At 65.8% G+C, this 101773-nt stretch carries 91 protein-coding genes and 2 tRNA genes; 48 read left to right on the plus strand and 45 right to left on the minus strand.

Annotated elements, in window-relative coordinates:
- Nucleotides 1–117: 117 nt before the first annotated feature.
- The 5 genes from IFT60_RS19530 to IFT60_RS19550 all read right to left on the minus strand — a co-directional run bounded on the left by IFT60_RS19530 (nucleotide 118) and on the right by IFT60_RS19550 (nucleotide 3636).
- A complete protein-coding gene (locus IFT60_RS19530; RefSeq protein WP_192054687.1) occupies nucleotides 118–636 on the minus strand; it encodes a YgjP-like metallopeptidase domain-containing protein in 519 nt (172 codons plus the stop codon).
- Nucleotides 637–831: 195 nt separating this feature from the next.
- The gene (locus IFT60_RS19535) at nucleotides 832–1188 is read right to left on the minus strand and encodes a KGG domain-containing protein (protein ID WP_192054689.1); all 357 of its coding nucleotides are present in this window, start codon (nucleotides 1186–1188) and stop codon (nucleotides 832–834) included.
- 140 nt (nucleotides 1189–1328) lie between these two features.
- Nucleotides 1329–1880: a hemerythrin domain-containing protein gene (locus IFT60_RS19540; protein ID WP_192054691.1), complete on the minus strand. Its 552-nt coding sequence runs from the start codon at nucleotides 1878–1880 to the stop codon at nucleotides 1329–1331.
- 198 nt (nucleotides 1881–2078) lie between these two features.
- Nucleotides 2079–2492, minus strand: a complete 414-nt coding sequence (locus tag IFT60_RS19545; RefSeq protein WP_192054693.1) for a phasin family protein — start codon at nucleotides 2490–2492, stop codon at nucleotides 2079–2081.
- A gap of 118 nt (nucleotides 2493–2610) precedes the next feature.
- The gene (locus tag IFT60_RS19550) at nucleotides 2611–3636 is read right to left on the minus strand and encodes an NADP-dependent oxidoreductase (RefSeq protein ID WP_192054695.1); all 1026 of its coding nucleotides are present in this window, start codon (nucleotides 3634–3636) and stop codon (nucleotides 2611–2613) included.
- A 150-nt stretch (nucleotides 3637–3786) separates the two neighbouring features.
- Between IFT60_RS19550 and purU the strand changes: the two genes are divergently transcribed.
- The 3 genes from purU to IFT60_RS19565 are packed head-to-tail and all read left to right on the plus strand — an operon-like array spanning nucleotide 3787 to nucleotide 5706.
- A complete protein-coding gene (gene purU, locus IFT60_RS19555) occupies nucleotides 3787–4656 on the plus strand; it encodes a formyltetrahydrofolate deformylase (RefSeq protein WP_192054697.1) in 870 nt (289 codons plus the stop codon).
- 21 nt (nucleotides 4657–4677) lie between these two features.
- Entirely contained in the window at nucleotides 4678–5223 is a 546-nt protein-coding gene (locus tag IFT60_RS19560) for a YaeQ family protein (RefSeq protein ID WP_192054700.1), read from the plus strand.
- Between the two features lie 24 nt (nucleotides 5224–5247).
- Nucleotides 5248–5706: a copper chaperone PCu(A)C gene (locus tag IFT60_RS19565; protein WP_192054702.1), complete on the plus strand. Its 459-nt coding sequence runs from the start codon at nucleotides 5248–5250 to the stop codon at nucleotides 5704–5706.
- 171 nt (nucleotides 5707–5877) lie between these two features.
- Here IFT60_RS19565 and IFT60_RS19570 read toward each other — a convergent pair whose 3' ends face one another.
- Complete coding sequence (locus IFT60_RS19570; RefSeq protein WP_192054704.1) at nucleotides 5878–6651, minus strand: head GIN domain-containing protein; 774 nt, start codon at nucleotides 6649–6651, stop codon at nucleotides 5878–5880.
- 178 nt (nucleotides 6652–6829) lie between these two features.
- On the minus strand, nucleotides 6830–7372 hold the full coding sequence (locus IFT60_RS19575) for an RNA 2'-phosphotransferase (protein ID WP_192054706.1): 543 nt from the start codon (nucleotides 7370–7372) through the stop codon (nucleotides 6830–6832).
- Between the two features lie 150 nt (nucleotides 7373–7522).
- Between IFT60_RS19575 and IFT60_RS19580 the strand changes: the two genes are divergently transcribed.
- The 4 genes from IFT60_RS19580 (at nucleotide 7523) to IFT60_RS19595 (ending at nucleotide 11620) form a co-directional block, all read left to right on the plus strand.
- Nucleotides 7523–7996: a DMT family transporter gene (locus tag IFT60_RS19580; protein ID WP_192054708.1), complete on the plus strand. Its 474-nt coding sequence runs from the start codon at nucleotides 7523–7525 to the stop codon at nucleotides 7994–7996.
- Between the two features lie 257 nt (nucleotides 7997–8253).
- The gene (locus tag IFT60_RS19585; protein WP_192054710.1) at nucleotides 8254–9375 is read left to right on the plus strand and encodes a type IV pilus twitching motility protein PilT; all 1122 of its coding nucleotides are present in this window, start codon (nucleotides 8254–8256) and stop codon (nucleotides 9373–9375) included.
- 439 nt (nucleotides 9376–9814) lie between these two features.
- Entirely contained in the window at nucleotides 9815–10768 is a 954-nt protein-coding gene (locus IFT60_RS19590; protein ID WP_192054713.1) for a fasciclin domain-containing protein, read from the plus strand.
- A 312-nt stretch (nucleotides 10769–11080) separates the two neighbouring features.
- Entirely contained in the window at nucleotides 11081–11620 is a 540-nt protein-coding gene (locus tag IFT60_RS19595; RefSeq protein WP_192054715.1) for a hypothetical protein, read from the plus strand.
- Between the two features lie 21 nt (nucleotides 11621–11641).
- Here IFT60_RS19595 and IFT60_RS19600 read toward each other — a convergent pair whose 3' ends face one another.
- Genes IFT60_RS19600 through IFT60_RS26650 form a run of 4 tightly spaced genes read right to left on the minus strand, consistent with a single transcriptional unit; the run spans nucleotide 11642 to nucleotide 14752 of the window.
- Nucleotides 11642–12910: a c-type cytochrome gene (locus tag IFT60_RS19600; protein ID WP_192054717.1), complete on the minus strand. Its 1269-nt coding sequence runs from the start codon at nucleotides 12908–12910 to the stop codon at nucleotides 11642–11644.
- Nucleotides 12907–13632, minus strand: a complete 726-nt coding sequence (locus IFT60_RS19605; protein ID WP_192054719.1) for a c-type cytochrome — start codon at nucleotides 13630–13632, stop codon at nucleotides 12907–12909. Before IFT60_RS19605 ends, IFT60_RS19600 begins: the two co-directional genes overlap by 4 nt.
- Nucleotides 13633–13686: 54 nt before the next feature.
- The gene (locus tag IFT60_RS19610; RefSeq protein ID WP_192054721.1) at nucleotides 13687–14283 is read right to left on the minus strand and encodes a 3'-5' exonuclease; all 597 of its coding nucleotides are present in this window, start codon (nucleotides 14281–14283) and stop codon (nucleotides 13687–13689) included.
- Nucleotides 14284–14296: 13 nt separating this feature from the next.
- A complete protein-coding gene (locus IFT60_RS26650) occupies nucleotides 14297–14752 on the minus strand; it encodes a ProQ/FINO family protein (protein WP_374001187.1) in 456 nt (151 codons plus the stop codon).
- A 724-nt stretch (nucleotides 14753–15476) separates the two neighbouring features.
- Between IFT60_RS26650 and rpoD the strand changes: the two genes are divergently transcribed.
- The 7 genes from rpoD (at nucleotide 15477) to IFT60_RS19650 (ending at nucleotide 28007) form a co-directional block, all read left to right on the plus strand.
- Nucleotides 15477–18206, plus strand: a complete 2730-nt coding sequence (rpoD, locus tag IFT60_RS19620; RefSeq protein WP_192054726.1) for an RNA polymerase sigma factor RpoD — start codon at nucleotides 15477–15479, stop codon at nucleotides 18204–18206.
- Nucleotides 18207–18474: 268 nt separating this feature from the next.
- A complete protein-coding gene (locus IFT60_RS19625; RefSeq protein ID WP_192054728.1) occupies nucleotides 18475–19203 on the plus strand; it encodes a gluconate 2-dehydrogenase subunit 3 family protein in 729 nt (242 codons plus the stop codon).
- Nucleotides 19204–19213: 10 nt separating this feature from the next.
- Nucleotides 19214–20989: a GMC family oxidoreductase gene (locus IFT60_RS19630; RefSeq protein WP_192054730.1), complete on the plus strand. Its 1776-nt coding sequence runs from the start codon at nucleotides 19214–19216 to the stop codon at nucleotides 20987–20989.
- A gap of 16 nt (nucleotides 20990–21005) precedes the next feature.
- Nucleotides 21006–22388: a c-type cytochrome gene (locus IFT60_RS19635; RefSeq protein ID WP_192054882.1), complete on the plus strand. Its 1383-nt coding sequence runs from the start codon at nucleotides 21006–21008 to the stop codon at nucleotides 22386–22388.
- Between the two features lie 488 nt (nucleotides 22389–22876).
- Entirely contained in the window at nucleotides 22877–24760 is a 1884-nt protein-coding gene (locus tag IFT60_RS19640; RefSeq protein WP_192054732.1) for a methyl-accepting chemotaxis protein, read from the plus strand.
- 74 nt (nucleotides 24761–24834) lie between these two features.
- Nucleotides 24835–25641: a transporter gene (locus IFT60_RS19645; RefSeq protein ID WP_192054735.1), complete on the plus strand. Its 807-nt coding sequence runs from the start codon at nucleotides 24835–24837 to the stop codon at nucleotides 25639–25641.
- A gap of 176 nt (nucleotides 25642–25817) precedes the next feature.
- On the plus strand, nucleotides 25818–28007 hold the full coding sequence (locus tag IFT60_RS19650) for a family 10 glycosylhydrolase (RefSeq protein ID WP_192054737.1): 2190 nt from the start codon (nucleotides 25818–25820) through the stop codon (nucleotides 28005–28007).
- Between the two features lie 221 nt (nucleotides 28008–28228).
- On the opposite strand, the gene IFT60_RS19655 is transcribed toward IFT60_RS19650, so the two are convergent.
- Complete coding sequence (locus IFT60_RS19655; RefSeq protein ID WP_192054739.1) at nucleotides 28229–30745, minus strand: bifunctional diguanylate cyclase/phosphodiesterase; 2517 nt, start codon at nucleotides 30743–30745, stop codon at nucleotides 28229–28231.
- Between the two features lie 409 nt (nucleotides 30746–31154).
- Nucleotides 31155–33983, minus strand: coding sequence for a phosphoenolpyruvate carboxylase (ppc, locus tag IFT60_RS19660; RefSeq protein ID WP_229511007.1), 2829 nt, complete (start codon nucleotides 33981–33983; stop codon nucleotides 31155–31157).
- Between the two features lie 176 nt (nucleotides 33984–34159).
- Between ppc and hemC the strand changes: the two genes are divergently transcribed.
- The 5 genes from hemC (at nucleotide 34160) to ppa (ending at nucleotide 39172) form a co-directional block, all read left to right on the plus strand.
- Entirely contained in the window at nucleotides 34160–35140 is a 981-nt protein-coding gene (gene hemC / locus IFT60_RS19665; protein WP_192054741.1) for a hydroxymethylbilane synthase, read from the plus strand.
- A gap of 18 nt (nucleotides 35141–35158) precedes the next feature.
- The gene (locus tag IFT60_RS19670; protein WP_192054744.1) at nucleotides 35159–35926 is read left to right on the plus strand and encodes a uroporphyrinogen-III synthase; all 768 of its coding nucleotides are present in this window, start codon (nucleotides 35159–35161) and stop codon (nucleotides 35924–35926) included.
- Nucleotides 35923–37083, plus strand: a complete 1161-nt coding sequence (locus IFT60_RS19675) for a uroporphyrinogen-III C-methyltransferase (protein WP_192054746.1) — start codon at nucleotides 35923–35925, stop codon at nucleotides 37081–37083. The genes IFT60_RS19670 and IFT60_RS19675 overlap by 4 nt, the downstream gene beginning before the upstream one ends.
- A 10-nt stretch (nucleotides 37084–37093) precedes the next feature.
- Nucleotides 37094–38290: a heme biosynthesis protein HemY gene (locus IFT60_RS19680; RefSeq protein WP_192054749.1), complete on the plus strand. Its 1197-nt coding sequence runs from the start codon at nucleotides 37094–37096 to the stop codon at nucleotides 38288–38290.
- 342 nt (nucleotides 38291–38632) lie between these two features.
- Nucleotides 38633–39172: an inorganic diphosphatase gene (ppa, locus tag IFT60_RS19685; protein WP_192054751.1), complete on the plus strand. Its 540-nt coding sequence runs from the start codon at nucleotides 38633–38635 to the stop codon at nucleotides 39170–39172.
- 78 nt (nucleotides 39173–39250) lie between these two features.
- Here ppa and IFT60_RS19690 read toward each other — a convergent pair whose 3' ends face one another.
- From IFT60_RS19690 to IFT60_RS19730, 9 genes are all read right to left on the minus strand, one after another.
- Nucleotides 39251–40675, minus strand: coding sequence for a PA domain-containing protein (locus tag IFT60_RS19690; RefSeq protein WP_192054753.1), 1425 nt, complete (start codon nucleotides 40673–40675; stop codon nucleotides 39251–39253).
- Nucleotides 40668–41114, minus strand: coding sequence for a post-PEP-CTERM-1 domain-containing protein (locus IFT60_RS19695; RefSeq protein WP_192054755.1), 447 nt, complete (start codon nucleotides 41112–41114; stop codon nucleotides 40668–40670). Before IFT60_RS19695 ends, IFT60_RS19690 begins: the two co-directional genes overlap by 8 nt.
- A 376-nt stretch (nucleotides 41115–41490) precedes the next feature.
- The gene (locus IFT60_RS19700; protein ID WP_192054758.1) at nucleotides 41491–42564 is read right to left on the minus strand and encodes a branched-chain amino acid ABC transporter permease; all 1074 of its coding nucleotides are present in this window, start codon (nucleotides 42562–42564) and stop codon (nucleotides 41491–41493) included.
- A gap of 3 nt (nucleotides 42565–42567) precedes the next feature.
- Complete coding sequence (locus IFT60_RS19705) at nucleotides 42568–43602, minus strand: branched-chain amino acid ABC transporter permease (RefSeq protein WP_192054760.1); 1035 nt, start codon at nucleotides 43600–43602, stop codon at nucleotides 42568–42570.
- An 8-nt stretch (nucleotides 43603–43610) separates the two neighbouring features.
- Nucleotides 43611–44336, minus strand: coding sequence for an ABC transporter ATP-binding protein (locus IFT60_RS19710; protein WP_192054762.1), 726 nt, complete (start codon nucleotides 44334–44336; stop codon nucleotides 43611–43613).
- Nucleotides 44329–45111: an ABC transporter ATP-binding protein gene (locus tag IFT60_RS19715; protein WP_192054764.1), complete on the minus strand. Its 783-nt coding sequence runs from the start codon at nucleotides 45109–45111 to the stop codon at nucleotides 44329–44331. The genes IFT60_RS19710 and IFT60_RS19715 overlap by 8 nt, the downstream gene beginning before the upstream one ends.
- Nucleotide 45112: 1 nt before the next feature.
- A complete protein-coding gene (locus IFT60_RS19720; RefSeq protein WP_192054766.1) occupies nucleotides 45113–46324 on the minus strand; it encodes a substrate-binding domain-containing protein in 1212 nt (403 codons plus the stop codon).
- 26 nt (nucleotides 46325–46350) lie between these two features.
- On the minus strand, nucleotides 46351–47271 hold the full coding sequence (locus IFT60_RS19725; protein WP_192054768.1) for an alpha/beta fold hydrolase: 921 nt from the start codon (nucleotides 47269–47271) through the stop codon (nucleotides 46351–46353).
- Nucleotides 47272–47377: 106 nt separating this feature from the next.
- Entirely contained in the window at nucleotides 47378–49663 is a 2286-nt protein-coding gene (locus IFT60_RS19730; protein ID WP_192054771.1) for a TonB-dependent receptor, read from the minus strand.
- 282 nt (nucleotides 49664–49945) lie between these two features.
- Here IFT60_RS19730 and IFT60_RS19735 point away from each other — a divergent pair, with 282 nt between their 5' ends.
- Nucleotides 49946–50839, plus strand: coding sequence for a LysR family transcriptional regulator (locus IFT60_RS19735; protein WP_192054772.1), 894 nt, complete (start codon nucleotides 49946–49948; stop codon nucleotides 50837–50839).
- 192 nt (nucleotides 50840–51031) lie between these two features.
- Here IFT60_RS19735 and IFT60_RS19740 read toward each other — a convergent pair whose 3' ends face one another.
- Nucleotides 51032–52165, minus strand: a complete 1134-nt coding sequence (locus tag IFT60_RS19740) for a GNAT family N-acetyltransferase (RefSeq protein WP_192054775.1) — start codon at nucleotides 52163–52165, stop codon at nucleotides 51032–51034.
- Between the two features lie 99 nt (nucleotides 52166–52264).
- Between IFT60_RS19740 and IFT60_RS19745 the strand changes: the two genes are divergently transcribed.
- The 4 genes from IFT60_RS19745 (at nucleotide 52265) to IFT60_RS19760 (ending at nucleotide 57985) form a co-directional block, all read left to right on the plus strand.
- Nucleotides 52265–54313 (plus strand): NAD(+) synthase, encoded by a 2049-nt coding sequence (locus IFT60_RS19745; RefSeq protein WP_192054777.1) that lies wholly within the window; start codon nucleotides 52265–52267, stop codon nucleotides 54311–54313.
- A 26-nt stretch (nucleotides 54314–54339) separates the two neighbouring features.
- A complete protein-coding gene (locus IFT60_RS19750; protein WP_192054780.1) occupies nucleotides 54340–54678 on the plus strand; it encodes a P-II family nitrogen regulator in 339 nt (112 codons plus the stop codon).
- A 162-nt stretch (nucleotides 54679–54840) separates the two neighbouring features.
- Nucleotides 54841–56319: an ATPase domain-containing protein gene (locus tag IFT60_RS19755; RefSeq protein WP_192054782.1), complete on the plus strand. Its 1479-nt coding sequence runs from the start codon at nucleotides 54841–54843 to the stop codon at nucleotides 56317–56319.
- The gene (locus IFT60_RS19760; protein WP_192054785.1) at nucleotides 56312–57985 is read left to right on the plus strand and encodes an ATP-binding protein; all 1674 of its coding nucleotides are present in this window, start codon (nucleotides 56312–56314) and stop codon (nucleotides 57983–57985) included. The genes IFT60_RS19755 and IFT60_RS19760 overlap by 8 nt, the downstream gene beginning before the upstream one ends.
- Here the strand turns inward: IFT60_RS19760 and IFT60_RS19765 are convergent.
- The 4 genes from IFT60_RS19765 to trxB all read right to left on the minus strand — a co-directional run bounded on the left by IFT60_RS19765 (nucleotide 57982) and on the right by trxB (nucleotide 62988).
- Nucleotides 57982–58590 (minus strand): trimeric intracellular cation channel family protein, encoded by a 609-nt coding sequence (locus IFT60_RS19765; RefSeq protein WP_192054788.1) that lies wholly within the window; start codon nucleotides 58588–58590, stop codon nucleotides 57982–57984. The genes IFT60_RS19760 and IFT60_RS19765 overlap by 4 nt on opposite strands.
- Nucleotides 58591–58974: 384 nt before the next feature.
- Nucleotides 58975–61164, minus strand: coding sequence for an ATP-binding protein (locus IFT60_RS19770; protein WP_192054790.1), 2190 nt, complete (start codon nucleotides 61162–61164; stop codon nucleotides 58975–58977).
- Nucleotides 61165–61343: 179 nt separating this feature from the next.
- Complete coding sequence (locus tag IFT60_RS19775) at nucleotides 61344–62012, minus strand: Smr/MutS family protein (protein ID WP_192054792.1); 669 nt, start codon at nucleotides 62010–62012, stop codon at nucleotides 61344–61346.
- A gap of 10 nt (nucleotides 62013–62022) precedes the next feature.
- The gene (gene trxB, locus IFT60_RS19780) at nucleotides 62023–62988 is read right to left on the minus strand and encodes a thioredoxin-disulfide reductase (protein WP_192054794.1); all 966 of its coding nucleotides are present in this window, start codon (nucleotides 62986–62988) and stop codon (nucleotides 62023–62025) included.
- Nucleotides 62989–63170: 182 nt separating this feature from the next.
- Here trxB and IFT60_RS19785 point away from each other — a divergent pair, with 182 nt between their 5' ends.
- The 3 genes from IFT60_RS19785 (at nucleotide 63171) to IFT60_RS19795 (ending at nucleotide 67875) form a co-directional block, all read left to right on the plus strand.
- Nucleotides 63171–65693, plus strand: coding sequence for a DNA translocase FtsK (locus IFT60_RS19785; RefSeq protein WP_192054796.1), 2523 nt, complete (start codon nucleotides 63171–63173; stop codon nucleotides 65691–65693).
- An 85-nt stretch (nucleotides 65694–65778) separates the two neighbouring features.
- The gene (gene lolA, locus IFT60_RS19790) at nucleotides 65779–66405 is read left to right on the plus strand and encodes an outer membrane lipoprotein chaperone LolA (protein ID WP_192054799.1); all 627 of its coding nucleotides are present in this window, start codon (nucleotides 65779–65781) and stop codon (nucleotides 66403–66405) included.
- Nucleotides 66406–66570: 165 nt separating this feature from the next.
- Nucleotides 66571–67875: a replication-associated recombination protein A gene (locus IFT60_RS19795; RefSeq protein ID WP_192054801.1), complete on the plus strand. Its 1305-nt coding sequence runs from the start codon at nucleotides 66571–66573 to the stop codon at nucleotides 67873–67875.
- 29 nt (nucleotides 67876–67904) lie between these two features.
- On the opposite strand, the gene IFT60_RS19800 is transcribed toward IFT60_RS19795, so the two are convergent.
- Nucleotides 67905–68465: a papain-like cysteine protease family protein gene (locus IFT60_RS19800; RefSeq protein ID WP_192054803.1), complete on the minus strand. Its 561-nt coding sequence runs from the start codon at nucleotides 68463–68465 to the stop codon at nucleotides 67905–67907.
- 291 nt (nucleotides 68466–68756) lie between these two features.
- Between IFT60_RS19800 and serS the strand changes: the two genes are divergently transcribed.
- The 4 genes from serS to IFT60_RS19820 all read left to right on the plus strand — a co-directional run bounded on the left by serS (nucleotide 68757) and on the right by IFT60_RS19820 (nucleotide 71415).
- Nucleotides 68757–70052, plus strand: coding sequence for a serine--tRNA ligase (gene serS / locus IFT60_RS19805; protein ID WP_192054805.1), 1296 nt, complete (start codon nucleotides 68757–68759; stop codon nucleotides 70050–70052).
- Nucleotides 70053–70119: 67 nt separating this feature from the next.
- Nucleotides 70120–70209 (plus strand) — tRNA-Ser (locus tag IFT60_RS19810).
- 341 nt (nucleotides 70210–70550) lie between these two features.
- Nucleotides 70551–70640 (plus strand) — tRNA-Ser (locus tag IFT60_RS19815).
- Nucleotides 70641–70713: 73 nt separating this feature from the next.
- Nucleotides 70714–71415 carry a YjjG family noncanonical pyrimidine nucleotidase gene (locus tag IFT60_RS19820; protein WP_192054807.1) on the plus strand — a complete coding sequence of 234 codons (702 nt, stop codon included), beginning with the start codon at nucleotides 70714–70716 and terminating at the stop codon, nucleotides 71413–71415.
- 23 nt (nucleotides 71416–71438) lie between these two features.
- On the opposite strand, the gene IFT60_RS19825 is transcribed toward IFT60_RS19820, so the two are convergent.
- A complete protein-coding gene (locus IFT60_RS19825) occupies nucleotides 71439–72380 on the minus strand; it encodes a methyltransferase (RefSeq protein ID WP_192054810.1) in 942 nt (313 codons plus the stop codon).
- A 179-nt stretch (nucleotides 72381–72559) separates the two neighbouring features.
- Between IFT60_RS19825 and IFT60_RS19830 the strand changes: the two genes are divergently transcribed.
- The 5 genes from IFT60_RS19830 (at nucleotide 72560) to IFT60_RS19850 (ending at nucleotide 77617) form a co-directional block, all read left to right on the plus strand.
- Nucleotides 72560–72736 carry a hypothetical protein gene (locus IFT60_RS19830; RefSeq protein WP_192054812.1) on the plus strand — a complete coding sequence of 59 codons (177 nt, stop codon included), beginning with the start codon at nucleotides 72560–72562 and terminating at the stop codon, nucleotides 72734–72736.
- Nucleotides 72733–73614, plus strand: coding sequence for a KPN_02809 family neutral zinc metallopeptidase (gene ypfJ, locus IFT60_RS19835; RefSeq protein ID WP_192054814.1), 882 nt, complete (start codon nucleotides 72733–72735; stop codon nucleotides 73612–73614). Before IFT60_RS19830 ends, ypfJ begins: the two co-directional genes overlap by 4 nt.
- 184 nt (nucleotides 73615–73798) lie before the next feature.
- On the plus strand, nucleotides 73799–74983 hold the full coding sequence (locus tag IFT60_RS19840) for a zinc-dependent alcohol dehydrogenase (RefSeq protein ID WP_192054817.1): 1185 nt from the start codon (nucleotides 73799–73801) through the stop codon (nucleotides 74981–74983).
- Nucleotides 74984–74995: 12 nt separating this feature from the next.
- Nucleotides 74996–75619, plus strand: coding sequence for a hypothetical protein (locus IFT60_RS19845; RefSeq protein WP_229511009.1), 624 nt, complete (start codon nucleotides 74996–74998; stop codon nucleotides 75617–75619).
- Nucleotides 75620–75793: 174 nt separating this feature from the next.
- Nucleotides 75794–77617, plus strand: a complete 1824-nt coding sequence (locus tag IFT60_RS19850) for a M4 family metallopeptidase (RefSeq protein ID WP_192054836.1) — start codon at nucleotides 75794–75796, stop codon at nucleotides 77615–77617.
- 119 nt (nucleotides 77618–77736) lie between these two features.
- Here the strand turns inward: IFT60_RS19850 and IFT60_RS19855 are convergent, their stop codons facing one another.
- Both IFT60_RS19855 and IFT60_RS19860 read right to left on the minus strand, forming a co-directional pair.
- A complete protein-coding gene (locus IFT60_RS19855) occupies nucleotides 77737–78438 on the minus strand; it encodes a M23 family metallopeptidase (protein WP_192054838.1) in 702 nt (233 codons plus the stop codon).
- A gap of 25 nt (nucleotides 78439–78463) precedes the next feature.
- Nucleotides 78464–79504: a L,D-transpeptidase family protein gene (locus IFT60_RS19860; protein ID WP_192054840.1), complete on the minus strand. Its 1041-nt coding sequence runs from the start codon at nucleotides 79502–79504 to the stop codon at nucleotides 78464–78466.
- A gap of 146 nt (nucleotides 79505–79650) precedes the next feature.
- Between IFT60_RS19860 and IFT60_RS19865 the strand changes: the two genes are divergently transcribed.
- The gene (locus tag IFT60_RS19865; RefSeq protein WP_192054843.1) at nucleotides 79651–79950 is read left to right on the plus strand and encodes a 2Fe-2S iron-sulfur cluster-binding protein; all 300 of its coding nucleotides are present in this window, start codon (nucleotides 79651–79653) and stop codon (nucleotides 79948–79950) included.
- On the opposite strand, the gene IFT60_RS19870 is transcribed toward IFT60_RS19865, so the two are convergent.
- Nucleotides 79919–80848, minus strand: a complete 930-nt coding sequence (locus IFT60_RS19870) for an alpha/beta hydrolase family protein (protein ID WP_229511011.1) — start codon at nucleotides 80846–80848, stop codon at nucleotides 79919–79921. The genes IFT60_RS19865 and IFT60_RS19870 overlap by 32 nt on opposite strands.
- A gap of 131 nt (nucleotides 80849–80979) precedes the next feature.
- Here IFT60_RS19870 and IFT60_RS19875 point away from each other — a divergent pair, with 131 nt between their 5' ends.
- The gene (locus tag IFT60_RS19875) at nucleotides 80980–81159 is read left to right on the plus strand and encodes a hypothetical protein (RefSeq protein WP_192054845.1); all 180 of its coding nucleotides are present in this window, start codon (nucleotides 80980–80982) and stop codon (nucleotides 81157–81159) included.
- 57 nt (nucleotides 81160–81216) lie between these two features.
- On the plus strand, nucleotides 81217–81390 hold the full coding sequence (locus IFT60_RS19880; RefSeq protein ID WP_192054847.1) for a hypothetical protein: 174 nt from the start codon (nucleotides 81217–81219) through the stop codon (nucleotides 81388–81390).
- Between the two features lie 66 nt (nucleotides 81391–81456).
- Here IFT60_RS19880 and IFT60_RS19885 read toward each other — a convergent pair whose 3' ends face one another.
- Complete coding sequence (locus tag IFT60_RS19885) at nucleotides 81457–81630, minus strand: hypothetical protein (protein ID WP_192054849.1); 174 nt, start codon at nucleotides 81628–81630, stop codon at nucleotides 81457–81459.
- 203 nt (nucleotides 81631–81833) lie between these two features.
- Between IFT60_RS19885 and IFT60_RS19890 the strand changes: the two genes are divergently transcribed.
- Together IFT60_RS19890 and IFT60_RS19895 are read left to right on the plus strand one after the other, a co-directional pair.
- The gene (locus IFT60_RS19890) at nucleotides 81834–81971 is read left to right on the plus strand and encodes a hypothetical protein (RefSeq protein ID WP_192054851.1); all 138 of its coding nucleotides are present in this window, start codon (nucleotides 81834–81836) and stop codon (nucleotides 81969–81971) included.
- A gap of 84 nt (nucleotides 81972–82055) precedes the next feature.
- Complete coding sequence (locus tag IFT60_RS19895) at nucleotides 82056–82427, plus strand: hypothetical protein (RefSeq protein WP_192054853.1); 372 nt, start codon at nucleotides 82056–82058, stop codon at nucleotides 82425–82427.
- Nucleotides 82428–82684: 257 nt separating this feature from the next.
- Here IFT60_RS19895 and IFT60_RS19900 read toward each other — a convergent pair whose 3' ends face one another.
- The 3 genes from IFT60_RS19900 to IFT60_RS19910 form a co-directional block, all read right to left on the minus strand.
- Complete coding sequence (locus IFT60_RS19900) at nucleotides 82685–82897, minus strand: hypothetical protein (protein ID WP_229511013.1); 213 nt, start codon at nucleotides 82895–82897, stop codon at nucleotides 82685–82687.
- Between the two features lie 84 nt (nucleotides 82898–82981).
- Nucleotides 82982–85837 carry a bifunctional diguanylate cyclase/phosphodiesterase gene (locus IFT60_RS19905; RefSeq protein WP_192054858.1) on the minus strand — a complete coding sequence of 952 codons (2856 nt, stop codon included), beginning with the start codon at nucleotides 85835–85837 and terminating at the stop codon, nucleotides 82982–82984.
- A gap of 119 nt (nucleotides 85838–85956) precedes the next feature.
- Nucleotides 85957–86736, minus strand: coding sequence for a fused MFS/spermidine synthase (locus IFT60_RS19910; RefSeq protein ID WP_192054860.1), 780 nt, complete (start codon nucleotides 86734–86736; stop codon nucleotides 85957–85959).
- Between the two features lie 183 nt (nucleotides 86737–86919).
- Here IFT60_RS19910 and IFT60_RS19915 point away from each other — a divergent pair, with 183 nt between their 5' ends.
- The 3 genes from IFT60_RS19915 to IFT60_RS19925 all read left to right on the plus strand — a co-directional run bounded on the left by IFT60_RS19915 (nucleotide 86920) and on the right by IFT60_RS19925 (nucleotide 89891).
- Nucleotides 86920–88110, plus strand: a complete 1191-nt coding sequence (locus tag IFT60_RS19915; protein ID WP_229511015.1) for a GGDEF domain-containing protein — start codon at nucleotides 86920–86922, stop codon at nucleotides 88108–88110.
- 72 nt (nucleotides 88111–88182) lie between these two features.
- Nucleotides 88183–89136, plus strand: coding sequence for a Ppx/GppA phosphatase family protein (locus tag IFT60_RS19920; RefSeq protein ID WP_192054862.1), 954 nt, complete (start codon nucleotides 88183–88185; stop codon nucleotides 89134–89136).
- Nucleotides 89137–89177: 41 nt separating this feature from the next.
- Nucleotides 89178–89891, plus strand: coding sequence for a hypothetical protein (locus IFT60_RS19925; protein WP_197986403.1), 714 nt, complete (start codon nucleotides 89178–89180; stop codon nucleotides 89889–89891).
- 93 nt (nucleotides 89892–89984) lie between these two features.
- Here IFT60_RS19925 and IFT60_RS19930 read toward each other — a convergent pair whose 3' ends face one another.
- From IFT60_RS19930 to IFT60_RS19955, 6 genes are all read right to left on the minus strand, one after another.
- Nucleotides 89985–90272 (minus strand): hypothetical protein, encoded by a 288-nt coding sequence (locus IFT60_RS19930; protein ID WP_192054864.1) that lies wholly within the window; start codon nucleotides 90270–90272, stop codon nucleotides 89985–89987.
- Nucleotides 90273–90540: 268 nt separating this feature from the next.
- A complete protein-coding gene (locus IFT60_RS19935; RefSeq protein WP_192054867.1) occupies nucleotides 90541–91197 on the minus strand; it encodes an ABC transporter ATP-binding protein in 657 nt (218 codons plus the stop codon).
- A 4-nt stretch (nucleotides 91198–91201) separates the two neighbouring features.
- Nucleotides 91202–91996 carry a phosphonate ABC transporter, permease protein PhnE gene (phnE, locus tag IFT60_RS19940; protein WP_192054869.1) on the minus strand — a complete coding sequence of 265 codons (795 nt, stop codon included), beginning with the start codon at nucleotides 91994–91996 and terminating at the stop codon, nucleotides 91202–91204.
- Complete coding sequence (locus IFT60_RS19945) at nucleotides 91993–92820, minus strand: PhnE/PtxC family ABC transporter permease (RefSeq protein ID WP_192054872.1); 828 nt, start codon at nucleotides 92818–92820, stop codon at nucleotides 91993–91995. The genes phnE and IFT60_RS19945 overlap by 4 nt, the downstream gene beginning before the upstream one ends.
- 1 nt (nucleotide 92821) lies before the next feature.
- Nucleotides 92822–93634, minus strand: coding sequence for a phosphonate ABC transporter ATP-binding protein (locus tag IFT60_RS19950; RefSeq protein ID WP_192054874.1), 813 nt, complete (start codon nucleotides 93632–93634; stop codon nucleotides 92822–92824).
- A 16-nt stretch (nucleotides 93635–93650) separates the two neighbouring features.
- A complete protein-coding gene (locus IFT60_RS19955; RefSeq protein WP_192054875.1) occupies nucleotides 93651–94529 on the minus strand; it encodes a putative selenate ABC transporter substrate-binding protein in 879 nt (292 codons plus the stop codon).
- Between the two features lie 160 nt (nucleotides 94530–94689).
- Here IFT60_RS19955 and egtD point away from each other — a divergent pair, with 160 nt between their 5' ends.
- The 4 genes from egtD (at nucleotide 94690) to IFT60_RS19975 (ending at nucleotide 98173) form a co-directional block, all read left to right on the plus strand.
- Entirely contained in the window at nucleotides 94690–95703 is a 1014-nt protein-coding gene (gene egtD, locus IFT60_RS19960; RefSeq protein WP_229511017.1) for an L-histidine N(alpha)-methyltransferase, read from the plus strand.
- A 7-nt stretch (nucleotides 95704–95710) separates the two neighbouring features.
- Nucleotides 95711–96916, plus strand: a complete 1206-nt coding sequence (gene egtB / locus IFT60_RS19965; RefSeq protein WP_192054877.1) for an ergothioneine biosynthesis protein EgtB — start codon at nucleotides 95711–95713, stop codon at nucleotides 96914–96916.
- An 89-nt stretch (nucleotides 96917–97005) separates the two neighbouring features.
- Nucleotides 97006–97869: a YihY/virulence factor BrkB family protein gene (locus IFT60_RS19970; protein WP_374001186.1), complete on the plus strand. Its 864-nt coding sequence runs from the start codon at nucleotides 97006–97008 to the stop codon at nucleotides 97867–97869.
- Between the two features lie 127 nt (nucleotides 97870–97996).
- On the plus strand, nucleotides 97997–98173 hold the full coding sequence (locus tag IFT60_RS19975; protein WP_192054878.1) for a hypothetical protein: 177 nt from the start codon (nucleotides 97997–97999) through the stop codon (nucleotides 98171–98173).
- A 4-nt stretch (nucleotides 98174–98177) separates the two neighbouring features.
- Here IFT60_RS19975 and IFT60_RS19980 read toward each other — a convergent pair whose 3' ends face one another.
- The 3 genes from IFT60_RS19980 to senB all read right to left on the minus strand — a co-directional run bounded on the left by IFT60_RS19980 (nucleotide 98178) and on the right by senB (nucleotide 101575).
- Nucleotides 98178–99329, minus strand: a complete 1152-nt coding sequence (locus IFT60_RS19980) for a GGDEF domain-containing protein (RefSeq protein ID WP_192054879.1) — start codon at nucleotides 99327–99329, stop codon at nucleotides 98178–98180.
- Between the two features lie 180 nt (nucleotides 99330–99509).
- A complete protein-coding gene (gene selD / locus IFT60_RS19985) occupies nucleotides 99510–100565 on the minus strand; it encodes a selenide, water dikinase SelD (protein WP_192054880.1) in 1056 nt (351 codons plus the stop codon).
- A 26-nt stretch (nucleotides 100566–100591) separates the two neighbouring features.
- On the minus strand, nucleotides 100592–101575 hold the full coding sequence (gene senB, locus IFT60_RS19990; protein WP_192054881.1) for a selenoneine biosynthesis selenosugar synthase SenB: 984 nt from the start codon (nucleotides 101573–101575) through the stop codon (nucleotides 100592–100594).
- Nucleotides 101576–101773: the final 198 nt, after the last annotated feature.

Genomic DNA, 101773 nt, shown 5'->3' on the forward strand with positions numbered 1-101773 from the left:
CAAAATCAGACATTTCTACTTTGCTCAAACCGGACATTACTACTTTGCTCTTACACACCCTACGTTACGCAGCAGTCAACACGGCATCGGAGGTCAGTGGTGTCACGCGTCCGCCGCTCAGGCCGCTTCGCTCCACAGCCGTTCGCCGGTCGTCTCCATATGCGTGAGATACAGCCGCAAGTCGAGCTCGAACTGGTGATACTGCGGCTCCATCCAGCAGCAGAGTTTGTAGAAAGCCTTGTCGTGCTGCTTTTCCTTCAGGTGCGCCAGTTCGTGGACGGCGATCATGCGCAGGAATTCGAGTGGGGCGTCGCGGAAGACGCTGGCGATGCGGATTTCGTGCTTGGCCTTGAGCTTGCTGCCCTGGACGCGCGAGATGGCGGTGTGCAGGCCGAGGGCGTGCTGCACCACGTGGATCTTGCTGTCGTAGGCGACTTTCGCGACCGGTTCGGCGTTGCGCAGGTAATCGTCCTTCAAGTCCTGCACGTAGCCGTACAGGGCGCGGTCGGTGCGCAGGCCGTGCGCGGCGGGGTAGCGCGAACGTAGCAGGGCGCCCAGGCGGCCCTCCTTGACGAGGGTGGCGGCTTGCTGGCGCAGCTGGTCGGGGTAGGCGGTGAGGTAGCGGAGTTCGGACATGGGACGGGAATGTACCACGGCTGTGGTGCGTCTGCAGCCGCCCGCGGCGCCGACACCGGCGTTGGTCAACCGGCGCGGCGAATCCGCGCCGCACGACCAACGCGGCGAATACGCCGCAACCCCGACGCGGCGAATACGCCGCAACCCCGACGCGGCGAATACGCCGCGCCACCGTGATGGCGGCGCGGCGCTACCTCAGCTTTCCTTGCCTCCCTGGCGATTGCCGCCGGCCTTGCTGGCGGCTGCTGCTGCACGGCTGGCCGATTGCCGGCTCTCGCCCCCCTTGCGGCCAATGTCGGCCATGTGCGCACGGTTGCGGCTGACTGCCTCCCCGCCTTTTTGCCCGGCGCGGCGCGCTTCCTCGGAATCGAATTCGTGCGCCGTGCCTTTCTGGTGGGCGGCCTGGCCGCCCTTGCTGGCGATTTCGCGCTGCTGGTTCTGGTCCATCGCCGCGAAACCGCGCTTGGCTGGAGCGCCGTTGCCACCACCGCTCTTTTGCGCGCTGCCGCCGGAGCTGCCCGCGCTCTTGCCGCTCTCCTTGCTTGTCGCCATGTCGTTCTCCTGGTTGCCCTGCATTCAAGTGGAAGTGAACGCACATTGCCGCGCTCGTCCGGTTAGAGACACCACTCCTGTGTTAGTTCCTCTATCCGTGCGCGGATTATTTTTCGGCGCGCGTTCGACCCCGGTTTCAGTCAGTCCGGCGCACGCGGCGGCGTGCGCCGGCCTTCGTGCGGCGCGGCCGCCGCGTCGAACGACGGCGGCGCGCTCAAGTCTTCGTCGAGCTGGGCGCGCCGCAGCGCCAGCCGCTCGCCCAGCGCCACCAGGTCGATGCCGGCCGCGCGCGCGGCCTCGAACATCTCGCCTTCTTCCTGGGCGATGTGGTGCGCCACTTCCTCGAACAGCACCGCGAGCGTGGCGTCGAAATGCTCGTCGCCGGGGTACATCACTTCGAGCTGGCTGATCAGCTCGCGTGCGCCCGCATGTTCGAGCTCGGCGTCGTCGAGCAGTTCGTCGTCGCCGAGCGCCGCGCGCAAGGCCGGATAGAACAGTTCTTCCTCGATCATCGTGTGGATGACGAGCGCATCGCAGAGGTCGTCGACCAGTTCGGCCATCGTCTCTTCCGCGTCGTCCAGTCCGCGCAGGCTCTCGTAGCGCGCGAACAGCCGGCGCACCTGTTCGTGTTCGCCCTGCAGCAGCGCGAGCGCGTCTGCCGGCCCATCCTGGTGATTGCCAGTCGATGCCATGACTTCTCCTCGGTGTGTGTATAAGAAACTACCCCAGCAGGAATGAGTCGTTGCTGACGCGCCTGACAAGCGGGGCTGCGTTGCTCGTCGTTGCGTGGCGCCGCCACGCGGCCTCCTCACGCCTTGCCCGCGCTTGCCATGCATCGCCTACGCGCATGTCGTCATCAACTTCCTCCTTCCTACTGGGATAGGTTCAAGTCAGGTGGGATTGTGGGCGGCGCCCATGTCTTCGACACCGGCGCGTGCGCTGCGCAGGTCGGCGGCAGTGTTGCGAACGACGCGGGCGGCTTGCCAGCCACCGTCGTTGGCGTCGCGCGCGAGGGTGGCGCCGCTGTTGGTGAGCACATTGACCAGCGCGCCCTGCCAGTTGCGCCAGCCCTCTGCCGCGGGCGGGATGGCGCGCATGGCCAGCGCACCCATCTGCATCGGGTCGTTGCAGCTTGCCAGCGCGCGTCCGAGGCGGATGCCCTCGTCGAACATCCGGCGCGCCGTGTGCATGTTCAGGTCGCTGAGCTGCTGCAGGGCATCGATGGTGTGGCGCGACACCTGGCTCAGGAAGTCGACCTGCATGTCAAACTGGGCGCGCAGGTCGGGTAGGGTAATGGCGGGCATGGGATCCTCGGCGAAAGAGTAAGTCTCAATAGACGCCGCAGAATCGATGGAGTTCCAACACAGGTAAAGCGAAAGCGCCTGCGCCAGCGAATGGCGCAAGCGTGCTTCAAAAAGAAGCTCAGGCGTCGGCCACCTTCAGCACCAGCTTGCCCAGGTTTTCGCCCTTGAACAGCATCAGCAGCGTCGACGGGAAGGTGTCGAAGCCGTCGACGACGTGTTCGCGACTCTTGAAACTGCCTTCCTTCATCCAGCGCGCCAGCGCCGCCACGCCTTCCGGATAGCGGGCGGCGTAGTCGGTGACCAGCATGCCTTCCATGCGCGCGCGGTTGACCAGCAGCGCTAGGTAGTTGGCCGGACCCTTGACCGCCTCGGTGGCGTTGTACTGCGAGATCGCGCCACAGACGACGATGCGCGCCTTCATGTTGATGCGGGTAAGCACGGCGTCGAGGATGTCACCGCCGACGTTATCGAAATACACGTCCACGCCCTGCGGGCAATGCTGTTTCAGGCCGGCATGCACGGGGCCGGCCTTGTAGTCGATGCATGCATCGAAGCCCAGTTCCTCGACGACGAAGCGGCATTTGTCGGCGCCGCCGGCGATGCCGACCACGCGGCAACCCAGGTGTTTTGCCACCTGGCCGACCGTCATCCCGACCGCGCCGGCCGCGCCCGACACCACGATCGTCTCGCCCGCCTTCGGCTGGCCGACCTCGAGCAGGCCGAAGTAGGCCGTCATGCCGGGCATGCCGAGGGCGTTCAGCCAGGTCGGCAGCGGCGCCAGGTTTGGATCGACCTTGGCCAGCATCGCGCCCTTGTCGTCGGCGGGGCCGGTCCAGTAGCGTTGCACGCCGGTCACACCCATCACATGGTCGCCCACGGCAAAGCGCGGCGACTTTGATTCGACCACCACGCCGACGCCGCCGGCGCGCATCACCTCGCCGATCGCCACCGGCCGCACATAGGAGCGGGCGTCGTTCATCCAGCCGCGCATGGCCGGGTCGAGCGAGATGTAGAGGATCTTGACGCGCACCTCGCCGTCGCCAAGCGCCGCCAGCGGCGGGGCGGCGCGTTGCCAGTCGCTGTCCTTGGGCATGCCGACGGGGCGTGCGGCCAGCAGGAATTGATCGTTGGTGGCTTGCGTCATGGTGTCTCCCTCGTGTTGGTTGAACTGTCAACTATACCTAAAAACAAACGGTCGTGCGATTTTCCGTCGATGCTTTTTGCATGGCTGTTTTTGCAAGCCGTGCGACAATGCAGAGTACTCATCCGACAACTCCACGCTACCGCCCCCACCATGACGCATCCGGAATACATCCTGACCCTGTCCTGCCTCGACCAGCGCGGCATCGTGCTGCGCGTTGCCGGTTTCCTGGCCGAACACGGCTGCAACATCATCGATTCGGCCCAGTTCGGCGATCCGGAATCGCGCCTGTTCTTCATGCGCGTGCACTTCGCGCTCGAAGACGAGGCCGTGCTCGACGCCGACCTGCGCGGCGCCTTTGCCGCGCTGTGCGAGGCGAATAACATGCGCGGCCAGCTGCACGATGCCCACGCCAAGCCGCGCGTGCTGATCATGGTCTCGAAGATCGGCCACTGCCTGAACGACCTGCTGTTCCGCTACAAGAGCGGCTTGCTGCCGGTGGAGATTTCGGCGATCGTCTCGAACCACATGGACTTCTACCAGCTCGCGGCAAGTTACAATATCCCGTTCCACCACTTGCCGCTGGCAACGGGGGCGAGCGAGGAGGCCAAGCTGGCGCAGGAAGCGCGCATCGTCGAGCTGCTCGACACGCACAAGGTCGAGCTGGTGGTGCTGGCGCGCTACATGCAGATTCTGTCGCCGGGCCTGTGCAAGGCGCTGGAGGGCAGGGCGATCAACATCCACCACTCCTTCCTGCCGAGCTTCAAGGGCGCGCGGCCGTATGCGCAGGCCCACACCCGCGGCGTCAAGCTGATCGGCGCCACGGCGCACTTCGTCACGGGCGAACTCGACGAAGGCCCGATCATCGAGCAGGACGTCGAACGGGTCGACCACGCGATGACGACCGACGAGCTGACCGCGATCGGGCGCGACGTCGAATGCGTGGTGCTGGCGCGCGCGGTCAAGTGGTTCGTGGAACACCGCATTTTGCAAAACGGCCATCGAACGGTGGTCTTCAAATAATCATCGATAAGTAAAGCACCAATGGCACTCAAAGCGACCATCTACAAGGCCGATATCCAGATTGCGGACATGGACCGCAACTATTACGCGGAGCACGGGCTGACCATCGCCCGCCATCCGTCCGAAACCGACGAGCGCGTGATGATCCGCGTGCTCGCTTTTGCCCTGCACGCCAACGAAGCGCTGGCCTTTACCAAGGGCCTGTTCGACACCGACGAGCCGGACCTGTGGCAAAAGGATTTGACGGGTGCGATCCAGACCTGGATCGAAGTCGGCCAGCCCGACGAGAAGCGCCTGCTGAAGGCCTGCGGCCGCGCCGAGCATGTCTACGTGTACTGCTACAGCGCGACCAGCCACATCTGGTGGAAGGGCATCGCCAATAAGCTCGAACGTGCGCGCAACCTCACCGTCATCAACATCCCTGCCGAGACCAGTGCCGCGCTGGAAAAGCTGGCCAAGCGTTCGATGCAGCTGCAGTGCACGATCCAGGACGGCCAGCTGTGGCTGACCGACAGCGTCGACACGGTATTGGTCGAGCGCGAGAGCTTCAAGGCCGCCGCGGCCTGACAACATTCATTTTCTGAGTCCACCATGACCCGTATTCTGTCGACCCTGCTGGCCGCCGGCCTGTTCTCCACCAGCGCGCTGGCGCAAGTGACCGTCACCGACCCCTGGGTGCGCGCCACCGTGCCCAACCAGAAGGCCTCGGGCGCCTTCATGCGCGTGCAATCGGCCCAGGCCGCGCGCCTGGTCGGCGTCAGCACGCCGGTCGCCGGCCGCGCCGAGCTGCATGAAATGGCGATGGAAAACAACACCATGCGCATGCGCCAGGTCGACGCCATCGACCTGCCGGCCGGCAAAGCCGTGAACCTGGCATCGGGCGGTTACCACGTGATGTTCTTCGACCTGAAGCGCCAGCTGAAGGAAGGCGAGACGGTGCCGGTGACGCTGCTGGTGCAGGATGGCGCGAAGAAGAACAGCAGCGTGACGGTGGAGGCGCGGGTGAAGCCGTTGACCTTCGTGGCGCCAAAGACGGGACACGGGCATTAAATTGTGACGACGTAGCCGCAAGGGATCGTAAGGTGGGCGGGTCCCCCGCCCACGCGTTCAGATCACGTCTGAGATGCCTGTACGATTGTTCGTCTGCTTGTTGAACGCGTGGGCGGACAAGCCGCCCACCTTACGTCCCTCTGGTTTGCTGTACGAACCATCCACACGTCCTTACTTCGGCGACGCCCCCATCCTGCGCACGCCACCCGATCCGATCGTGGTCTTGCTCACCTGCGGATCGCCGTAATAATTCACGTCGCCCGACCCGGCAATCGTCGCGCTCAATTCGTTGCGCGGCCAGACCGTCGCTTCGCCCGAGCCGGCGATCGACACGCTGGCGCTGTTCGCCTGCACCCTTCCCAGATCGACGTCGCCCGAGCCTCCGATCGACACCGTCAGTTTGCCGATCGTGCCGCGCGCCGCCTGCAGGTCGCCGCTGCCGCCGAGCGCGACCGCCATGGTGTCGCTCTCGACACCCTTCAGGTTAATCGTGCCCGAGCCGCCCAGGTCGACGTCGAGCCGGCGTCCGCGCAGCGGGTCGGCGTCGATGGTGCCCGATCCGCCCAGCGCCAGGCGCTCGATCGAACGCGCCTGCACCACCACGCGGATCGACTTCGATTGCAGGTTCAGGTTGCGCTTGCTGGGACGGATCTTCAGCGTGCCGCCCTCGACCACGGTCTCGACCAGCGGCAGCAGGTTGTCGTCGGCCTCGACGGTGACGCTCTCGCTGTTGCCGATGCGTAGTTCGACATGCCCCGGCAGCCCCAGCGACAGGCCGGTGAAATTGCCGACCTGGCGCGCCTGCTTGACGATGCGTCCGTTGCCTTCGACCCGCTCGCCGCCCCAGTCCCAGGGCGCGGCGCCCACGTGGCCGGCGGCCGCCAGGCTGGCGGCGATGCAGGTGGCGAGCAGGGCACGGCGGGCAATGGAGAAATTCTTTTTCATGATCTTGTCCTCACGGTTGTCGATGATGACAGGCTAAGCGCGCGCGGCGGCGTGCGCACCGGGAATGCGACAGACTGCGCAGGAACGCGACCAGGCTGCAGGTTCGCCGGATAATCCTACCTGATCATCAAGAGCGTCCAAGGCGTTGCAACGCAGCCATGGCGGCTCTGTCGGGCGCTCAGCGGCCGAGGTAGCGCGGCGGGACGGTATCGGTCAGCCAGACGCCGTTATCGGCCAGGTAAAAGACGAAGCCGTCCGCCGCCATGGCGGCCGCATTGACCTGCAGCACGACCGGCACGCCATAACGCGCCCCGACGCTGGCCGCCGTGGCCTGCTCCTGCGACAGGTGCACATGGTGGCGCGATCCGGCGCGCAAGCCTTCGCGCATGATGGCGGCGACGAAGCGGCTTGCGGTGCCGTGGTAGAGCAGCGGCGGCGGCGCCAGCGCGCGGTGCGAGAGCGCGACCGCCGCGCTCGAGTGGCCCTGCACGGCGCGGATGCGCAAGCCGTCGTTTGACATGGCGAAGCGGCCCTTGTCGTTGGTGCGTACGACCTCGTCGACCAGGGCGCGGTCGAGGCGGCGGCCATCCCGCGCCGCCGCGGCGATCAGGGCGTCGATGTCGGTCCAGCCTTCGCGGTCGAGCTCGATGCCGATGGCTTGCGGCTGGTGCCGCAGCACGAAACTGAGGAACTTGCTTGTCTCGACGATGCGCTTGCCCATCCGCTGCTCCTGTTGTTGAGTGGTTGGCCGCATGATAGACGCAAAGGAGGCGTCGCCGTCGCGTACGCTTCCTGTCATCCCCCGGACGCGCCCCACATCCACTACAATCTTGCCCTTTTTGTTTCCGGCTTTACCGGTAGGGAAGTAATCATGAACGCGGTGTTATTCGCGCTGGCCTTTTGTGTCGGCATCTTCATTTCGGTGCAGGCGGCCGTCAACAGCCAGCTGGCCGGCGCGCTGCATGCCAACTCGGTGGTGGCGGCCTTTATTTCGTTCTCGGTCGGCACGCTGGTGCTCGGCATCGCCGCCTTTACCAGGGGCGGCGTCGGCGAATCGCTGGCGCTGCTGGCGCAGCAGCCCTTGTGGAAGCTGAGCGGCGGCATGCTGGGCGCAGCCTTCGTCTTCGGCACCGTATTTTTGGCGCCGCGCATCGGCCTCTTGAACATGGTGGTGCTGGTGATTGCCGGCCAGCTGATGATGTCGATGGCGATCGACAACTTCGGCCTGGTGCAGATGGCCGTGCGCAAGGTTTCAAACATCCGCATGGCCGGCGCCCTGGTGGTCGTGGCCGGCGTGTCGCTGACCCTGTTCGGCGACCGCATTGTTGCGGTGTGGGGACGCTAGGAGCCTGTCCCGGCAGCCCGGAGTCGCTGCTGGCGCGCCTGACAAGCGGGAACTGCGTTGCTCGTCGTTGCATGGCGCAGCCATGCGGCCTCCTCGCGCCTTGCTCGCGCTTGCCATGCATCGCCATCAGCTTCCCCCGATCCACCGGGACAGACTCCGGAAATTTCTCGTCAGCAGCTGCATTTTCTGACAGGCATGGTTCTATAATGGTCGGTATTGTCTGAACGACACCTTCATTAGCCAGAGAACCACGCCCGATGGAATTCCACCAGTCCTCGCAAATCCCCACGCTGTCGTATGTCGAAAACGAAGACCACCCGGTCTTCGGCACCCTGGTCGAGCAGATCCTGCACCTGCTGAATTCGCGCCTGGTGTTTTCCGACATCATCATCCACCAGAACAGCCCGCTGATGCTGCGCCAGCCGAAGGGGCTGGTGGCGGTGACGGATTCGCCGATCACGCGCGAGGAACTGGAAGAATTCTTCGAAGTCATCGAGCCGAACTGGGCCGAGCGCATCGCCGACCGCGCCTTCGACCGCTCGATCGACCTGCACACGGCGCGCATCCGCGCCAACTGCTTTACCTTCCAGGGCAAGAAACGCCTCGGCTGCGTGATCCGCCGCTTCCCCAAGGAGCCGCTGCCGCTCGCCGAACTCGGCCTCGACCGCGATGCCCAGGAATTCGCGCGCCTCACCAGCGGCCTGGTGCTGATCATCGGCGACACCTGCCAGGGCAAGTCGACCACGATCGCGTCGATGTTGGATGAGATCAACAAGCGCCGCTCGGGCCACATCATCACCATCGAAGACCCGGTCGAGACCCTGATCCCGCAGCGCAAATGCATCATCACCCAGCGCGAAGTCGGCATCGACGGCGACGTCGAAAGCTATTACCTCGGCGCGCTCGACGCCTTGCGCGAGCGCCCGGACGTGATCGTCATCGGCGAAATCCGCGACGCCCAGACGGCCCAGGAAGCGCTGGCCCTGGCCGAATCCGGCCCGCTGGTGCTGGCGACCCTGCATGCGCGCTCGACCGAGATGGGCCTGCAAAAGATGCTGCGCCTGCTCGGCAATTCCGACGCCCAGGCGCAAGCGCTGGCGCACGCCCTGCGCGGCGTGCTGTGCCAGGCGCTGCTGCCTTCGATCGAGGGCAACCGCTACCACCTGGCCACCGAATGCCTGACACCCGGCCCGACGGTGGTGCGCCTGATCGAGGAGGGCGAACTGGGCGCCCTGCGCGAACACATGAACAGCGGGCGCGATCCGGGCTGCCATACGATGAACGCCTCGCTGGAGCGGCTGCTCTCAAACCACAAGATCGGGATCGACGATGCGCGCGCGGCGACGACGGACCGGGTTGGATTTGCAGACCTGGTCTGAACGCCTGGGGTCCGACATGTGGACTTGCACCTTCGCGCAGTCTCTGCCCCAGTGCGCCGGCTTCGACCTATGGCCACGCTTGAACTTCCAGTTGAGCTCGAGTCCGATTGTCGATCTGATTGAAGCCGCCTGACCCCAGCTCGCCTTAAGGCTGGGATGGAAGGCATCAACCTGTCCTCGATTGCCCATAAATGTCTAGACATTCAGGCGCTTAATTTAGAAATTGTCCATTGCCTGACGTGGAATTGACCCACAATCCAATCGTGCGTGCTTTTGTGTAGCAACACTGTCCCGTTATATTTACTTCTGAAGTGAATAGCTGGTGCCGGATGTCCCACCTCCGGTACGACATCCATCGAGGCTTTGCTTCAGCGCTCGGTCACTGGCGACTGATCCGTGCGGCAGGGCCTCGCCAGTTCGATAACCGATTGGAGACTTCATGAACGTACGACATTTTCTGAAATCAGGATTCGCAGTCCTGGCACTGGCCACCGTACTTGGTGGCTGCGGCAGCAGCGATGACGATGATGCGCCGGCTGCCCCGAATATTGCCGAGGTCGCGAAGCAGCAGGGCTTCAATGCCCTGCTGGCAGCATCGACCAAGGCCGGCATCACGGGAACGCTCACGGATGCAAATGCTCAATTGACCGTGTTTGCGCCGACCGACCAGGCTTTCACCGACCTGGCCGTCAGACTCGGGTTTGCAAATGCGACAGCCATGGTCGATGCACTGCCGGCTCCGGCCCTGCAGAGCATCCTGACCTACCACGTGTTGGGAAGCAAGAAGCTCGCCGCCGACCTGGCAGCCGGCGGGCCAGTCCAGACGACCGCCTACAGCTACGCCAACTCGCCTACCCGACTGACATTCGATTTCAGCAATGGGGTGAAAATCACCGACGCGGCGTTGACGGTCGCAACCGTGACGACCCCGAATGTTGTTGCCAGCAATGGCGTCATTCACGCGGTGGACAAGGTATTGGTGCCGCCAGGGGTGCTCAACATCGTGCAGATGGCACAAGCCAACCCGCAGTTCAGTTCGCTCGTCACGGCCGTCGTCGCCGCCGACCTGCGCGGCACCCTGAGCGGCGCAGGCCCCTTCACGGTATTTGCCCCGACAAATGCCGCCTTTGCCGCCGCGCCGCAAAACCTGAGCGTGACGCAGCTGCGTACCGTCCTCACCTACCACGTGCTGGGCAGCCAGGTGCTGTCGACGCAGATTCCATTTGGAACGCCCGTGCCGACGGTGGCCGGTCAGTCCATCACGATCACCGCCGGTACGCCGCCGACGATCAGGGACACCACGGCGCTGCAGGCAAAGATCGTTGCTGTCGATGTAAGGGCCAGCAACGGGGTCATCCACGTGATCGATAAAGTGCTGATTCCGACCCTGTAAGCGTGCAGGCGGGCATCCTATAAGGCCGGTGGCGTGCGCGTCACCGGTTTTTTCTGCCTGATCCAGCGGCACGCTGCGGTATGTCAGGCTTCATTCACATCTTGCAATACGGTAAAACCTGCCCAATGGCATTTATTTTATCGATGTGACATTTGGCGCATTTTCCCATCAATTTATTTGGCATCATGCAAATTTTGTTCATGCCAGTAGATCGGCAATGCCCAGCCCCTGAGCGGGCGTGAGAAAACGCATCACCTGCGTGCTGCTTCCCGCCAGGCGACGTCCCACTAGATCCCGTTTGAAAGGAAACGCATGAAATTCGCTGTTCACGCCGCGCTCGGTTTATCGCTGGCCGTGGCGGCCCCGGCATTCACCGCTACCGCCGCGCCCGCGCCGCACGCCGGCGCATCCAGCGCCGCGCACGTCAAAGCCGTACAGGATCTGCTGGGCGCGATGCAGGTCGAGAACGTCCTGCGCGGCGTCGCCGCCCGCAGCCGCTTTCCAAGCGAGGCGCAGCGCAAGGCCGTGTTCGCCAAGCTCGAGAAGACTTCGCCCGCGGAAGTGTACCGGCGCCTGGCGCCGCCGCTGGCAAGCGTCGTGTCGCTCGACACCGCAACCGAGATGACGCGCTTCTACACCACGCCTTACGGCAAGAAGCTCATCCACAGGAAGTACAACAGCGGTGCGCAGGTCATGCTGCCGGGCGCGCGGCCGTTCGTCGCGCCGGAAGAGGCGACGGAGCGCAAGCGCGCCGCCTATGTCCTGGCGAGCAAGGAACTCGCCGCCGCGGAACCGGCGATCGAGCGCGAAGCATTCAAGCTGCTCCAGCAGATGAGCAAGGAACAGCGCTGAGGACTGCCCGGCAGGGCGTTTTCAGTCCAGCGGCACGCTGCGGTAGCGATTCACCTCGGCCGGCGAAACCGGCGCGGCCGCATTGCCCCAACTGGCGCGCAGGTAACTCACCAGCGTCGCCACCTCGGTGTCGCCCAGCGCGTACCCGAACGGCGGCATGCCGTAGGGGCGCGGATTGCCCTGCGTGCCGGGCGCGAAGCCGCCGTTGAGCACGACGCGGATTGCGTTGACCGGCTCGGCCATGCTCAGGGCGCGGTTGCCCGCCAGCGCCGGATACGGACCTTTCCCTTCGCCACGCTCGCCGTGGCAGGCGGCGCAGTGCTGGCCATACAGTTTTTCGCCGGCCAGCATGGTCTGTTCAGGCGGCCTGGGCGCGGCCGTGCGGTCGTCGGCAGCGGCGGCCGGCAGCGATTTCAGGTAGACCGCCATGGCGCCGAGGTCGTCCGGCGTCAGGTATTGCAGGCTTTGCGCCACGACTTCCGCCATCGGCCCGGTGACGCTGGCGCCGGGGGCGACGCCGGTGCCGAGCAGTTGCACGATATGCGCCTCGCTCCATGTTCCCAGGCCCGCTTCACCGTCGGACGTCAGCGACGGCGCGTACCAGCCGATGGTCGGGATCAGGCCGCCGCCGAGGGTGCTGTCGGTCGCGCCGAAGCGATTCCGGGTGCTGTGGCAGGCGGCGCAGTGGCCGAGACCTTCGACCAGGTAGGCGCCACGGTTCCAGCGCGCGTCCTTGGTCGCATCCGGCTGCTGCACGCCCGGCTTGAAGTAGAGCAGGCGCCAGCCGGCCAGCGTGAGCTGCTGGTTGTAGGGGAAGCGCAGCTCGTGCGGCGCGTTTTGCTGGCGCACCGGCGGCAGGCTGCGCAGGTAGGCAAACAGCGCGTCGGCGTCCGGCCGCGTCACCTTCGTGTAATTCGTGTAGGGGAAAGCCGGATACAGCAGGCGGCCATTCTGCGATTTGCCGTTGTGCAGGGCGCGCCAGAAATCGTCGGGCGTCCAGTTGCCGATGCCGGTGCCGGGTTCCGGCGTGATGTTCGGCGCCACCAGGCGGCCGAAGGGCGTATCGAGGGCGCGTCCACCGGCATAGGGCACGCCGCCGCGCGCCGTGTGGCAGGCCATGCAGTCGCCGGCGCGCGCCAGGTAGGCGCCGCGCGCGAGGTTGGCCTCGGTGGCGGCGTGGTCGGCGGGCGAATGCGCGGCGATGAATTCCTCGCGCGGCCAGGCCAGGGCAACAGCCGCTGCCGCCACGGCCAGCAGCGCAAGCAAGCCGATGCGGATGCGCCGCTTCATGGCGCGCTCCCGCATGCCATCGGCAAGGGGCTGGTGAGACGTTCGGCCGGCCGCGCGCCGGGGGGCGTCGGCTGGGCCGCCAGCCAGGCCGAGATGGCGGCGACGTCGCCCGGCCCCAGGCGCTCGGCGATCGTCGCCATGCAGTCGGGCACATGGGCGCGGCGCACCTTGTTGCGCCAGGCGCCGAACTGGGCATTCACATAATCGCGCGGCAGGTTCAGCAAGCCGGGAATCGCGGGCGCCACGCCGGCCAGCTGCTGGCCGTGGCAGGCAATGCAGGCCGGCACTCTCAAGCTTGTGTCGCCGCGCCGTACCAGCTGCTCGCCGCGCGCAAGGATGGCTCGAGCGGCGGCAGGGGCAACCGTGGGCGCGGCGGGCGCCGGGACCGGCGGATGCTGGTTCGAAAAGTAGTCGGCGATCTCGTGCAGGTAGGGATCGGGCAGGTGGGTGACCATCCAGGTCATGAGCGGATACTGGCGCCGCCCGTCGCGGAAGTTCACCAGCTGGTTGTACAGGTAGCCGCCCGGTTTGCCGGCGATGCGCGGGAAGTAGACGCCGCCGACGTTCGTCCCTGCGCCATCTTTTGGCGCATGGCAGGCGATGCAGGCGGCGACGCGCTGTTCAAGGGTGTCGGGGACGGTGGCGCTCTTCTGCGCCGCGGCCACGAAGGGCAGGGCGCAGAAGAGTAGAGCTGAAAAACGTAGCGGGGCAGAGAGCGGCATACGGCATCCAGGTTATCGATAGCATCATGATAACCCATCGGCCAGGTGCTCAGCTCATGTTGGTGGGTTGGCCCGCCAGTGGCGATACAGCTTGAGCGCCACATGGGCGTCGTCCGCCGCATACTGGATCTGCTGTGGCGACAGGCGCGGCAGCGCCCAGTTGGTGGTGGTGATGCGTTTCGACTTGGCCAGGCGCTGGCCGAAGAAGCGCGCCACCGCGGTTTTCGCGCCCAGCGTGTTGCGCTCGCCGCGCCGGCGCAGGGTGGTCGACAGGTCGACCACGTTCTGCGTCTCGATGCCGAGCTTGCTGCGCAGACGGCGCAAATCGTCGCCCAGGCCGAAGCCCACTTTCAGGATGTCCGGGGCTTCCAGTACTGCGCGCAGCAAATCGACGCTGGCCGGGTCGGGCCGGGCGCCGATCTGGAACAGGTAGGCGGTGCTGTCGGTGGCCAGCTGCACCAGGTGCGGACCGGTCGATTCCTCGCCTTTGGCGAAGGTCGGCTTCGATTCGGTATCGAAGCCGACCACGTCGGTGCCTGTGAGCGCGGCCAGGGCGGCGGCGGCCTCGGCCTCGGACTTCACCAGCACCACGTCCGCCAAGGCAATGCCATTGTAGGGCGGCAGGTCTTCCTGCTCCGCGACTGAACTCATCGGGTCCTGCAAATCAGCCGCGCGAGAATTTCGAGGCGAGCTGCTGCAGCTTTTCCTGGCGCAGGCGCGCCGCTTCCGCTTCGGCGGCCGCCGCCTTTTCAAGCTTCTTGCGCTCGGCTTCTTTCTTGAAGCGCAGTTGCAGCTGTTCCTTGGCGTGCAGGCGGTGGGTGTCGGTCACTTCCGCGCCGGCCACGCCGTCGAGGTCGTAGCGCACGGTGGCCTTTTCCATCGCGCGCAGGTAGCGCATCGAACCGGTGTGGATGCCGAGCGCGGCGCGCATGGTCTTGCGGTCGAGGCCCGGGATGCGCGACAGCAGTTGCTTGTCGATGCCGATGGCGAGCGGCAGGCAATCGCGGAAGGCCGGGAATTGCTGCTGCAACTGCTTGAGCAGGGCGCGTGCCGACGGGGCGGGCGCGCCTGGCGCCGCGGCTGGCGTGCCTTCAGCGCTCGTCTCGGGCGTGTCGGCCAGCGCCTCGACTGGGGTCGATTGCGCGTCGCTTTCCTGCGCGCCCTGCTGGGTCGTCGCCTCCGTGTTCGGGGTATCGGCTGGGGAAGGGGGGGTGGCGTCGACAGATTCGGCGGCAGAACTAATGGGTTTCATTGACTTCATGGTAATAACAGGAATCCGAAGGATAGCATGCTGGCTCGCACTAGTGCGCTGCCAATCGTGTGACTTCTGCCGAGCAGGCGAGGTTGAGCGGTAGGACGGTCAGTGACGCACGATGAGCGCAAGCCCGCGCTCCCGTTCGCGAAATCGTGTATGATCCGCCTCTTGCCTTGCGCACGGCTTGCGTCGGCGCAGACGGACTTGAGAGTCGTCGTGGACTAAAAAACAACAATATGTGGTTTGCTTATATCGCTTATCCGATATATCAATTATCACCAATTCTTGCCTTAAGGCATAATGTTGCCTGTCCCGTCTCTTCAATCCGACCGAGATAGATGCAAGCCCGTTTCAGCCAACGGGCTTTTTTTCGTTTTGACATGCATACCGCGATCCTGACCACTGCCTCTTTTCATCCTGCCTCTTCCGCATCCGGCCGCGCCGCATGCCGCAGGTGAAGATGCGCTTGATTCAGGCTTGACCGTCCTGATATAGGACCCTTCCCGATACCCTTAACTGCGGCGCGTTTGAAGCCGTGGTGACCATTTGACCTCGCAGGCGCGCACCCGCCTCGACAGGAGAGTTTTTCATGAAGAACACCGCCAAGACACTGACATTGACAGCAAAGAAAGCGCCGGTCAAGAGCACCACGGCCCAGCTGGCAGTGCCTAAAACCGCGACCTCCTACTTCCTCGAAACGGAAGCGGCGGCCAAGGTAACGGTGGTCAAGACCCGTTCGCGCCTGGCGACGCTCAAAGCCCAGGCCGATGAGATCCTCGCGGCCGGCGCCGCCATGGCTGCGGCCGAGCCGGCCCCTGCGCCGGTCGCCGTCGAGCCGGTCGCCGTTGCACCGGCTCCGGCCGCGCCAGCGCCGGTTGAAGTCGTTGCCGAGCCGGTGGCCGAGTTTGCCGACGCCGCACCTGCAGCCGAATTCGCAGCCGAAGCCGACCAGTACCAGGTCACCGCCGCGGCCGCGCCTGGGCCGGTCCCCGCGCCGGTGCCAGTGATCGTGCGCAAGCGCGGCTCGAAGCTGGCCGCCCTGAAATCGGTCGAAAACGCCGAAGCCGCAGTGCCGGTCGCCGCAACCGCCGTCGCCGCTGCGCAAGCCCCTGCGCCGGTTGCAGACGAGGCACCGAAAGTGGTCAAGGCGCGCGTCGCCCGCCGCATCGAGCCGCAATCGACCGTGATCCAGACCGCCGGCAGCTCGGTCAGCAAGACCACCGACGCCGCCACGCTGGCCGCGATCGATACCACCGGCTACCTGCTGCCGCAAGTGAAGGTGCCGGGCCGCCGCGGCCGCAAGCCAAGCGAATTCACGCCCGAGAACGACGAAGTGGCGGCGCTGAACGCCGTCGAACGCGCCGAACTGAAGGCCGTCTCGAAGGCGCGCGAGCGCAAGGCCAAGGGCATGCCCTCGCTCGGGACCGAAACCGGCTTCTCGGAGGCGGAACTCGAAAAGCGCCGCACCCAGCTGCGCAACCTGATCAACATGGGCAAGGAGCGCGGCTACCTGACCCATGCGGAGATCAACGACCACCTGCCGGAAAACATCATCGATCCGGAAGCGATCGAAGGCATCATCGCGACCTTCAACGACATGGGCATCGCCGTCTACGAGCGCGCGCCGGAAGCGGAAATGATGCTGCTGTCGGATAACGCCGTGACCCCGACCAGCGAAGACGAAGTGGAAGCGGCCGCCGCGACCGCGCTGTCGACCGTCGACTCCGACTTCGGCCGCACGACCGACCCGGTGCGCATGTACATGCGCGAAATGGGCGCCGTCTCGCTGCTGACGCGCGAAGGCGAGATCGAAATCGCCAAGCGCATCGAGCAGGGCCTGAAGGACATGGTACAGGCGATCTCGGCCTGCCCGACCACGATTTCGGAAATCATCACGCTGTCGCACAAGATCGCCGCCGACGAAATGAAGATCGACGAAGTCGTCGACGGCTTCGTCGACCACAACGACAGCGCGCCGGCCCCGGCCGCCGCGCAAGCCAAGGCCGCCGCGTCGGACGAGGACGAAGAAGAAGAGGAAGAAGTCGAAGAGGAAGAAGACGGCGACGCCGCCGGCGGCGCGGCCGGTTACTCGACCGAGCAGCTGGCGCAGCTGCGCCGCAGCGCGCTGGAAAAATTCGCCCTCATCGAAGAGCAGTTCGACCGCATGGGCCACGCGTTCAAGACCAGCGGCTACGGTTCGCCGGCCTATGAAAAGGCGCAGGAAATCATTTCGAACGAGCTGCTGGGCATCCGCTTCACCGCGAAAGTCGTGGAAAAGCTGTGCGACACCCTGCGCGGCCAGATGGACGAAGTGCGTTCGATCGAACGCGCCGTGCTCGACATCTGCGTGAACCGCTGCGGCATGCCGCGTGCCCACTTCATCAAGGTCTTCCCGGGCAACGAGACCGACCTGGAATGGGGCGACCGCGAAGTCGACTGCGCCTATCCGTACAGCGCCGTGCTGGGCCGTAACCTGCCGGCGATCAAGGAACTGCAGCAGCGCATGATCGACCTGCAGGCACGCGTGGCGCTGCCGCTGGCCGACCTGCGCAAGATCAACAAGCAGATGGCGGCCGGCGAGAAGCGCGCCCGCACCGCGAAGCGCGAAATGACGGTCGCGAATTTGCGTCTGGTGATCTCCATTGCTAAAAAATACATCAACCGCGGCCTGCAATTCCTCGACCTGATCCAGGAGGGCAATATCGGCCTGCTGAAGGCGGTCGACAAGTTCGAATACCGTCGCGGCTACAAATTCTCGACGTATGCGACGTGGTGGATCCGCCAGGCGATCACGCGCTCGATCGCGGACATGGCCCGTACCATCCGCGTGCCGGTGCACATGATCGAGACGATCAACAAGATGAACCGCATCTCGCGCCAGATCATGCAGGAAACCGGCAGCGAGCCGGACCTGCCGACCCTGGCCCTCAAAATGGAAATGCCGGAGAACAAGGTTCGCGAGATCATGAAGATCGCCAAGGAACCGATTTCGATGGAAACCCCGATGGGCGAGGACGGCGATTCGCAACTGGGCGACTTCATCGAGGACAACACCACGCTGGCCCCGCTGGACGCCGCGCTGCATGCCTCGATGCGCAACGTGATCAAGGAAGTGCTGGACTCGCTGACCCCGCGCGAAGCGAAGGTGCTGCGCATGCGTTACGGCGTCGAAATGTCGAACGACCACACGCTGGAAGAAGTGGGCAAGCAGTTCGACGTGACGCGCGAGCGGATTCGCCAGATCGAAGCCAAGGCGATGAGCAAGCTGCGCCAGCCATCGCGTTCGGACAAGCTCAAAACGTTCTTGCACGACAAATAAGCCATCATTGGCTTGTCGAACATGCCGCCCGGTCGCTGACCGGGCGGCATTTTTTTTGCCCGTTCATTGTAGGGATAGGCCACAAAAGCGCATGCCTATTGTGGATTTCCCGTAGTCCGTCGCACGGGCGCAACCGTCGTCGATTCAATTTGTTTCTGCAATGTATCCGTTTCCACCCATAGCTCATTTCCATGTAGCATCACGCCCTTTTTCACGTTCCCCCATCGCGACCCGCCCGCGCAGGCGCGCGCATTACCAGAGAACCTTTATGTCTGACGATACCAAATCGCCCTCCCGTCGGAGCCTGATCAAGAGCCTCGTGTTCATGCCGATGGGTGTCGGCGTGGCCGGCGCGCTGCAGAGCTGCGGCAAGGCCGGAGCCACGGCCGCCGCCGGCGCGCCCGAAGGCAAGCCCGATGCCTACACGCCGAGCTTCTTCAACGCGGCCGAATGGGCCTTCCTCGGCGCCGCCGTCGACCGCCTGATCCCGCACGACGAACACGGCCCCGGCGCCATCGAATCCGGCGTGCTCGAATTCCTCGACCGCCACATGAAAACCCCGTACGCGAATGGCGGCATCTGGTACATGCAGGGCCCGTTCCTGGAAGCGCCATCCGAGTTCGGCTACCAGGGCAAGCTGCCGCTGTGCGACATCCTGCGCGTCGGCATCAAGAGCATGGACGCGTATTGCGTCAGCAGTTTCTCCGGCAAGAAGTTCGCCGACCTCACGCCGGTCAAGCAGGACGCGCTGCTCAAGGACATGGAAGCCGGCAAGATCAAGCTGGCCGACATCTCGTCGAAGCTGTTCTTCAGCAGCCTGCTGAACGAAACCCGGAATGGCTATTTCGCCGACCCGAAACACGGCGGCAACAAGAACATGGGTGCCTGGAAGATGATCGGCTACCCCGGCATGCGCGCCGATTACCTCGACTGGGTCGAGGTGCGCGACAAGCCGTACCCGATCGGACCGGTGGACCTGGCAGGACGCAGAGGATAAGGAACAGAACATGGCAATCGCAAAAAACAAAGTGGACGCCGTCATCGTCGGCATGGGCTGGACCGGTGCCATCATGGCCAAGGAACTCACCGACGCCGGCCTGAGCGTGGTCGTGCTCGAGCGCGGCCCGGACCGCGACACCCAGACCGACTTCGCCTATCCGCGCGTGGTCGATGAACTGGAAGGTTCGATCCACCGCAAGTACCTGCAATCGCTGGCGCAGGAAACCGTCACCATCCGCCACGGCGTGAGCGACACCGCGGTGCCGTACCGCCAGATGGGTTCGTTCAAGCCGGGCACCGGCGTCGGCGGCGCCGGCAGCCACTGGTCGGGCTGCCATTTCCGCGCGCTGCCGGAAGACTTCAAGGTGCGTTCCAACCTGGAGCAGCGCTACGGCAAGAACTTCATCCCGGCCAACATGACGGTGCAGGACTTCCCGGTCACCTATGAAGAGCTGGAACCGCACTTCGACCATTTCGAGTACGTGTGCGGCACCTCGGGCAAGGCCGGCGTCATCAACGGCAAGCTGATCGAAGGCGGCAACCCGTTCGAAGGCTCGCGTACGCGCGACTTCGCGCTCGGCCCGAACCCGAACTACCTCGGCGCCGAACTGTTCTACAAGGCTGCGCGCGAGATGGGCTACAACCCGTATCCGATCCCGGCGTCGAACGCCTCGGCGCCGTACATCAACCCCTACGGCTGCCAGATGGGTCCGTGCAACGCCTGCGGCTTTTGCTCGGACTACGGCTGCCTGAACTATTCCAAGGCGAGCCCGAACATCTCGATCCTGCCGGTGCTGCGCGGGCGCGAGAATTTCGAGCTGCGTACCCACGCCCAGGTACTCAAGGTGAATCTCACCGCCGACAAGAAGCAGGCCACCGGCGTCACTTACCTCGACGCCCAGGGCCGCGAAACCGAACAGCCGGCCGACCTGGTGCTGCTGTGCGCGTTCTCGCTGTTCAACGTCCACATGATGCTGGTCTCCGGCATCGGCACCGCCTACGATCCGGTAACCAAGACCGGCAACGTCGGCAACAACTACTCGTACCAGAACCTGAACCGCGTCTCGCTGTTCTTCGACGAGACTGTGCAGGCCAACGGCTTCATCGGCATCGGCGGCGGCGGCACCACTTTTGACGACCTCAACGGCAACCGCAACGATTCGTCGAAAACCGGCTACATCGGCGGCGGCATCATCTGGGCGCGCCAGCCGGGCGCCGGTCCCGTGCGCGGCATCGCCACCGCGCCGGGCGTGCCGAACTGGGGCAGCGAGTGGAAGAAGGGCGTCAAGGAAGCCTTCCGCCATTCGTTCTACTACGAAGTGCAGGGTTCGTGCATGTCCTACGACGATGCCTACCTGAGCCTGGACCCGACCTACCGCGACGCCTTCGGCCGACCACTGCTGCGCATGACCTTCGACTGGCACGACAACGAGATCAAGGCCTCGCAATACCTGGTCGAAAAGGCGACCGACATGTGCAAGGTACTGGGACCGAAGGCGATGAAGGGCGACGCCAAGAAGGACGGCACGCACTACAACATCACCCAGTACCAGTCGACCCACACCTGCGGCGGCGCGATCATGGGCGCGAACCCGAAGACCTCGGCCCTGAACCGCTACCTGCAGTCGTGGGACGTGTCGAACGTGTTCGCACCGGGCGCCAACGCCTTCCCGCAAAACAACGGCTACAACCCGACCGGCATGGTCGGCGCGCTGACCTACTGGTGCGCCAAGGCCGTGCGCGAGCTGTACCTGAAGAACCCGGGCCCGCTGGTGCAGGCATAAGAAGAAAAGGATGACCATGAGTTCCAAGAAAAAAATCCTGATCGGCGCCGTCGGCGCAGCCGTGCTGGTGTTCGCCGGTGCGCTCGGCTACGCGTTGACGCCGACCGAGACGCGCGACATCGGGCCAGGCCCGGTGCTCGCCGCTAACTCCGCGGAAGAACAGCAGATGATCCAGGCCGGGCGCTACATCGCCGTCGCCTCGGACTGTATCGCCTGCCACACGACGCCGGGCGGCAAGCAGTTTGCCGGCGGGCGCGGCATCGAGTCGCCGATCGGCACGATGTACAGCTCGAACATCACGCCGGACAAGAAGACCGGCATCGGCAGCTACAGCCTGAACGACTTCGACCGCGCGCTGCGCCACGGCATCCTGCCGAGCGGCGCCACGCTGTACCCGTCGATGCCGTACCCGTCGTACGCCAGGATGACCGACCAGGACGTGCGTTCCCTGTACGTCTACTTCATGAAAGGCGTGGCGCCGGTCGAAGCCGCGAACCGCGGCACCGACATCGCCTGGCCGCTGTCGATCCGCTGGCCGCTGTCGATCTGGCGCAAGCAGTTCGCGCCCGCCGTCGCGCCGGTCGACATGGGCAAGTATGCCAGCGCCGAGATGGCGCGCGGTGCTTACCTGGTGCAAAGCCTGGGCCACTGCGGCAGCTGCCACACGCCACGCTCCGCCACCATGAGCGAACTGGCGCTGGACGAATCCGGTCCGGCCTACCTGTCGGGCGGCACGCTGATCGACGGCTGGCTGGCCGTCAACCTGCGCGGCGACAAGGCCGACGGCATGGGCAACTGGAGCCAGAAGGACATCGTCGACACGCTGAAGGGCGCGCGTAACGCCCACAGCGCAGTGGTCGGCAGCCCGATGGCCGACGTGGTCTCGCACAGCACCCAGCACATGACGGATGCCGACCTGAACGCGATGGCGGTCTACTTGAAATCGCTGCCGGCATCGGGCGGCGAAAAGGCGACGTTCGTGGCCAATGACCAGACCGCGAAAGAGCTGTTTGCCGGCGTGCAGAAGGGCCGCGGCGCCGAGCTGTACCTGGACAATTGCGCGGCCTGCCACCGTACCGACGGCAAGTCGAACGCGATCGTCTTCCCTGCGCTGCCGGGCAACCCGACGGTGCTGGCGCAAGACCCGAGCTCGCTGATCCGCGTGATCCTGGCCGGCAGCAAGCTGCCGTCGACGAAGACGGCGCCGTCGGACCTCGGCATGCCGGCCTTCGCCTGGCGCCTGTCGGACCCGGAAACCGCGCAACTGGCGACTTTCGTTCGCCAGAGCTGGGGCAACAACGCCCCGGCCGCTACCGGAGCCCAGGTGGCCACGGTGCGCAAGTCGGTCGACCACGAAGTCGCCAAGGCCGGCCACGCCGTTGCGCTCGAATCGAAGTAAGAAATCGATAACGCCGGCCCTGCCGGCGACCGCAAAAAGCCGCCCGGGCCACTCGCCCCGGCGGCTTTTTTATTTCAGGAACGATGCACAGGCCCGTAAGGTGGGCGGCTAGACCCATGAAGCATGCCTAGCCGCTGCATGGGTGCCGCCCACGCGTTCAACCACACTCGGAAACCTCGCGACAGATCACCGGCTGGCTGAACGCGTGGGCGGCGCAAACGCTTGTGGCTTGCAAACTGTAGAGGTATAGCCGCCCACCTTACAGGTCTCGGGCGCCCATTGCCATTGCATGTTTTATATCCAACCTCTCCCGAATCCGACCAAATCACAACAGTTCCTTAAAACTGTATAAACACTTCCCGCCAAACCGGTTGACGCCCCCGCGCGTGCACGGCGAAGATGCGACAAGGAAACATTTCCACACATTCTCACAGCGACTTCCCATGCCCGCCCAATTCCTCCGCCGCGCCTCCATCCGGACCAAGCTCATGCTCAGCATGGCCGCCTGCCTGCTGCTGTTCCTGCTGATCTCGTCCACTCTCAGCGTCGCGCTGACCGGCAAGGGCTTGCACGAGCGTGCCGTCGAGGGGGAGCTGCCGGCCGTCGTCAGCGCCATCCGCAACGATATCCTGCGCCAGGTCAGCGGCCCGGTCACCGCTTCGCTCGGCGTGGCCCACAACAGTTACCTGCATGCCTGGGAGCGCGACGGCCTGGCCGACAGCGGCCTGGATGCCTGGCGCGCCTACGCGGCCAAGATGAAGGCGCTGAACAAGGCGGTGACCGTGTTCTGGGCGTCGCCGGCCCAGATGAAGTTCATGGACGAGACCGGCCTTTCCTACATGATGGAAAAGGGCAGTCCGCGCGACGCCTGGATGGATGCCTTCCTCGCCACCGGCAAGCCGTATGAGCTCAACCTCGACCCCGATCCGAAGACAGGCGAAATGAAGCTGTTCATCAATGCCCGCGTCGACGCCGGCGCGGGCAAGCTGGCGGTGGCCGGCCTGGGCTTGTCGGTCAAGGCGATGGCCGACGCGGTGCGCGCCCACAAGGTAGGCAAGTCGGGCCACGTCTTCCTGGTGCGTCCGAACGGCGCCATCGTCCTGCACCGCGACCCGGCACTGGCCGACGGCGAGCACAACATCAAGGACTTGCCGGGCTTCGGCGCAGCCCTGGCAGGCACGCTGTTCGACAAGCGCGGCTTCGTCCACGCCAGCCACGACTCGCCGCTGGGTACCCTGATCGTCGCCTCCTCGTACATGCCGGAACTGGACGTGTACGTGGTCGCCGAAGTGCCGGAAGCGGAAGTGCTGGGCGACCTGGCGCGTTCGGCGACCATCGCCGCGCTGGTGGCCGGCGTGGTCGGCGGCGGCATCGGCATGTTCGTCATCTTCCTGGTCAGCCGCGCGATCGCGGCGCCGGTGGCGCGCGCCGCCGCCATGCTGGGCGAAATCGCCGACGGCAAGGGCGACCTGACGCGGCGCATGCCGGTCGAATCGGGCGACGAAGTCGGGCTGCTGGCCGACGCCTTCAACCGCTTCGTCTCGTCGCTGAACCATACGATGAGCGAAGTGCGGCGCAGCAGCCATGCGATCGCCGGCGCATCGAGTGAAATCGCCGCCGGCAACATGAACCTGTCGCAGCGCACCGAAGCGCAAGCGTCGAGCCTGGAAGAGACGGCCGCCGCCATGGAGGAGCTGACCTCGACCGTGCGCCAGAACGCCGACAACGCGCGCCAGGCCAATACCCTGGTGCTCTCGGCCAGCGAGCAGGCGCAACGGGGCGGCGACGTGGTGGGCGAAGTCGTCACCACGATGGGTTCGATCACCGCCAGTTCGCGCAGGATTGCCGACATCATCGGTGTCATCGATGGCATCGCTTTCCAGACGAATATCCTGGCGTTGAACGCGGCCGTGGAAGCGGCGCGCGCCGGCGAGCAGGGCCGCGGCTTTGCGGTGGTCGCCAGCGAGGTGCGCAACCTGGCGCAGCGCTCGGCCGCCGCGGCAAAGGAAATCAAGGAGTTGATCGACGACTCGGTCGGCAAGGTGGAGGCGGGCGCACGCCTGGTTGATACCGCCGGTGCAACCATGACTGGCATCGTGCAGGCGGTCGGCCGGGTGGCAAGCCTGATGCGCGAGATCGATGCCGCGAGTACGGAGCAAAGTCAGGGCATCGGTCAGGTCAACCAGACGATCGCGACAATGGACGACGCTACCCAGCAGAACGCGGCCCTGGTCGAGGAAGCGGCGGCCGCCGCCGGCGCGCTGGAAGAGCAGACGGCGACGCTGGCGCGGGTGGTGGCCGTGTTCAAGCTGGAGGAGGGCGCAGCGCAAGGGGAGAAGCGCCATTTGCTGGCCGCTCCCGCTACCGTCTGAGCCATGCAATCGGACTGGCCGGGCACGTTCGGCAGTTGTAAGATCGAACATTGCCCTGTCATCCCGGAGTATGCATGTTTCGACCGATCGCCCGTTGCTTCCTGCTGTTGACCATCGGCTGTGCCGCGGCGCAGGCCCAGGAAAAAGGAGGGCAGATCGTCAGCGACCGCCCCGACCTGGTCGAAACGAGCGAAGTCGTCGGCAAGGGCAGGGTGCAGCTCGAGACCGGCGTGCTGGTCGAGCGTGAACGCGGCGACGGTGGCGGAAGCGGCGGCGCACGCACCTATTCAATGCCGACCCTGCTGCGCGTGGGGCTGGGCGAGTCGCTCGAAATGCGCATCGAGACCGAGGGGCGCACCATTCGCCACAGCCGCGACACGGAGAGCGGCGAACGCAGCACCGTCGCCGGCTATGCCGATACCGCGCTGGGGCTGAGCTGGCACGTCCTCGACGGCGACGGCATGCGCCCCTCGCTGGGCGTGCTGGTCGACGCCGAGCTGCCGACCGGCTCGCGGCGCCTGCGCGGCGAAGGCGTGCGGCCTTCGCTGCGGGTGGTGGGCGAATGGGCGCTGCCGGGCGAGCTGGAACTCGGCCTGATGCCGGGCGTCGCCGTTGAAAGCGATGACGATGGCGGCCGCTACACCTACGGCATCTTCGGCGCGGTACTGGAAAAGGCCTTCAGCGAGCGCCTGCACGGCTTCGCCGAAATCGCGCTGCCGCAGATCGCGCGCAGCCGCCACGGTGGCACCCAGGCGCGCTTCGACGTCGGCGCGGCCTGGTTCGTTTCAAGCGACTGCCAGATCGACACCATGTTTTCGCGCGGCCTGAACGACCGCACGCCGTACGCCAGTTTTACGGTAGGGCTGTCGATCCGGCGCTGACCGGCCTGCGTCATACATACAGGTTATGCGACACGCCAGCAATTTCATTGGTTGGCCCGATTTGGCGCGCGTAACCTCTTAAAAAGATGGCAACGCCGGGGCGCTTGGAGAGGCGCCGTGGGACCGCCACTGGCGCATTCGCACGGGTGCGTTCAACCTCGCAAAAAACACACGACATGAAAAAACTTTTGCTTGCCGCGGCAGCCTGCATGCTGGTCGCCGCATTGACACCCGTGGCGCACGCCGATGTCCAGGAAGCGTCACCCAAGCGCGAACTGCGCGGCGTCTGGATCAGCACCCACCTGAGCCTGGACTGGCCGAACCGCACCCAGACCCCGGTCCAGCAACGCGACGCGCTGGCCGCCATCCTCGACCACAACGTCGCCACCGGCATGAACGCCGCCTTCCTGCAGGTGCGCAGCCAGTCCGACGCCATGTACCCGAGCGACCTCGAACCCTGGTCCTACTATCTCACCAACAACCAGGGCAGCGCCCCGGCTCCGAGCTGGGACCCGCTGCAATTCGCTATCGACGAGTCGAGGAAGCGCGGTCTCGAATTCCACGCCTGGATCAATCCCTACCGCGCGGTGGCGAATACCGCCACCGAGAACACGCCGGGCCAGTATGCGGCAACCCACGTCTCGCGTACCCATCCCGAATGGATGCTGACCGTTGGCACCGTCAAGATCCTGAACCCGGGCCTGGCCGCCGTGCGCGATCACGTCACCAATGTGATCATGGACATCGTCAACTGCTACGACGTCGACGGCATCCACTTCGACGATTATTTCTATCCTGCCGGGACCATCGCCGACGATGCCGCCTATGCGCTCGACCCGCGCGGCTTCCCGGCGACGACCGCCGGCCGCGCCGACTGGCGCCGCGACAACATCAACCTCTTGATCGCCGGCGTCAACGCGCGCATCCGCGCCGTCAAACCCTGGGTCAAGTTCGGCGTGTCGCCCTCGGGCATCTACCGCAGTTCGACCGACCCGGCGGTCGGCTCGCCCACCTCCGCCGGCGCCAACCAGCATTTCGTGACCAATTTCGCCGACACCCGCACCTGGCTGCGCGAAGGCTGGGTCGACTACCTGGCGCCGCAGGTCTACTGGTACATCGGCCAGACCGGTTCCGACTACAAGCTGCTGGTGCCGTGGTGGAACGAGAACAGCTTCGGGCGCCATATGTACATTGGTCTCGCCGACTACAAGATGAACACCGCCGGCTGGCTCGATCCGAAGCAGATCGCCAACCAGATCGCACTGAACCGCGCGCAAACCCACATCGCCGGCCAGATCCACTTCCGCCACGCCTTCCTCGCCGCCGATCCGCTCGGCTACCGCACCGACCTGCGCCAGAACGTGTACAACCGGCCGGCGCTGATCCCGCCGATGCCGTGGAAGAGCGAGATCAGGCCGCCCGCACCCGCGAACCTCGCCGCCAGCGCGGGCGAGAATGCCGTCGTGCTGGCCTGGGCCCCGGCCGCGGACACGCGCGACGAGCTGGAAAAGGTGCGCCAGTTCGCGGTGTACCGTTCGCCCGAGCGCGCCATCGACCTCGAGGCCGCGCAGAACCTGCTCGGCGTGACCCACGGCGCCGTCAACGCCTTCGCCGATACGGGGGCCGGACCCGGGCAGTATTACTACTACACGGTCACCGCGCTGAACCGCCTGAGCCAGGAAAGCGCGCCGGCGAACGTGGTCAGCAACGACTTCGAAGCGCCGGTCGTGCGCACCCGCGACGCGGCGCTGACGCTGGCCGGCGGCACGGCGACCCTGCAGCCGGCCGCTATCGACGGCGGCAGCAGCGACAACTGGGGCATCGAATCGCTCGCCGCTTCGCAGACGACGTTCAGCTGCAGCGACATCGGCGCGCGCCGGGTCGTCCTCACCGCCGTCGACAAGGCCGGGCTGAGCGCCTCCGCCGAAGCCACCGTGAACGTGCTCGGGCGTGTGCCGCAGCCTTCGATCACTGTGGGCCGGCTGGATGCGACGCCGACCGGCGCCGGCGCGAACACCATCGTGCTCGGGTATGGCGCGCAGAGTCTGATCCTGACGGCGGCCGATGCCGGTGCGGGCACCGGCTTTGCATGGACGGCGGCGGCTGGCCTCGCGGCGAATGGCGCCGCCGCGACCTTCACGCCGACCGCCGCCGGGACCTATGCGTTCACGGTGCAGGCGACGGGCGAGAACGGCTGCCCGGCGGTGGCCAGCGTGACCGTGCCGGTGATCGACGCGCGCTGCGGCGACGGCAAGGTGGCGGTGTGCCACAAGCCGGGCAAGGGCAAGGACTGGAACGTGTGCGTGGCGCCCAGCGCGGTGCAGGCGTTCATCAACCGGGGGGAGACGCTGGGAACTTGTAATTGACCGGTAGGGTGGGCGGCTGAACAGGTCTGTCTGCGTCTACGCGACAAACGCGCCGCCCACGCGTTCAACATAGGTGGACCGCCGCGCTTGAACAGCGCGACCATGACCAGCACCCGGAAAGTCATGGCGCGGGATGATCGACCGCGGCGGTCCGCCTCCTTTGAACGCGTGGGCGGCGCAAACGCCTCTGGTCCGCAAACCAAGAGGTATAGCCGCCCACCCTACGCGGCTGCGTCTTCAACGACCAGCCACCTGCTTGCGAACACCTCCGCCGGCTCCGGCCGGCCGAAGTGATACCCCTGCGCCTGGTCGCAGCCGAGCGTGCGCAGCGCTTGCGACTGGGCGTGTTCCTCCACCCCTTCGGCGATCACTTCGAGTCCCAGGTTGCGCGCCATGCCGATGATGGTGGTGACGATCGTGTGGTCGTGGTGGTCGCGCAGCATGTCGCGCACAAAACTCATGTCGATCTTGAGCTTGTCGGCCGGCAGGCGCTTCAGGTAGGCCAGCGACGAGTAGCCGGTGCCGAAGTCGTCGATCGCGATGGCGAAGCCGTCCGCGCGCAGCGTCGCCATGGTGCGGATCGCGCCTTCGACGTCGGCCATCAGGCCGCTCTCGGTCAGTTCCAGGCCCAGGCTCGAAGGCGGCACCCCGGCTTCGGCCGTCATCGTGCGGATGTGGACGACGGTGTCCGGGTCGTCGAGCTGCTGCGCCGACAGGTTGATCCAGAGCCGGCCCGGAAAGCGCATGCCGGCGTCGAACCAGGCGCGCAGCTGGCGGCAGGCTTCGCCCAGCACCCATTTGCCGAGCGCGCCGATCATGCGCCGGTTTTCGGCGATCGGGATGAAGGTGGCCGGGCTGACCCAGCCACGGCGCGGGTCGCGCCAGCGCAGCAGCGCTTCGGCGCCGATCGGCGCGCCGCTGGCCAGGTTCACCTGTGGCTGGTAGTGCAGTTCGAGCGCGCCCTCGGCCAGCGCCCGGCCCAGGTCCTTGGCCAGCTCCATGCTTTCCAGGAGGCCCACGCTCATCTCGGGCTGGTAGAACATGTAGCCGCCGCCCGCGGCCTTGGCGCGGTACATGGCGATGTCGGCGCGCTTGAGCAGGTCTTCGATGTCGGCGCCGTCGCGCGGCCAGGTGGCGATGCCGATCGAGAGGCCGACCGAGAAGGTCTGGCCGTGGGTCGCCACCGGGTCGGCCAGGGCGGCGCCGAGGCGCTCGCCGATGATGGCGGCGGTGCGCGCGTCGGCGCGTTCGGCCACGACCACGAATTCGTCGCCGGCCAGGCGCGCCAGCACTTCCTCTTCGCGCAGCGCGGCCTGGAAGCGGCGCGCCACCCGCACCAGCACCTGGTCGCCGACGCCGTGTCCCTGCGTGTCGTTGATTTCCTTGAAGCGGTTCAGGTCCATGAACAGTACCGCCAGCGGCTGCTGGCTGATGCGCGCCCGTTCGAGCGCCGCGCCCAGGCGTTCGGTGAACAGGGTGCGGTTGGCCAGCCCGGTAAGCGTGTCGTACAGGGCCAGGTTGCGGATCTTTTCGTCGCTGGCCTTGCGCTGGGTGATGTCGGTATTGATGACCAAAAAGGACTTGGGCAGCTCTTCCTCGTCGCGCACCAGCGTCCAGTAACCCTCGACCATCAGCAGCGAGCCATCCTTGCGCCGCTGCGCCACTTCGCCGCTCCATTCGCCTTCGCACAGCGTGGTCTGCACCACCGCGCACGAGGCCGCGGGGCCGTCGTGGTACAGCCAGTGGTCGATCTGCTTGCCCAGCACTTCTTCCGAGGTCCAGCCATAGAGCCGCTGCGCGCCCTTGTTCCAGAACTGCACGCGGCCGTCGATGCCGCGCACGATGATCGCGTCGCGCGCCTTGTCCAGCAGCGAGGCCTGGTCGCGGTAGCGCGCGGCGTGGCTCCTGGCTTCTTCGCGCAGGCGCTGTTCTTCGGTGACGTCTTCGGCCATCACCAGCAGGCGCCGTTCGCCTTCGGCCAGCTCGATGCCGGCCATCGCCATGCGCAGGCGCTTTTCGCCGAGCGCCACGCCGATGCCGTGGCGGGTGCCGCCCGCGGCCAGCACCGCGGCGGCTTCCTCGCGCAGCCCGGCCTGCAGCGCGATCGCGCCCATGTCGAGGCCGCGCGCGGCGTCTTCGTCGGCCAGTTTCAGGATGTCGCAAAAGGCGCGGTTCATGCTCACCACCGCCAGCGTGTCGCTCAGGATCATCAGGCCGGTCGGCAGGCTGGCGATGATCGCTTCGGCATAGCGCTTGAGGTCGAGCATGGCGCGGCGGTCGGTGATGTCGGTCAGCGCGCCGGCCACGCGGATGGCGCGCCCGGACGCGTTGCGCTGGGCGTAGCTGAGGGCGCGGAACCAGCGGTATTCGCCGTTCTTGTGGCGCATGCGGTAGATGACGTCGTAAGGCGTCTGGCCGGTGCGGTCGAGGATGTGCGCGGTGAACGCGGCCACGGCGCCGGCCATGTCGTCGGGATGGAGCAGTTCCATCCAGCTGCGCAGCCCGTTGGGCAGGTCGGTTTCGTCGCGGTAGCCGACCAGGCGCCGCACCTGGTCCGACCAGATGAATTCGTTGGCGGGATCAGTCAGCTTGCGCTCGCCCAGTTCGACATCCCACAGGCCGTCGCTGGTGGCTTCGCGCAGCAGGTCGAAGCGTGCCTGCAGGCGCGCGTGGTCGCTCGTCAGCGCCGCCCAGCGTGCATGCGCGGCCAGGCTGCTGCTGCGGCGCAGTTGGTTCAAACGTGCGCTGGTCCTGCCGTCGGATCGGGTTTTTTTGGTCAGCGTCGAACGCACCGGCGTCACCTTTCTGGAGAGGGCTCAGCCTCGCAGTATGGGTTGCTGGTCGGCTATTGTCTCGGGACAAAAGCTGAACGCGCAGGGACACTGATCAGGATCAGTGGGGGAGTGATGCGTTTGCGCAACGGGGGGCGTTGCGAATGATCCGCGACGGCGTGTGCAGGCCGATAGTGTTAGCGCCGCGTTCGTGGGCCAACACGGTGCACACGTTCGCGTGGGCTCGGAGAGCCCACCCTACGTTACGGTCCCGTGAACTTGCTACGGACGGCGGTGCACCGTAGGGTGGGCTCCGCGAGCCCACGCGTGACGCATGCACATCGGCATGCGCATGCGGGTAGATACAGCAAATGCATCAACCGGTATTGCGCAACCCCGCCGCCACCCCATTGATCGACAAATGAATCCCGCGGTGCACGCGCGGGTCCATCTCGCCGCCTTCGCCGGCCTTGCGCGACATCGCGCGGTGGCGGTGGATCAGTTCGACTTGCAGGTGGTTCAGCGGGTCGAGGTAGGCGAAGCGGTTCTGGATCGAGCGTGCCAGCAACGGGTTGGCGGCCAGGCGTTCGCCGGTGCCCGTCACCGCTTCCAGCTGGCGCAGCGTTTCGCCGTGCTCGGCGGCGATGCGCTTGAAGATGCGTTCGCGCAGCGCCTTGTCCGGCACCAGGCCGGCATAGCGCGAGGCGATGGCGAGATCGGTCTTGGCCAGCACCATGTCCATGTTCGAGAGCAGGGTGGCGAAGAACGGCCATTCCTGGAACATCGCCTGCAGTGTCGCCAGGCGCTGGCCATCGGCATCGTCCTCCAGCCAGCCGGCGACGGCCGCGCCGAAGCCGTACCAGCCCGGCAGCAGCAGGCGGCACTGGCCCCAGGAAAAGCCCCAGGGAATCGCGCGCAAGTCTTCGATGCGGCGCGTCGATTTGCGCGAAGCCGGGCGCGAGCCGAGATTCAGTTCCGCGATCTCGGCGATCGGGGTGGCGGCAAAAAAATAGTCGGTGAAGCCCGGCGTTTCGTAGACCAGGTCGCGGTAAGCCGTGTAGGCGCGCTGCGACAGTTCCGCCATCACGCCTTCGAACTGGGCCAGGCGCTCGGCTTTCGCGCCTTCCGCCGCATGCGGCATCAGGCTCGCTTCCAGCGTGGCGGCGACCAGCAGTTCCAGGTTGCGGCGGCCGATCTCGGGATTCGAGAATTTCGAGGCGATGATCTCGCCCTGTTCGGTCAGGCGGATCTGGCCGTTCACCGTCCCCGGCGGCTGCGCCAGGATCGCCTGGTAGCTGGGGCCGCCGCCGCGTCCGACCGTGCCGCCGCGGCCGTGGAACAGGCGCAGCTTGACGCCGGCGCGCTCGAACACGTCGACCAGTTTCAGTTCGGCCTGGTACAGCTCCCAGTTCGAGGTGAGGAAGCCGCCGTCCTTGTTCGAATCGGAATAGCCGAGCATGACTTCCTGCAACCGGCCCGCATTGTGGACGATGCGCGTGACCGGCGGCAGGGCCATGAAGGCTTCCATGATGGCGCCGGCGCTTTGCAGGTCGGGGATGGTCTCGAACAGCGGGATCACCATCACGTCCGACACGCCGGCGGATGGCCGCAGCAGGCCCGCTTCCTTCAGCAGCAGCAGCACTTCGAGCAGGTCGGACACCGCCTCGGTGTGCGAGATGATGTAGTTGCGGATCGCGCGCGCGCCGTAGCGCTGGCGGATCTCGCGCGCGGCGCGCACGATGGCCAGTTCCGACTGCGTCTCGTCGCTATAGGTCTCGAATGGCGAATACAGCAGCCGCGGCTGGGCGATCTCGAGCAGCAGCAGCTTTACTTTATCGTCCTCCGACAGCGCCGCGTAGTCGGCTTCGACCTTCGCCTTTTCGAACAGCTCGGCCAGCACGCGCTCGTGCACGTCCGAGGTCTGGCGCATGTCGAGCGAAGCCAGGTGGAAACCGAAGATGTGCGCGGCGCGCATCAAGCCTGCCAGGCGCGGCACGATCAGCATGGCGCCGTGGTTCAGGCGCAGCGAATCGGCCAGCACGTCGAGGTCGGCCGCGAATTCCGCGGCGTCGGCATACGGCTCGGCATGGCCGACTTCCTTGCGCAGGATGTTGGTGGCGCCGAGTTCGCGCGCGCTGCTGGCCAGGCGCGCGTACATGCCGATCAGGGCGCGGCGGTAGGGTTCGTCGGCGCGGTGTTCGGACTGGTCGGTCGAGCGGTCGGCCAGCGCCTGCATGGCCGGCGTGACCTCGACCATCAGGGTCGAGGTCGACAGCTCGGCGCCGAGCGCATGCACTTCGTCGAGATAAAAGTCGAGGATGGTGGTGGCGTGGCGCATCGTCGCGTGGCGCATGGTGTCGGCGTTCACGTTCGGATTGCCGTCGCGGTCGCCGCCGATCCAGCTGCCCATCTGCACGTAGGCGGCGTCGCCCAACTGCGCCGCGTTGCCGTGGTACTGGACGCCGATCTCGTCTTCGATGTCGTCGTACAGCGCGGGCAGCTCGCGCAGGAAGGTGATGCGGTAGTAGGAGAGGGCGTTCTCGATCTCGTCGGCCACCGTCAGCTTGGTGTAGCGCAGCATGCGCGTCTGCCACAGGGTGGCGATGCGCGCGTGCAGCAGCTGCAGGTTGCGCACTTGCTCCTTCGGCGTCAGGGCGCCGTCGCGTTCGGCCAGCAGGCGCGCGATGTCGTGCTCGGCGTCGAGGATGGATTTGCGCTGCACTTCGGTCGGGTGGGCGGTCAGCACCGGTGAGATCAGGGCATTGCGCAGGAAGGTCTCGACCGTTTTCTGGTCGACGCCGGCGCCGCGCAGCTTGCCGAGCGCATGGCCGACGCTGCCTTCGCGCGGACGCGAACCCTGCAGCAGGTGGGCGCGGCGGCGGCGGTTGTGGTGCTGGTCTTCGGCGATGTTCGCCAGGTGCGAAAAATAGGAAAAGGCGCGCACCACCGAAATCGTCTGGTTGCGCGTGAGCTTGTGCAACAGCGTCGTCAACTCTTCGCCGGCTTCGGGATCGGCGTCGCGCCGGAAGCGCACGGCGGTCTGGCGGATCGTTTCGACGACGTCGAAGACGGCATCGCCTTCCTGGTCGCGCAGTACGTCGCCGAGCAGGCGGCCGAGCAGGCGGATGTCTTCCTTCAGCGGAGCATCCTTGTCGACGGCGGCGCTCCGGCTGTCGTTCATTTCGGGTGTAACTGGTTTATCCATATCGGCCACTGTTCTCTCGATTGTCAGGTACACAACAGGCATGGCCATCGACCATGTTTTAGGGGAGACCGCATGCTAAAATTTGTGATCTTATGCAAGTGGCCTGATGCAGCAGTTCCTGGCATCGGCCGGGTAGACGCAACGACAGTGAAAGAATCCGTTTTGAAAGCAAAGACATGACGCAGCAGGAGCCTGGAAAACGCTTGCCAACGCAACTGGTGATCGCCTCGCGCGAGAGCCGCCTGGCCATGTGGCAAGCGGAGCATGTGCGCGACCGTCTCGCCGCATTATATCCAGATTGTCAAATCAGCATTCTCGGCATGACGACGCGCGGCGACCAGATCCTCGACCGTACCCTGTCCAAGGTCGGCGGCAAAGGCTTGTTCGTGAAGGAACTCGAGGTCGCGATGGCGGAAGGGCGCGCCGACCTGGCCGTGCATTCGCTGAAAGACGTACCGATGGACTTGCCGGAAGGGTTTGCCCTGGCCGCCGTGCTCGAGCGCGAAGATCCGCGCGACGCCTTTGTCTCGAACGATTATGCCAGCCTGGCCGACCTGCCGCCGGGCGCCGTCGTCGGCACCAGCAGCCTGCGCCGCCAGGCCCTGGTCGCGGCGCGCTACCCGCAACTCGTCATCAAACCGCTGCGCGGCAACCTCGATACGCGCCTAGGTAAACTCGATCGCGGCGAGTACGCGGCGATCATCCTGGCCGCCGCCGGTTTGATCCGCCTGGGCCTGCCGCAGCGCATTCGCAGCGTGCTCGATCCCGAACTCAGCCTGCCGGCGGCGGGGCAGGGCGCGATGGCGATCGAAGTCGCCAGCGGCGAACGCTCCGATGGCGTCGACCTGCGCGCGGTGATGGCGCCGCTGAACCACACCGACACCTTCCACGCGGTGCTGGCCGAGCGCAAGGTCTCGAAATTCTTTGGCGGCAGTTGCCAGATCCCGCTGGCGGCGCATGCGACCGTCGACGGCGAGCGCATGCACCTGCGCGCGATGGTCGCCACGCCGGACGGCACGCGCAGCGCCTTTGCCGAGCTGAGCGGGCCGGCGGACCAACCCGCGCTGCTGGGCGAGCAAGTCTCCGCGCTGCTGGAAAAACAGGATGCCCAGGCGATCCTGGCCGCGTGCCTGCAGGATGCCGCGGCCGATGCCTGACGCCCTGCGTTCACGCTGATGTCCGGTTCCGTCGTCATCACCCGTCCGCGCGCGCAGTGCGACAGCCTGGCGCAGGCCGTGGCCGCAGCCGGGCGCACGCCGGTGCTGTTGCCGCTGCTGGAGATTGCGCCGCTGGCGGACCAGACGCAACTGGCGGCGGCGCTGGCCGGTCTCGAACGCTATGCGCTGGCTGCCTTTGTCTCGCCGAACGCCATCGACGCGGCGTTTGCCCATGTGTCCCATTGGCCGCGCCAGGTGGCGCTGGCCGTGCTGGGCGAGGGCAGCCGCGCGGCGCTGGCGCGCCATGGCCTTACCACCGGGAATGCCACCATCCTCGGTCCGCTCGATCCGACGCGCAGCGATTCGGAGAATCTGCTGGCTTCGCTCGACCTGGCCGCATTGGCGGGCAAGCAGGTGCTGATCGTGCGCGGCGAGTCCGGGCGCGAGCTGATGGCCGACGGTTTCCGCGCCGCCGGCGCCTCCGTGACTGTGGTGCCGGCCTACCGCCGCAGCGTGCCGCTGCTCACGCCTGCGCTGGGGGATACATTGCGTACCTTGCTGGCAACGCCGAACGACTGGATCATCACCAGCTCGGAAGCGCTGCGCGGGCTGTTCGACCTGCTGGAGCAGCTTGGCGCGACTTTTGTGACACAAATGCAACAGCAGCACGTCGTCGTGCCGCACGCCCGCATCGCCGCCACCGCGCAGGCGCTCGGGCTGGCGCATGTGACGCTTACCGGCTCGGGCGACGAGCGTTTGCTTGCCGCGCTACAATCTAAACAATGAACGAATTGCCGAACCAATCAGAGCTGCCACCGGAGCAGCCTTCCGCCCACCCTGCACCGCCCGCGCAGGCTGCCGAATCGTATCGTCCGCGCGCGCCCGAGCGCAGGGCGGGTCCAGACCTGGGCGAGCGGCTGACGCGTCCGCTGCCGCTGGCCGTGATCGCACTGGCCGTGCTGCTGGCGGCGCAGACCTGGTCGAGCCATAGCCGCATCAACACGCTGCGCCAGGAAATGGCGCGCAGCCTGCAAAAGGGCAACCAGACCGCCGCCGAAACCGCGTCGCTGGCGCGCGACATCGCCGAGCAGTCGAAAGCGCTGCAACTGAAGGTCGGCGTGCTGGAAAGCCGCCAGCTCGAAAACCAGAGCCAGCAGCTGGCCCTGGAGCAGCTGTACGCGGACTTGTCGAAGAGCCGCGACGAATGGGCGCTGTCGGAAGTGGAACAGGTATTGTCCACCGCCAGCCAGCAGTTGCAGCTGGCCGGCAACGTGCAGGGCGCGCTGCTGGCGCTGCAGAATGCCGACCGTTCGCTGGCCCGTTCCGACAAGCCGCAATTCATCATCGTGCGGCGTGCGATCGCCGCCGACCTCGAAAAACTGAAGGCGACGCCGGCCGTCGACCTGGCCGGCGTGGCCCTGCGCCTGGACAGCGTCATCGCCCAGGTCGATACGCTGCCGCTGTTGTCGGACGAAAAGCCGCTGCTGCCGGCGGCGCCAGTGCGCGCACAGCGCGGCCAGCCAGCCCCGGCTACGGCCGTGGCAGCGCCAGAGGCCACGATGGGCATCGGCGCGCGCATGCTTGCTACCTGGCGCGAATGGAGCGAAGAAATGTGGGACGACGTGCGCCAGCTGATCCGGGTACGCAGCGTCAACACGCCGGAAGCGCTGATGCTCTCGCCCGACCAGAATTATTTTGTGCGCGAAAACCTCAAATTGCGCCTGCTGAATGCCCGCCTGGCCTTGCTCTCGCGCGACGAGACCACCTTCGCCGGCGATCTGGCCGCGGCCCAGCAAACCCTGGACAAGTATTTCGACACGCGCGCCCGCACCACCCAGCAGGCGCAGGCGGCGCTGCGCCAGGTGCAGGCGAACAATCTCGCGATCGAGATGCCGACCCTGGCCGACAGCCTGAACGCCGTACGCAACTACAAGAAGCCTTGATTTAATACTTATGCGTCTACTTCTCTGGTTGGTCGCCCTGATGGCCACGGCCATCGGCATCGCGGTGACGGCGCGTTTCAATCCGGGCAACGTGGTGTTCTTCTACCCGCCGCACCGGATCGACATGTCCCTGAACCTGTTCGTGGTGCTGCTCGCGGTGCTGTTCCTGACGCTGTACGGCGTGGCGCGCGCGATCGTCTCGACGCTGCGCATGCCGACCCGCGTGGCCGCCTACCGCCAGCGCAAGCGTGAGCGCGAAGGCAACAAGGGCTTGCGCGATGCCTTGAAAGCCCTGCTCGAAGGCCGCTTCGGCCATGCCGAAAAGGCGGCCATGCGCGCCGCCGAACTGCCGGAGAATGCCGGCCTGGCCGCCCTGATCGGCGCGCGCGCCGCGCACCGCATGCGCGAGCCGGCCCGGCGCGAGGCCTGGCTGGCTGGCGTCGCCCACGACAACGCCCTGAAGACCGCGCGCCTGATGACGGTCATCGAACTGCTGGTCGACGACCACCAGCCGGAAGCCGCCCTCGAAGCGGTGGCCGAACTGAACGCCAGCGGTCAGCGCCACATCCACGCCCTGCAATGGTCGATGAAGGCGAATCAGCAGGCGCGCAACTGGCCGGAAGTGCTGCGCCTGGTGCGCATCCTCGACAAGCACAAGGCGCTGCACCCGGCATTGGCGGCGCGCCTGCGCGAGATGGCCTACGAGGCGCTGCTGTCGGAAGAGGGACGCGATCCGGAAGCGATCCGGCGCGTGTGGGCCGGCGTGCCGCCGGCGGACCGCACCAAGCCCTACATTGCCGCGCGCGCCGCCGCCGCCTTCAACGCCAGCGGCCTGCCCGACGAGGCGCGCGTGATCGCCGAAGAGGCCCTCCAGGCAGGCTGGGACGAGCGCATCGTGCGCGCCTACCGCGACGCCGCCGGACCGGCCGGTTCGCCCACGCTGCTGGCCCAGATCGAACACTGCGAAGCCTGGCTGCGCGAGCACCCGAACGACCCGGAACTGGCGCTCACCCTCGGTTCCCTGTGCCTGCGCCAGAAACTCTGGGGCAAGGCCCAGCGCTACCTGGAACAGGCGCTGTCGGACGCCACCGCCTCGCCCATGGTGCGCGACATCCACCTCAAATTGGCGCAGATGCACGAGGCGCTGGGGCAGGAGGGGCCGGCGGCGAGCCATTACCGGCAGAGTGCGCTGGCGACGATGCTTTGACCTTGTCGCCGGGCTGACGCGACACGTTTCGATGTGCATGCCGTGACACCCGCGGGCATGCCCGCCCTACGTTACGCGTCGGCCAACGATAAGTCGAGACCGTTGTGCACGTAGGGCGGGCATGCCCGCGTTCGATGTGATGTGACGGCCAACGATAATAGTCGAGACCGTTGTGCACCGTAGGGCGGGCATGCCCGCGTTCGATCGCTCGATCAATCGAAAATCCACAAACGTGGTACACGTCGACCCAATCCGCACGACAAGCCGCCGCGCCGCACAAGCCTATGCCTATTAGATATAATGCTCCCCTTTATTGAATTTTCAGCAACCAAGGATTAACCCATGAGCTTGAACAACGTCCCAGCCGGCCGCGATGTGCCGAACGACTTCAACGTCATCATCGAAATTCCGATGAACGCCGATCCGATCAAGTACGAAGTGGACAAGGATACCGGCGCGATCTTCGTCGACCGCTTCATGGGTACCGCGATGCACTATCCGTGCAACTACGGTTATGTGCCGCAAACCCTGTCCGATGACGGCGACCCGTGCGACGTGCTGGTGATCACCCCGTTCCCGCTGTTCCCGGGCGTCGTGGTCCGTTGCCGCGCTATCGGCGTGCTGAAGATGACCGACGAAGCCGGCGGCGATGCCAAGATCCTTGCCGTGCCTGTCGACAAGATCCTGCCGATCTATAGCCACTGGCAAAAGCCGGAAGACCTGCAAGACCTGCGCCTGCAGCAGATCCAGCACTTCTTCGAGCACTACAAGGACCTCGAAAAAGGCAAGTGGGTCAAGGTCGACGGCTGGGAAGGCCCGGACGCGGCGAAAGAAGAAATCGTCAACGGCGTCGCTGCCTACAAGGCAAAAGAACAGAAGTAATTGTCCGCGGACGTAAAAAGGCCCGGCACCTTTCGGTGGCCGGGCCTTTTTTATTGCCGGGCCGGCTTTATCGACTGTTTACCAGCCCAGGTCGCGCAGCAACGGGTAGGTGAGATCGCGCGGCGGCGTGACCGTATGCGACAGGTCGGAATTGATCGCCGGTTCCATCAGCTGGTTCGGTTTCGCGTCCGTGGTGTAGTGCGATACCGACGAGCCCGGCTGATTCGGGTTCGGCGTGTACATCAGGATGCGGCGTTTGCTGTCGGTGCCGGCCAGGCGGTGCGGGTCGACACCGAGGCTGGCGATCACGTTGGAGCGGTTGCGCGAGCGGTTTTGCAGCGCCGCGCGCAGCTTGACGCCGGCCGCTTGCGTGATGCGCACCGATGGAATCCTGATGCTCGGATCATCGCCGCTCATGCCGGCCGGGTCGCCCGGCGCGTTGTCCGCCACCACCATGCCGATCGCGCCGGCCGCCTGCACGTTGCGCGCCTTGTCGACGAAGCCGCAGGTGCCGCGCGAGACCAGGGCGATATTGCCGCGCACGGCCCAGGCGTTGCGTTTGCTGAGCGGCGCGCAGGCGAGACCCGTGCCGTCGGGCTGGTCGATGACCGGCATCAGGTGGCCCTTGACGGGCTTGCGGCCGAGCGGCGGGCCGAACGAGGCGTCGCCGACCGGGTAGTGGCCGGCCGCCTTGCCAGCGGCCTTGCCGAGAATGGTCAGGCGCGAGCGCGGATCGAGCACCGCCGGCACGGCCGCGGTCACGTTCGGGCCGTTCCAGGACAAGCCGTTGACGCTGATCGCCGAGGCCACCCGTTGCGCCGGCGTCATGTTGACCCAGGTCTGCTCGCTGCGGTTGTCGACCAGGTAGTGGTCCCAGACCGAGGGAATGTCCTGGATCTCGGCGCCGGTTTCGTCGTCGGTGAAGGTCTGGAAGCCGAGGCCGTGCGCCATTTCGTGCAGCAGCGTCGTGACGAGGTCGATCGCGGGGCCGGCGTTGTTGTCGAGCCCGAGATAGAAGCCGGGGCCGGGCAGGCAGTCGGGGAACAGGCCGAGGCGCGAGTTGAAGCGCGAGATGATGTGCGGCTCGCCCGGACTCGACACGTCGACGGTGGCCAGTTTGCTGGCCAGCGCGCTCGGATACCAGGTGGCTGCTCGCGGTGCGTTGGGAAAATCGGACCAGATCTCGTTGGCGCCGGCCGAACCCAGCACGGCGCTGTCGGCGGTGCAGGACAGCGGCACGAAGGAGGCGCCGACACGGATCGGCACGTTGCTGGTGAGCGTCGCGCCCCAGATGTCGGCCGCGTGCTGGAAGGCGATCAGGCGCTGCTGGCCGAGCGTGGTGCCCGGATTGCCGCCGATCGGGGCCACCGGCGTCGGGTCGTTGAAGCCGATGCCGGGTTCGTTCAGGTTGACGATGGTGATGGTGGCCGCGTGTGCGCCGCCGGCGAGGGCGGCGCAGGACAGGACGAGGGCGGCGATGCGGGCTGGTTGCAGCTTAATCATGGCGATGTTCCTCGTTGTGCTGGGTGGACGCGGGGGCGTGGACGGCTTTCTCGGCGGCAGCGGCGCCTTCCACGCACTGCTCGACCAGCTTGCCGTCGGCGCCGCGCTTGACGACCGAGTACACGAGGCTGCGTTCGCCGAGGCGCACCTGGCGGCTGCCGCCCGGATGGGTGACCACGGACGGTTGCTGCAGGGCCTGGCCCTGGGCGCGCATGGCGGCCGATGGCGGCGGCGCCAGCGCACGGCTCTCGGCCGCGGTAGGCGCGCGCAGCTGCCCGGTCTGGGCGTCGCGCACGACGATCATGCCGGACTGGGTGCCGGGGGATTGCGTGGTGGCAGGATGCGCCGGGCCCGCTCCCTCCTGGGCGAAGGCTGGTGACGACAAGCCGGCGCACAGCAGGGCGCACGGCAGGATGGCGAGGGTTCTCTGGTAGGACATGGTGGGTCTCCGCTCAAGCTTCAGATCGACGGCATGCGGCGCATGGAGCAGGGCGCGCCCAGGCCAGGGGCCAGCAATACGTACAACGGCGGGTTGAAGGTCGCCGTTATGATTCGGACCGTAACGAGCCCACGATGGTTCAGGGCAGGCTCGGTCCATCATATGAGCTGAACGATCACCAACCTTGATCTAGCTTCAATGTCCGCAGCGGCTGAGCGGGCAGGAATTCCATGAGCGCGGAAATTTTCTTTTTGCCATGTCGGCGCAAGTGACCGTTACGCGTGGACGGCAGAGCCGCCTCTCGTGGCCCGGTCCACCCTACGACCTACGCTGTGAGGAAATTTGCGGACGGCAGGACGCCGTCCGCGGGTACGGGTCAGCGCCGCGCGAGATAGCTGCGCAGGCGCAGCTTGCCGACGATACCGATCGGGAAGAAGTAAATCGACAGCACGAACAGCACGCCCAGCCACAGCATCCAGCGGTCCGGATGCAGGGCGGCGGCCAGCAGGGGCACGCCTTCCAGCGCCGCCGAGCCGTGCGCCATCAGTTCCTTCAGGTAGTTCTGCGCCAGGATGAAGAGCGCGGCGCCGACCACCGCGCCGTACATCGTGCCCATGCCGCCGATGACGACGATCAGCAGGATGTCGGTCATCACCTCGAAGCCGAGCGAAGTCTTGGGGCCGACGTAGCGCAGCCATAGCGCCATCAGCGCGCCGGCCAGGGCCGCCACCAGCGCCGCCAGGCAATTGGCCCAGATGCGGTAGACGACGGTGCGGTAACCGAGCGCCTCGGCGCGGAATTCGTTCTCGCGGATCGCCTGCAGCACGCGCCCGAACGGTGAGTTCACCAGGCGCAGCAGGAACAGGAACAGCAGCAGGCAACCGAAGAACACCAGGTAATAGGTCAGCAGCTTGCCGTCGATGGAACGGCCGAAGACCTCGGTTTCCATCAGCGTGAAGCCGGGCGACAGCACTTCCGGCACGCTGAAGGTCTTGCCGTCCTCGCCGCCGGTAAAATCGGACAGTTGCGACGCCAGCACCGCGAACGAGGACGCCACCGCGAGCGTGATCATGGCGTAGAAGATGGCGCGCACGCGCAGGGCGAACAGGCCGACGACAAAAGCCAGCGCCAGCGCCAGCAGCAGCGCCAGGCCCAGGCCGGTCAACGCCGCCGTCCAGGTCGGCTCGTCGACGGAGGCCAGGCCCAGGCCGATGCCGTAGGCGCCGATCCCGTAGAACATCGTGTGGGCGAACGAGACGATGCCGGTATAGCCCAGCAACAGGTCGTAGGACGCCACCAGCACGATGTAGACGCAGATCGTGGCCGCCGTGTTGAGCGGGCGCGCGCCCGAGGTCAGGAAAGGTGCGAACGCCAGGCCGAGGAAGACCAGCAGCAGCACCAGGGTGAGGATGCGGCTGCGCGGCAGGTCGCCTGATAGAAGTCGGTTCATTGGTCAGCCCCGCGATGTCGAATACAGGCCGGCCGGGCGCCACATCAGCACCGCGATCATCAGCGCGATGTTCGAGACCAGCGCGAATTTCGGCGTCAGGAAGCCGGCGTAATTCGCCACCAGCGCCATCAGGATCGAGCCGATGAAGCAGCCGCCCACCGACCCCAGGCCGCCGATGATGATGACGATGAAGATCATGACGATGGTTTCGCTGCCCATCGCGGCCGACAGGGTTTCCTTGTACAGGCCCCACATCACGCCGCCCAGGCCGGCCAGCGCCGAACCTGCCGCGAACACGGCCACGAACAGGCGCCGGATACGGTAGCCCAGGCTCTCGACCATGTCGCGGTTTTCGACGCCGGCGCGAATCAGCAAACCGATCTTGGTGCGGTTCAAAGTCAGGAACAGCACGGCGAACACGACCAGCCCGACCACGACCGCCAGCAGGCGGTATTTTTCGATCGCCGCGTCGCCCAGGAAGATGGCGCCGCGCAGCGAGGTCGGCAGCGGCAGCGGAATGGTTTCCGCGCCCCAGATCACGTTGATCAGCTGTTCGGCCACGATCATGCCGCCCATCGTGATCAGGATCTGCTTCAAATGCTGGCCATACACCGGCATGATGATGACGCGCTCGAAGGCCCAGCCGAGCAGGGCGGTGACGAGCATGGCCACCGTGACGGCCAGCCCGAGCACGCCGAGGTTGAGCAGCAGCGAATCGGCTTCCAGCGCCCAGCGCATCGGCAACAGCACCAGGGTGGCCGTGAAGGCGCCGACCGACACAAAGGCGCCATGGCCGAAGTTCAGCACGTCCATCAGGCCGAACACCAGCGTCAAGCCGCTCGCCATGATGAAGATCATCATGCCCATGGCGAGGCCGGCGACGGTCAAGGTAACCCAGGTCGGGAAACTGCCGACCAGCGGCAGCATGGCCAGGGCCAGCACGGGCACCAGCAGCAGCGGCGCGATGTCGCGCGGTGCGCTGGGCAGCGGCGCGTCCGCTGTGGAATCCACAGGTACGAGAGGTAAAGTTGCACTCATCATGAATCCTATTGGTGGGAGTCGAGCGCCAGCCCGAGCAGGCGCTGCTGTAGTTCGTCGTCGCGGGCCAGGGCCGCCATCGATCCGGCATGGGCCACGCGGCCGTCGTCCATCACGCTGACGGTGTCGCCGAGCGAACGCACGAAATTGAAATTCTGCTCGACCAGCAGGATCGTCGTCTCACTGTCCTTCAGTTCGCGGAAGGCCGCGATCAGGCTCTGGACGATGGCCGGGGCCAGGCCCTTGGTCGGCTCGTCGACCAGCAGCAGCTTGCGCGGCTCGACGATTGCGCGCGCGATCGCCACCATCTGTTTCTGGCCGCCCGACAGGTTGCCGGCCGGGTAATTCCAGAATTTTTTCAGGGCCGGGAAGAAGCCGAAGATCCAGTCCACGCGCGCCTGGTCGAGCGGGCCGTTGCGTGCCGCCAGGTGCAGGTTCTCGCGCACGGTGAGACTGGAAAAGACCGCCATGCTCTCGGGGACGTAGGCGATGCCGGCGCGCGCGATGTCGGGCGTGGCCAATTTGGTGATGTCGCGGCCGTCGAAGGTGATCGCGCCGGCGCTGGCCTGCCACAGGCCCATGATGGTGCGCAGGGTGGTGGTCTTGCCGGCGCCGTTGCGGCCCAGCAGCACCGACAGGCCGCCGCGCGGCACGACCAGGTCGACCCCTTGCAGGATGTGGTAGCGGCCGATGTGGGTGTGCACGCCTGACAGGGTTAAGAGCGGATCAGGCATGTTCGGTTTCCGGTGTTCCAAGATAGGCTTCCTGGACGATCTTCGATTGCATGACCTCGGCGGGCTCGCCGTCGGCCACCAGGGTACCGTTGTGCAGCACGATGATGCGGTCGGCCAGCTGGCGCACCACGTCCATCTTGTGCTCGACCAGCAGCACGGTCTTGTTGGCATCGCGTTTCACCGCGTGGATCAGGTCGAGTACGACCGGCACCTCGTCCACGCTCATGCCGGCGGTCGGTTCGTCGAACATCAGGATGTCGGGTTCCAGCGCCAGCAGGATCGCCACTTCCAGCTTGCGCTGGTCGCCGTGCGAGAGCGAGCCGACGTGGGCGTCGCGCTTGCCCGCCATCGCCACCCGCTCCAGGTAATGCTCGGCGCGCGCGATCAGCTCCTTGTGCCCGAACCAGACCGAGAACATATTCATGCCGACCCCGGCGCGGCTTTGCACAGCCAGGCGCACGTTTTCGATGACGGTGAGGTTGGGGAACAGGTTGGTCAGCTGGAAGGCGCGGCCGATGCCGAGCCGTGTCCGGCGTGCGGCACCAAGACGCGTGACATCCGCGCCCTTCAACAGCACGCTGCCCGCCGTGGCCGGCAGCTGCCCCGAGACCAGGTTGAAATAGGTCGTCTTGCCGGCGCCGTTGGGGCCGACGATCACCGTCAGCGTGCCTGGATAGAAGTCGGCCGTCACCGCGTTGACGGCGACGTGGCCGCCGAAGCGGATCGTCAGGCCGCGGGTGGACAAGGACGGCTGCTGGTTATTCACGTCGGCCATCTCAGCGCTTGTTCTTGACCGGCAGCGGCAGCTCGGCGGTCGGGATTTCGCGCACCAGTTCCAGCAGATCCCACTCGTTCTTCTGGTCTTTCTTGATGCGGAAATGGTACATCGACTGCAGCGCCTGGTGGTCTTCCTTGCGGAAGGTCATCGGGCCCTTCGGCGTCTCGAATTTCATGCCTTCCATTGCGGCGATGAGCTGGTCGCTATTAATTTGGCCACTGCGGTTCGGCACTTTGGAAAGGGCATTGAACACGGCGCTGGCCGCGGCGAAGCCGCCGGCGGTGAACATGTCGGGCGGCGCCTTGAAGCGCTTCTGGTGTTCCGCCACCAGCCAGTCGTTCATCTTGTTCTTCGGGAAGGCGTAGTAGTAATAGATGGTGCCTTCGGTGCCGGCGTAGTTCTTCCAGGTCTTCATCACCGGCAGGATGTTGCCGCCCGGGGCCAGCATGACGCCAAAGCGTTCCGGCTTCATGTCGGCGATCTTGTTCATCGGGTTCGGTCCGGCCCAGACGATCTGCAGCACGCGCGGCTGCGGCTTGTCTTTCAAGGCGTCGAACAGGCGCTGGGTCGAGGCGGTGAAATCGGTGGTCGTCATCGGCGCGTATTCTTCGTGGACCACCTTGGCCTTGCTGCCGGTGGCGGCCAGCGCTTCCTTGCCGGCCTTGATGGCGTCGCGGCCGAATGCATAGTCCTGGGTCAGGAAGCCGACGCTGCCGGCTTTCAGGGTGCTGGCGGCGGCCATCGCATCCTGCATCGAGCTGCGCGCGGTGCGGAAGATGTACTTGTTCCACTTGTCGCCGGTGATGGCGTCGGCCACGGCCGGCTCGATGATCAGCACCTTCTTGTATTCCTTGGCCACCGGCAGCATGGCCAAGGCCGAGCCGGAGGAGGAGGTGCCCACCGCGATGTCGACCTTGTCGTCGCCATAGGCTTCGGCCAGCAGTGTGCGCCCGAGGTCCGGCTTGCTCTGGTCGTCCTTGACGATCACCTTCAGCTTGCGCCCGGCGATTTCCATCTTGCCGCCGGTGAGGTATTCGAGGCCCATCATGAAGCCGGTCTCGGTTTCCTTGGCATAGGCTTCGAGGGCGCCGGTCTTGCCGGCGATGAGGGCGACCTTCAGGTCGGGGCCGGCGCCCAGCGCAGTGGGCGCGGCGCCGGCGGCAAAGGCGAGGAGGAGGGACAAGCTCAAGGGTTTGATCAGGTGGTGCATGGTGTCTCCTGTGGTTCTATATGTATTCAGGGTAGGCGCGCCAGGAACTGGCGGATCGCCTCCAGCGCTTCCGGTTCGGTCAGCATCGGCGCATGGCCGACGTTCGGCACTTCGGTGTAGGCCATCGTGGGCGCGGCGCGCCGCATCCAGGCTGCCTGCTCCGGCTCGACCAGGTCCGACAAGCTACCGCGTACCAAAAGCGTCGGGCGCTTGTGGGCGAGGCGCTTGAAGGCGAGGCGTCCGGCCAGCGAGGTTCGCCGAAGTTTACCTGTTTGCAATGCTAGCGCAATACTGGGGTCATAGCGCAATGCCAGCTGGCCCGCCTCGTCTTCGGCAAAAGCGCGGCGCGCCCATTTGCCCCATTCTTCGTCGGGCGCGTCGGGAAAGGCGCAGGCGTTGATGTCTTTCAGGTAGGCGGCGGCATCGTCCCAGGAGGCGAGGGTGCTGCAGCGTCCCGCATAGCCGGCGATGCGCGCCAGGCCGCGCAGCGACAGCACCGGGCCGACGTCGTTGATGACCGCGCCGGCGATCAGTTCGAGGTGGCGCACGGCCAGCGTCATGGTGATCAGGCCGCCCATCGAGGTGCCGATGAAGACGGCGCGGGCGATGCCCAGGTCGTGCATCAGCTTGACCACGTCGCCCGCATAAACGACCGGGTTGTAGTTGGCGGGATTCGGGTCGCGCGCCGAGTGGCCGCGGCCGCGCACGTCGGGCGCCAGCACGCGCCGTCCCAGGGCGGCGATGGCCGGCGCCAGTTCGTCGAAGTCGCCCGAATTGCGGGTCAGGCCGTGCAGGCAGATCACGGGAAGGCGTGCCGGTATGGTTGCCGGCGCTTGTTCCGGCGCTTGTTCCGGCGATGCTTCCGGTGCTGCGCCCGCCGCATAATCACGCGCATACAGCGCCAGCCCGTCGGTGCTTTGAAAGCTGATTGGTGTGAAAGTGGACACGCTGGCAGATCCTGTGGTTCTCGTGGAAGAAAACGGGCAAAGGAAGGGCAGGCCACGCTGCCGTCGGCAGCGTGGTGAGCGCGAAGACTCCTCCCGGCCCGGCGGATCAGAAGCGGTACTCGAGCGTCGCCGAGACGGTGCGCGGGTTGCCGTAGAAGGCGGTCAGCGTACCTTCGTTGCCCAGGGTCGGGAACAGGTAGCCGGCCGTCTTGTAGCGCTCGTCGCTCAGGTTCTTGCCGTGGATGCCGGCGCGGATCTTGCCGTCGGCGCGGGTCCAGACGATGCTCGCGTCGTACAGCTTGTACGATTCCTGGTCGAGCACCGATACGGTTTCGAACTGGTTGGTTGCGCCCTTGTACGACGCGCTGCCGATCAGCGAAACCTTGCCGTTGTAACCCATCAGCGGCAGTGCGATGTCGTAGTTGGCGCGCAGGTTGGCCGAGTTGCGCGGCGTGTTCTGGAACACGCGCTGGTCGGCCACGTTGACGCCGTTGGCGATGTATTCCTTGTAGTCGGCGTCAATGTAGCTATACATGCCGGCGACCGTGAAGTCGCGCGTCAGGTTAGCAATCATCTCGAACTCGGCGCCCTTGATCTTGGCCTTGCCGGCGTTGGTGGTCACGCCGGCGAAGCTGTCGTCGCGGCCGTCGCCGTTGGTGTCGATCGCCACCGAACCCGGGATCTGCACGTCCTTGTAGTCGCTGTAGAAGACGGCGGCATTGGTGGTGATGCGCCCGCCGTTGAAGGCCGACTTCAGGCCCAGCTCCACCGTCTCGATGGTTTCCGGCGCATAGCCGGCGCGCGCCTGCGCCAGCGGGATGCGGGTGCCGACGATGTTCAGGCGCGGATCGAAGCCGCCGCCCTTGAAGCCTTCGGCATACGAGGCGTAGACGTTGTGGTCGCTGTTGAGCTTGTAGTTGACGGCGATGCGCGGCGTGAACTTCTTGTCTTTCCGTTCCAGGCCGCTGCGCAGGTCGGTATCGGTGCGGAACAGGATCGCCCCCGGGTTGCCCATTTCCGGCGTGCCGGCCAGGCCGAGGTAGATCTGGCGGTAGATCGAGGCGGTGCGCTTGTCGACCGTGTAGCGTCCGCCCAGCGACAGGCTCAGGGCGTCGGTGAAGTTGTAGCTGCCGTCGATGTAGGCGGCCCAGGCCTTGGTGCCGATGTCGCCGCTGGTGAAGGTCGAGGTCGGAACGGCGCCAGCCAGGATGGTGTCGAACTTGTTGTAGGCCTGGGCATCGATGTAGTACACGCCCGCCACGCCGGCGATCCGGTCGCCGGTGTACGTCAGGTTGAATTCCTGGCTGGTCTGCTCGTTGGTGTACAGGGCCGGCACTTCCATGTCGACCACCTGCAGCGAGTCGAAGTCGATCGGCGCCCAGGATTTGTCCTTGCGGCTGGCGGTGATCGATTTGACCGTGAACTGGTCGTTGATGCGGTATTCGACCAGGGCCGAAACGCCGTGCGCGGTGACTTCCTGGTCGTGGCCGAGCGCCTGGGTCAGGTTGGCGCGGGTATCGAATACGTTGCCCAGGATCGGCGCGCCGCTGGTGCGGCCGACGATCAGGCGGTGCCCGTTCTTCGGGCTCGAGTCGTCTTGGGTGCCGTCGCCGGCGATGCGGATGAACAGGTCCGGGGTCGGCGTGAATTCGGCCGACAGGCGCAGCGCCGTAACGTCCTTGTCGTAGTTCTCGGCGCCGGTGTACAGGTTCTTGCCGAAGCCGTCGCGCTTGAAGCGGGCCACGGTGCCGCCGATGCGCACGGTGTCGCTGAGCGGCGTGCTGACGGTGGCGACCGCTTCCTTCTGGCCGTAGTTGCCGAGCGTGCCGCGCAGGCGCACGTCGGTCTTCGGTCCCAGCTTGCGGGTGACGTACTTGACCGCGCCGCCGATGGTGTTGCGGCCGTACAGGGTGCCCTGCGGGCCGCGCAGCACTTCGATGCGCTCGACGTCGTAGATGTCGGCCACCGCCGCCTGTGGCCGCGCCAGGTAGATGTCGTCGATGTAGATGCCGACGCCGGACTCGAAGCCGGCCAGCGGATCGGCCTGGCCGACGCCGCGGATGAAGGCGGTCAGGGTCGAGTTGGTGGCGCGCGATGCTTTCAGGGTGGTGTTCGGCAGTGCCAGGGCCAGTGCGGTGACGTCCGGCACGCCCTGCTTGGACAGCTGATCGGCGGAAAACGCGGTGACCGATACCGGCACATCCTGCAGCGACTCTTCGCGCCGGCGCGCGGTGACGACGACCTTCTGGACGTCGGATGCCGATTCGCCGTCGGGAGCCGGTGCGCCCGACGCTTGCTGGGCATGGGCAGCGCCCATGGCGCCGCTCGACAGGACCAGCAGGGCAGCGGCGGAATGGTTGACCAGTTTCTTTTTTTGCTTTGTCAGGCGCATTTCTTGTCTCCTAGTTTTGGATATGGCGTCGGGGCGCAATCGCACGCGAGGCAGTGTGCACCTGTTCGGTCTGGCTGAAAAGATAACAATGCGCCCACCCCTTGTGCGTAATTGCACAGGATGTTGCACCACCATGTGGCGCGGCTGTATGCAGGAAGAATGCTGCAAACGCACAATGCGGGTGCCGTTTGTGCAGCTTCAAACATGCATATGAGAATTGATTGCAGGAGGAATGTGCACTGGTGCACAATTGGGCCTTTGATATTTAACAACCGTGCGCCCATGAACACCTTGCCTGAGTGGACCGACCTGCGTTTCTTCCTCGAACTGGCGCGCGCCGGCACGCTGTCGGGCGCCTCGCGCCGGCTCGACGTCGAGCACACCACGGTGGCGCGGCGCATCGACCGCCTCGAAAAGGAACTCGGTACGACCCTGTTCGACCGCTCGCGCGAAGGCTACGAACTGACCGAAATGGGCCTGGCGCTGCTGCCGCACGCGGAAGCGATGGAAGGCGCGGCGCTGGCCGCGGCCGAACAGCTGGGCGGCGCGGAAGTGGCGGCGCATGGCGTGGTGCGCCTGGGCGTACCGGAAGTATTCGGGGTGAAGGTGGTGGCGCCGCTGCTGGTCGACCTGCTCGACGCCAATCCGGACCTGACCATCGACCTGCTGGCGCTGCCACGCTTCGCCAACCTGGCCAACCGCGAGGCCGACCTCGGCGTGATGCTCGATCCGCCCACCACCGGCCGCTACATGGTCACGCGCCTGGCGTCGTTCCGCTTCTACCTGTACGCGTCGCCGCGCTACCTGGAAAAACATCCGCCGATCCGCCACCAGTCCGACCTGTCGCAGCATTATTTCGTCGACTACGTGCAGGACACGCTGGCCAGCCGCGAGCTGTCCTACCTCGACGAACTCGGCTTCACCCCAAAGCGGCGCTTGTGCTGCTCGGGCATGACGGCGCAGATCGAAGCGGCCTCGCTCGGCATGGGCCTGATGATGGCGCCGCCCTACGCCGTGCCCGACGACGGCCGCCTGGTGCCGGTACTGCCCGGCTTCTTCGCCGAGCGCTCGTTCTGGCTGGCCGCGCCGACCGACCTGTATCGCCTGCGCCGGGTGAAAGTGGTGTGGAATTTGCTGCGGGATTATGCGGACAGCCAGCCGTCACTGTTCGTGTGAGTATGCTCGAAACCGTATTCTTAACCAACGCTGGTGGTGCACCGTAGGGTGGGCACTTGTGCCCACGCGGTAGAGCGGCGGATCAAAGCATCGGTTTCGCGTAGCTTCGGAACCGTATGCATGAGGTTTCGAAGTGTTCGCGAAGCGTCCGTGGAACGCGACGGTACGACCGCGTGGGCACGAGTGCCCACCCTACGTTTTGAACGGATTCCGCTCATTCAGCTCGCTCATGTAATCATCGATTCCGCCCGCCTCGCGCTCGAGGAAGCGTTCGATCGCGTCCGCGAACGACGGGTGCGCCAGCCAGTGCGCGGAGAAGGTGCGGGTCGGCAGGAAGCCACGCGCCATCTTGTGTTCGCCCTGGGCGCCGCCCTCGAAGGTCTTGATGCCTTGCTCGATGCAGAATTCGAGCGGCTGGTAGTAGGCGGCCTCGAAGTGCAGGCAGGGCACGTGTTCGAGTTCGCCCCAGTAGCGGCCGTACAGCGTGTCGGCGCTGTGGATCACCAGCGAGGCGGCGATCGCTTGGTGCTCGCGCTCGGCGATCACGAGCAGGATATTTTCCGGCATGGTGCGCCCGATGCGGCGCCAGAAGTCCAGGTTCAGGTAAGGCGTCGAATAGTGCGCGGCGTAGGTGTGGCGGTAGCAGCGATTGAAGAATTTCCAGTCGGCGTCCGTCGCATCAGCCCCGCGCACGCGGCGCAGCGTCACCCCGGCTTCGGCCACCTTGCGGCGCTCGGCGCGGATGTTCTTGCGCTTCTTCTGTTCGAGCGTGGCCAGGAATTCGTCGAAGCTGGCATAGCCCGGATTGAGCCAATGGAACTGGACGCCGCTGCGCAGCAGGAAGCCGGCCTCCTGCAACTGGCGCGCATGCGCTTCGGGCGGAAACAGGATGTGGGTCGACGAGACTTCGGTGGCGCGCTGCGTCGCCTGCAGCACCGCGATCAGCGCCGCGCGCGCCGCGTCGTCCACGGCCAGCAAACGCGGACCGGCCACCGGCGTAAACGGCACCGCCGCCAGCAGCTTGGGGTAGTACTCCAGCCCGTGGCGCTGGTAGGCGTCGGCCCAGGCCCAGTCGAACACGTACTCGCCGTAGGAGTGACCCTTCACGTACAAGGGCAGTGCTGCAGCCAGGGTGTCGCCATCATAGAGGGCGATGTACTGCGGCTGCCAGCCGCTCTCGGGCGAGGCGCTGCCCGATTCGTGCAGCGCGTGCAGAAAGGCGTAAGAAAGAAACGGATTGGCTTCGTCCTGCTGTGCCAGCAAACCATCCCAGGCTGGCTGGCCGATCTCGGACAGGGAAGATACGATATGCGTGCGATAATTCAAAATTGCTCTTTTATCTAACGAAATGCGCTAAAAGTGGTGTGTCGGAAGACCCGGCGCGGCTGCTGGCGTTCCGCACTTCTGCCATGCGAAAGAGGCTCAATGAACAATCGATTCTATAACCTGTACTCTCACGGCTTCGCGCGCGTGGCCGTCGCCATTCCGCGCTGCCGCATCGCCGACCCGGCCTACAACGTCGACCAGACACTGACCCTGGCGCGCCAGGCGGCAGAGCAGGGTGCGGCCCTGGTCGCCTTTCCGGAACTGGGCATCTCCGCCTACAGCTGCGAGGACCTGTTCCACCAGAAGGCCTTGCTCGACGCATGCGAGGATGGCTTGCGCGCGATCGTCGACGCTTCCGTCAGCCTGTCCCTGGCGATGGTAGTGGGCCTGCCCCTGCGGGTCAATCACCAGCTGTTCAATTGTGCGGCGATCGTCGCGAACGGACGCGTGCTCGGCCTGGTGCCGAAGAGCTACCTGCCGAACTACGGCGAATTCTACGAGTCGCGCCAGTTTTCGGCCGCCGAATCGGCCGCCGTCGATGCGGTGGAGCTGTTCGGCGAGATCGTTCCTTTCGGCCCCAACCAGGTCTTTGAAGTCGAGAACCTGCCGCTGTTGCGCTTCCACGTCGAGATCTGCGAAGACGTCTGGGTGCCGGTACCGCCGTCTTCGTTCGCCGCGATGGCCGGGGCCACGGTGCTGGTCAACCTGTCCGCCTCAAACGTGCTGGTCGGGAAGAGCACCTACCGCCACCAGCTGGTGGGCCAGCAATCGGCGCGCTGCATGGCCGCCTACCTGTACACCTCGGCCGGCCGCGGCGAATCGACCACCGACGTCGCCTGGGACGGCCAGGCAATCATCTACGAAAAGGGCGAGCTGCTGGCCGAGTCGCCGCGCTTCCTCGACGAGTCGCACATCATCTTCGCCGACGTCGACCTCGAACGCATGTCGCAGGAGCGCATCCGCGCCACCACCTTCGCCCAGACGGCGCGCCGCCACGCGGACGAGATCAAGGCCTTCCGCGTCCAGCGCATGACGCTGGCGCTGCCGTTCGACGCGACGTTGCCCCTGAACCGCGAAATCGAACGCTTCCCCTACGTGCCGGCCAACCGCGCGCTGCGCGACGAGCGCTGCACCGAGGTCTACAACATCCAGGTGCAGGCGCTGATCCAGCGCCTGTTCTCGAGTGGCATCCAGAAGGTGGTGATCGGTGTGTCGGGCGGACTCGATTCGACCCACGCGCTGCTGGTCTGCGCCGCCGCCATGGACCGCCTGGGCCTGCCGCGCACGAACATCCTCGCCTATACGATGCCCGGCTTCGCCACCAGCGGGCGCACCCTGCAGCAGGCGCATGCGCTGATGGACGTGGTGGGTTGCACGGCGCGCGAAATCGACATCCGCCCGAGCTGCCTGCAGATGCTCAAGGACTTGAACCACCCGTTCGCCGAGGGGGTGGAGCAGTACGACGTCACCTTCGAGAACGTGCAGGCGGGCGAGCGCACCAACCACCTGTTCCGCCTCGCGAACCACCTGGGCGCGATCGTGATCGGCACCGGCGACCTGTCCGAACTCGCGCTGGGCTGGTGCACCTATGGCGTGGGCGACCACATGTCGCACTACAACGTGAATGCCAGCGTGCCCAAGACCCTGATCAGCCACCTGGTGCGCTGGGTGGCGGAAACCGGGGCGGTCGTCGAGGGCGGGGCGGAAGTGCTGCTCAACGTCCTCGGCACCGAGATCAGTCCCGAACTGGTGCCCGGAAAAGAAGGCGACGACAAGCCCGCGCAAATCACCGAAAACGTGATCGGCCCCTACGAGCTGCAGGATTTTAATCTGTACTACATCCTGCGCTACGGCTTCACGCCCTCGAAGGTGGCGTACTTAGCGTACTCGGCCTGGCGCGCGAAGCACGAGGGCCGCTGGCCGGACGAGCATGGCGCACGCAACGAATACGACCTGGCCGCGATCAAGCGGGTCCTGGCGATCTTCCTGTGGCGCTTCTTCAAGACCAGCCAGTTCAAGCGCAGCTGCGTGCCGAACGGCCCGAAGGTCGGCAACGGCGGCTCGCTCTCGCCACGCGGCGACTGGCGCGCCCCGAGCGATTCGGAAGCGACGGTCTGGCTCGACGACCTGGCGAACATCCCGGACTGAAAAAATCAACCAACACTGGAGCAGACATGAAACAGATTACCTGCGTAATCAAGCCGTTCAAACTCGACGAAGTGCGCGAAGCGCTGGCCGACGTGAACGTCACCGGCCTGACCGTCACCGAAGTCAAGGGCTTCGGCCGCCAGAAGGGCCATACCGAACTGTATCGCGGCGCCGAATACGTGGTCGACTTCCTGCCGAAGGTCAAAATCGAAGTGGTGGTAGACGACGCCGTGGTCGACCAGGTGGTCGACGCCATCATCAAGGCCGCGCGCACCGGCAAGATCGGCGACGGCAAGATCTTCGTGCAGGACGTGCAGCAGGTGATTCGGATCCGCACCGGCGAGACCGGCGCGGACGCGGTGTAACACCCCTGCGCCTGTCCCCTGTAGGCGCAGTCTTGCAGGAAGGCGGGACGGGTCGCTCTCCATCCTCACGCTTTTCCACGTTATCATTATTGTACTAATTGCAACTGATAACAGACCTCGGGTGCGGCTTCCGCTCTCCTGCCCGAGGTGAGGAGAAACCACGTGAGCGACATCGAAAAAATCCACACCGGTATCCCGGAACTCGACCTCGTGCTGCGCGGTGGCTTGCCGCGCTCGCGCGTCCATCTGGTCGAAGGGCGTCCGGGTTCAGGCAAGACGACACTCGGCCTGCGCTTCCTGATCGACGGCAGGGATAAAGGCGAGGCCTGCTGCTATATCTCGCTCTCCGAGACGGTCGCGGAATTGCGCGCCACCGCCGCCAGCCACGGCTGGTCACTCGAAGGTATCGAAATGCGCGAGGTGGTGCCGGCCGAGGTCAGCCTCGAACGCCAGCAAAGCGTGCTGTTTCCATCCGAAGCGGAGCTGGGCGAGACGATCGCATTGATCACCGATATCATCGACGAGTGCCGGCCCATGCGCGTCGTCATCGACTCGATGTCGGAATTGCGCATGGTGGCCAACGATCCGATGCGCTACCGGCGCCAGATCGTCGTCCTCAAGCAGTTCCTGCTCAAGCAAGCCTGCACGACGATGCTGATGGACGACCTGACCGACGATCCGCGCCAATACGACCTGCAGGGAACGGTTCATGGCGTCATCACGCTCGAGCAACGCGAGCGCGAATTCGGCGCGGCCCGGCGGCGCCTGCGCGTGGTCAAGATGCGCGGCGCCGATTTCCAGAGCGGCTGGCATGATTTCGCCATCACCGGCAAGGAAGTGTATGTGTTCCCCAGCCTGATCGCCGATGAACATGCCAAGCAGGCAGCACGCGGCGTCATCGAGAGCCGTGTTCCCTCGCTCGACCAAATGCTCGGCGGCGGGCTGGCGCGTGGCACTTCCGTCATGATCCTGGGGCCGACCGGCGCCGGCAAGTCGTCGCTCGCCCTCCAGTATGCGAACGTGGCGGCGGAACAGGACGAGCACGTCGCCTACTTCGCATTCGACGAAACCAAGGAAACGCTGCTCGACCGCGCCAACGGCCTGTCGATCCGCGCTTCCGATGCGATCGGCGACGGCAGGATTTTCTGGGAGCGCATCAATCCATCGCGCATTTCACCGGGCGAATTCATCTGGAAGGTGCGGCGCCAGGTCGAGGACCACGATGCGGCGGTCGTGGTGATCGACAGCGTGAATTCGTACCTCGAAACCATGCATGAGGAAACCTCACTGCTGCTGCAGATGCACGAGTTGCTGAGCTACCTGTCGAACCGGGGCGTGCTGACGATCCTGATCGTGGGCCAGTCTGGTCTGCTCGACAACGTGCACGATCCCCTCGACGTCGGCTTCCTCAGCGACACCGTGGTGCTGCTGCGCTTCTTCGAGTCCGGCGGCGACATTCGCAAGGCGATTTCCGTCCTGAAGAAGCGTCCCGGGCGCCACGAAACCATGATCCGCGAGTTTTCGCTCAATGCCGGCGGTGTCTGCGTCGGAGAGCGGATCGATGGGATGCAAGGCGTCCTGACCGGCGAGCCGCGCGCAGCGGACGAGCCGGCGTCCGGAAAAGTGCCTGCCGATGACTGATCCGCGCAAGTCCGATTGGCCGGTCAGTGTCGCCATCTGTGCGCCATTCGCACACGATGCGCCGGCGCTGGCACGCCTGTTCCGCAAGTGGGGCGCCTGGGTATGCACCTGCGCATCGGCCGAGGAAGTCGGCGCAGCCATCAGCGACAGGGAATTGACGCTGGTGGTCTTTACCGAGGAAGTGCTGGAAGCCTACGCCGCGCCGCTGGCGGCGGCATTGGGCGGACAGCCGGCCTGGTCGGACCTGCCCCTGATTGTGCTGAGCTCGGAAGCAGTGCGCGCGGGCGCGGGCAATCAATGGCGCTTCCTGCGCCAGTTCGCGAACCTGACGGTGCTGCAACGTCCATGTTCGGCCGATCTGCTGTACGCATCGTTCGAATCGGCTTGCCGGACCCGCGCCTGGCAGTACACGGTGCGCGACCAGATGCAGACCCTGACGGCGGCGGCCACGCTGCTCGAGCAGCGCGTACTCGAACGCACGTCGCAGCTGATGTCGGAAGTCGAAACGCGCAAACGCGTCGAGAGCGCCCTGAACGAATCGCGCAAGCTCGAAGCGCTCGGGCGGCTTACCGGCGGGGTCGCACACGACTTCAACAATTTGCTTCAGGTGGTGCAGGGCTCGGCGACGCTGCTGCCGCTGGTCAAGCCAGGCAGCGAAGCCTTCCAGCGCGCATTGGGGGCGATCGAGCGCGCCGCCACCCGCGGCGCCAAGCTGACCCAGCAGTTGCTGGCCTTTGGCCGGCGCCAGGCGCTGGCGCCCGGTGCGCTCGATATCGCCAGGCAGCTCGACGAAGCCGCAGGGCTGTTGCAGCAATCCTTGCGCGAACAAATTACCTTGACGCTCGAGGTCGCGCCCGGCCTGTGGCATGCCGATGCCGATTTGACGCAGCTCGAGGTTGCGCTGCTGAACCTGACCGTGAATGCCCGGGATGCGATGCCCGGCGGCGGGCAGGTCGTGATTGGCGCCCGCAACATGACGCTCCCCGCGCCGGGCCTGCCCACCGGGCTGACCGGCGATTTCGTGTGGCTGACGGTCGCCGACAGCGGTGCCGGCATGGCGCCCGAGGTCGCGCAGCAGGCATTCGAGCCGTTCTTTACCACCAAACCGGTTGGCGCCGGTACCGGCCTGGGACTGAGCCAGGTCTACGGTTTTGCCGTGCAGTCGGGCGGCAGTGCATGGATCGACACGTCGGCCACGGGCACGACGGTATCGATCCTGCTGCCGCGCAGCACGCAGGACGCGGTAAGCGGGGCCGCTGGCGCGAGCGGCGCCCGGCCCGCCATGCCTGCACGAGGAGGCCGGGTCCTGTATGTGGAGGACGATCCGGATGTCGCCGAGGCTGGCATGGCCGTGCTCGACGTCCTCGGCTGCAAGGCGATCCTGGTGCGCGACGCGGCCGCCGCGCTGGAGCAACCGCTGGCGCAGTTCGACCTGGTGTTTTCCGACGTGATGATGCCCGGGGAAATGGACGGCATCGACCTGGCGCGCGAGATCCGCAGGCGCCACCCCGGCCTGCCGGTGGTGCTGGCGAGCGGCTACATGATTGCGCCGGAACGGCTGGCTGGATTGAACATCGGTGTGCTGACCAAACCCTATTCGCAGGAAGCCTTGCGCCAGGCGTTTGCGGGATTGATGGCGGTCGCGCCCGCGCCCGCCGCGTGTTAGCGGCCCATCTGGATATCGAATTTCCACGTTACCAGGCGCATCACGCTGATCGACAAGGCGCTGGTCCACAGCGCGAAGTCGTGCGAGACATTCGCATACAGTCCCAGCAGCAGGAACATCCAGTTGCCGAGGAAGGCGCACAGCGCGTAGGGCTTGCCGTCCCTGAACACCATCGGCACCTCGTTGCAGACGATGTCGCGCAGCACGCCGCCGAAAATCCCCGTGATCACGCCCATCATCGACGCGATGAAGAGCGGCATGTTGGCGTCCAGCGCCGCCGAGGTGCCGGCAATCGAGAACAGGCCGAGGCCGACGGCGTCGGCGATCACGATCAGGCGTTCGGAGACGATGTGGCGCAGCGTGCGGATCAGCGGCGAGGCGATCAGGGCCAGCACGAAGATGGCGATCGCGTATTCCTGGTGCGTGACCCAGAACAGCGGACGGCGGTCGAGCAGGATGTCGCGCAGGGTGCCGCCGCCAAAGGCCGCGATGAAGGCGACCGTGAAGACCCCCACCAGGTCCATGCGCTTGCGGCGCGCTTCGATGAAGCCGGAAAAGGCGCCGACCAGGATCGCCATGATTTCGATGAACTTGATGAGGGTCATGCAGCAGGCTATTCAGTGGGCATGTTGCTAGCCTAACACGGGACCCGTCGGCGTAGGGTGGGCGGCTACACTGGCCTATCTGCGTCAACGCGACGAATGCGCCGCCCACGCGTTCAAACGAGGCGGACCGCCGTGGTCGATCATCCCGCGCCATGACTTTCCGGGTGCTGGACATGGTCACGCTGTTCAACCGCGGCGGTCCGCCTATGTTGAACGCGTGGGCGGCGCCGGTGCCGCGTGAGTGCATCCGGGGTGCTGGATACGGTCACGCTGTTCATCCGCGGCGGTCCGCCTTGTTTGAACGCGTGGGCGGCGCAGATGCCGCGTGAATGCAAATGAACGGGGTGTAGCCGCCCACCCTACGCGCGTCGGCCAACGATGTATTCAGGTCGGGCCGGCGCGCTCGGTTTCGGCCAGCGGCAGGCGCACGCTGAACACCACCTGCCCACCTTCATGGCGGTAACTGATTTCGCCCTCGTGTTCGCGCACGATGGTGGCGACGATGTACAGCCCCAGGCCCATGCCGCTGCGGTTGCGCGGGTTGTGCAGCGCGCTGCGCTTGAAGGGGTTGAACAGCGTGGGCGCGACGTCGTCCGCGATTGGCGAACCATTGTTGGCCACCTCGAGCGTGGCCCAGCCGGCGCCGGCGTGCAGGGCGACCCGGATCGGATGGCCGACGTCGCCGTGGTGGCGCGCATTGCTCAGCAAGTTCGACAGCACCTGCGACATGCGCCCGGCGTCGGCGCGCACGAGCGTGGTGCCCGGATTGGCGAATGCGTAGGTGATCGTCGGATACGCCAGGCGCATCTCGTCGACCATATCCTCGACCAGCGCGGCCAGGTCGAGCGGCTCGAGCAGGATCCCCAGCCCGAGGCCGCCGTCGATGCGGCTCATGTCGAGCACTTGCCCGATCAGTCGCTGCATGCGGTTGCTCGAGGACTGGATGCGCTTGCCCAGCGTCGGCTGGTTGCCGCCGCCATTGCTGCGCTCGAGCAGGGTGCCGGCCATGTTGATCGAATGGAGCGGGTCGCGCAGGTCGTGGCCGAGCATGGCCAGCAGCTGGGCGCGGGTCGATTCGGTCTGGGCGCGGCGCGCGTTCGAGGCGCGCAGCAGTTCGGACAGCATCAGGCGCGCATGCGAGCGCACCGGCGCTTCCCACGGCTGGGCGCGTCCGAGCACGGTTTCGTGCCAGGCGTCGAAGGAGCCGCGCGGGGTCAGGCGCGCGCCCAGCGGGCCGAAGGTGATCGTCTTTTCCGGACGTCCGGCCCAGGCCACCTGCTCGATCTGCTCGGTGCGCAGCAGCAGGCACCAGCCGCCGCCGGGCGGATCGAAGGGCAGGCCCAGCATGCCGACCCATTTGCCCAGCAGCGGCTGCAGCCCGGCCGGCCAGTCGTCGAGCTTGTCGCGTACCAGCAGGTCGCTGGCGTCAGGCGGGAGCGTGCGCACGATCGCTTCGGCGGTGTCGCGGTCGATCGCGCCGAAGCTGATCACCTTGCCGTTGTGGACGCAGACCAGCGCGTGTGACCTGGACACGGCCTGCAGCGCCTCGGCATGGTGCGCCAGCGCGTCCAGCGGTTCTTCGTCGACCAGCAGCGATTCGACCAGGCTGGTGCGTACCTGCGCGGCCTGTTCGACCAGTTCCGCATCCTGGCGCGCCTCGATGCCCTGGATAGTAGAGGCCATCACCTGGGCCAGCACGTCGCTCGCCATGCGGATCGCGTAGGGCACCTGTTTCGGCGCCATGTGGTGGCAGGCGAGCAGGCCCCAGAGGCGGCCGTTGATCACGATCGAGACGCTCATCGAGGCGCACACGCCCATGTTCTGCAGATATTCGACGTGGATCGGCGAGACGCTGCGCAGCACGCCGTAGCTCATGTCGAGCGGCTCGGCGCCGGGCTCGCCCAGCATCGGCACCGGGGCGTAGCCGACGTTGCCGATCATGCGCAGCGTCGTCAGGATATACATGCGGCGCGCCTGGGCCGGGATGTCGCTGGCCGGATAGCGCTGGCCGACGTAGGGCACCAGGTCCTCGCGGCGCGCCTCGGCGACGACGTCGCCGCTGTCGTCTTCGCGGAAGCGGTAGGCCATGACGCGATCGAAACCCGTGAATTCGCGCACCTGGCGCACGGCCGTTTCCAGCAGGGCGTCGATGGTTTTCTGACGCCGCACGCGTTCGATCGAGCTGTGCGCCTTGACGGCGAACAGGGCGACCGTGTCGGCGGGGACGTCGCGCGTTTCGAATTCGGCGATGATGCGCCCGCGCGTGGCGTGCACGATGCAGTCGTAGTCGGCGCCGCCCAGTTCCACCGCGCCAAAGGCCGGCGCATATTCGCCCTCTATCTGGCCGTCGACGCAGTCGGCGATCAGCTCGACGGCAAGCGCGGGCAGGGGCAGGGCGGCGGCAGGCTGGCCGATCGCCAGCGGGCCCAATTCGCCGGGAAGATTATCGCTCCAGCCCTCGAGCGCACCGTCCAGGCCAAAAAACAGCAGGAAGCCATGCGGCTGGATAAATCCGGGAATATGGATCGGTTCGTCGGCGCAGGATTGCAGGTCGACCAGGACCGGCGCGGACATGGGAGCGATAGTACAGGACTTCAATGGTCTTCCCTTATAGTGGGCGCAGGCACTGGACAGGGCACATGCATATATGTGTGCGGCAATGGCGAAATTCTACAACGACATGCGATCCGGTGTCGCCGCAGCAGTATTGTACAGGGGAAAGTGTTGTATTCCCGGTAGCACCGGGAAGACAATTATCGGTCAAGAACCGGTTTCAACAGCACGATCAGCGCGCCATGACCGCCTTCCTTGCGGTCCGCCCCGCAAAAGGCGACGACCTCGTCGAGCTGCACCAGCCAGCTGTGCACGACCGAACGCAGCACCGGTTCGCCGTTCGGCGAGCCATAGCCGATGCCGTGGATGATGCGCACGCAGCGCACGCCGCGGCGTACCCAGCGCTGGACGAAGTCGCCCAGCTGGTCGCGCGCCGTATCACGCGTCATGCCGTGCAGGTCGAGTTCGTCCTGAATCGGCCAGTGGCGCTTGCGCAGCTTTTTCACCACGTCGGAGCCGACGCCTGCTTTCGCATAGGAAAGCGTCGGATCGTCGTCAAGCAAGCCGTCGACGTCGAAACCGTCGGAGAGCGACTGCTGCAGCACGAGGGCGTCGTCCTCTTCCTGCGACAGCACGCGTTTTGCGGGCTGCTCGCGCAGCAGTGCTTCCTGCACCGGGCGGTAGACGTAGCGGTTCGACTCCGGCATCTTTTTCACGCCGTCCATCGCGCTCCTGAACTCGATGGCGCGTTCGCGCGCGATGCGCTCGCGCCGTTCGCGCTCGGCCGCTTCGATGGCGCGCACGCGCTCGTCTTCCTTGAGCTGGTCGCGGAAGGATTTGAGGTCGCCGAAGTCTTTCATGCCCGCCATCGTGTTCCTGTTACTTCTGGTCGTCTTCCAATGCTTCCAGGTAGCGCTGCGCATCGAGCGCGGCCATGCAGCCGGTGCCCGAGCTGGTGATCGCCTGGCGATAGATGTGGTCCTGTACGTCGCCGGCTGCGAACACGCCCGGCACGCTGGTGGCGGTAGCCATGCCATCAAGACCGCTGCGCGTCCTGATGTAGCCGTTCTGCATCTCGAGCTGGCCTTCGAAGATCATCGTGTTCGGCTTGTGGCCGATCGCCACGAACAGGCCGTGCACGGTCAAGTCCTTGCTCTCGCCGTTCGCCGCCGACTTCAGGCGCAGGCCGGTGACGCCGCTGTTGTCGCCCAGGACTTCGTCCAGCGTCTGGTTCAGTTCCAGCACGATCTTGCCTTCGCCGACCTTGTGCATCAGGCGGTCGACCAGGATCGGCTCGGCGCGGAACTTGTCGCGGCGGTGGATCAACGTCACTTTCGAGGCGATACCGGCCAGGTACAGCGCTTCCTCGACCGCGGTATTGCCGCCGCCGATGACCGCCACTTCCTGGTTGCGGTAGAAGAAGCCGTCGCAGGTGGCGCAGGCCGACACGCCGCGGCCCATGAAGGCTTGTTCCGATTCCAGGCCGAGGTACTGGGCCGAGGCGCCGGTGGCGATGATCAGGGCGTCGCAGGTAAATTCATGCGAGTCGCCGACCAGGCGAATTGGTTTCTCATGCAAGTGGGTCGTGTGGATGTGGTCGAACACGATCTCGGTATTGAAACGCTCGGCGTGCTGCAGCAGGCGCGCCATCAGTTCCGGACCTTGCACGCCCAGCGGGTCGCCCGGCCAGTTCTCGACGTCGGTCGTGGTCATCAGCTGGCCGCCCTGTTCGACGCCGGTCACCAGCATCGGGCTCAAGTTGGCGCGCGCGGCGTAGACGGCGGCGCTGTAGCCGGCGGGACCGGAACCGAGGATGAGGACTTTGGCGTGTTTCTTAGTGGTCATGGGAGCGAGTTCGTAGGTGAAGAAATGCGAAACTGGGGGCGGAGCTGGGATAAATCAAGGCAGCCGAATGTGATGTGGATTATAGACGATGATGCGCATGAGCATGAATCGCGGGCCTCGCGCGTCCATATGGCTTAGAATGACCGGATTCCGCAAAAGCGAACACATCAGCCCCTCGCAGCATGAGCAAGAAGAGCACCACCCAGTCCCCGACACCCCCCCGACATCCGTCCCCGCGATCGCCGATGCCGCGCCGTCTCGCCCGCCTCCTGCTGGAGGCGCGCTGGATCGCCATGGCCGTCGCCTTCCTGTATTTCGTGCTGATACTGTTGAGCTATAACAAGGCCGATCCGGGCTGGTCGCACGAGAACGTGGTGCCGGTCATCACCAACCTGGGCGGCAAGGCCGGCGCCTGGCTGGCCGACCTGCTGCTGTACATTTTCGGCTTTTCCGCCTGGTGGTGGGGCGCGCTGTTCCTGCGCACCGTCTGGCGCGGCTACCTGCGCCTGACCGACAAGCTGCCGGTGCCGGCCGAACCGGAACACCAGGACGAATTCATCGTCCGCTGGATCGGCTTCGCCCTGATGTTTACCGGCAGCATGGGCCTCGAATACCTGCGCATGTGGTCCTGGGACGTCGAACTGCCGCGCGCGCCCGGCGGGGTGCTGGGCCAGTTGCTGGGCCATTCCTCGCAGGTCGCCTTCGGCTTCACCGGCGCGACCTTGCTGCTGTTGCTGCTCTTCGGCCTGGGCTTTTCGCTGTTCTTCCAGGTGTCGTGGCTGGCCGTGGCCGAGCGCATCGGCGCCAGCTTCGAGGGCGCGATGGACTGGTTCCGCCTGCGCGTGGAAGACCGCGAAGACCGCCGCCAGGGCGAAGCCGCGGCCGTCGCGCGCGACGAGGCGGTGGTGACCGAACGGGCGAAGCACGTGGAGAAGCCGGCCGCGCCACGCCGCGCCGAGCCGCAACTGGACGATGAGGACGATGAGCCGGTCCCTGTGCTGGCCAAGACACCGGCGCCTGCGCGGGTTGCACCATCGCTGGCTGCACCGGCGCCGGCCGGTCCGAATGCCGTCGCGGCCCAGACCATCACGATGCCGAGCTCAGTGTCCAGTGAATCGGCGCCGATCCGGGTCGAGCCGCAAATGATGTCGGTGCCAAAAGGCGAGCGCGCCCAGAAAGAACAGCAGACGCCGCTCTTCCGCGACCTGCCGGGCGATTCGCCCTTGCCGCCGCTGTCGCTGCTGGACGAACCGCCACCGGTGCAGGAAACCGTCGGCGTCGACGTGCTCGAATTCACCAGCCGCCTGATCGAGAAGAAGCTGTCGGATTTCGGCGTCGAAGCCAAGGTCGTGGCCGCCTTCCCGGGGCCGGTCGTCACGCGCTACGAAATCGAACCGGCCACCGGCGTGAAGGGCAGCCAGATCGTCAACCTGGCGCGCGACCTGGCGCGCTCGCTGTCGCTGACCTCGATCCGCGTGGTGGAAACCATTCCCGGCAAGAACTACATGGCGCTGGAACTGCCGAACCCGAAACGCCAGATCGTGCGCCTGACCGAAATCGTCGGCTCCAAGGTGTACAACGACAGCGCTTCGAACCTGACGGTTGCGCTGGGCAAGGACATCGCCGGCAAGCCGGTGGTGGCCGACCTGGCCAAGATGCCGCACCTGCTGGTGGCCGGTACCACCGGTTCCGGCAAGTCGGTCGGCATCAATGCCACCATCCTGTCGCTGCTGTATAAATCCGACCCGGCCGACGTGCGCCTGATCCTGATCGACCCGAAGATGCTGGAAATGTCGGTCTACGAAGGCATCCCGCACCTGCTGGCGCCGGTCGTGACCGACATGCGCCAGGCCGGTCACGCGCTGAACTGGGCGGTGAACGAGATGGAGCGCCGCTACAAGCTGATGTCGAAGCTGGGCGTGCGCAACCTGGCCGGCTACAACACCAAGATCGCCGAGGCGGACAAGCGCGAAGAGCACATCCCGAACCCGTTCTCGATCATGCCCGACAATCCGGAGCCGCTGGAAAAGCTGCCGACGATCGTCATCATCATCGACGAATTGGCCGACCTGATGATGGTGGTCGGTAAGAAGGTGGAAGAGCTGATCGCCCGTATCGCGCAAAAGGCGCGTGCCGCCGGCATCCACCTGATCCTGGCGACGCAGCGACCGTCGGTCGACGTGATCACCGGCCTGATCAAGGCCAACATCCCGACCCGCATCGCGTTCCAGGTGAGTTCGAAGATCGACTCGCGCACCATTCTCGACCAGATGGGCGCCGAAGCGCTGCTGGGCATGGGCGACATGCTCTACATGCCGCCCGGTACCGGCCTGCCGGTGCGCGTGCACGGCGCCTTTGTCTCGGACGACGAAGTGCATCGAGTTGTAAAACACCTTCAGTCGCTGGGCGAACCGAATTACATTGAAGGCATCCTGGAAGGCGGCACGCTGGAAGAGGGTGGCGCCAGCGGTGGCGGCGAAGCGGCGGGCGAGGGCGGCGGCGAGTCCGACGCCATGTACGACCAGGCCGTCGCCGTGGTGCTGAAAAACCGCCGCGCCTCGATCTCGCTCGTGCAGCGCCACCTGCGCATCGGCTACAACCGCGCCGCGCGCCTGCTCGAGCAGATGGAAAACAGCGGCGTCGTCTCGCCGATGCAAAGCAACGGCAACCGCGACATCCTCGTGCCGGCGACCCAGGCCGAATAATCCAGGAACGGTAATGCACCGTAGGGTGGGCACTCGTGCCCACGCGGTCATACCCATGCACACCGCACACTGAAAAAGGACCCCAATGATCGCTAAGAACAAAATCGCCCTGATTGCCACTATCACCCTGGCCCTGTCCGGCGCCGCCCACGCCACCGCCCTCGACCAATTCAAATCCTTCGTCGCCACCACGAAAGCCGCCAAAGGCGAATTCACCCAGCAACAACAACGCAAATCCCAGACCGGCAAGATATCACCCGTCTCGAGTGGCACCTTCGTCTTCGCCCGCCCCGGCAAGTTCATCTGGAACTACACCAAGCCCTACGACCAGTTGCTGCAAGCCGACGGCGACTCGCTCTACATCTACGACAAGGACCTGAACCAGGTCACCGTCAAAAAGCTCGGCAACGCGCTCGGCTCCTCGCCCGCCGCGATCCTGTTCGGCAGCAACGACCTGGAAAAGAACTTCACCCTGTCCGAAGCGGGAATGCGCGACGGCCTCGAATGGCTCAACGCCGTGCCGAAGGCGAAGGACACCACCTTCGAGCAGATCAGCATCGGTTTGAAGAACGGCACGCCACAAGCGATGGAACTGAAGGATACCTTCGGTCAGACTTCGGTGTTGAAGTTCACCAGCTTCCAGCGCAACCCGTCGCTGGGCGCGCAGCAGTTCAAGTTCGAGGTGCCAAAAGGTGCCGAGGTCAATAATTAGTAAACAATTGTTTATTGCGTATAAACATTTGTTCGGCACGGCCATGCCCGCGCCGGCAGGCTGACCGGTGCGCGTTCGCGGCGCAGAGGCGCATCGGCTACACTAGCCGCATGCACAACATTCCGTACTTTTCAATCGTTTTGACGTCCGCCACCGGAGTACGCCGTGGATGACCTGTTCCGCAACGAACCCGCCGCGCCGCTGGCCGAAGCGCTGCGCCCGCGCACCATCGACGAAGTCATCGGCCAGAGCCATCTGCTCGGTCCCGGCAAGCCGCTCAACCTGGTCTTCAAATCGGGCAAGCCGCACTCGATGATCCTGTGGGGCCCGCCCGGCGTCGGCAAGACCACGCTCGCGCGCCTGACCGCTTACGCCTTCGATTGCGAATTCATCGCGCTGTCGGCCGTGCTGTCGGGCGTGAAGGATATCCGCGCCTCGGTCGAGCAGGCCGAACAGTACCTGGCGCGCGGCAAGCACACGATCCTGTTCATCGACGAGATCCACCGTTTCAATAAATCGCAGCAGGATGCCTTGCTGCCTTTTGTCGAATCGGGCCTGGTGACGCTGATCGGCGCCACCACCGAAAACCCGTCGTTCGAAGTGAACTCGGCGCTGCTGTCGCGCTCGCAGGTCTACGTGCTGAAAGCGCTGAACGACGACGAGATGCGCCAGTTGCTGGCGCGCGCCCAGCAGCGCGTGCTGGCGCATCTGAAATTCGACGAGATCGCGATTTCGACCCTGATCGGCTATGCCGACGGCGACGCGCGCCGCTTCCTGAACCTGCTCGAGCAGACCAAGACCTCGGCCGAAACGAGCGGCATTACCACCATCACCGGCGAATTCGTCGACAACGCACTGACCCTGAATTCGCGCCGCTTCGACAAGGGTGGCGACAATTTCTACGACCAGATCTCGGCCCTGCACAAGTCGGTGCGCGGCTCGCATCCGGACGCGGCCCTGTACTGGCTGTGCCGCATGTTGGATGGCGGCGCCGACGCCAAGTACCTGTCGCGCCGCATCGTGCGCATGGCCTGGGAAGACATCGGCCTGGCCGACCCGCGCGCGCTGCAGATCGCCAACGATGCCGCCACCACCTACGAACGCCTCGGCTCGCCCGAGGGCGAACTGGCGCTGGGGCAGGCCGTCGTCTACCTGGCGATTGCCGCCAAGAGCAATGCCGGCTACAACGCCTTCAACGCCGCCATGGCCTTTGTGCGCAAGGACAAGTCGCGCGAAGTACCGGTGCACCTGCGCAATGCCCCGACCAAGCTCATGAAAGAGCTCGGCTACGGCCACGAATACCGCTACGCCCACGACGAGCCGAACGCGTATGCCGCCGGCGAAACCTACCTGCCCGAAGGCATGCCGGAGCCGCGCTGGTACCAGCCGGTGCCGCGCGGGGTGGAGGCGAAGGTGGCGGAAAAGCTGGCCTTCCTGCGCCAGCTGGATGAGGAGGCCAACGGGGGATGAATGTCAGTTGGGCTGGGGCACGCGCTGCGCTAATTGGTGACTGTGCTTAGAATGTTCGCCAAAAAATTCCCCTGCGAGGTCGAGGGCAAATGCAGGAACACCGTCTGCACCGCCTCGTTGGAATCTCTTCCGCTGCGACCATCCAGGACATACCAGTCCCGTAGAGAACGCCATTCGCCTTGTCTTTTATGAGGCAAAGCAGGGTCGAACACCAGCACCTCGGTATCCATATTTAGATCGCGAATGCCGGCAATAACTGTGATATGGCTGACGCCGTTTACCCAGAGGGGGCCATACCTGATCAGCCACTTTTCGATACCGGCCGGGGTTGGACTCATGGGAGCGATCGCCTCCAGTCCCAGGTCCCGTGCGAACTGAAGAATGTCTTCATTGCGGATGCCGCCCTCCGGCCCGCTTGCTTTGTCATAGAGTTTCCCCCACCTTTCTGCCTGGGACGGGTCGGGATGGGCGGCCTCGGTGCTGCGGGTTTGCCGCCTGCGCCAGTCTATGAGCATTTGGCCACTGGCATACCAACAGGACCAATCTTTATCCTGTGGAATAAGTTTCATGTCGGGGACAACGTAAAACATTTGTCTCTCCTTACGTGAATGCGAACCTCGCTGCGTAATGGCGGCGCGCAAAGCTGACCGTTTCTTGCAATTAGGGCGACTCAGCTTGGCAAACAGGACGCTCCTGCTGACACCGACATTCAGGTCTCAGTCAATACTAGTTTCTACTGAAAGTCAATGAGGCTGACGGAGTTGGGTGACCAGAGTTGGGTGACAATAAGCGCGCTTCCCCCGCAGCGCAAATTCGTCCGGGAACTGCTGCCCGCTTGGTACAATTGCGTTTTCGACATACTGCTGGCCTGACCCTCGACAATGATAGATATCCAACTCCTCCGCAAAGACATCGACACCGTCGCCGCGCGCCTGGCCGCGCGCAAATTCCAGCTCGACGTGGCTGGCTTCAATGCGATCGAAGCCGAACGCAAGTCGCTCCAGACCCGCACCGAAGAACTGCAGGGCAAGCGCAATTCGCTGTCCAAGCAGATCGGCATGTTGAAGGGCAAGGGCGAGGACACGGCCGGCGTGATGGCGGAAGTGGCGGGCCTGGGCGATGAGCTGAAAGCCAACGAAGTGGCGCTTGCCGACGTCCAGCGCAAGATGGCCGACTTCATGGCCTCGATCCCGAACCTGCCGCACGAATCGGTGCCAAGCGGCGTCGACGAGTCCGGCAACGTCGAGGTGCGCAAGGTCGGCACGCCGCCGACCTTTGATTTCGAAGTCAAGGATCACGTCGACATCGGTGCAAAGCTCGGCCTCGACTTCGACACCGCGACCAAGCTGACCGGTTCGCGCTTCTCGGTCATGAAGGGCGGTGTCGCGCGCCTGCACCGCGCGCTGGCGCAGTACATGCTCGACACCCACACCGACAAGCACGGTTATCTCGAGTGCTACACGCCGTACATGGTCAACGCCGATTCGCTGCGCGGCACCGGCCAGCTGCCGAAGTTCGAGGAAGACCTGTTCTCGGTGAAGAAGGGCGGCGTGGAAGGCGAGGGCGAGACCTTCTACCTGATCCCGACCTCGGAAGTCACGCTGACCAACGTCGTGCGCGACGAGATCGTGCCGCTCGACCAGCTGCCGCTCAAGATGACCGCGCACACGCCATGCTTCCGCTCGGAAGCCGGCAGCTACGGCCGCGACACGCGTGGCATGATCCGCCAGCACCAGTTCGACAAGGTCGAGATGGTGCAGATCGCGCATCCCGAGCAGTCGTACGCGGCACTCGACGAGATGGTCGGCCACGCCGAATTCATCCTGCAATCGCTCGGCCTGCCGTACCGCGTGATGTCGCTCTGCACCGGCGACATGGGCTTCGGCGCCGCCAAGACCTTCGACCTCGAAGTCTGGCTGCCGGCGCAGAACACCTACCGCGAGATTTCCTCGCTGTCGAACATGGAAGCCTTCCAGGCCCGCCGTATGGGCGCGCGCTTCCGCAACGCCCAGAACAAGCCGGAACTGCTGCACACCCTGAACGGCTCGGGCCTGGCCGTCGGCCGCACGCTGGTGGCGGTGCTGGAGAACTACCAGCAGGCGGACGGCAGCGTGGTGATTCCGGAAGTGCTGCGGCCGTACATGGGTGGCCTGGAGCGCCTGAGCGCTGCCGCGTAAATAGCTCTTCCGTTTTCGCGAACGGCTGCTATAATGTGGCCTCTCGCAAACAAGCGACCGGTTACCTGGAGAGGTGGCAGAGTGGTCGAATGTACCTGACTCGAAATCAGGCGTACGTTAAATCGTACCGTGGGTTCGAATCCCACCCTCTCCGCCAGTAAATGAAAAAGGCTCCTTCGGGAGCCTTTTTTATTTGCTGGCGGAGAGGAGGGAAGCGCCTGCGCGCTTCCCGTGTGGGATTCGAAGACCCGCGCTTGCAAGCGCGGGGACGGCCCGCGGCACGTGGGCGAATCCCACCCGCCTACCACGCTCCCGCAGGGAGCCACTATTCGCAGTGCGCAGTGCGCGGTTGTGGAGGCGGTGCGGCACGCAACGGTACGACCGCGTGCGCACAAGTGCGCACCCTACCGTCGGTTTATGCCTCTGACATCATTCCCTTGCACAACCGCAAACCGCTCGCTATAATGCCAGCCTTGCAGCGACCGCAACACCGATTCTGGAGAGGTGGCAGAGTGGTCGAATGTACCTGACTCGAAATCAGGCGTACGTTAAATCGTACCGTGGGTTCGAATCCCACCCTCTCCGCCAGAAAATGAAAAAAGCTCCCGCTGGGAGCTTTTTTCATTTTCGGTTGCGCCTTTTTGAGACCTGTTCAACCGCCATGAAACACCGCCTCTTCCTATTCGACCTCGACGACACGCTGCTCGACTTCAAGGCGTCCGAACGGCTCTCCTTCCTGCGCACGATGCAGCAGCTCGGCCTGCAAGACGGGATCGACGGCCTGTTTCCCCAATACCAGGCCATCAACCTGGCCCTCTGGCGCCGTTTCGAAGCAGGCCTGGTATCGAAGGATGCGCTGAAGGTCGAGCGCTTCCACCAGACTTTCCTGCAAAACGAACTCGACCTCGATCCGGTGGCGGCCAGTGCGCTCTACCTTGCATCCCTGTCCGAAACGGTGGTCCTGATCGATGGCGCGCGCGAACTGTGCGAGACCCTGGCGGCGGCCGGCGAGGTCGGCATCATCACCAACGGCGTCGACCATATCCAGCACCGGCGCATAGCCGCATCCGGCCTGGCCGAACATATCTCGTTCGTGGCGACGTCGGAAGCCTGCGGCTTCGCCAAGCCCGACACCCGCTTTTTCGACTACGCCATCCGCATGGCGCGCCGCTTCGTCAAGGAGGAAACCGTCATCGTCGGCGACCGGCTCGACGCCGACATCCTCGGCGCCAACCGGTTCGGCATCGACAGCTGCTGGTTCAATCCAGACCGCCTGAGCAATGATTCGCAAGCGATTCCGAGCTGCGAAGCGGCCAGCCTGCACGAGGTCGTGCCCGCATTGCACGCGCTGGCGAAGCACTAGGCTTCAAGCCCGCTTAGTTGCGCTTAGTTGCGCTTCCTCGCCCGCAGCCACACCGCCGCAATCCGCTCAACCTCTTCATACCCCTCGCAATCGAGCTGCCCGCCGAAGATGTCGGGATCGAGCTCTTCGTAGGTCCAGTCAGCGCAGGCGGCGTCCAGCTGCGGCCGGATCGCTTCCAGGAACTCGTCGCGGCCGTCGACGATGGCGATGCCCGTGTACAGCAGCAGCGTGCCGCCCGCGCGCAGGCGTTCCAGCCCGGCCTCGACGATCTGCAGCGAGAGGCCGGCGCCGCGCATGTCGCCGCCGTGGCGGTAGCGCAGCTTGTCGGGGTCGAGGATGAAGGGCGGGTTCGACAGTACCAGGTCGAATTCGCCGTCCAGGTCTTTCAGCAGGTCGCTGTGGCGCGCCTGCACGTTGGCGGTGCCGTTCAGGCGCGCGTTCACACGCGCAAGCGCGAGGGCGCGTTCGTTGATGTCGGCCGCGACCGTCTCCGCCTGCGCAAAGCGCGCCGCCACCTCGATCGCACCCGGTCCGCCGCCGGCGCCGATGTCGACCGCGCGGCGCGGCGGGGTCATGTCTTCCATCGCCCGCTTCAGGGCGGCCACGTAGCGGTAGGTATCCGGGCCGAAGAAGACCGCGTCTTCGTCGCGCGTCGGAAAGGCCGAGTGGAAGTACAGGCGCGTGCCGATGGTCGATGCGCGCACGGTGGCGCACAGCTTGCCGTTGCGTTCGGCCAGCACGCCCGCGCGCCGCATCAGCGCCACGATCTCGCCCGGCAGCGTGTCCGCGCGAAACGGCCGGCTCCAGCCGAACACGCCCCGCAGATCGCGCGCCCACCCGTTCTCCGGACGGCCGTTGACGCGGCGGTGGGTTGCCGGCGTAATGGTGGTGAACTGGTAGCCTGCATGCTGCAGGGCCTGCCCGAGCAGGAGCAGGGCGTCGGAATCGATGGAGGTCGTGGTCATGCGTGCCAGCATGCGGTATGGATACGTGCACTTCCGTGCGTTGGCGTACATAAGGAAGCGGTGGACGGGCGCTTATGTGAATACCCGAACATACCGTTTTCCGGGGTGCGTCCATACTGCGTCCATGTTCAAGTTGGCAACGGTGCCGACGCAAGACAATCAAGAAACAGAGGACAACCATGAAGCCACTTCTTCCCGACCAGGAACACGTGCGCGTCGACCGCGAAGTCGAACGCGAACGCCATGAACGCACCCTCAACGACGACGCCCGTGCCGGCCTGTCCGTGGACGAGGAATTTCGCCTGAAGGATGCGCGCGCAAGCACGAATTCGACCAACCTGCGGCGGCCGCGATGAAGTGGGAAGGAGACCGCGAGAGCAGTAACGTCGAGGACAACCGTGGCGGCGGTGGTGGGGGAGGCGGCGGCTTCAATATCGGCGGGCGCGGCATCGGCCTGGGCACGGTGGCAATTGCGCTGGTAGCCTCGCTGGTGTTCGGCGTCGATCCTGGCACGGTGCTGGGCATGCTGGGCGGCGGCGGTCCGGCGCCGCAGGTACAGCAACAGCGCGACCCGAACGCCCCACAGGCAACTGACCGCGAATCGCGTTTCGTGCGCACCGTGCTGGCCTATACCGAAGACGCCTGGACGCCGGTCTTTGCCGCACAGGGCGAGACTTACCGGGCGCCGACGCTGCAACTGTTCGAAGGCCGTACGCAGACCGCCTGCGGCGCCGGCAACGCGGCTACCGGTCCGTTCTACTGCCCGGCCGACCAGAAGGTGTATATCGACCTCAGCTTCTTCCGCCTGATGGAAGAGCGCTTCAAGGTCGGCGGCGAATTCGCCCAGGCGTACGTGATCGCGCACGAAGTCGGCCATCACGTGCAAAAGCTGGTGGGCGTATCGGACCAGGTGCACCGCGCCCAGGCGCAGGCGTCGGAAACCGAGGGCAATGCGCTGTCGGTGCGCCTGGAATTGCAGGCGGACTGCTTCGCCGGCGTCTGGGCTAACAAGACCCAGCAAAAGGAAGCCTTCCTGGAGCAGGGCGACATCGAAAGCGCACTGGCCACCGCGTCCGCCATCGGCGACGACGCCCTGCAGCGCCAGGCGCGCGGCACTGTGGTGCCGGATTCGTTCACGCATGGCAGTTCCGAGCAGCGGGTACGCTGGTTCAAGCGCGGCTTCGACGGCGGCGACGTAAAGCAATGCAATACCTTCGAGGCGCGCCAGCTGTGATTTTTGCTTCCAGCAGGAATTGTCGGTTTCCTGCTGCGAACATATGATTAAAAAGCGCTAAAAAACACGAATTCCTGTTCGTGCGCTTCTGGTAATTGATGGCGTTTTGACATAACTTAAGGTTCTACGCGCTCATCGGCTTCGTCTGGCCGATGAGCATTGCAAAACTTTTGAGGAGGAATTTATGCTGGCAATGAACTACCGAGGGCCTTACCGCGTCCGCGCGACCCACAAGTCGGACCCCGTGATCGAGCATCCGGGCGACGCCATTGTCCGCGTCACGCGCTCGTGCATCTGCGGCTCCGACTTGCACCTGTACCACGGCATGGTGCCGGATACCCGGGTCGGCCACACCTTTGGCCACGAGTTCATCGGCATCATCGAAGAAGTCGGCTCCCAGGTCGAGACCCTGAAGGTGGGCGACCGCGTGCTGGTGCCGTTCAACATCTTCTGCGGCTCCTGCTTCTTCTGCCAGAAAGAGCTCTACGGTAATTGCCACAATACGAACGCGCAGGCGACCGCCGTCGGCGCGATCTACGGCTACTCGCACACGGCGGGCGGCTACGATGGCGGCCAGGCCGAATACGTGCGCGTGCCGATGGCCGACATCGGTCCGATCAAGATCCCGGACGACATCGTCGACGACGACGCCGTGCTGCTGACCGACGCGCTGCCGACCGGCTACCAGGCCGCGGAAATGGGCGACATCCAGGAAGGCGATACCGTGGTCGTGTTCGGCGCCGGCCCGGTCGGCATCTTTGCCGCCAAATCGGCCTGGCTGTTCGGCGCCGGGCGCGTGATCGTGGTCGACGAAGTCGACTACCGCCTCGAATTCGTGAAGAACTATGCCCAGTGCGAAGTGGTCAACTTCAAGGACGTGGGCGACATGGCGCTGCACATCAAGAAGATGACCGACTGGCTGGGCGCCGACGTCTGCATCGACGCGGTCGGGGGCGATGCTGCCGGCAGCGTGGCGCAGACCGTCACCGGGCGCCTGATGAAAATGCAGGCCGGCGCGGCCACCGTGCTGCACTGGTGCATCAACTCGGTGAGGAAGGGCGGCAACGTCTCGATCGTCGGCGTGTATGGCCCGACCTTCAATGCGGTCCCGATCGGCAATGCGCTGAACAAGGGCATCACGATGCGTATGAACCAGGCCAGCGTCAAGCGCCATCTGCCGCGCCTGATCGAGCACATCCGCGCCGGGCACATCGATCCGAAGCAGATCATCACGCACCGCGTTCCGCTGGAAGAAGTGGCGGATGCGTACCACATTTTCTCGAGCAAACTCGATAACTGCATCAAGCCGATCCTGATCCCGCCGCGTGCCCACGAAGTGCGCGCGGTCACGGCCAGCGTTTCGAAATAAGGAGGCACACGCATGGATAACCGCGACATGACCGTCCATATCGGCCACGACAACGACCACGATCACGACCACGATCACAGCCATGGCCACGACCACCCGGTCCAGCCCGAGCTGAAGCAGCACCGCCGCACGCGCGAAGAGCTGACCCACATCAAGGGCTGGGGCGCCGACCTCGACCACAAAAACCGTCCGGCCGTGCCGATGGAACGCACCCCGCCGCGCTACACGCCGGCCGACGCCGCCACGCCGCAGCCGCAGGAGCAACGCGTCGAGGTACTGGTGTCGAACGAACGGCCCGGCATCACCCAGCTGCACGGCACGGTCCAGCCGCCGTCCGGGCTGTCGGGGATGCTGCGCCGCGCCGCTTTCAAGTTTTCCGAGAACGACATCCGCCACTGGCTGATCCTGCTCGGCGCCGACCGCATCAACGTGGTCGAAGGTATCGTCGAAGACCTGTCCCACGGCCACGTACCGAACATCCTGGGCGAGATGGGCCTGAAATCGGAATGGCAGCACAACAAGGCGGGCCTGGCGAAGAAGGTTGCCATTGCCGGCGCCATCGGCGCCGCGGCCTATTTCCTGCTCAAGGACCGCAAGGAAGATCGCTACGACGACCACTACGACGATCGTTACTAAGCCCATCAGGAAGGCGTAGCCGGACCGCGCCAGCCTGAACAGAGCCCCGCCGTTGCGTACCCGCGCAGCGTGCGGGGCTTCTTGCGTTTAGGCAAATCCTTTTCTTGATACTCGTCCACACTTCGATGATGTCCGGCCCATTTCCGCCCGGAACTTTCTTCGAATGGAGACGTGATGAAGCTTCAACCTCGCCTGCTGGCCACATCCCTCGGCATCCTGATTGCAAGCACCTGCGCGGCCGCGCCGACACCCATGATGAGCGCGCCTGCGACGCAGTCCGCCGCCGCCAGCGCCGCCCTGGTAACGAAGCTGGCCCAGGGCCGCATGGCGCGCGGGCTCGACAACAACCACGGGTTCACGCTCACCCGGCAGCATCCGGGCATCCCGGGCACGCAGGTGGTGCGCGCCGCCCACACCTACAAGGGCTTGCGCGTGTTCGGTTCGGAGTCGGTGGTGGTGGTCGATGCGGCCGGCGCCATCGTCTCCGAATCGGCCGCGACCCGGCGCCTGCACCTCGGGCGCGGTCCCGCCAACCGGCTGGGCGCGGCCACGCAAGACTTCAACGTCAAGCCGCTGGTGCCGCCGAAAGCGGCGATCGACGCCGCCGTCGGCGCCACGCTGTCGGCCACCGGGCCGGATGCGGTCCACATCGTGCCGCCCACCGCCGAACTGCTGATCTACCCGGTCATGAAAATGGAGCGGCTGCCGGGTGCGGTCAACAAGCTCGAAGGCGAGCTGAACGCCCTCGACGTGCAGGAAGTCGTCGACCGCTACGAGTTGGCCTACCTGGTGCGCACGCGCATGCAGCGCGGCGACCATCCGCATTATGACGACACGGTCGTCAGCGCCAGGGACGCGCGCATCATCGACCGCTGGAGCGCGCTGCAGACCGTGGTCGGCGTGGGGAAAAGCCAGTACAACGGCGAGGTGCCGGTCAGCACCACGTTCAGCGACGGCAGCTACCGCATGCTCGACCCGGAACGCGGTACCGGCGGCACCTATGGCGCGATGGCGATCACCAACGCCAACAACAGCAGCAAGGCCGGCGACATGTACACCAACGCAAGCAATACCTGGGGCGACGGCAAGCAGTACGTGCGCGGCGGCAGCACCACGGATGCGAATGGCCAGACCGCGGCGGTAAACGCCATGTGGGGCTTGATGAACACCTATGACGCGCTGAAGAACGTGCTCGGCTGGCAGTCGCTGGACGGCAAGAACACGGCGACCTATATCGCCGTGCACGTCAACACCGCCTACGACAACGCCTATTACAGCGACACCTGCCGCTGCATGTTCATCGGCGACGGCTCGAGTTTCACCAGCCTGGGCTCGATCGACGTCATCGGCCACGAGATGGGCCATGGCGTGACTGCGGCCACCTCGGACCTGGTGTATTCGGGCGAGTCGGGCGGCCTGAACGAATCGAGTTCGGACATCGGCGGGGAAGTGGTGGAAGCCTATGCGCGCGCCGGCGGCACCGGTGAAAAGATTCCCGCCAGCGGCAACGACTGGATGCTGGGCACCGAGATCGCACGCGACGGCCAGCCGCTGCGCTGGATGTACCGCCCCAGCAAGGACGGCAGCAGCCCCGATGCCTGGAGCACCGCACTGCGGCGCCTGGACGTGCACTACAGCAGCGGTCCGAACAACCGGATGTTCTACTTTCTGGCACAGGGCTCCAAGGCCAACGCGGCGGGTGACTACTACAGCACATACCTGGTGAAGTCGCCGCAAGCCATGACCGGCATCGGCCTCGACGCCGCTTTTCGCATCTGGTTCAAGGCCAACACGACCAAGTTCACCGCGAGCACCAACTACGCCGACGCGCGCGCGAAAATGATCGAGGCGGCCCAGGAACTGTACGGCGCCGCCAGCCGCGAAGCGGTGGCCGTGCAGCGGGCGTATGCGGCGATCAACGTGGGGGCGGATGTGGATGAGCCGGTGGCGGCCGAACCAGCGCCGGCCGAGCCGGCGCTGGCAGCGACGGATCGCTGAATCCCGTCACGTATTTAGTAAGGTGGGCGGCTCCACCGCTGCAGGCTGCTACCAGGCAGCGTGAAGGCCGCCCACGCGTTCAACGCACCCATGCACCGCGAGCATGCGCAGAGTGCTCCTCAATCCCCCAGCAACGGATACGGATTGACCGGCGTGCCTTTCCACCACTGTTTCTCCGGCGTCAGCACGACGACGGCGAAGTGCAAATGCGGCGCGTTCGGGTCCGAGTTGCCGGTCACGCCGACATAGCCGAGCAGGTCGCCGCGCTTGAGCTGCATGCCCTCCTTGATGCCGTCGGCGTAGCGGTCGAGGTGGGCGTAATAGTAGGCGTGCTGTTCGCTCGGGTCGAACTGGTACAGGGTCAGGCCGCCGGGCTTGCTGTCGAACAGCTTGACCACCTTGCCGTCGGCCGCCGCCCGTACCGGCGTGCCTTTCGGCGCCATGATGTCGAGCGCTTCATGATGGCGTTCCTGGCCGCGCGGCTGGTCGAAGGTGTCGGTCAGCTGGGCATAGGCCACGCCTTCGACCGGCACCAGCAGCTTGGCCGGCATGCTGCCGCCTGCGCTCAGTTCCGGCGCGGCCGAGGTGGCCGTGGTCGATTGCGGGGCGGGGCGGATCGGCAGGCTGGCCTCGTGCAGGTCGGTTTGCACCAGGGGTTCGCCGGCCACGGTGCCGCCTGCTGGCACCTCGCGCGGCGGCGCCGGCAGCGCCCCGCCGTCGGTGATGATCGGATTCGGCGCGTCGGCAATCTCGCGCAGGTAGACGAACAAACCGCCGGCGCCAACCACGACGCCGAACAGAAACGTCAGCAACCATCTCATACTCACACCTCCCGGAAAAGTAAAATTACTCCTGCAATACGACTTGCGTGCCGGCGGCCACGACAGCGGCCACTTCGGCGGCGCTCCAGTTCGTCAACCGGATGCAACCGTGCGATTCGGTCTTGCCGATGAACTTCGGCACCGGCGTGCCATGGATGCCATAGTGCGGCTTGGACAGGTCGATCCAGGCCACGCCGACCGGGTTATTCGGACCGGCCGCGATCGTCGCTTTCTTGTCGCCCGGTTGCGCATCCCAGAACAGTTTCGGGTTGTAGTGGTAAGTCGGGTTCGGATGCACGCCTTCGATTTTCCAGGTGCCGACCGGCAGCGGATCGTGTTCGCTGCCGGTCGAGGCCGGATATTGGGCGATCAGGCGTTCGGACGCGTCGAACAGCATCAGCACCTTGCGGCTGTCGCTGACGACGACCTTCGAAGCCTGCGGCAATGCAGCGCCGCCATGCACGCTCGGCACCACGATCTGTTCGCCGGCGCGCGCGAAATTCTTGCCCGGGTTCAGGCGCGCGAGCAGGTCGGGGCTGGCGTGGAATTTTTCGCCCAGGCCTTCGACCGGGGTGGCGTAGCCGAGCTTGGACAGCTTGGCCTTGTCCATCATGTCTTCCGGAATCGGCTGGAAGGGACCGGCCACGTCTTCGTCGGTCAACACGTAGTTGGTCAGGGTCGGCGTCGTGTCCCCGTTCAGGGCGTTCCAGGTGGCGTCGTCGAGTTTGCCGGTGGCTTCCAGGCTGCGCGACTTCTGGAACGAGCTCAAGGCCTGGCGCATGTTCGAGCCGTAGGCGCCGTCGATCTCACCCGGCGAGAAGTGCAGGCGGTCGAGCAGGACCTGGGCGCGCAGCAGGCGTTCGAATTCGGCGCGTTCCTGTGCAGCGGCCTCGGGGGTGAGCACCTGGCCCGGCTGCGGCGTCATGCCTGGCTGCAGGTTGGGCTGTGGAGCCGGCTGTGGCGCTCCCTGCTGTGGCGCGGCTTGCTGCATGGCCTGGGCTGCGGCGGTGAAGGGAATGGCGCCGGTCACGAGGGCGAGGAGGAGGGGAGCGACGATTTTTTTCATATGGCACCTGCAATACTTACGATAGGAAACCCCAGCGTAGGCGCGCGCCACTCAGCGGTCTGTGCGCGAACGAACCCAGCCATCGGCGCATCCTTAGGCTCCGCTTAGGGGCCGCTCGGTTCCACATTCGCGGCTAGAATCGCAGGATGACGACTAACCATACCATCACGCTCCTGCCTCTCGGCAGCACATTTCAGGTGGAGAGCACAGCCGGCGCCACTGTGCTCACGGCGGCGGAAGCTGCCGGTATCAACCTGCCCAATTCCTGCCGCAACGGCACTTGCCGCACCTGCCTGTGCCGGCTCGCATCGGGCACCGTGCGCTACCTGGTCGAATGGCCGGGCCTGTCGATCGAGGAAAAGCGCGAAGATTACCTGTTGCCCTGCGTGGCCGTGCCGACCTCCGATCTGGTCGTCAGCGCGCCGCTGGCGAAGCGGCGGGCTTGATCGCGGTTTTATCCCCAGTGTGCGCCAGTGCGCGTTCGATTGCCGCCAGCACCAGCGGCCACGCGGGCGAGGTCGCCGCCACTTCGTCGTAATGGCTGGCGCCGGGCAGGATCACCACCTCGGCGCCGTCGCCCGCCGCGCGCGCCCGCGCCGCGTAATCGTGGGCCACGCGCGGCGGCGAAATCGTGTCCAGCTCGCCCGTCACCAGGATCGTATGGCTGCCGTTGGGCATCAGCTCGGCCGCATTCGTATCGGCGTAGACGTCGGGCCGCGTGGCGCTCGGCAAGCCGGCCAGTTCCGGCGTGTCGCGCCCGCAGCTCGATTTGATGAGTTCGCGTTCGCGGCGCAGGTCGGCCAGCCCGCCCAGGCTGACGACGGCACGCACCGGCAGCATGCCGCTGCGGTGCAGCGGGCTGGAGGCGGGAATGCGCGCGCGCCCGGCAATCCACTGCACCAGCTGGCCGCCGGCCGAATGGCCGACCGCCACCACCCGCGCCAGGTCGAGCCGGTGCGCGCTCGCCTGCACGGCCAGGGTGTCGAGCGCCGCGTGCATGTCGTCGTACATGCCCGGATAGCCGCCGCCTGCTTCGTCGACCCGGCGGTATTCGACGTTCCAGACGGCGATCCCGCGCGCGGCGAGCGCGCCAGCCATGTTGCGTAGCTGGACGATGCCGCCGAATTTCTCGGTCCAGCAGCCGCCATGCACCAGCACCGCGACCGGGAAGGGGCCGGCGCCCTGCGGCAGGAACAGTTCGGCATATTGCGACGGCGCCGTGCCGTAGGCAACGCGTGCGCTGGGGGCGGGGCCGTTCAGGGCCATGTAGTCGGCAAGTTTCATGGGGGCAGCCGACACCAGGGCCGGAAAGAGAGTGGCGAGCAGCAGGAGTCGAAGTTTCATGTGCCGGAGGAAGGGGAGAAAACATGCACTATACGCATCTTTTCGCGCCGCGCACGATTGAAAACCGACTCCGTTCTTCCATGCTAGGCTGCGCAGAACGTTAATGTTTTCAACTTCACGGGAGAATCATCATGAATGAATCGAAAGCGAACGATACCGGGAGCAAGCAGTCTGATCGGATGTCGGAAGAAGACCTGGCGAAACAGCGCGCCGGCAAGGAAGACAAGAGCAGCCACGACCACATGTCGCGCGAGCGTGCCAGCACCGGCGAAGGCGCCGGCGGCGGCGCCAAGCAGAAGCAGAATCACTGATCGATGCCGGCGGACGCGCGGCGTCCGCCTGTATGACCCCATGAAGAAAGGACGCAGATGACTACCACCGATCCGCACGGCGGCGAACGCGCGAACACGCTGCGTGCCCATTCGACGCCCGACCCCGAGCAGCCGCCACCGACGATTCCGGTGCCCGACGACGTGCCCGATCCGGTGCATGCGCCGGTCGAGGAACCGCTGATTCCCGATCCGCCGATCCGCGCGGGGTAAGCAGCCAATAAACGATTACGCCACCCGAGGGTGGCGTAATCGTTTGGTGCGGATGGTGGACGTCTCTCAATCCTTCGCAGGCTGGTCGCTGCCATTGGTGCCGTTGAGTGGCGGAATTTCCTTGATCATCTCTTCGGTTTCCTTTTCCGCCGGCGTTTTTTCGCCGCTGCCGATGTCGTCCTCGTGCAGGATGGCGCCGCCCTTGGCGGCCGGATCGGTTGGTTGTCGCGATTGATTCATGGTGCTTCCTCCGTGTTCGATATTGGCGATGTTGGAACAATCCTAACAGTCGCCGCATCCCAAGGGCGCGCAATACGACAGTGTGGCGATCTTGCTGAATCACACATAAAGTTACAAATATGTTCGGTGCCGAACGTTCCGTTTGTGTGAGTTTTTTTATAATATTCATACACCGATTTCGACTGAACACGACGGAGAACCAGATGGGCAACTCGCTGCATAACAAGATTTACCTGGGCCGGAGCACCGGCTTCGCATCGCGCCGTTTCCAGGGCGTACTGGCTGTGGGCGCCATCATCGGCGCCGGCCTGGTCTGGATTGCCCTACGCACGCTGCGCTAAGGGTCTGCGCTCGCAAGGCTTGGTTGGTTGCCGTGGCGCCCTGTCGCGGTTACCATGGCGGCCCAGCAGACTGAATGAGCCGCAATGAAGAACGAAAAACTGACGACCGACGAATACAACGCCCTCGAGTTCATCCGCCGTGGCGCGCGCACCGACCGGGTCAATGCCTGCGTCGGCCGCAATGCCAAGCGCCTGGCTGGCCTGAAGATGATCGCTTACGCGCGCGATGGCCGGGTCGACTTGACGGAAAAAGGACAGCAGGTCTTGTTCCTGCGCGCCTGCGTGGAAGCGTTGACGAGCCTGTCAGGAGATCCGGCGGCAACGGTGGCGGGCGACGTGGCGCAGTTCCTGGTTCGCAAATCGCACATCGCGCCGCGCGAGGATGGCGGCTTCGATGTCACGCCGCGCGGGTTGGAGTCGCTGGCCGATATCCAGGCGCAGGAACCGAAGAAGTAAGGTCTTTTTTATGCAGGCCATTGGCAGCGAAAATTTCTCGCTGGCCGTAATGCACCGTAGGGTGGGCACCCGTGCCCACGCGTTACGTACGCATCCTTCCAACTTTCGCTAAACTGACCGTTCGCACCTATGGACGGAAGCGAATAATTAGCGTCACGTATGCAAGAGACGCACGTAACGCGTGGGCACAGGTGCCCACCCTACGTTACACGACTTTCGTGGCATGCTTTAAAAGCAGCGTGATTGCAAACCCAATCTCAATTGCGCCGGCGCCGCTGCGGATACACGAGCGTGCGCACCGCAATTTCCGCCGGTACGTTCATCGCCGCCAGAAATTCGGCCGCGCGCTGCAGGCCGAGCGTCGGGACCGACGCCACCGCCTGGTTGACCAGGTCGCGCGTGCGCAAATCAGTACGCACCACGCGCGTTTGCGCCGCCTGTGCCGGACGGCGCGTTTGTAACTCTTCCATCATCGTTCCTGAAAATTGCAATAGAGACACAACTATTGTAGAGCAACGATGTGAGAAATGCCATGTTCTTGTAGGAATAATCCTTCAAATATGCATGGCGTCCGCTTCGGGGACGATGATTTCCTCTGCCTTCAGCCCGCGGCCCTCGACTAATAGCTGCTCGAATTCCGCCGCCGGCAGCGGTTTACTGAAGTAATAGCCCTGCATTTCGTCGCAGCCGTGGCGGCGCAGGTAGTCGAGCTGCTCGCCTGTTTCCACGCCTTCGGCGATCACGGCCAGCTTCAGGTTGTGCGCCAGCGCGATGATCGAGGTGACGATCGCTTCGTCGTTGGCGTCGCGCGTGATGTCGGCGACAAAACTGCGGTCGATCTTCAGGACGTCGATCGGGAAGCGCGACAGGTAGGAGAGGCTCGAATAGCCGGTGCCGAAGTCGTCGATCGACAAATTCACGCCCAGCGCCTTCATGCGGTGCAGCAGTTCGACCGCGGGCGTGATGTCGCTCATGAACAGGCTTTCGGTCAGCTCGATTTCCAGGTATTTCGGCTCCAGTCCGGTGTCCGCCAGCACGCTTGCGAGGTTCTCGATCAGGTCGGCGGCGCCGAACTGGCGCGCCGACAGGTTGACGGCCACGCGCAGCTTGTCGAAGCCGGCATCCTGCCAGGCCTTGTTCTGGGCGCAGGCGGTGCGCAGCACCCAGGCGCCGATCGCCACGATCATGCCGGTTTCCTCGGCGATGCCGATGAAGCGGTTCGGGGGCACCGTGCCCAGCTCCGGATGCTGCCAGCGGATCAGCGCTTCCATGCCGCACACCTTGCCGGTCTTCATGTCGAGCTGGGGCTGGTAGTACAGCACGAACTCGTTGCGTTCGACGGCCTTGCGCAGCGCGCTTTCGATGCGCACGCGCTCCAGCGATTCTTCGTTCATCGCCGGCGTATAGAACTGGAAGTTGTTGCGGCCCAGCTTCTTGGCGCGGTACATGGCGATGTCGGCATGCTCGATCAGCGTGTCCGGGTCGGTGCGCTCGCTCGGATACACGGCCACGCCGATGCTGCAGGTGACGAAGAATTCCTTGGTGCCGAGCATGACCGGCTGCGCCACCGCGTTCATCACGCGCTGCACGACGGCGGGCGTCAGTTGCTGGTCGCCGCGCTCGGAAACGATGACGACGAATTCGTCGCCCGACAGGCGCGCCACCGTGTCGGCGTCGCGCAGCGACGAACGCAGGCGCGCCGCCACCGTCATCAGGAGCACGTCGCCGGCCTTGTGCCCCATGCTGTCGTTGACGAACTTGAAGCGGTCGAGGTCGATCAGCATGACCCACACCGGATTGTTGCTGCGGGTCGCGTAGGCCACGGCCTGGCCGAGGCGGTCCTGCAGCAGCGAACGGTTCGGCAGGCCGGTCAGCGCATCGTGCTGGGCCACGTGGTGCACGCGCTGCTCGGTGAGCTTGCGCTCGGTGATGTCGCTGCCGGTGCCGCGGTAGCCGGCGAACTGGCCGAGTTCGTCGAACACGGGCTGGCCGTTGACCAGGAACCAGCGCGCCTGGCCGTTATCGTCCAGCACCTGGTATTCCAGGTCGGCAAACGGCTGGCAGGCCAGCACGCTTTCGATGTGCGCGCGGCCGGACTCGGTGTCGTTCAGGGCCGCCAGGTATTCCCAGCGCCGCTTGCCCAGCACGTGCTCGACCGCCACCCCGGCCTTTTCGGAAAAGCCGCCGGTCACCATCGTGAAGCGGAACTGGTTGTCCTGTTCCCAGTACCAGTCCGAGGACATCGACACCAGCTGGCGGAAGCGCTGCTCGCTTTGCTGCAAGGCCTTTTCGGTGCGCTCGCGCGCGACCATGTCGTCGACCAGGCGCCGGTTGGTGCGCTTGAGGTCGGCGGTACGCTTGCGTACCAGTTGCTGTACGCGGCGGGCCCTGGCGCCGGAGGCCTGCACCCAGGCCGCCGCCGTCAGGCTGAGCAGGATGCCGCCGGCCAGCATCGCCAGCGAGGCCAGGTGGTCGGCCGCGAACGGGCGCGGCTTGATGCCCACTTCGACCAGCCAGGGGCGGCCGGCCACGTCCAGCGTGCGCGCCAGGTAAGTCGCGAATTCGGGCGCGATCCAGCTGCCCGCCAGCCCCGCCTGCGGCCGCACGCCGCCGGCGCTGGTGGTGAAGACCATGTCGGCCGGGTCGGGGCGCGCGCCGGCATACACCGACATCACGATCTGGCCGTCGTCGAGCAGGCCGGCGCCGGCCAGCGCCATGCTCACCAGCTCCTCGGCGCGCACCACGACGGCGGTGTCGCCGGCGAGGCGTCCCTCGGCATCGTAGACCGGCAGCATGACCTGGAAGCTCGGCCGCGGATTGGCGTCCTGCACCAGCGGGAACAGGGGCGTGGCGGCGGCGCGCTTGTCGGCGTGTGCGCGCGACAGCGCCGCGTTGATCTGCGGCCGGGTCGCGGCGTCGAAGCCGAAGGCCGCCTCGTTGCCCGCCATCGGCACCAGGTAGTCGACGATGCTGTAGCTGGGTCGGCGCGCCGCCGGCATGCGCTTGCCGTCGTCGGCGCCATCCTCGGTAATGACGGTGCCCGGCAGGACCCGCTGCAGTTCCGCTTCGACCGCGGCGCGTTCGCTGTCCGCCACGATGCGGTGGTAATTGAAGGCCTTGATGAATGGATGGCGCAGCAGCAGCGGCGCCGTGAAATCGTGGAACTGGGCGCGCGTGACCGGGGCGCCGAGGGCGAACAGCTGGTTGGTGACGGTGACGACTTCGACCGCGTCGTGCAATCCCTGGCCGACGGTGGCCACGCGCTGCTCGGCGCGCTGGCTGAACGACAGCGCCAGGTTCTCGTATTCGAGCTGGCTCACGCCCACGAACAGGGCGGTCGAGGCGGCCAGGCCGGCCGCGAGCGTGAGGGCCGCCGCGCGGGTAAGACAGAACGGCAGGCGACGCAACATGACTGTTTCCAAAAGTATTTGCCGAAAAGCACCAAAGCCATCAAGTGTGTCATAGGTCGGGCGGTTTTCGCAAACAAATCCCTATCGTGACGGGGTTAGTACGGCAGGTGTCGCCGGGATCAGACAGGACGCCGGCATGCGCGCCCGGATGCGCGTAATTCCAGGCAGGCAACCAGCGCCCGCGCCAGCCACTTGTTCAGGAAGGGAAGGCCGAGGCCGCGCCGGCGCGGGAAGCGCCGCCTGGCCTCGCGCCGCGTGCTGCACAGGGCGAACAGCAGGTGGTTGTTGCCCGCAATGCCGGGAAACTCGCAGACCTGCCCATGGAAGGCGGCGCCGATCCGTTCGACGATGGCGTCGTGCGCGGGGTCGTAGGCGAGCACGTTCGCCACCAGCACGCCGCCGTCAACCAGCGCGCGCCGGCAATTAGCGTAAAACGCGGCGCTGCCGAGGGCGGCGGGCATGCCGGCGGCGTCGAAGCCGTCGACCAGGATCACGTCGAAGCTGCTCGGGGCGGCGCCGATGAACTGCGCGGCATCGCCGTGTACGACGCGCAGGCGCGCATCGTCGGGCGGCACCTGGAACACGTCGCGCAGCGCGATCACCTCGGCGCTGATTTCGAGCACCGTGATGCGGGTGCGCGCAAAATGGCGGTGGCAGAATTTGACCAGCGAGCCGCCGCCCAGGCCCACCATCAGGATATGGCGCGGACGCGGCACGAACAGGGCGAAGCACATCATGGCGCGCGCATAGTCGAGCACCAGCGCGTCCGGGTGCGAGAGCAGCATCTCGCTCTGGATGTCACCGCCCTCGAATTCGAGCGTGCGCCGGTTGCCGAGCGTGCGCACGCGCGGCGGGGAGCAGGGCGCGGTCGGCTCGATCGGCTCGGGTAGGGAAGACATGGGTGCCAGTATAGAAGAGAAGACGGGGCGCCGCCGCCTGCCTGCACGGGCAGCGTCTTGTTTGCAGGCATGAAATTCTGCTAAGCTGGCCGTCGCCGCCACTGGAGCATCCATGATTCCCGATCGTTCACCTCACTCTCCTCGATACTTCGATTGCCCGGCGGTCGCCGGCCTGGAGGGGGTATGCTGAACGGCGCCATGCTGACGATGGATTCCACCACGATGGTGCTGGTGCTCGGGCTGGGCAACCTGGTGCTGTGCAGCGTGCTGTTCTTCTATGACTACGGCAACCCGCGCGCGCCGGCGCTTGCCAGCTGGGGCCTGTCGAAACAGGTGCAGGCGGCAGCCTGGATCCTGCTCGCGCTCGGCGGCGCGCGCGTGGTGCCCGAGCCGCTGGCGCTGCCCGGCGGCTGGGCCCTGCTGATCGCCGGCGTCGCGCTCGAATCTTCGGCCCTGTGGGAAAGCGCGCACCGGCGCCGCCTGGTGCGCGCCACCGTGTTCGCCGCCATCGGCGCCGTCGTCGTCTTCCTGGCCGCCTACTGGATCGACCCGCTTGGCCTGCGCACGCTGGCAGCGGCCCTGATCCTCGGCGTGTTTTACCTGTTCGGGGCGGCGGCGCTGGCGCGCGGCTGGCGCACGGCCTCGATGCTGCAGCGCGCGCTGGCGCTCGTGTGCGCCATCCTGGCGCTGGTGGTGGCCGCGCGCGGCATCCTGGTGCTGGTCATGCCCGACGGCTGGCGCTGGCTTTCCAACGACCTGCTGCGCCAGCTCTCGACGGTCGCTTTTTACCTGCTGATGCTGGTGAACGGCTTCGGTTGCCTGCTGCTGGGGCGCGAGCGCCTGCAAGGCGACCTGGCGCGCCTGGAAACGCTCGACCTGGTGACCGAGGCGCCGAACCGGCGCGGCTTCTTCAATGCACTGGCGCCGTGGATGGCGCTGGCGCGCCGCCCGGGTTCGCCAACCGCGCTGGTCGTGCTCGACCTCGACAGCTTCAAGCGCGTCAACGACGGCTACGGCCACCCGGTCGGCGACGTCGTGCTGCGCCACGTCGCCGACCTGTGCAAGCGCCAGCTGCGCGACAGCGACTTGCTGGGACGCCTGGTAGGCGGCGAATTCGCCCTGCTGCTGCCGCGTACCGGCCTCGACGAGGCCATGCTAGTGGCCGAACGCATGCGCGCGGCGATCGCGTCCACGCCGGTAAAGACCGAACGCGCCATGATCTCGATGACGGCCAGCTTCGGCGTGACCACGATCCGTCCCGACGACAGCAACGTCACCCTGTTCGGCCGCGCCGGCACGGCCATGCGCGCGGCCAAGGCGGACGGGCGCAATGCGATTCGCCAGGCGCCGCGCGAGACCATCCCGGAAGCTTGACGTCCCGGCGCTCCGTCATCGGGGCGTCACAAACCCGGTTCACACTGTGCCATCGTCCAGCCAGGGTGAACCATGCCGTCTTCCGTCCATTCCGCGCCCCTGTTTGCCGCCGTCGAACTCGGGTCCGACAGCTTTCGCCTGCACGTGGCCGGCTGGGAGCGCGGCGCGCTGGTCGTCGCCGCCAGCCTGAACGAGCCGATCCGCCTGGGCGCGGGCATCGGCGCCGATGGTTGCCTCGATGCAGCCACGATGCGTCACGCGCTGGCCTGCCTGCGCACCTTCCGCCTCGCGCTGGCGCAGTGGGAGGTGCGCGCCGTGCGCGTGGTGGCCACCGCCGCGCTGCGCGTGGCCTGCAATGCGCCCGCTTTTTTGCCGGCGGCGCAGGGCGCGATCGGGCATCCGGTCGAGGTGCTCGGGGCCGAAGAAGAGGGGCGCCTCGTGTACCTGGGCGTGGCCGGCGCGCTGCCGGCCGGACTGGAGCGGCGCCTGGTGCTCGACGTCGGCAGCGGCTCGACCGAGATCGTGGTGGGCCATGGCGACGAGGTCGAACTGGTGCAGTCGTTCGGCGTGGGCGCGCTGCGCCAGGGCCTGACCTTCTTCCGCGACGGGATCTCGCCGGCCGCCTTCGAGGCCGCGCTGGCGTCGTCGCGCAGCCGCTTCGCCGATGCCGGCGTGCTGGCCGGCGCCCTCGGCTGGCGCCGCGCCTACGGCGCCTCGGGCACGGTGCGCGCGCTGTTCGAACTGTCCGGCGCCGATGCCGCCAGTGCGCGCGGCGCCGGCGCGGCGGACCTGCGTGCCCTGCGCCATGCGCTGGTCGAGGAGGGCGGCTTCATGCAGATTGCCGCCCTGTCGAACCAGCCGGCGCGCGCGGCCCAGATGGCCGGCGGTCTCGCGCTGTTGCTGGCGCTGGTCGAGGAACTCGGCATCGACGCGCTGGTGCCGGTGCAGGCCGGCCTGCGCGCGGGCGTCATCCGCGAACTTTATCGGCGCACGGTAGAGGAGCGCCCCTTACGGGAATCCGCCTGATCGACTATATTGTTTACCTTGTTAAGCAGTGGAATCCCCCAGTGAATAAAACCAGCAAAAAAACGGCACCCGCCAAGAGCGCGCCGGCGGCCGCGCCGGCGCGGGCAAAAGCAGTCCCGGCAGCTCCCAAGGCCGCCCGCAGCACCCCGACACCCGTCAAGACCACCCGCGCCGCGCCTGTGAAGGCAGCCGTGGTCAAAGCTCCTGCGAAAGCACCCGCCAAAGTCACGAAAGCGGTCGCCGTCAAGGCTGCGGCCAAACCCGCGGCGAAAGCGGTGGCGAAGCCGCCCGTGAAGAGCGAGGCGAAAGCGGCTACCGGAGTTAAAACGAACGTTGCCACGAAAGCCGCCGCGAAAGCGGTGCCGAAGACCGCACCGAAAGCGGCGCCGAAAGCGGCCAGGCCCGCCGTGCGCACGGCGGCAAAGACGCCGGCGCTCGGCGTCAGGAATGCGGCCAAGGCACTCGTCAAGGCGGCCAAGGAGTCGCCGGCGGCAAGCCGCGCCCGCGCCGCCGAAGCGGCAGCGGCAGAAGGCGCGCGCCCGACGCTGGTACGCGACAGCTTCACCATGCCGGACGGCGAATATGCGGTGCTGGCGGACGTGAAGCAGGCTTGCCTGAAGGCCGGCTTCGAGATCAAGAAGAGCGAACTGCTGCGTATCGGCGTGGCGCTGGTCGGCCGCCTCGACATCGCGACGCTGCGCCAGGTGCTCGACAGTTTGCCGCAGTTGAAGACGGGGCGTCCGCCAAGTCAATAACGGATTTGCGGTGGTGGGCGTATTGCCACGCACTGCGCCCTTGAGAGAACCGTAGGGTGGGCGCAGGGGCGCCCACCCTACGAACCCCGCCGTTTAATGCAGCGCGGCCGAAGTCAACTCCTTCAATTCGCGGATCGGAATATTCGATTTCTCGTGCATGCGCAGCAGGATCGTCGCCCCCACGTTCAGCTTGCGGTGGCGGATCTTGCTGATGATCGGCGGCTGCACTTCCAGCACGCGGCACAGTTCCGCATCGTTCTTCAGATGCAGTTTTTCGATCAAAGTGTCGAGCAATTTGTTCGGCACAAAACTCGATGGTTCGAGCGCGCGGGCGCGGTGCATCGCGGCGAGCATTTCCTGTTTTTTTTGGCGTACGTTCATGTACTCCTCCAAAATGCGTACTTTGGTTGAGGGGACAGGACCGTTCTGGATACGCCCGGGATCTTGATTACTTATGCTGTCGGGTCGTTGTGATATTACTACGCCTGTACGACAGGGGCCGCACTGTTCGTCGGTAAATACGCCGGTAACTACTTTCAACGTGGTTATTTCCTCGCGGAATTCACGCGAAGTTCATCCGAAGTTCATCCGAAGTTCATCCGAAGTTCATCCGAAGTTCATCCGAAGTTCATCCGAAGTTCATCATAACTCACGCCGGGCGCAGCCCTTCGCGTGTGAGGAGCAGTACCTCGTCCGCCATCTCGGCCGCGGCATGCGAGTGGGTGACCATGATGGCGCCGGCGCCGTTGGCGCGAATTTCCGCGCGCAGCAGGCGCAGGATGCCGCCTGCCGTTTCCGGGTCGAGGTTGCCGGTCGGCTCGTCGGCCAGCAGCAGCGCCGGCTTGTGCACCAGGGCGCGCGCGATCGCCACGCGCTGCAATTCGCCGCCCGAGAGCTGGCGCGGGAAATCGGCGCCGCGTCCGGCCAGGCCGACCGCCGCCAGCATCGCTTCGGCGCGCGCCGCGTTGGCGCCGGCATGGTCACGATTCAACAGCAGCGGCAGCGCCACGTTCTGCTGCAGCGTCAGGTGCGGGAGTACGTGGAAGGCCTGGAAAATGAAGCCCATGCGCGTACGGCGCAGGCGCGTGGCGGCATCGTCGTCGAGCGCCGCCATCGGCGTGCCGTCGACGATCACTTCGCCGCTGTCGGCGGCGTCGAGTCCGGCGATCAAATTCAGCAGGGTCGATTTGCCGACCCCCGATTCGCCCATGATGGCGACGAACACGCCGGAGGCGAAGCGGTGCGACAGGTTGGCGAGGACGGCGCGTCCGCCATAGTTCTTGGTGAGGCCAGCCAGTTCGAGCATCAAATTACCTTGTAAGGGCGCGCCGCAGCGCGAAGCTGATCGCATCGACCAGGGCGACCAGCAGCAGCATCGCCAGCACCACGGTGGCGGCGCTCTGCATCTGGAACAGCGACAAATGGTATTTCAGCATCTGGCCCAGCCCGCCGGCGCCGACCACGCCCAGCACGGCCGCGGCGCGGATATTGTTCTCCCAGCGGTACAGGGTGTAAGAGAGCATCTGCGGCAGCGTTTGCGGCAGCGTCGCATAGAAAAAGGCGGACAAGGCCGGCGCGCCATTGGTGCGCAGCGCCGCTTCCGGCGCCGGTTCGGCGTTTTCCAGCGCGTCGGCGAACAGGCGCCCCAGCACGCCGGACGTATGCGCGGCCAGGGCCAGCGTGCCGGCGAAGGGGCCGAGGCCGGCGGCGACCAGCAGCAAGGCCGCCCACACCAGTTCCGGGATCGAACGCAATACATTTAACAGCATCCGTACGCCGGCGCGCGCCGGCATGCCCCAGCGTCCGGCCGCCGGCAGCGCCAGCACCAGGCCGGCAATCACCGCCAGCAGGGTGCCGAGGGCCGACATCGACAGCGTCTCGAGCGCGGCGTTCAGGGTCTTCAGCAGGAAGGGCGTGGCCATCTCGGGCGGCGCGAATCCTTCCAGGAATTCCAGCGTGGTGCCGACCGCCTCGGGCGTGAAAAAGGCGGCCAGGTCGAGGCGCAGCGTGGCGAAGCTGGCCACGACCAGCGCTACCAGGGCAAGCACCAGCAGGGGCGTGCTCCACGAGCGCGGCGGTGCGGGCGGCAAAGTCGGTTTGTTCATCCGAGCCTCCTGCGCAGCAGCGTCGAGACCAGGTCGGCCGCGGCCACCAGCAGCACGAACATCAACAGCATGGTGGCTACTTCGCCGCCGGCCATCATCTTGGTCGATTCGTCCATGCGCTGACCCAGGCCGCCGGCGCCGACGAAGCCCATGATGGCCGAGCCGCGGATCGCGCACTCCCAGCGGTAGATGGTATATGACACCAGTTCGGCGGCGGCGTCGGGCAGGGCGCCGTACAGCAGGGCCGGCAGGCGCCCCGCGCCGTTGGCGAGCAGCGAATCGGTGGCGTGGAAATCGCTCGACTCGAGGATTTCGGCATACACCTTGGCCAGCATGCCGCAATAGGTGAGGGCGATGGCGAGCACGCCGGCCGTGGGGCCGAGCCCGACCACGCGCACGAACAGCAGCGCCCACACCAGTTCCGGCACGCTGCGCAACAGCACCAGCACCCAACGCACCGCTTGGCGCAGCAGCGCCGCCGGCCAGCGCACGCGGCCCGTGCCCAGGCGCGAGATCGACAGCCGTTCGCTGACCAAGAGCGTGGCGGGAATCGCGCCGAGCAGCGCCAGCGCCAGGCCGGCGGTGGCGATGGCCACCGTGATCCAGGTTTCGCGCAGCACCATCGCCAAAAAATCCAGCGAGTGCGCCGGACGCAGGAAGTCGGACAGGAAGCCGCCGGCCGCCGCCAGGCTTTGCAGGTCGAACAGCAGCCAGGGCTTGAATTCGCTGTAGACGAGGGCTGGCCATAGCAAGGCGAGGGCGACGGCGCAGGCCAGCAGGCGGCCGCGCCAGGCCGGGTCCGGATGGGGCGAAACGGCGGTCATCCTAGAAACAGGCGCCGACGGCGATGCGCGCCGGCGATTCGTGGAGTGCGTGCGGCTGCGCTTCGACGGTTTCGTTTTCGTAGAGCGCGGCGATCATGGCGTCGGTCACGCGTTCGCGCGGCAGGTCGAACACGATGCGGCCGTCGCGCAGCCCGACGATGCGCTTGAAGTGCGCGCGCGCCATCTCGACCTGGTGCAGGCTGCACACCAGCGTCGCATTGCGGGTGGCCGCTTCCTGCTGCAGCGTGGCCAGCGTGACGCGCGCCAGCGCCGGGTCGAGCGCGGAGATCGGTTCGTCGACCAGGAAGGCTTCGGCCTGCGAGAGCAGCAGGCGCGCCAGGCTGCAGCGCTGGCGCTCGCCGCCCGAGAGGCGGTCGACGCGCGCATACAGTTTGTCGCCGAGGCCGAAGCGCGACAACGCCTCGAAGGCCGCTGCCGGATCGACCGGCTTGAACAGGGAGCGCAGCGCGCGCCCCAGGCGCCAGTGCGGCAGGCGCGCCGCCAGCACGGCGGTGACGACGCGCTGGCGCGGCGGCAAGGGCGGCGTCTGCGGCGCCAGGAACAGGCGCGCGCGCAAGGCATGGCGCGCTTTTTGCGGCAATGCCCATGGGTCCAGCCCGAACAAGGACAAGCCGCCGCCGGCCGGCCGGTGCGCGCAAGCCAGCGTCGCCAGCAAGGTCGTCTTGCCGGCGCCCGAGGGGCCGATCAACGCCAGCTGCTCGCCCTGCTGCACGACCAGGTCGAGTTCGTGCAGCGCGGCGGCCTTGCTTCCGGTCAGGTGGCGTACCGTCAGTTTGTCGAGCTTGAAACTCATAGGCGAAAGGGCGGTCTTATTTCAGCAGGCCGGCATTGCGCGCCGCCGCTTCGATCGCCTTGTAGTTCTCGACCTTGGTCGGCACGAATTTCGTTGCACGCTGCAGGTCGAGGATTTCCTTGCCTTGCGGAGTCGAGGCGTCGAGCGCCAGGAAAGCGTCGCGGATCTTCTTTTGCAGGGCCGGCGCCATGCTGCTGTGCACGGACCAGTTGTAGTCGTAGTAGCCCGGCGTGGTGTAGAACACGCGCACCGTCTTCGGATCGACCTTGTTCGCTTCGACCAGCTTTTCCCAGACCGAGATATTCAGGGCGCCGGCATCGACCTTGCCGCCGGCAACGGCCGCGACGGTGGCGTCATGCGCGCCCGAGAAGGCGATGCGTTTCAGGTCGGTGTCGGGGTTGATCCTGGCGCCCAGCAGGAAGGAACGCGGCATCAGGTGGCCAGAGGTCGACGATTCCGAACCAAAGGACAAGGTCTTGCCCTTCAGGTCGCCCAGATTGTTGATGCCGGGCTGGGTCGTGATGAACACCGAGCGGAACTTTTCGTCCTCGGCGCGCTGCACCAGCGGCACCACTTGCCCCTTGCTGCGCACGTTGGCCTGCACGAACGTAAAGCCGCCGAACCAGACCATGTCGAGCTTGTGGTTGATCAAGCCCTCGACCGAGGCGGCGTAGTCGGTCACCGGGGTGAACTCGACCTTCAGGCCGGTGGCCTTGGCCAGGTAATCGCCCAGCGGCTTGAACTTGCGCTGGAGTTCGGTCGGCGCTTCGTCGGGAATGGCCGACACGCGCAGCACGCCCGGGGTGTTCTGGGCGCCGGCGCTACCGGCGGCGAACAGCAGGGTGGCGGTAACGGACGCGGCGAGCAGCGATTTCAAGGCGGAGATCGGGGACATGGGGAACTTTCTTCTTGTATGTGAATGGAAACGACGGCGAGCACGCTTGAGCAGCACGCGAACGCGGGGGAATTCAGGTATCCGCTATGATAGCAAAAACAGCAACATCCTCCCTAGCGGGGGCGCATCGGGCGCTCCGGCGGCACGAATGATAAACCTTATGCTGACGACATGCACGACAGAGAGGCAAGCGCCGGCCGGGGTTGCCGCGACTGCCAATGCCAATGCCAATGCAAATGCAAACGAGCACGCCGGTGCGCACCTGACCGCGGAGCTGTCCGATGGCCTGGGCGCATGCCAGGCCACGATTTCGCCCAAGTTCCTCTACGACGCGCTCGGCTCGAAACTGTTCGAGGCGATCTGCGAGCTGCCCGAGTATTACCCGACCCGCACCGAAGCCGGCATCTTCGAGCGCCACGGCCATGAAATCGCGCGTGCCTGCGGTATGCACACCACGCTGATCGACCTAGGCGCGGGCAATTGCGCCAAGGCTGCGTCGCTGTTTCCGCTGCTGCGCCCGGCGCAGTACGTCGCAGTCGACATCTCCACCGAGTTCGTGAGCGAAGCGCTGGCGCGCCTGCGGCTGCGCTTTCCGCACATCGACATGCGCGCCCTCGGCCTCGATTTTTCCAGCGGACTGGCGCTGCCGGCGGACGTACGCGCGGAGCGGCGCCTGTTCTTCTATCCCGGCTCGTCGCTCGGCAACTTCACGCCTGCGGAAGCGCGCGCCTTCCTCACGCGCCTGCGCAAGAGCTGCGGCGCCGATGGCGCCTTGCTGATCGGTATCGACCTGGCCAAGGACAAGGCCATCCTCGACGCCGCCTACGACGACGCGCTCGGCGTCACCGCCGCCTTCAACCTGAACGTGCTGCGCCACGTGAACCGTTTGCTCGGCAGCGACTTCGACATCCGGCACTGGCGTCACGTCGGCTTTTATCACGAGGCGGCCGGCAGGGTCGAGATGCACCTCGAAGCGAGGGAAGCGCAGCATGTGCGCTGGCCGGGCGGCGGGCGCGATTTCGCCGCCGGCGAACGCATCCATACCGAGAACAGCTACAAGTACCGCCAGGCCGACGCCATCGGCTTGCTCGAACAATCCGGTTTCGAGGCCACCCGCGTCTGGACCGATGCGCGCTGCCCGTTCGCCGTCATCCACGCGCAGGCGCTGGCCTGAGTCGACCATGTTGCGCGATCTATTCCAGTCGGTGCGCGGACGTTCGCTGCAGCTGGCCGCGCCGCTCTCGACCGAGGATTGCTGCGCCCAGTCGATGCCGGACGCCAGTCCGATCAAATGGCACCTGGCGCACACCACCTGGTTTTTCGAAACCTTCATCCTCGAAGCGCACGAACCCGGTTTCAAGCCCTTCCATCCGGCCTTTCGAGTACTGTTCAACTCGTATTACAACGGGGTCGGCGCGAAACACCCGCGCGCGCAGCGTGGCTTGCTGACCCGGCCGTCGTTGGAGGAGGTGCGCGCCTGGCGTCGCGACGTCGATGCGCGCATGGCGACGTTGCTGGAGACGTGCGACGATCCGGCGCTGCTGGCACTGGTCACGCTGGGCCTGCAGCACGAGCAGCAGCACCAGGAACTGATGCTGACCGACGTCAAGCACTTGCTGGCGCAAAACCCGATTGTCCCATGCTACGACGGCGAGGGAATGGCGCCCGACGCGCCGCCGCTGCCGCTGGAATTCCTCGACTTCGACGGTGGCCTGGTCGAGATCGGGCACGACGGCCGCGGCTTTGCTTTCGATAACGAGTTGCCGCGCCACCGCAGCTATGTCGCGCCGTTCGCGCTGGCGTCGCGCCTGGTGACCAACGGCGAATACCTGGCCTTCATCGAAGCCGGCGGCTACCGCGATCCGGCCCTGTGGCTGGCCGAAGGCTGGGACCGGGTGCAGGCGGGCGAATTCGGCGCGCCGCTGTACTGGCGTCGCCAGGAGAATGGCGCCTGGCATGAATTCACCCTGCACGGCGAACTGCCGCTCGATCCGGCGCGCCCGGTCACGCACCTGTCGCTGTACGAGGCCGATTCCTATGCGCGCTGGACCGGGGCACGCCTGCCGACCGAGGCCGAATGGGAATTCGCCGCGCGCCTGGCCGGCATCGAGGCGGGGCGCCTCCATCCCGCTGCTGCTAGTGACGCCGGCCTGGCCCAGATGTTCGGCGCTTGCTGGCAATGGACCAGCAGCAGCTACGCGCCCTATCCCGGTTATGCCCCGGCGCCCGGCGCGGTTGGCGAATACAACGGCAAGTTCATGGTCAACCAGTACGTGCTGCGCGGCTCGTCCTGCGCCACGCCGGGTGGCCACGCGCGCGCGAGTTACCGCAATTTCTTCCCGGCTGGCGCCCGCTGGCAATTTACTGGCATCAGGCTGGCGCGATGAAGGTCATCAGTCGGTTACGCCTGCGCCGCCTGCGGGTGCGCCGCATGCGCGTGCGCATCCTCAATCGGCGCGCCAACGCCTACATCCTGATGCACCCGCTCGCCTTTACGCTGAGCGTGCTAAAGGGTTTTCGCGCCAACCAGGGCTTGCTGCTGGCGGGCGCCGTCGCCTATTACGCGCTGCTCTCGATCGTGCCTTTCCTGATGCTGGTGGTGGTGGGGCTGTCGCACTTCATCGACCAGGCCGAGCTGCTGGAGACACTGCGCCGCTACCTGGAACTGCTGGTGCCGGGCCAGTCGCCCTCGATCGTGGCCGAGGTCGCCAATTTCCTCGACAACCGCGACCTGATCACCTGGGTACTGGGCGTGACCATGCTGTTCTTCAGCTCGTTTGCCTTCACCGTGCTGGAAAACGCGATGAGCGTGATCTTCATCCACCGGGTCGCGAAGCGGCGCCGCCATTTCCTGGTGTCGGCTGTGCTGCCGTACTGCTACATGCTGGCGCTGGGCGCCGGCGTATTGCTGGTGACGCTGGTGGCGGGCACGCTACAGGTGATGGGCAAGGAAAGCGTGCACCTGTTCGGCGCCGACTGGTCGCTGGGCGGGGTCTCGGGCGCGCTGCTCTACCTGATGGGCCTGGGCGGCGAAATCCTGGTGCTGACCTCGATCTACCTGGTGATGCCGGTCGGGCGCCTGTCGCTCTCGCATGCGCTGGTGGGTGGGGTAACGGCGGCGCTGCTGTGGGAAATCGCGCGTCACGTGCTGGTCTGGTATTTCTCCACGCTGTCGCAGGTGAACGTCGTCTACGGCTCGATGACGACCGCGATCGTCGTCATGTTCAGCCTCGAGATCGGCGCCACGCTGCTGCTGTTCGGGGCGCAGGTAATCGCCGAATACGAGCGCGTCGGGCGCGGCAGGCAGGATGCACACCCTCCCATGACGACTGCCGCCTGAAGCGAAGCGCCGACCGGTGCGCGACGCTCCTGTCTTGTTCTACGTCAATTTCGCAACGGAAAGCCAATGGCACAGTACGCTCTTGCGCCGGCATAACGCTGGGCAAACAACGAGAACGGGAGCTGTCATGGAAAGTGGCGTTATCCTGGGTTTGCAATTGCCGGTCATGCTGGCATTTTTCGGGTTGCTGGCAGGGCTGGTCCTGCTGGCGCGCCAGCTGCACAAACTGCGCCAGCCGGCCGTCGTCCGGCGCGGCGCCTATCCTCCTCAAGCCCACTACAAGGGGCCTTCCCATCCGGACTAAGCGCTTAGAGGACGACGCTGCGGTTGCGCCCTGCGGATTTGGCCGCATACAGGGCGCGGTCGGCGCGTTCGATCGCCTGGTCGATCGGCTCGCCTTCTTCATGGCGGGCGAAGCCGGCCGAAAAGCGCACCCGCACCTCAGGCAGTGACTGGCTGGCCGGCATCCCGGCCAGGCTGTCGCGCAGGCGCGCCACGGCCAGGGTCGGATCGCCCGGGGTCGATTCCGGCAGCAGCAGCAGGAATTCCTCGCCGCCCCAGCGCCCGATCATGTCGGTGGTGCGCAGCACGACCTGCGCTTGCGCGGCGAATGCGCGCAGCACGGCGTCGCCCGCGGCATGGCCGTAGGTGTCGTTGATGTTCTTGAAGTGGTCGAGGTCGATGATGCAGACATAGAAACGCGGACCGCCGCGCGCGTGCCGCGTCGCGTGTTCCTGCAGCAGCGTCATCATGCGGCGCCGGTTCGGCAGTCCCGTCAGTTCGTCGCGCGCGGCCATTTCCTTGATGTGGGCGAGCGCCTGCTCGAGTGCGATCTTTTGCGTTTTCAGGCGCGTGCGCATGGTCGACAGCCGGCTCGACAGCGAGGAAATGGCCAGCATCACGATCGCGGTCAGCGCAAAATTGAAGATTTCCTGGCGTGCCGGGTAATGCAATGGATCCTTGGCGGCGCAGGCGTACATCACGACGCCCATCAGCGTGACGGTGTACATGCAGGCATGGCGCACGGCGGTGGGGCGCAGGCGGAACATGCCGAACACCATCACCAGCGCCAGCATGATCACGGTCGCGCCGTGCACGGGGCCGGTCAAGGCATAGGCCGCCGCAATCAGCGTCTGCCCCAGGATGGTTTGCGGCATCGACAGGGTGGGATCGCTGAAGTGGCGGTTCAGGCCGCTGCGGATGAGGCCATAGAAGCCGGCAATGAACGTGAAAAACAGCCCCGTCAGGCCGCCGACCTGGCGCGCATCGGCCACGCCGATACTGACCGCGTAGACCAGCAGCAGGACCACGGTGACGGTGACCAGGGCGGCCAGGCCGAGCAGCGCCAGGGTCCGGCGTTGCAGGCTGTCGTCGCCGAGGAGGGCATTGGCCAGGCGGGCGGTGCGGCGGATGGGCCGGTCAGGGTCGAGCGCCGCCGTGGCGGCCAGTTGCGTGGGCATTGTCTCTGGATGTGTTGTTGGCTTGGTGGCCGGTCTGGCGCCGGCTCAGATGATTATACAACCGACAATTCTTGAAAAAACAAGGGCCGGCTTTTGCGGAGGCAAAATAAAAATGTTGACACGGCAACTCTTTTGCATGCCGTGTGTTGACATATCGACTTCCTGCTCCGATAACCTTGTTCAGGCCGTGACGACGACCCGCGGCGTACCGGCGGCCATGCGGCCGATGACTTTCGCCTCGCCGAAGCCTTCCCGCGCGAACAGGGCCAGCACGGTGTCGGCCACCGCAGGGTCGCACGAGACCAGCAGGCCGCCCGAGGTTTGCGGGTCGGTCAGCAGGGCTTGCTGGGCAGGGGTGATGGCGTCCGCCAGCGCGACGTCCTTGCCATAGGCATCCCAGTTGCGCCCGGACGCGCCGGTGAAATAGCCGTCTTGGGCCAGTTGCAGCACGCCCGGCAGCAGCGGAATGTCGGCCATGTCGAGTTCGGCCGTCAAGTGGGCGCCGCGCGCCAGTTCCAGCAGGTGGCCGAGCAGGCCGAAGCCGGTGACGTCGGTCAGCGCATGCACGCCGTCCATTGCCGCCAGCGCCTGGCCCGGCTTGTTGAGCTTGGTGGTATTGGCGATCATCGCCGCGTAGCCGTCCGCATCCAGCAAGTCTTTCTTCAGCGCGGCCGAGAGCACGCCCACGCCCAATGGTTTACCGAGGATGAGGAGGTCGCCGGCACGGGCGTCGGCATTGCGTTTCACGCGGTCCGGGTGCACCAGGCCCAGCACCACCAGGCCATAGATCGGCTCGACCGAGTCGATCGTATGGCCGCCGGCGATCGGGATGCCGGCTTCGGAGCACATCGACTCGCCGCCGCGGATGATCTCGCCGATGGTTTCCAGTGGCAGCTTATTGATCGGCATGCCGACCAGCGCCAGCGCCATGATCGGCGTGCCGCCCATCGCGTACACGTCGGAGATGGCGTTGGTCGCGGCGATGCGGCCGAAATCGAACGGATCGTCAACGATCGGCATGAAGAAATCGGTAGTGGCGATCAGGGCTTGCTCGTCGTTGAGCTTGTAGACGGCGGCGTCGTCGGCGGTCTCGATGCCGACTATCAGCTGGGGCGGCACCGGGAAGCCGCTCGACTTCTTGAGGATTTCGGCCAGCACGCCGGGCGCGATCTTGCAGCCGCAGCCGCCGCCGTGCGAGAAGGAAGTCAGTTTGATGGTCTGCGCGGGCGCGTTCATGTTCGGTTCCAATCCATATTGAGTGTTCAGGCTGCCCGGCTCGGCGGGCGCAGCAGATTATCCACCAAGTCGGCCAGCGCCGCTTGTTCGGTGGCCGGGGCGAAGCGCGGCGCGCGCGCGGCGCACTGGCGCCGCAGCAGTGCGTCGAAGGCGGCGTCGCGCGCACAGCGCTCAATGAGTTGCGCCAGCGCGGCGGCGTCGCCCGGCGCGAAGTAGCCGGCATAGTCGTCCCCGAGCATGCCGACGTTGCCCTCGATGTGCGAAGCCAGCACCGGCACGCCGCTGGTCACGGCTTCGATGATGACGTTGGCGCCGCCTTCCATGTGCGAGGCAATGACCATCGCGCGGCAGCGTTTCAGGCGCTGGCGGGTGTGCGCGTGCGGAAGCGGGCCGAGCCAGCGGTAGCGCGGCGTGGCCGCCTCGGTGGCGCGTGCGGCCTCCAGCAGGGCAGGAGCGAGCGCGCCGCCGATGTGCAGCAGGCGTACGCGCGCATCCTGCACCAGTGCCGCCGCGCGCATGAAGGTCAGCGGATCCTTCTCGAGCCGGAGGTGGCCGATCATGCAGATGTCGACGTGGCGCGCGGCGGGACTGGGCTGTATGGGACGCAGCGCCGGCGAGGACTGGTAGATCACGTGGGTTTTCGCGCGCAGGTGCGGCGCCAGGCGCGCCGGCCCGGCGTCCTGCAGCACCACCAGGGCATCGGCGGCTTCGAGCGCGGCGCGCGCCTCCTGCGAGGTATCGATGTCGCGGTACAGGTCGGTGCCGGTCAGCACCAGCATGGTCGGGCGCTCGGGATGGGCGCTGCGGAAGGCGGCAAGCGCCTCGGCCGAACGGCGCGCGTGCAGGGCGATCAGCAGGTCGGGCGCCGGGTCGCCCGCGTTCCAGTTTGATGCCACATCGACCCGATGCCGGCCGCGCAGGAAGCGCGCCCAGCGGCTGGCGGTCTGCCAGTTGCCGTTGTTGTCGCGGGCGGCGGCGGGGCTGACGATGAGGATGCGCTTGCGGGCCATCGGACGATTCGGGAAGCTGGACGGGAGCGCGATTATACGTCGGGTAGGTGGCACGATTGGCATGCGAGCGGCGATTAAACGCGTGGGCGGCGTACGCGGTGCGTCTATGCCGATTGTCGGGTGGAGCCGTCCACCCTAACGGTCATTGCGAGCGGCGCCACCCCGGAGCATGAAAGAGAATAGAGGTGGAAGGCAACG

This window comes from Massilia sp. CFBP 13721, from assembly GCF_014842025.1.
Classification (GTDB): domain Bacteria; phylum Pseudomonadota; class Gammaproteobacteria; order Burkholderiales; family Burkholderiaceae_D; genus Telluria.

Bases quoted from the DNA above. Each gene is read 5' to 3' on its own strand.
- IFT60_RS19530 (WP_192054687.1), bottom strand. From the start codon at position 636: ATGTCCGAACTCCGCTACCTCACCGCCTACCCCGACCAGCTGCGCCAG.
- IFT60_RS19535 (WP_192054689.1), bottom strand. From the start codon at position 1,188: ATGGCGACAAGCAAGGAGAGCGGCAAGAGCGCGGGCAGCTCCGGCGGC.
- IFT60_RS19540 (WP_192054691.1), bottom strand. From the start codon at position 1,880: ATGGCATCGACTGGCAATCACCAGGATGGGCCGGCAGACGCGCTCGCG.
- IFT60_RS19545 (WP_192054693.1), bottom strand. From the start codon at position 2,492: ATGCCCGCCATTACCCTACCCGACCTGCGCGCCCAGTTTGACATGCAG.
- IFT60_RS19550 (WP_192054695.1), bottom strand. From the start codon at position 3,636: ATGACGCAAGCCACCAACGATCAATTCCTGCTGGCCGCACGCCCCGTC.
- purU (WP_192054697.1), top strand. From the start codon at position 3,787: ATGACGCATCCGGAATACATCCTGACCCTGTCCTGCCTCGACCAGCGC.
- IFT60_RS19560 (WP_192054700.1), top strand. From the start codon at position 4,678: ATGGCACTCAAAGCGACCATCTACAAGGCCGATATCCAGATTGCGGAC.
- IFT60_RS19565 (WP_192054702.1), top strand. From the start codon at position 5,248: ATGACCCGTATTCTGTCGACCCTGCTGGCCGCCGGCCTGTTCTCCACC.
- IFT60_RS19570 (WP_192054704.1), bottom strand. From the start codon at position 6,651: ATGAAAAAGAATTTCTCCATTGCCCGCCGTGCCCTGCTCGCCACCTGC.
- IFT60_RS19575 (WP_192054706.1), bottom strand. From the start codon at position 7,372: ATGGGCAAGCGCATCGTCGAGACAAGCAAGTTCCTCAGTTTCGTGCTG.
- IFT60_RS19580 (WP_192054708.1), top strand. From the start codon at position 7,523: ATGAACGCGGTGTTATTCGCGCTGGCCTTTTGTGTCGGCATCTTCATT.
- IFT60_RS19585 (WP_192054710.1), top strand. From the start codon at position 8,254: ATGGAATTCCACCAGTCCTCGCAAATCCCCACGCTGTCGTATGTCGAA.
- IFT60_RS19590 (WP_192054713.1), top strand. From the start codon at position 9,815: ATGAACGTACGACATTTTCTGAAATCAGGATTCGCAGTCCTGGCACTG.
- IFT60_RS19595 (WP_192054715.1), top strand. From the start codon at position 11,081: ATGAAATTCGCTGTTCACGCCGCGCTCGGTTTATCGCTGGCCGTGGCG.
- IFT60_RS19600 (WP_192054717.1), bottom strand. From the start codon at position 12,910: ATGAAGCGGCGCATCCGCATCGGCTTGCTTGCGCTGCTGGCCGTGGCG.
- IFT60_RS19605 (WP_192054719.1), bottom strand. From the start codon at position 13,632: ATGCCGCTCTCTGCCCCGCTACGTTTTTCAGCTCTACTCTTCTGCGCC.
- IFT60_RS19610 (WP_192054721.1), bottom strand. From the start codon at position 14,283: ATGAGTTCAGTCGCGGAGCAGGAAGACCTGCCGCCCTACAATGGCATT.
- rpoD (WP_192054726.1), top strand. From the start codon at position 15,477: ATGAAGAACACCGCCAAGACACTGACATTGACAGCAAAGAAAGCGCCG.
- IFT60_RS19625 (WP_192054728.1), top strand. From the start codon at position 18,475: ATGTCTGACGATACCAAATCGCCCTCCCGTCGGAGCCTGATCAAGAGC.
- IFT60_RS19630 (WP_192054730.1), top strand. From the start codon at position 19,214: ATGGCAATCGCAAAAAACAAAGTGGACGCCGTCATCGTCGGCATGGGC.
- IFT60_RS19635 (WP_192054882.1), top strand. From the start codon at position 21,006: ATGAGTTCCAAGAAAAAAATCCTGATCGGCGCCGTCGGCGCAGCCGTG.
- IFT60_RS19640 (WP_192054732.1), top strand. From the start codon at position 22,877: ATGCTCAGCATGGCCGCCTGCCTGCTGCTGTTCCTGCTGATCTCGTCC.
- IFT60_RS19645 (WP_192054735.1), top strand. From the start codon at position 24,835: ATGTTTCGACCGATCGCCCGTTGCTTCCTGCTGTTGACCATCGGCTGT.
- IFT60_RS19650 (WP_192054737.1), top strand. From the start codon at position 25,818: ATGAAAAAACTTTTGCTTGCCGCGGCAGCCTGCATGCTGGTCGCCGCA.
- ppc (WP_229511007.1), bottom strand. From the start codon at position 33,983: ATGGATAAACCAGTTACACCCGAAATGAACGACAGCCGGAGCGCCGCC.
- hemC (WP_192054741.1), top strand. From the start codon at position 34,160: ATGACGCAGCAGGAGCCTGGAAAACGCTTGCCAACGCAACTGGTGATC.
- IFT60_RS19670 (WP_192054744.1), top strand. From the start codon at position 35,159: ATGTCCGGTTCCGTCGTCATCACCCGTCCGCGCGCGCAGTGCGACAGC.
- IFT60_RS19675 (WP_192054746.1), top strand. From the start codon at position 35,923: ATGAACGAATTGCCGAACCAATCAGAGCTGCCACCGGAGCAGCCTTCC.
- IFT60_RS19680 (WP_192054749.1), top strand. From the start codon at position 37,094: ATGCGTCTACTTCTCTGGTTGGTCGCCCTGATGGCCACGGCCATCGGC.
- ppa (WP_192054751.1), top strand. From the start codon at position 38,633: ATGAGCTTGAACAACGTCCCAGCCGGCCGCGATGTGCCGAACGACTTC.
- IFT60_RS19690 (WP_192054753.1), bottom strand. From the start codon at position 40,675: ATGATTAAGCTGCAACCAGCCCGCATCGCCGCCCTCGTCCTGTCCTGC.
- IFT60_RS19695 (WP_192054755.1), bottom strand. From the start codon at position 41,114: ATGTCCTACCAGAGAACCCTCGCCATCCTGCCGTGCGCCCTGCTGTGC.
- IFT60_RS19700 (WP_192054758.1), bottom strand. From the start codon at position 42,564: ATGAACCGACTTCTATCAGGCGACCTGCCGCGCAGCCGCATCCTCACC.
- IFT60_RS19705 (WP_192054760.1), bottom strand. From the start codon at position 43,602: ATGAGTGCAACTTTACCTCTCGTACCTGTGGATTCCACAGCGGACGCG.
- IFT60_RS19710 (WP_192054762.1), bottom strand. From the start codon at position 44,336: ATGCCTGATCCGCTCTTAACCCTGTCAGGCGTGCACACCCACATCGGC.
- IFT60_RS19715 (WP_192054764.1), bottom strand. From the start codon at position 45,111: ATGGCCGACGTGAATAACCAGCAGCCGTCCTTGTCCACCCGCGGCCTG.
- IFT60_RS19720 (WP_192054766.1), bottom strand. From the start codon at position 46,324: ATGCACCACCTGATCAAACCCTTGAGCTTGTCCCTCCTCCTCGCCTTT.
- IFT60_RS19730 (WP_192054771.1), bottom strand. From the start codon at position 49,663: ATGCGCCTGACAAAGCAAAAAAAGAAACTGGTCAACCATTCCGCCGCT.
- IFT60_RS19735 (WP_192054772.1), top strand. From the start codon at position 49,946: ATGAACACCTTGCCTGAGTGGACCGACCTGCGTTTCTTCCTCGAACTG.
- IFT60_RS19745 (WP_192054777.1), top strand. From the start codon at position 52,265: ATGAACAATCGATTCTATAACCTGTACTCTCACGGCTTCGCGCGCGTG.
- IFT60_RS19750 (WP_192054780.1), top strand. From the start codon at position 54,340: ATGAAACAGATTACCTGCGTAATCAAGCCGTTCAAACTCGACGAAGTG.
- IFT60_RS19760 (WP_192054785.1), top strand. From the start codon at position 56,312: ATGACTGATCCGCGCAAGTCCGATTGGCCGGTCAGTGTCGCCATCTGT.
- IFT60_RS19765 (WP_192054788.1), bottom strand. From the start codon at position 58,590: ATGACCCTCATCAAGTTCATCGAAATCATGGCGATCCTGGTCGGCGCC.
- IFT60_RS19770 (WP_192054790.1), bottom strand. From the start codon at position 61,164: ATGTCCGCGCCGGTCCTGGTCGACCTGCAATCCTGCGCCGACGAACCG.
- IFT60_RS19775 (WP_192054792.1), bottom strand. From the start codon at position 62,012: ATGGCGGGCATGAAAGACTTCGGCGACCTCAAATCCTTCCGCGACCAG.
- trxB (WP_192054794.1), bottom strand. From the start codon at position 62,988: ATGACCACTAAGAAACACGCCAAAGTCCTCATCCTCGGTTCCGGTCCC.
- IFT60_RS19785 (WP_192054796.1), top strand. From the start codon at position 63,171: ATGAGCAAGAAGAGCACCACCCAGTCCCCGACACCCCCCCGACATCCG.
- lolA (WP_192054799.1), top strand. From the start codon at position 65,779: ATGATCGCTAAGAACAAAATCGCCCTGATTGCCACTATCACCCTGGCC.
- IFT60_RS19800 (WP_192054803.1), bottom strand. From the start codon at position 68,465: ATGTTTTACGTTGTCCCCGACATGAAACTTATTCCACAGGATAAAGAT.
- serS (WP_192054805.1), top strand. From the start codon at position 68,757: ATGATAGATATCCAACTCCTCCGCAAAGACATCGACACCGTCGCCGCG.
- IFT60_RS19820 (WP_192054807.1), top strand. From the start codon at position 70,714: ATGAAACACCGCCTCTTCCTATTCGACCTCGACGACACGCTGCTCGAC.
- IFT60_RS19825 (WP_192054810.1), bottom strand. From the start codon at position 72,380: ATGACCACGACCTCCATCGATTCCGACGCCCTGCTCCTGCTCGGGCAG.
- IFT60_RS19830 (WP_192054812.1), top strand. From the start codon at position 72,560: ATGAAGCCACTTCTTCCCGACCAGGAACACGTGCGCGTCGACCGCGAA.
- ypfJ (WP_192054814.1), top strand. From the start codon at position 72,733: ATGAAGTGGGAAGGAGACCGCGAGAGCAGTAACGTCGAGGACAACCGT.
- IFT60_RS19840 (WP_192054817.1), top strand. From the start codon at position 73,799: ATGCTGGCAATGAACTACCGAGGGCCTTACCGCGTCCGCGCGACCCAC.
- IFT60_RS19845 (WP_229511009.1), top strand. From the start codon at position 74,996: ATGGATAACCGCGACATGACCGTCCATATCGGCCACGACAACGACCAC.
- IFT60_RS19850 (WP_192054836.1), top strand. From the start codon at position 75,794: ATGAAGCTTCAACCTCGCCTGCTGGCCACATCCCTCGGCATCCTGATT.
- IFT60_RS19855 (WP_192054838.1), bottom strand. From the start codon at position 78,438: ATGAGATGGTTGCTGACGTTTCTGTTCGGCGTCGTGGTTGGCGCCGGC.
- IFT60_RS19860 (WP_192054840.1), bottom strand. From the start codon at position 79,504: ATGAAAAAAATCGTCGCTCCCCTCCTCCTCGCCCTCGTGACCGGCGCC.
- IFT60_RS19865 (WP_192054843.1), top strand. From the start codon at position 79,651: ATGACGACTAACCATACCATCACGCTCCTGCCTCTCGGCAGCACATTT.
- IFT60_RS19870 (WP_229511011.1), bottom strand. From the start codon at position 80,848: ATGAAACTTCGACTCCTGCTGCTCGCCACTCTCTTTCCGGCCCTGGTG.
- IFT60_RS19875 (WP_192054845.1), top strand. From the start codon at position 80,980: ATGAATGAATCGAAAGCGAACGATACCGGGAGCAAGCAGTCTGATCGG.
- IFT60_RS19880 (WP_192054847.1), top strand. From the start codon at position 81,217: ATGACTACCACCGATCCGCACGGCGGCGAACGCGCGAACACGCTGCGT.
- IFT60_RS19885 (WP_192054849.1), bottom strand. From the start codon at position 81,630: ATGAATCAATCGCGACAACCAACCGATCCGGCCGCCAAGGGCGGCGCC.
- IFT60_RS19890 (WP_192054851.1), top strand. From the start codon at position 81,834: ATGGGCAACTCGCTGCATAACAAGATTTACCTGGGCCGGAGCACCGGC.
- IFT60_RS19895 (WP_192054853.1), top strand. From the start codon at position 82,056: ATGAAGAACGAAAAACTGACGACCGACGAATACAACGCCCTCGAGTTC.
- IFT60_RS19900 (WP_229511013.1), bottom strand. From the start codon at position 82,897: ATGGAAGAGTTACAAACGCGCCGTCCGGCACAGGCGGCGCAAACGCGC.
- IFT60_RS19905 (WP_192054858.1), bottom strand. From the start codon at position 85,837: ATGTTGCGTCGCCTGCCGTTCTGTCTTACCCGCGCGGCGGCCCTCACG.
- IFT60_RS19910 (WP_192054860.1), bottom strand. From the start codon at position 86,736: ATGTCTTCCCTACCCGAGCCGATCGAGCCGACCGCGCCCTGCTCCCCG.
- IFT60_RS19915 (WP_229511015.1), top strand. From the start codon at position 86,920: ATGCTGAACGGCGCCATGCTGACGATGGATTCCACCACGATGGTGCTG.
- IFT60_RS19920 (WP_192054862.1), top strand. From the start codon at position 88,183: ATGCCGTCTTCCGTCCATTCCGCGCCCCTGTTTGCCGCCGTCGAACTC.
- IFT60_RS19930 (WP_192054864.1), bottom strand. From the start codon at position 90,272: ATGAACGTACGCCAAAAAAAACAGGAAATGCTCGCCGCGATGCACCGC.
- IFT60_RS19935 (WP_192054867.1), bottom strand. From the start codon at position 91,197: ATGCTCGAACTGGCTGGCCTCACCAAGAACTATGGCGGACGCGCCGTC.
- phnE (WP_192054869.1), bottom strand. From the start codon at position 91,996: ATGAACAAACCGACTTTGCCGCCCGCACCGCCGCGCTCGTGGAGCACG.
- IFT60_RS19945 (WP_192054872.1), bottom strand. From the start codon at position 92,820: ATGACCGCCGTTTCGCCCCATCCGGACCCGGCCTGGCGCGGCCGCCTG.
- IFT60_RS19950 (WP_192054874.1), bottom strand. From the start codon at position 93,634: ATGAGTTTCAAGCTCGACAAACTGACGGTACGCCACCTGACCGGAAGC.
- IFT60_RS19955 (WP_192054875.1), bottom strand. From the start codon at position 94,529: ATGTCCCCGATCTCCGCCTTGAAATCGCTGCTCGCCGCGTCCGTTACC.
- egtD (WP_229511017.1), top strand. From the start codon at position 94,690: ATGCTGACGACATGCACGACAGAGAGGCAAGCGCCGGCCGGGGTTGCC.
- egtB (WP_192054877.1), top strand. From the start codon at position 95,711: ATGTTGCGCGATCTATTCCAGTCGGTGCGCGGACGTTCGCTGCAGCTG.
- IFT60_RS19970 (WP_374001186.1), top strand. From the start codon at position 97,006: ATGCACCCGCTCGCCTTTACGCTGAGCGTGCTAAAGGGTTTTCGCGCC.
- IFT60_RS19975 (WP_192054878.1), top strand. From the start codon at position 97,997: ATGGAAAGTGGCGTTATCCTGGGTTTGCAATTGCCGGTCATGCTGGCA.
- IFT60_RS19980 (WP_192054879.1), bottom strand. From the start codon at position 99,329: ATGCCCACGCAACTGGCCGCCACGGCGGCGCTCGACCCTGACCGGCCC.
- selD (WP_192054880.1), bottom strand. From the start codon at position 100,565: ATGAACGCGCCCGCGCAGACCATCAAACTGACTTCCTTCTCGCACGGC.
- senB (WP_192054881.1), bottom strand. From the start codon at position 101,575: ATGGCCCGCAAGCGCATCCTCATCGTCAGCCCCGCCGCCGCCCGCGAC.